The 115,343-nt window shown below is 56.9% G+C and carries 99 protein-coding genes (1 of these 99 cut by a window edge); 88 read left to right on the forward strand and 11 right to left on the reverse strand.

Annotated features, from left to right (window positions below; translation table 11 throughout):
• Both KUV52_RS08685 and KUV52_RS08690 read right to left on the reverse strand, forming a co-directional pair.
• On the reverse strand, positions 1 to 2,075 hold the 5' portion of the coding sequence (locus KUV52_RS08685) for a TonB-dependent receptor plug domain-containing protein (RefSeq protein WP_222525549.1). It extends 424 nt beyond the left edge of the window; only the first 2,075 of its 2,499 coding nucleotides appear in the window; its start codon is at positions 2,073 to 2,075; its stop codon lies off the left edge, out of view.
• Between the two features lie 173 nt (positions 2,076 to 2,248).
• Complete coding sequence (locus tag KUV52_RS08690) at positions 2,249 to 2,791, reverse strand: NADPH-dependent FMN reductase (protein WP_222525550.1); 543 nt, start codon at positions 2,789 to 2,791, stop codon at positions 2,249 to 2,251.
• A 463-nt stretch (positions 2,792 to 3,254) separates the two neighbouring features.
• Between KUV52_RS08690 and KUV52_RS08695 the strand changes: the two genes are divergently transcribed.
• The 44 genes from KUV52_RS08695 to KUV52_RS08910 all read left to right on the forward strand — a co-directional run bounded on the left by KUV52_RS08695 (position 3,255) and on the right by KUV52_RS08910 (position 46,431).
• A complete protein-coding gene (locus KUV52_RS08695) occupies positions 3,255 to 4,439 on the forward strand; it encodes a thiolase family protein (RefSeq protein ID WP_222525551.1) in 1,185 nt (394 codons plus the stop codon).
• 75 nt (positions 4,440 to 4,514) lie between these two features.
• Positions 4,515 to 6,008, forward strand: coding sequence for a CoA-acylating methylmalonate-semialdehyde dehydrogenase (locus KUV52_RS08700; protein ID WP_222525552.1), 1,494 nt, complete (start codon positions 4,515 to 4,517; stop codon positions 6,006 to 6,008).
• Between the two features lie 10 nt (positions 6,009 to 6,018).
• A complete protein-coding gene (locus KUV52_RS08705; RefSeq protein WP_222525553.1) occupies positions 6,019 to 7,176 on the forward strand; it encodes an acyl-CoA dehydrogenase family protein in 1,158 nt (385 codons plus the stop codon).
• 56 nt (positions 7,177 to 7,232) lie between these two features.
• Positions 7,233 to 8,006, forward strand: a complete 774-nt coding sequence (locus KUV52_RS08710; RefSeq protein ID WP_222525554.1) for an enoyl-CoA hydratase — start codon at positions 7,233 to 7,235, stop codon at positions 8,004 to 8,006.
• A 14-nt stretch (positions 8,007 to 8,020) separates the two neighbouring features.
• Positions 8,021 to 9,148, forward strand: a complete 1,128-nt coding sequence (locus KUV52_RS08715; protein ID WP_222525555.1) for an enoyl-CoA hydratase/isomerase family protein — start codon at positions 8,021 to 8,023, stop codon at positions 9,146 to 9,148.
• On the forward strand, positions 9,145 to 10,035 hold the full coding sequence (mmsB, locus tag KUV52_RS08720) for a 3-hydroxyisobutyrate dehydrogenase (protein ID WP_222525556.1): 891 nt from the start codon (positions 9,145 to 9,147) through the stop codon (positions 10,033 to 10,035). The genes KUV52_RS08715 and mmsB overlap by 4 nt, the downstream gene beginning before the upstream one ends.
• Before the next feature lie 20 nt (positions 10,036 to 10,055).
• Positions 10,056 to 10,817, forward strand: a complete 762-nt coding sequence (locus tag KUV52_RS08725; protein WP_222525557.1) for an SDR family oxidoreductase — start codon at positions 10,056 to 10,058, stop codon at positions 10,815 to 10,817.
• Between the two features lie 218 nt (positions 10,818 to 11,035).
• On the forward strand, positions 11,036 to 12,418 hold the full coding sequence (locus KUV52_RS08730) for a flagellin (protein ID WP_222525558.1): 1,383 nt from the start codon (positions 11,036 to 11,038) through the stop codon (positions 12,416 to 12,418).
• A gap of 350 nt (positions 12,419 to 12,768) precedes the next feature.
• Entirely contained in the window at positions 12,769 to 14,193 is a 1,425-nt protein-coding gene (locus KUV52_RS08735) for a flagellin (RefSeq protein WP_222525559.1), read from the forward strand.
• A 125-nt stretch (positions 14,194 to 14,318) separates the two neighbouring features.
• On the forward strand, positions 14,319 to 14,720 hold the full coding sequence (locus KUV52_RS08740) for a flagellar protein FlaG (protein WP_222525560.1): 402 nt from the start codon (positions 14,319 to 14,321) through the stop codon (positions 14,718 to 14,720).
• Positions 14,721 to 14,756: 36 nt separating this feature from the next.
• Positions 14,757 to 16,139, forward strand: coding sequence for a flagellar filament capping protein FliD (gene fliD, locus KUV52_RS08745; RefSeq protein WP_222525561.1), 1,383 nt, complete (start codon positions 14,757 to 14,759; stop codon positions 16,137 to 16,139).
• A gap of 2 nt (positions 16,140 to 16,141) precedes the next feature.
• On the forward strand, positions 16,142 to 16,468 hold the full coding sequence (locus tag KUV52_RS08750; RefSeq protein WP_222525562.1) for a hypothetical protein: 327 nt from the start codon (positions 16,142 to 16,144) through the stop codon (positions 16,466 to 16,468).
• The gene (gene fliS, locus KUV52_RS08755) at positions 16,468 to 16,869 is read left to right on the forward strand and encodes a flagellar export chaperone FliS (protein ID WP_222525563.1); all 402 of its coding nucleotides are present in this window, start codon (positions 16,468 to 16,470) and stop codon (positions 16,867 to 16,869) included. Before KUV52_RS08750 ends, fliS begins: the two co-directional genes overlap by 1 nt.
• A 283-nt stretch (positions 16,870 to 17,152) precedes the next feature.
• Complete coding sequence (locus tag KUV52_RS08760) at positions 17,153 to 18,583, forward strand: sigma-54 dependent transcriptional regulator (protein WP_222525564.1); 1,431 nt, start codon at positions 17,153 to 17,155, stop codon at positions 18,581 to 18,583.
• 111 nt (positions 18,584 to 18,694) lie between these two features.
• A complete protein-coding gene (locus KUV52_RS08765) occupies positions 18,695 to 19,726 on the forward strand; it encodes a sensor histidine kinase (RefSeq protein ID WP_222525565.1) in 1,032 nt (343 codons plus the stop codon).
• Positions 19,719 to 21,071 (forward strand): sigma-54-dependent transcriptional regulator, encoded by a 1,353-nt coding sequence (locus tag KUV52_RS08770; protein ID WP_222525566.1) that lies wholly within the window; start codon positions 19,719 to 19,721, stop codon positions 21,069 to 21,071. Before KUV52_RS08765 ends, KUV52_RS08770 begins: the two co-directional genes overlap by 8 nt.
• 103 nt (positions 21,072 to 21,174) lie before the next feature.
• Positions 21,175 to 21,489, forward strand: coding sequence for a flagellar hook-basal body complex protein FliE (fliE, locus tag KUV52_RS08775; protein ID WP_222525567.1), 315 nt, complete (start codon positions 21,175 to 21,177; stop codon positions 21,487 to 21,489).
• Between the two features lie 18 nt (positions 21,490 to 21,507).
• Positions 21,508 to 23,259 carry a flagellar basal-body MS-ring/collar protein FliF gene (gene fliF, locus KUV52_RS08780; RefSeq protein WP_409996474.1) on the forward strand — a complete coding sequence of 584 codons (1,752 nt, stop codon included), beginning with the start codon at positions 21,508 to 21,510 and terminating at the stop codon, positions 23,257 to 23,259.
• Positions 23,252 to 24,301 carry a flagellar motor switch protein FliG gene (fliG, locus tag KUV52_RS08785; protein ID WP_222525568.1) on the forward strand — a complete coding sequence of 350 codons (1,050 nt, stop codon included), beginning with the start codon at positions 23,252 to 23,254 and terminating at the stop codon, positions 24,299 to 24,301. Before fliF ends, fliG begins: the two co-directional genes overlap by 8 nt.
• A 3-nt stretch (positions 24,302 to 24,304) precedes the next feature.
• Positions 24,305 to 25,213: a flagellar assembly protein FliH gene (locus tag KUV52_RS08790; protein ID WP_222525569.1), complete on the forward strand. Its 909-nt coding sequence runs from the start codon at positions 24,305 to 24,307 to the stop codon at positions 25,211 to 25,213.
• Positions 25,197 to 26,537: a flagellar protein export ATPase FliI gene (gene fliI / locus KUV52_RS08795; RefSeq protein ID WP_222525570.1), complete on the forward strand. Its 1,341-nt coding sequence runs from the start codon at positions 25,197 to 25,199 to the stop codon at positions 26,535 to 26,537. Before KUV52_RS08790 ends, fliI begins: the two co-directional genes overlap by 17 nt.
• Before the next feature lie 10 nt (positions 26,538 to 26,547).
• On the forward strand, positions 26,548 to 26,991 hold the full coding sequence (gene fliJ, locus KUV52_RS08800) for a flagellar export protein FliJ (protein ID WP_222525571.1): 444 nt from the start codon (positions 26,548 to 26,550) through the stop codon (positions 26,989 to 26,991).
• An 85-nt stretch (positions 26,992 to 27,076) separates the two neighbouring features.
• Complete coding sequence (locus tag KUV52_RS08805) at positions 27,077 to 28,570, forward strand: flagellar hook-length control protein FliK (RefSeq protein WP_222525572.1); 1,494 nt, start codon at positions 27,077 to 27,079, stop codon at positions 28,568 to 28,570.
• Between the two features lie 60 nt (positions 28,571 to 28,630).
• Positions 28,631 to 29,152 carry a flagellar basal body-associated protein FliL gene (gene fliL / locus KUV52_RS08810; RefSeq protein ID WP_222525573.1) on the forward strand — a complete coding sequence of 174 codons (522 nt, stop codon included), beginning with the start codon at positions 28,631 to 28,633 and terminating at the stop codon, positions 29,150 to 29,152.
• Positions 29,153 to 29,161: 9 nt separating this feature from the next.
• Positions 29,162 to 30,235 carry a flagellar motor switch protein FliM gene (fliM, locus tag KUV52_RS08815; protein ID WP_222525574.1) on the forward strand — a complete coding sequence of 358 codons (1,074 nt, stop codon included), beginning with the start codon at positions 29,162 to 29,164 and terminating at the stop codon, positions 30,233 to 30,235.
• The gene (gene fliN, locus KUV52_RS08820) at positions 30,232 to 30,621 is read left to right on the forward strand and encodes a flagellar motor switch protein FliN (protein ID WP_222525575.1); all 390 of its coding nucleotides are present in this window, start codon (positions 30,232 to 30,234) and stop codon (positions 30,619 to 30,621) included. Before fliM ends, fliN begins: the two co-directional genes overlap by 4 nt.
• On the forward strand, positions 30,618 to 31,025 hold the full coding sequence (gene fliO / locus KUV52_RS08825) for a flagellar biosynthetic protein FliO (RefSeq protein WP_222525576.1): 408 nt from the start codon (positions 30,618 to 30,620) through the stop codon (positions 31,023 to 31,025). Before fliN ends, fliO begins: the two co-directional genes overlap by 4 nt.
• Position 31,026: 1 nt before the next feature.
• The gene (gene fliP / locus KUV52_RS08830) at positions 31,027 to 31,782 is read left to right on the forward strand and encodes a flagellar type III secretion system pore protein FliP (RefSeq protein WP_222525577.1); all 756 of its coding nucleotides are present in this window, start codon (positions 31,027 to 31,029) and stop codon (positions 31,780 to 31,782) included.
• Positions 31,779 to 32,048, forward strand: coding sequence for a flagellar biosynthesis protein FliQ (gene fliQ, locus KUV52_RS08835; protein ID WP_222206196.1), 270 nt, complete (start codon positions 31,779 to 31,781; stop codon positions 32,046 to 32,048). Before fliP ends, fliQ begins: the two co-directional genes overlap by 4 nt.
• A gap of 9 nt (positions 32,049 to 32,057) precedes the next feature.
• The gene (gene fliR, locus KUV52_RS08840) at positions 32,058 to 32,843 is read left to right on the forward strand and encodes a flagellar biosynthetic protein FliR (RefSeq protein ID WP_222525578.1); all 786 of its coding nucleotides are present in this window, start codon (positions 32,058 to 32,060) and stop codon (positions 32,841 to 32,843) included.
• The gene (gene flhB, locus KUV52_RS08845) at positions 32,843 to 33,988 is read left to right on the forward strand and encodes a flagellar biosynthesis protein FlhB (protein ID WP_222525579.1); all 1,146 of its coding nucleotides are present in this window, start codon (positions 32,843 to 32,845) and stop codon (positions 33,986 to 33,988) included. The genes fliR and flhB overlap by 1 nt, the downstream gene beginning before the upstream one ends.
• 68 nt (positions 33,989 to 34,056) lie before the next feature.
• On the forward strand, positions 34,057 to 36,156 hold the full coding sequence (flhA, locus tag KUV52_RS08850) for a flagellar biosynthesis protein FlhA (RefSeq protein ID WP_222525580.1): 2,100 nt from the start codon (positions 34,057 to 34,059) through the stop codon (positions 36,154 to 36,156).
• A gap of 22 nt (positions 36,157 to 36,178) precedes the next feature.
• Positions 36,179 to 37,597, forward strand: coding sequence for a flagellar biosynthesis protein FlhF (gene flhF, locus KUV52_RS08855; protein ID WP_222525581.1), 1,419 nt, complete (start codon positions 36,179 to 36,181; stop codon positions 37,595 to 37,597).
• Positions 37,590 to 38,480, forward strand: a complete 891-nt coding sequence (locus KUV52_RS08860) for a MinD/ParA family protein (protein WP_315900165.1) — start codon at positions 37,590 to 37,592, stop codon at positions 38,478 to 38,480. The genes flhF and KUV52_RS08860 overlap by 8 nt, the downstream gene beginning before the upstream one ends.
• On the forward strand, positions 38,473 to 39,186 hold the full coding sequence (locus tag KUV52_RS08865; protein WP_222525583.1) for an RNA polymerase sigma factor FliA: 714 nt from the start codon (positions 38,473 to 38,475) through the stop codon (positions 39,184 to 39,186). The genes KUV52_RS08860 and KUV52_RS08865 overlap by 8 nt, the downstream gene beginning before the upstream one ends.
• A 36-nt stretch (positions 39,187 to 39,222) precedes the next feature.
• A complete protein-coding gene (gene cheY / locus KUV52_RS08870; RefSeq protein ID WP_222525584.1) occupies positions 39,223 to 39,606 on the forward strand; it encodes a chemotaxis response regulator CheY in 384 nt (127 codons plus the stop codon).
• Between the two features lie 15 nt (positions 39,607 to 39,621).
• Positions 39,622 to 40,350: a protein phosphatase CheZ gene (locus KUV52_RS08875; protein WP_409996483.1), complete on the forward strand. Its 729-nt coding sequence runs from the start codon at positions 39,622 to 39,624 to the stop codon at positions 40,348 to 40,350.
• A gap of 10 nt (positions 40,351 to 40,360) precedes the next feature.
• The gene (locus KUV52_RS08880) at positions 40,361 to 42,550 is read left to right on the forward strand and encodes a chemotaxis protein CheA (RefSeq protein ID WP_222525586.1); all 2,190 of its coding nucleotides are present in this window, start codon (positions 40,361 to 40,363) and stop codon (positions 42,548 to 42,550) included.
• 32 nt (positions 42,551 to 42,582) lie between these two features.
• Positions 42,583 to 43,701, forward strand: coding sequence for a chemotaxis response regulator protein-glutamate methylesterase (locus KUV52_RS08885; protein ID WP_222525587.1), 1,119 nt, complete (start codon positions 42,583 to 42,585; stop codon positions 43,699 to 43,701).
• Complete coding sequence (locus KUV52_RS08890; protein ID WP_222525588.1) at positions 43,682 to 44,035, forward strand: hypothetical protein; 354 nt, start codon at positions 43,682 to 43,684, stop codon at positions 44,033 to 44,035. Before KUV52_RS08885 ends, KUV52_RS08890 begins: the two co-directional genes overlap by 20 nt.
• An 8-nt stretch (positions 44,036 to 44,043) precedes the next feature.
• Positions 44,044 to 44,850 carry a ParA family protein gene (locus tag KUV52_RS08895; protein WP_222525589.1) on the forward strand — a complete coding sequence of 269 codons (807 nt, stop codon included), beginning with the start codon at positions 44,044 to 44,046 and terminating at the stop codon, positions 44,848 to 44,850.
• Positions 44,819 to 45,526 carry a CheW domain-containing protein gene (locus tag KUV52_RS08900; RefSeq protein WP_222525590.1) on the forward strand — a complete coding sequence of 236 codons (708 nt, stop codon included), beginning with the start codon at positions 44,819 to 44,821 and terminating at the stop codon, positions 45,524 to 45,526. The genes KUV52_RS08895 and KUV52_RS08900 overlap by 32 nt, the downstream gene beginning before the upstream one ends.
• Positions 45,527 to 45,529: 3 nt before the next feature.
• Positions 45,530 to 46,021, forward strand: coding sequence for a chemotaxis protein CheW (locus KUV52_RS08905; protein ID WP_222525591.1), 492 nt, complete (start codon positions 45,530 to 45,532; stop codon positions 46,019 to 46,021).
• A complete protein-coding gene (locus tag KUV52_RS08910; protein WP_222525592.1) occupies positions 46,018 to 46,431 on the forward strand; it encodes a DUF2802 domain-containing protein in 414 nt (137 codons plus the stop codon). The genes KUV52_RS08905 and KUV52_RS08910 overlap by 4 nt, the downstream gene beginning before the upstream one ends.
• Positions 46,432 to 46,672: 241 nt before the next feature.
• Here KUV52_RS08910 and KUV52_RS08915 read toward each other — a convergent pair whose 3' ends face one another.
• Both KUV52_RS08915 and KUV52_RS08920 read right to left on the reverse strand, forming a co-directional pair.
• Positions 46,673 to 46,981 carry an EscU/YscU/HrcU family type III secretion system export apparatus switch protein gene (locus KUV52_RS08915; protein WP_222525593.1) on the reverse strand — a complete coding sequence of 103 codons (309 nt, stop codon included), beginning with the start codon at positions 46,979 to 46,981 and terminating at the stop codon, positions 46,673 to 46,675.
• Positions 46,959 to 48,215, reverse strand: a complete 1,257-nt coding sequence (locus KUV52_RS08920; RefSeq protein ID WP_222525594.1) for a flagellar hook-length control protein FliK — start codon at positions 48,213 to 48,215, stop codon at positions 46,959 to 46,961. The genes KUV52_RS08915 and KUV52_RS08920 overlap by 23 nt, the downstream gene beginning before the upstream one ends.
• A gap of 146 nt (positions 48,216 to 48,361) precedes the next feature.
• Here KUV52_RS08920 and KUV52_RS08925 point away from each other — a divergent pair, with 146 nt between their 5' ends.
• Together KUV52_RS08925 and KUV52_RS08930 are read left to right on the forward strand one after the other, a co-directional pair.
• A complete protein-coding gene (locus KUV52_RS08925; protein WP_222525595.1) occupies positions 48,362 to 49,129 on the forward strand; it encodes a VacJ family lipoprotein in 768 nt (255 codons plus the stop codon).
• Positions 49,130 to 49,169: 40 nt separating this feature from the next.
• Complete coding sequence (locus KUV52_RS08930; protein ID WP_222525596.1) at positions 49,170 to 50,291, forward strand: response regulator; 1,122 nt, start codon at positions 49,170 to 49,172, stop codon at positions 50,289 to 50,291.
• A 425-nt stretch (positions 50,292 to 50,716) separates the two neighbouring features.
• Here the strand turns inward: KUV52_RS08930 and KUV52_RS08935 are convergent, their stop codons facing one another.
• Positions 50,717 to 52,222: a peptide MFS transporter gene (locus tag KUV52_RS08935; protein WP_222525597.1), complete on the reverse strand. Its 1,506-nt coding sequence runs from the start codon at positions 52,220 to 52,222 to the stop codon at positions 50,717 to 50,719.
• 426 nt (positions 52,223 to 52,648) lie between these two features.
• Between KUV52_RS08935 and rfaH the strand changes: the two genes are divergently transcribed.
• From rfaH to KUV52_RS09100, 33 genes are all read left to right on the forward strand, one after another.
• On the forward strand, positions 52,649 to 53,140 hold the full coding sequence (gene rfaH, locus KUV52_RS08940) for a transcription/translation regulatory transformer protein RfaH (RefSeq protein WP_222525598.1): 492 nt from the start codon (positions 52,649 to 52,651) through the stop codon (positions 53,138 to 53,140).
• Between the two features lie 368 nt (positions 53,141 to 53,508).
• Complete coding sequence (gene wecA / locus KUV52_RS08945) at positions 53,509 to 54,579, forward strand: UDP-N-acetylglucosamine--undecaprenyl-phosphate N-acetylglucosaminephosphotransferase (RefSeq protein ID WP_222525599.1); 1,071 nt, start codon at positions 53,509 to 53,511, stop codon at positions 54,577 to 54,579.
• Positions 54,580 to 54,606: 27 nt separating this feature from the next.
• Positions 54,607 to 55,005, forward strand: coding sequence for a hypothetical protein (locus KUV52_RS08950; protein ID WP_222525600.1), 399 nt, complete (start codon positions 54,607 to 54,609; stop codon positions 55,003 to 55,005).
• A 1-nt stretch (position 55,006) separates the two neighbouring features.
• Positions 55,007 to 56,749, forward strand: coding sequence for a polysaccharide biosynthesis/export family protein (locus tag KUV52_RS08955; protein WP_261389946.1), 1,743 nt, complete (start codon positions 55,007 to 55,009; stop codon positions 56,747 to 56,749).
• A 7-nt stretch (positions 56,750 to 56,756) separates the two neighbouring features.
• Positions 56,757 to 57,542 carry an ABC transporter permease gene (locus tag KUV52_RS08960; RefSeq protein WP_222525601.1) on the forward strand — a complete coding sequence of 262 codons (786 nt, stop codon included), beginning with the start codon at positions 56,757 to 56,759 and terminating at the stop codon, positions 57,540 to 57,542.
• Positions 57,539 to 58,189 carry an ABC transporter ATP-binding protein gene (locus KUV52_RS08965; protein WP_222525602.1) on the forward strand — a complete coding sequence of 217 codons (651 nt, stop codon included), beginning with the start codon at positions 57,539 to 57,541 and terminating at the stop codon, positions 58,187 to 58,189. Before KUV52_RS08960 ends, KUV52_RS08965 begins: the two co-directional genes overlap by 4 nt.
• A 2-nt stretch (positions 58,190 to 58,191) precedes the next feature.
• The gene (locus KUV52_RS08970; protein WP_222525603.1) at positions 58,192 to 59,646 is read left to right on the forward strand and encodes a lipopolysaccharide biosynthesis protein; all 1,455 of its coding nucleotides are present in this window, start codon (positions 58,192 to 58,194) and stop codon (positions 59,644 to 59,646) included.
• Between the two features lie 16 nt (positions 59,647 to 59,662).
• Positions 59,663 to 60,568, forward strand: a complete 906-nt coding sequence (gene rfbA, locus KUV52_RS08975; protein WP_222525604.1) for a glucose-1-phosphate thymidylyltransferase RfbA — start codon at positions 59,663 to 59,665, stop codon at positions 60,566 to 60,568.
• Between the two features lie 25 nt (positions 60,569 to 60,593).
• Positions 60,594 to 61,139 carry a dTDP-4-dehydrorhamnose 3,5-epimerase gene (gene rfbC, locus KUV52_RS08980; RefSeq protein ID WP_222525605.1) on the forward strand — a complete coding sequence of 182 codons (546 nt, stop codon included), beginning with the start codon at positions 60,594 to 60,596 and terminating at the stop codon, positions 61,137 to 61,139.
• 11 nt (positions 61,140 to 61,150) lie between these two features.
• Positions 61,151 to 62,062: a dTDP-4-dehydrorhamnose reductase gene (rfbD, locus tag KUV52_RS08985; protein ID WP_222525606.1), complete on the forward strand. Its 912-nt coding sequence runs from the start codon at positions 61,151 to 61,153 to the stop codon at positions 62,060 to 62,062.
• 57 nt (positions 62,063 to 62,119) lie between these two features.
• A complete protein-coding gene (gene rfbB / locus KUV52_RS08990; protein WP_222525607.1) occupies positions 62,120 to 63,238 on the forward strand; it encodes a dTDP-glucose 4,6-dehydratase in 1,119 nt (372 codons plus the stop codon).
• A gap of 94 nt (positions 63,239 to 63,332) precedes the next feature.
• Positions 63,333 to 65,567 (forward strand): glycosyltransferase family 2 protein, encoded by a 2,235-nt coding sequence (locus KUV52_RS08995; protein WP_222525608.1) that lies wholly within the window; start codon positions 63,333 to 63,335, stop codon positions 65,565 to 65,567.
• Between the two features lie 6 nt (positions 65,568 to 65,573).
• A complete protein-coding gene (locus KUV52_RS09000; protein WP_222525609.1) occupies positions 65,574 to 66,809 on the forward strand; it encodes a glycosyltransferase family 4 protein in 1,236 nt (411 codons plus the stop codon).
• Between the two features lie 150 nt (positions 66,810 to 66,959).
• Positions 66,960 to 67,364 carry an adenylyltransferase/cytidyltransferase family protein gene (locus KUV52_RS09005; protein ID WP_222525610.1) on the forward strand — a complete coding sequence of 135 codons (405 nt, stop codon included), beginning with the start codon at positions 66,960 to 66,962 and terminating at the stop codon, positions 67,362 to 67,364.
• Positions 67,364 to 68,311, forward strand: coding sequence for a hypothetical protein (locus tag KUV52_RS09010; protein ID WP_222525611.1), 948 nt, complete (start codon positions 67,364 to 67,366; stop codon positions 68,309 to 68,311). The genes KUV52_RS09005 and KUV52_RS09010 overlap by 1 nt, the downstream gene beginning before the upstream one ends.
• A 381-nt stretch (positions 68,312 to 68,692) precedes the next feature.
• Positions 68,693 to 70,150 carry a glycosyltransferase family 2 protein gene (locus KUV52_RS09015; protein ID WP_222525612.1) on the forward strand — a complete coding sequence of 486 codons (1,458 nt, stop codon included), beginning with the start codon at positions 68,693 to 68,695 and terminating at the stop codon, positions 70,148 to 70,150.
• Complete coding sequence (locus tag KUV52_RS09020; RefSeq protein WP_222525613.1) at positions 70,140 to 71,363, forward strand: glycosyltransferase family 4 protein; 1,224 nt, start codon at positions 70,140 to 70,142, stop codon at positions 71,361 to 71,363. Before KUV52_RS09015 ends, KUV52_RS09020 begins: the two co-directional genes overlap by 11 nt.
• A 17-nt stretch (positions 71,364 to 71,380) precedes the next feature.
• Positions 71,381 to 72,514, forward strand: coding sequence for a sulfotransferase family protein (locus tag KUV52_RS09025; protein WP_222525614.1), 1,134 nt, complete (start codon positions 71,381 to 71,383; stop codon positions 72,512 to 72,514).
• A 75-nt stretch (positions 72,515 to 72,589) separates the two neighbouring features.
• Positions 72,590 to 73,822 (forward strand): discoidin domain-containing protein, encoded by a 1,233-nt coding sequence (locus tag KUV52_RS09030; RefSeq protein ID WP_222525615.1) that lies wholly within the window; start codon positions 72,590 to 72,592, stop codon positions 73,820 to 73,822.
• Between the two features lie 210 nt (positions 73,823 to 74,032).
• Positions 74,033 to 75,394 carry a hypothetical protein gene (locus KUV52_RS09035; RefSeq protein ID WP_222525616.1) on the forward strand — a complete coding sequence of 454 codons (1,362 nt, stop codon included), beginning with the start codon at positions 74,033 to 74,035 and terminating at the stop codon, positions 75,392 to 75,394.
• A 56-nt stretch (positions 75,395 to 75,450) separates the two neighbouring features.
• On the forward strand, positions 75,451 to 77,181 hold the full coding sequence (locus KUV52_RS09040) for a glycosyltransferase family 2 protein (protein ID WP_222525617.1): 1,731 nt from the start codon (positions 75,451 to 75,453) through the stop codon (positions 77,179 to 77,181).
• A 64-nt stretch (positions 77,182 to 77,245) separates the two neighbouring features.
• On the forward strand, positions 77,246 to 78,070 hold the full coding sequence (locus KUV52_RS09045) for a glycosyltransferase (protein WP_222525618.1): 825 nt from the start codon (positions 77,246 to 77,248) through the stop codon (positions 78,068 to 78,070).
• A complete protein-coding gene (locus tag KUV52_RS09050) occupies positions 78,067 to 79,008 on the forward strand; it encodes a glycosyltransferase family 2 protein (protein WP_261389948.1) in 942 nt (313 codons plus the stop codon). Before KUV52_RS09045 ends, KUV52_RS09050 begins: the two co-directional genes overlap by 4 nt.
• 158 nt (positions 79,009 to 79,166) lie before the next feature.
• Positions 79,167 to 80,075, forward strand: a complete 909-nt coding sequence (gene cysD / locus KUV52_RS09055) for a sulfate adenylyltransferase subunit CysD (RefSeq protein ID WP_222525619.1) — start codon at positions 79,167 to 79,169, stop codon at positions 80,073 to 80,075.
• Positions 80,076 to 80,157: 82 nt separating this feature from the next.
• Positions 80,158 to 81,579 (forward strand): sulfate adenylyltransferase subunit CysN, encoded by a 1,422-nt coding sequence (gene cysN / locus KUV52_RS09060; protein WP_222525620.1) that lies wholly within the window; start codon positions 80,158 to 80,160, stop codon positions 81,577 to 81,579.
• A 1-nt stretch (position 81,580) separates the two neighbouring features.
• Positions 81,581 to 83,311, forward strand: coding sequence for an SLC13 family permease (locus KUV52_RS09065; RefSeq protein WP_222525621.1), 1,731 nt, complete (start codon positions 81,581 to 81,583; stop codon positions 83,309 to 83,311).
• A gap of 19 nt (positions 83,312 to 83,330) precedes the next feature.
• Entirely contained in the window at positions 83,331 to 83,945 is a 615-nt protein-coding gene (gene cysC / locus KUV52_RS09070; protein ID WP_222525622.1) for an adenylyl-sulfate kinase, read from the forward strand.
• Positions 83,946 to 83,948: 3 nt separating this feature from the next.
• Positions 83,949 to 84,905 carry a DHH family phosphoesterase gene (locus KUV52_RS09075; protein WP_222525623.1) on the forward strand — a complete coding sequence of 319 codons (957 nt, stop codon included), beginning with the start codon at positions 83,949 to 83,951 and terminating at the stop codon, positions 84,903 to 84,905.
• 56 nt (positions 84,906 to 84,961) lie between these two features.
• Positions 84,962 to 85,972, forward strand: coding sequence for a UDP-glucose 4-epimerase GalE (gene galE / locus KUV52_RS09080; protein WP_222525624.1), 1,011 nt, complete (start codon positions 84,962 to 84,964; stop codon positions 85,970 to 85,972).
• 75 nt (positions 85,973 to 86,047) lie between these two features.
• On the forward strand, positions 86,048 to 87,523 hold the full coding sequence (locus KUV52_RS09085) for a capsule assembly Wzi family protein (protein ID WP_222525625.1): 1,476 nt from the start codon (positions 86,048 to 86,050) through the stop codon (positions 87,521 to 87,523).
• Complete coding sequence (locus tag KUV52_RS09090) at positions 87,511 to 88,056, forward strand: outer membrane beta-barrel protein (protein WP_222525626.1); 546 nt, start codon at positions 87,511 to 87,513, stop codon at positions 88,054 to 88,056. The genes KUV52_RS09085 and KUV52_RS09090 overlap by 13 nt, the downstream gene beginning before the upstream one ends.
• 656 nt (positions 88,057 to 88,712) lie before the next feature.
• Positions 88,713 to 89,600: a UTP--glucose-1-phosphate uridylyltransferase GalU gene (gene galU, locus KUV52_RS09095; RefSeq protein WP_222525627.1), complete on the forward strand. Its 888-nt coding sequence runs from the start codon at positions 88,713 to 88,715 to the stop codon at positions 89,598 to 89,600.
• Between the two features lie 340 nt (positions 89,601 to 89,940).
• Complete coding sequence (locus KUV52_RS09100; protein WP_222525628.1) at positions 89,941 to 91,107, forward strand: nucleotide sugar dehydrogenase; 1,167 nt, start codon at positions 89,941 to 89,943, stop codon at positions 91,105 to 91,107.
• A gap of 61 nt (positions 91,108 to 91,168) precedes the next feature.
• Here KUV52_RS09100 and KUV52_RS09105 read toward each other — a convergent pair whose 3' ends face one another.
• Complete coding sequence (locus tag KUV52_RS09105) at positions 91,169 to 92,467, reverse strand: DUF1501 domain-containing protein (RefSeq protein WP_222525629.1); 1,299 nt, start codon at positions 92,465 to 92,467, stop codon at positions 91,169 to 91,171.
• A gap of 3 nt (positions 92,468 to 92,470) precedes the next feature.
• Positions 92,471 to 94,414, reverse strand: coding sequence for a DUF1800 family protein (locus KUV52_RS09110; RefSeq protein ID WP_222525630.1), 1,944 nt, complete (start codon positions 94,412 to 94,414; stop codon positions 92,471 to 92,473).
• A gap of 766 nt (positions 94,415 to 95,180) precedes the next feature.
• On the opposite strand from KUV52_RS09110, the gene KUV52_RS09115 reads away from it, so the two are divergent.
• The 5 genes from KUV52_RS09115 to KUV52_RS09135 all read left to right on the forward strand — a co-directional run bounded on the left by KUV52_RS09115 (position 95,181) and on the right by KUV52_RS09135 (position 100,159).
• Positions 95,181 to 95,345 carry a hypothetical protein gene (locus KUV52_RS09115; protein WP_222525631.1) on the forward strand — a complete coding sequence of 55 codons (165 nt, stop codon included), beginning with the start codon at positions 95,181 to 95,183 and terminating at the stop codon, positions 95,343 to 95,345.
• A 31-nt stretch (positions 95,346 to 95,376) separates the two neighbouring features.
• Positions 95,377 to 96,525, forward strand: a complete 1,149-nt coding sequence (locus KUV52_RS09120) for a hydrogenase small subunit (protein WP_222525632.1) — start codon at positions 95,377 to 95,379, stop codon at positions 96,523 to 96,525.
• Positions 96,518 to 98,221 (forward strand): nickel-dependent hydrogenase large subunit, encoded by a 1,704-nt coding sequence (locus KUV52_RS09125; RefSeq protein WP_222525633.1) that lies wholly within the window; start codon positions 96,518 to 96,520, stop codon positions 98,219 to 98,221. Before KUV52_RS09120 ends, KUV52_RS09125 begins: the two co-directional genes overlap by 8 nt.
• A gap of 9 nt (positions 98,222 to 98,230) precedes the next feature.
• Positions 98,231 to 98,899, forward strand: coding sequence for a Ni/Fe-hydrogenase, b-type cytochrome subunit (gene cybH / locus KUV52_RS09130; protein WP_222525634.1), 669 nt, complete (start codon positions 98,231 to 98,233; stop codon positions 98,897 to 98,899).
• A 492-nt stretch (positions 98,900 to 99,391) separates the two neighbouring features.
• Complete coding sequence (locus KUV52_RS09135; protein WP_222525635.1) at positions 99,392 to 100,159, forward strand: hypothetical protein; 768 nt, start codon at positions 99,392 to 99,394, stop codon at positions 100,157 to 100,159.
• Positions 100,160 to 100,244: 85 nt separating this feature from the next.
• Here KUV52_RS09135 and KUV52_RS09140 read toward each other — a convergent pair whose 3' ends face one another.
• Positions 100,245 to 101,831, reverse strand: a complete 1,587-nt coding sequence (locus KUV52_RS09140; RefSeq protein ID WP_222525636.1) for a hypothetical protein — start codon at positions 101,829 to 101,831, stop codon at positions 100,245 to 100,247.
• Between the two features lie 487 nt (positions 101,832 to 102,318).
• The gene (locus KUV52_RS09145; protein ID WP_222525637.1) at positions 102,319 to 103,941 is read right to left on the reverse strand and encodes an alpha-glucosidase family protein; all 1,623 of its coding nucleotides are present in this window, start codon (positions 103,939 to 103,941) and stop codon (positions 102,319 to 102,321) included.
• Positions 103,942 to 104,593: 652 nt separating this feature from the next.
• Here KUV52_RS09145 and KUV52_RS09150 point away from each other — a divergent pair.
• The 4 genes from KUV52_RS09150 (at position 104,594) to KUV52_RS09165 (ending at position 113,359) form a co-directional block, all read left to right on the forward strand.
• Positions 104,594 to 107,326, forward strand: coding sequence for a TonB-dependent receptor (locus tag KUV52_RS09150; protein ID WP_222525638.1), 2,733 nt, complete (start codon positions 104,594 to 104,596; stop codon positions 107,324 to 107,326).
• A 198-nt stretch (positions 107,327 to 107,524) separates the two neighbouring features.
• Positions 107,525 to 109,036, forward strand: coding sequence for a tryptophan halogenase family protein (locus KUV52_RS09155; RefSeq protein WP_222525639.1), 1,512 nt, complete (start codon positions 107,525 to 107,527; stop codon positions 109,034 to 109,036).
• A gap of 41 nt (positions 109,037 to 109,077) precedes the next feature.
• A complete protein-coding gene (locus KUV52_RS09160) occupies positions 109,078 to 110,955 on the forward strand; it encodes an alpha-amylase family protein (protein ID WP_222525640.1) in 1,878 nt (625 codons plus the stop codon).
• A 19-nt stretch (positions 110,956 to 110,974) separates the two neighbouring features.
• Positions 110,975 to 113,359, forward strand: a complete 2,385-nt coding sequence (locus KUV52_RS09165; RefSeq protein ID WP_222525641.1) for a TIM-barrel domain-containing protein — start codon at positions 110,975 to 110,977, stop codon at positions 113,357 to 113,359.
• 45 nt (positions 113,360 to 113,404) lie between these two features.
• On the opposite strand, the gene KUV52_RS09170 is transcribed toward KUV52_RS09165, so the two are convergent.
• Positions 113,405 to 113,932, reverse strand: a complete 528-nt coding sequence (locus KUV52_RS09170) for an outer membrane beta-barrel protein (RefSeq protein ID WP_222525642.1) — start codon at positions 113,930 to 113,932, stop codon at positions 113,405 to 113,407.
• A 263-nt stretch (positions 113,933 to 114,195) separates the two neighbouring features.
• Positions 114,196 to 115,188: a Solitary outer membrane autotransporter beta-barrel domain gene (locus tag KUV52_RS09175; protein WP_222525643.1), complete on the reverse strand. Its 993-nt coding sequence runs from the start codon at positions 115,186 to 115,188 to the stop codon at positions 114,196 to 114,198.
• Positions 115,189 to 115,343 lie beyond the last annotated feature (155 nt).

Below are 115,343 nucleotides of genomic sequence, written 5' to 3' on the forward strand. Positions count from 1 at the left end.
CCGGTGTCGCCCCAATCGCTGCTCAGCCGGTAGTTCGCCACCAGATCAACCCCCTGGGTGGTGGTGTCGAAGTCGTTGGTAAAGTAACGCACGCTGTTGAAGCTGCTGGCGTCCAGGATGCCCTGGTCGAGCAGTGCCTGGATCTCAGCCTCGCTCAGTGTCAGCGGCGAGGTTTGGCTGATCCGGTCCTGCACCTCGATATGGTAGTAATCCAGGGTGACATACAGGTCACCCAGGGTGGCTACAGTGCCCAGGGTGTAGCTGAACGATTCCTCAGGCTCCAGTGGTTTACCCCCTTTCTGCACCGAAATCGGGTTGGTCGGAGGCAGAGTGGCCTGGTCCTGCAGGCCGATGGCGGAGAACTGAGTAGTGACATTGCGGACATTTTCCTGGCCCACGGTGGGGGCACGGAAACCCGTATTGACGCTGCCACGCAGCTTGAATTCATCGGTCAGATCCCACAGGGCGGAGAGCTTGCCGTTGGTGGTGTCACCAAAGCTCTGGTAGTTCTCGTAACGCAGTGCCGCGGCGAGCAACAGGCTGTCGCCGATGCTTTTCTCGATATCGGTATAGAGGGCGATGTTCTCCCGGCTGTGTGAGCCCTGGTCACGGGGCTGGATGCCAGGGAAGCCGTTTGAACCGATGCTGAATCCTTGTGACGCCAGGGGACCGATGGTCCAGGAGGCCGGGTCACCGGCGTAGATTTCAAAGGTCTCCTTACGGTACTCCCCACCGAATGAGAGCACCCAGGTATCCATGGGGTAGGAGAAGTCGGCGTTAACGCCATTCTCAATCTGCACATAGCGGCCTGGATTAAAGCGGGTGGGGGAGTTCGGCCCCATTGAAGCGTTCACCGTGTTGTTGATAAAGAAGTCCACTTCATTGCGGCCCACTCCGGCGCTGAAGTCGTAAAGCAGACCGGAAGCCCACTCGCCCTTGACCCCGGCGGTCAGGGAGAGGTCCAGCATGTCGCCGCCAAAACTTGGGGTAAACCCGCCGGGGAACCGCTCATAGAAGCTGAAACAGTCGGGGTCAGCGATAAGCTGAGCCAGCGCGTCCGGGTCGGGCACATCGTTGATGATGGGCACCACAGGACAGTGGCCCGATGCCCCGCCGGTGAGATCCCCCACCAGCAGGGTTTCGCCGCCATCAGCGGAGAAGACGCCACCACGGGTGTTGGGATTACGGAAGTAGAAGCCGCCGGTGGCGGTGCGCTCCGCCCAGTTGCCAAACAGGTAGGCATCGCTGCTGTCGCTGAGAGCAAGGCCGGCATTCAGGAACAGTTTGAAGTCCCGGTCAATCTCCGGTGAGCCCCACACCTGTGCCGGGTTGGCAACGGCACTGTTGCCTGTTGCGATCAATGCAGCGGCATCGTCACGCTGCACCGAGCGGCTGGTGGGCTTGGCGGTTTTGTATTCGGCACTGACATTGATAAAGCCCTGATCCGTCAGCGGCAAACCCAGATTGCCTGCCAGGTTCAGGGTATCCCCATCCCCCTCGTAGTATTTACCGTATCGGGCCTGCACCGTGCCGCCCTGGTCGCTGTCCTTGAGCACAAAGTTGATCACGCCAGCAATGGCGTCAGAGCCATACTGGGCGGCAGCACCGTCCCGCAACACCTCCACCTGTTTCAGCGCAATCGAGGGGATAACCGACACATCCGTGGCCTGGGAGCCGTCGGAGATCCCGCCACCGAGAAAAGTGATGACCGCCGAGCGGTGACGTCGTTTTCCGTTCACCAGTACCAGGGTGCTGTCCGGTGACAGCCCCCTCAGGTTAGCGGGGCGCACCAGTGTGGCGGCGTCGGAGATGGGCTGGGCGTTGACGTTATAGGAGGGGACCACTTTGGTCAGCAGGTCATCCATATCGGTTGCCCCCTGACGTTCAAACTCCTCCTCGCCGATGATATCGACCGGTACCGGAGAGTCGTCCACGGAGCGGGGCATGGCCCGGGTGCCGACCACGGCGATCCGTTCGACACGATTGTCTTCTTCGGCCCATACCGTCGTTGGCGTTGCGGAGAGGGGGGCAGAGATAGCCACGGCCAATGCCGTGCACTGCAGCGGTTTCGTCATAGTCGCTTCCTTGTGAAGTAGGGTTGTGATGCCGCTTTTCCCGAATACCGCTGGGAGGCACTGGATGTAATGGCGGGGCAGTACGCCCGGCGATTTCAACCTATCCCGTTGAACTTTGAAGGGGCAATGGCGCAGGAGGGCTGTCTGGTAAGGCGTGTGTAAGTAACGTGGCGTCAGTGAACCATGGCCGCCAGGGCAATCAGCTGCTCGCGGATGCGATCCTGGGTCGCGCGCTCTTTCAGCTTTCCCTGTTCGTCAAAGGCAAGGTGGGCACCGCTGATCATGATCTCGGGCCGATTCAGCACCCAGGCGTTTAAGCACACCAACACCTGGCGCAGATGGTACTGACAGCGGGCGGTACCCAGTCGGCCTGGACTGGCCCCCATGATGGCGACCGGCTTGTTATTGAACCCCTGTTGGTTGAAGCGGGAGAGCCAATCGATGGCGTTCTTCAGGGGAGCGGGGATGGAGTAGTTGTACTCCGGGGTGATGATCAGCACCGCGTCGCTGGCACACAGTTGCTGATGCAGGTTGGTGGCTGCATCGGGAAAGCCGACGCTCTCAATGTCGGCGTTATAGAGGGGAAGGCCGCTGATCTCCGCAACCCGAAACTCCAGATGGTCAGGGGCAAGATCCAGCGCGTTAAGCATCAACTGCCGGTTGAGCGAATCGCGGCGCAAGCTGCCGCAGATCGCCAGGACGGAAATCGACTCCATGCTTCTGTTTCTCTTAACGGGATATTCCTTGAGTGTAGATTTTCCGGCGCATTCCGCCGTTAAGCCGTGTCATACCGCCGGGGGTTCCGCCAAAGCCGACAATCCCCAATTGGTGATGCATTGCGATGGCGCCATAGCCAATGGTTATCAGCTGGTCCTATCACCTTGAGAAATCGGGGATCCGCCACTTAATTGAAGAGGCATCCGCCGTTGGGGGCGGTTCTTTTCCCCAACTTCGCCGATCTGGTAGGAGGAGTGGCACTTTGCCATGGTCCTGTCATTTGTCGGCGGGAAAGTGGGTGACGGTGGGCCCACCAAGCCCGCTCCCAGGGGCGTTGGTGTGGTTTTTCCACCTTTTGGCTCGAGGCTTTTGACGTGGATGTTTGGCCAGAAACTTTACGTTGCCGTAAACGTCAAAACTACAGTAATCTTTGTAACAGTCGCATGACATTGGAGAGTAAATATGGCTAAGGAACAGGCGATCGTGATTGCCGCCGCCACCCGCACCCCCATGGGAGGCTTTCAGGGCAGCTTGAGCAGCGTCCCCGCATCCGACCTGGCTGCCACCGCCATCAAGGCCGCCCTGGCGCAGGCCGGTCTGGCCGGTGAGCAGGTGGATGAAGTGCTGATGGGTTGTGTGCTGCCTGCCGGTCAGGGCCAGGCCCCGGCCCGACAGGCCACCCTTAAGGCGGAACTGCCTTTGGCGGTCGGTGCCACCACCGTCAACAAGGTGTGTGGCTCCGGCATGAAGACCGTGATGATGGCCCATGACCTGATCAAAGCGCAAAGCGCCGAAGTGGTGCTGGCTGGCGGTATGGAAAGCATGTCCCTTGCCCCTTATATGCTGGACAAGGCCCGCGCCGGTTACCGCATGGGTCACGGCAAGGTGCTGGATCACATGTTCCTGGATGGCCTGGAAGACGCCTACACCGGTAAAGCGATGGGCACATTTGCCCAGGCAACCGCCGACAGCTACGGCCTGACCCGCGAGCAGATGGACAACTACGCGCTGGAAAGCCTTTCCCGCGCCAACGCCGCGATTGAATCCGGCGCCTTTACGGCGGAGATCACCCCGGTGACCCTGCAAACCCGCAAGGGAGAGTTGACCATCAGCGTGGATGAGCAGCCCGGTAACGCCCGCCCCGAGAAGATCCCGTCACTGCGTCCCGCCTTTGCCAAAGAGGGCACCATTACGGCCGCCAACTCCAGCTCCATCTCCGACGGCGCCGCTGCCCTGGTGGTGACCTCTGAAGCCTATGCCGAGGCCAATGGCCTGCCGGTTCTGGCCCGTATCGTGGGTCACAGCACCCATGCTCAGGAGCCCGGCGAGTTCACCATCGCGCCCATTGGCGCCGTCACTAAGCTGCTGAACAAGCTGGAGTGGACCAGCAACGATGTGGACCTGTGGGAGATCAACGAGGCGTTTGCCATGGTCACCATGCTGGCGATTCAGGAACTTGGCCTCGACCACGGCAAAGTGAACGTCAACGGAGGCGCCTGTGCATTGGGTCATCCGATTGGCTGCTCCGGTGCCCGGGTGATCGTCACCCTGATCCACGCCCTCAAGGCCCGTGGCCTGAAACGCGGTGTTGCCAGCCTCTGTATTGGCGGCGGCGAAGCGACCGCACTGGCGGTGGAACTGCCTTAATCAACTGACACTGCCGCCGACCCAATAACAACAACTCTGGTCGGCGGCTTGGTTTTATCTGGGAGAAGCAACACCATGACAGAACAAGTACATCATCTGATCGGCGGCGAATATCTGACCGGTCAGGGCACTGACACCATTAACGTCACCAACCCCGCCAACAACCAGCCGATCGCTCAACTCAACGTGGCTACTGCTGCCGAGGTCAATCAGGCGGTGGCTGCTGCCAAGGCCGCTCAGCGTGAGTGGAAAGAGGTGGCGGTTTCCGAGCGCGCTCGCGTGATGCTGCGTTACCAGCACCTGCTCAAGACCCATCATGATGAGTTGGCCACCATTCTGGCCAAGGAGACCGGCAAAACCTTTGAGGATGCCAAGGGCGATGTGTGGCGGGGCATTGAGGTGGTGGAACAGGCCGCCAATATTGCCAGCATGATGATGGGCGAGACGGTGGAAAACGTGGCTCGCGGCATCGACAGCTACAGCTACATTCAGCCGCTGGGCGTGTGTGTGGGCATCACCCCGTTTAACTTCCCCGCCATGATCCCCCTGTGGATGTTCCCGATGGCGATCGCCTGCGGTAACGGCTTTGTGCTCAAGCCCTCCGAGCAGGACCCGATGACCCCGATGCGTCTGGCGGAACTGTTTGAACAGGCCGGCGCGCCCAAGGGGCTGCTCAATGTGGTTCACGGCACCAAGGATGCGGTGGATCAACTGTTGACCCATCAGGACGTTAAGGCGATCTCCTTTGTGGGCTCGGTGCCTGTCGGTCAGTACATCTACAAGACCGGCACCGAGAACATGAAGCGGGTACAGGCGTTCGCCGGTGCCAAGAACCACATGGTGATCATGCCTGACGCAGACAAGCAGACGGTGATCAACCAACTGGTGGGTGCCTCTGTGGGCGCTGCCGGTCAGCGCTGCATGGCGATCTCTGTGGCGGTCTTTGTGGGCAACACCAAAGAGTGGGTCCCGGAAGTGGCCGAGGCGGTTGCCAAGGTGCGTCCCGGCCTGTGGGATGATCCGGATGCCGGTTACGGCCCGCTGATCAACCCGGCAGCCAAAGCCCGGGTGCTGGAGCTGATCCAGTCCGGCAAGGATGAGGGCGCCAACTGCCTGGTGGACGGTTCCGACTTCACCGTTCCGGGCCATGAGTCTGGCAACTGGGTTGGCCCGACCGTGTTCTCCGGTGTGACCCCTGAGATGCGCATCTATAAAGAGGAGATCTTCGGCCCGGTACTCTCCTGCACCGAGGTGGACACCCTCGCTGACGCCATCGCGCTGGTGAACGCCAACCCCTTCGGTAACGGCACCTCCATCTTTACCAACTCCGGGGCTGCGGCCCGCAAGTACCAGCATGAGATTGAAGTGGGCCAGGTTGGGATCAACATCCCGATTCCGGTGCCGCTGCCCTTCTTCTCCTTTACCGGCTGGAAGAACTCCTTCTATGGCGACCTGCACGCCTACGGCAAGCAGGCGGTGCGCTTCTACACCGAGACCAAGACGGTAACGGCCCGCTGGCCGGAATCCGGGATTGTGGAAGGTCAGAACCTGACCATCGCCCTGAAGTAAGGAGAGCGGCATGAACTTTAACCTGACTGAAGACCAACAGGCCTTTATCGACGCCGCGCGCCAGTTTGCCGAAGCGGAGCTGGCCCCCTTTGCCGCAGAGTGGGATGAGAAGCACCACTTCCCGAAGGACGTGATTCAGCGTGCTGGTGAGCTGGGCTTCTGCAGCCTCTATACCCCGGAAGATGCCGGTGGCCTGGGCCTGCCCCGCCTCGACAGCGCACTGATCTTCGAGGAACTGGCCAAGGGCTGTACCGCCACCACGGCGATGATCACCATCCACAATATGGCCACCTGGATGGTGGCCAGCTGGGGCACGGAACAACTCAAGTCTGAGTGGTGTCCGGAGCTGGTGACCGGCGAAAAACTGGCTTCCTACTGTCTGACTGAACCGGGCGCCGGTTCTGACGCCGCGAGCCTGCGTACCAAGGCGGTTCGGGAAGGGGACGAGTACGTCATCAACGGCAGCAAGATGTTCATCTCCGGTGCGGGCGCCACTGAACTGATGGTGGTGATGTGCCGCACCGGCGAGGATGGCCCGAAAGGGATCTCCGCCATTGCGGTGCCCGCCGATGCACAGGGGATCAGCTACGGTAAGCCAGAGGACAAGATGGGCTGGAATGCCCAGCCAACCCGCCTGGTGACCTTTGAGAATGTGCGGGTGCCGGTAACCAACCTGCTGGGTGAAGAGGGACAGGGCTTCACTTTCGCCATGAAGGGTCTGGATGGCGGTCGCATCAATATTGCCGCCTGTTCACTGGGTACCGCACAGGCGGCCCTGGAGCGTGCGCAGCAGTACATGACGGAGCGCAAGCAGTTTGGTAAGCCGTTGGCGGCGTTCCAGGCACTGCAGTTCAAGCTGGCGGACATGGCCACGGAACTGGTGGCAGCGCGGCAGATGGTCCGTCTGGCGGCATTCAAGCTGGACAGCAATGACCCGGAGAAAACCGCCTACTGCGCCATGGCCAAGCGCTTTGCCACTGACGTGGGCTTCACCGTCTGTAACGAAGCGCTGCAGATCCATGGCGGTTACGGTTACATCCGGGAGTACCCGCTTGAGCGCCATGTTCGTGATGTTCGGGTGCATCAGATCCTGGAGGGCACCAACGAGATCATGCGTCTGATCGTGGCCCGCCGTCTGCTGGATGAGCACGCCGGCGAGATCCTCTGAGTTCATTGAACGGGGCCGTTATCGGCCCCGCTGCAATACAACAGGAAGCTTTTGAGATGGAATTTATCAAGCTGGAGCAGCGTGGCCACACCGCGCTGGTCACCATCAACAACCCGCCCGCCAACACCTGGACCGAGCAGAGCCTGGGTGAACTGAAAACCCTGGTGGAGGAACTGAACGCCAACCGGGAAATCTACGCGCTGGTGCTCACCGGAGAGGGGGAGAAATTCTTCTCCGCCGGGGCGGACCTCAAACTGTTCGCCGAGGGCGATAAAGCCGTTGCCGTAACCATGGCTCGTCGATTTGGCCAGGCCTTTGAAGCCCTTTCCGCCTTCCGGGGCGTTTCCATTGCCGCCATCAACGGCTACGCCATGGGGGGTGGGCTGGAAGTGGCGCTGGCTTGTGATATCCGCATCGCGGAGAGCCAGGCGCAGATGGCGTTGCCGGAAGCCACCGTTGGCCTGCTGCCCTGTGCTGGTGGCACCCAGAACCTGACCGCGCTGGTGGGTGAGGGCTGGGCCAAGCGGATGATCCTCTGTGGTGAGCGTGTGGATGCGGCACAGGCCGAGAAGATCGGCTTGGTTGAGCAGGTGGTCGGCACTGGCACCGCCGTGGAGGTGGCCCTGGCCCTGGCGGAAAAGGTGGGCAAGCAAAGCCCGGTGGCGGTCGCTGCCTGCAAAACCTTGATTCAGGCCGGTCGCGAGATGCCTCGCGGTCAGGCACTGGGCATCGAGCGGGAGCTGTTTGTGGACCTGTTCGACAGCGAAGATCAAAAAGAAGGGGTACAGGCGTTTCTGGAGAAGCGCCGTGCCGAATGGAAGAACCGATAGGAGAGACCACCACGATGACAGCGCCAGTGCTTTTTTCCGTTCTGACTGCGGATAACGGACGCCAGATTGGTGTGGCCACCCTGAACAGCGAGAAGTCGCTGAATGCCCTCTCTCTGGAGATGGTGGACCAACTTCAGGCTCAACTGCAGAGCTGGCAGGAGGATGAGGCCATCGTCTGCGTCTGGCTGCAGGGTGCCGGTGAGAAGGCGTTCTGTGCGGGCGGCGACATTCGCGCCATGCACCAAGCCGCATCGGAGCATCCCGGTGAGCAGACTCCGGAAGTGGAGGCGTTCTTTACCCGGGAATACCGCCTGGACTACCTGATCCATCGCTATGCCAAGCCTGTTATCGTCTGGGGCAGCGGCATTGTGATGGGGGGCGGTCTGGGCCTGATGGCGGGTGCCAGCCACCGGTTGGTGACCGAAACCTCCCGCATCGCCATGCCGGAGATCACCATCGGACTCTATCCGGATGTGGGGGGCACCTGGTTCCTCAACCGCATGCCGGGCCACTGTGGTCGCTTCCTGGGGTTGACCGGCTACAGCATGAACGGCGCCGATGTCCGCTACGTTGGGCTGGCGGATCATCTGGTCTCCAGCGAGCGCCGGGACAACCTGCTGCAATCCCTACTGACCCTGGGTTGGCAGGAGGATCCCCGCGCCAACCATGACCTGCTCAGCGGTTACCTGCGTGGCATTGAGGAGCAGGACCTGCCACAGATGCCGCACAGCACACTGCACGAATCCCAGGCCCTGATCGATGAACTGATGGCGGGCAGCAGCCTGGAGTTGATCGCGGAGCGAATGGCGGCTCTGGATACGGAAGATAAGTGGTTGGCGCGTGCCCGTAAGAGCTTCCTGGCGGGCAGCCCCATTACCGCGCATCTGGTTTGGCACCAGCTCACTTGTTGCGGAGATCTGCCGCTGGAAACCGTATTCCAGCGGGAGCTGATCTGGTCTGTGCGCTGTGCGGAACTGGGGGATTTTGTGGAGGGCGTTCGGGCTCTCCTGATCGACAAGGATGGGCAACCCCAGTGGCGCTATCACGACATTGCGTCGGTACCTGCCTCACTGATGGCCCAGATGTTAACCAGCCCATGGGATACCCATCCCCTGGCCGACCTGACGGAGACCCAATCATGACCACCATCGCCTTTATCGGTTTGGGAAATATGGGCGGGCCGATGGCTCGCAACTTGGTAAAAGCCGGTCGCAGCGTTCGCGTATTTGACCTGAACCAGGAAGCGGTACACGCGCTGGCGGAAGCGGGCGCCTTCGCCTGTCACAGCGTCTGTGGCGCCGTGGCCGGAGCGGACGTGGTGATCACCATGTTGCCGGCGGGCAAGCATGTGCGCAGCCTCTACCTCGGTGAGGAGGGGATCATCAATACCGTCGCCAGCGACACCTTGTTGATCGACTGCTCAACCATCGATGCGGCCAGTGCCGTGACGGTCGCAGAAGCGGCAGCGGCCAAAGGGCTGGAGTTCGTGGATGCGCCGGTTTCCGGTGGTACCGCCGGTGCGGCAGCGGGAACACTGACCTTTATCTGCGGCGGCAGCGATGCCGGATATGAAGCGGCAAAGCCGGTGCTGGAACAGATGGGCGCCAACATCTTTCATGCTGGCGGACCGGGGGCGGGCCAGGTCGCGAAGATCTGCAACAACATGCTGCTCTCCGTACTGATGGTGGGCACCAGTGAAGCGTTGCAACTGGGTCGTCATCATGGTCTGGATCCCAAGGTGCTCTCGGAAATCATGAAGGTCAGCTCCGGTGGTAACTGGACCCTGGAGAAGTACAACCCCTGCCCGGGGGTGATGGAAGCGACTCCGGCCAGCAATGGCTACCAGGGAGGCTTTATGGTGGACCTGATGGCCAAGGATCTCGGCCTGGCGATGGAGACCGCGACTCAAAGTGGCAGCGCCACACCAATGGGGGCGCTGGCTACCAGCCTGTATCGGATGCACGCGGCGGCGGGTAACGGCAAGCGGGATTTCTCCAGCATCTTCGAACAGTTTGAAAAGGACGCCTGATCTCAGGCGAGGTAACGGATATGGAACTTACCAATAAGATCGTCGCCATCACCGGCGGAGCCCAGGGTTTGGGACTGGCGATGGCACAGCGACTGGGTCGCCAGGGGGCGCGTCTGGCGCTGCTGGACATCAATGGCGAACAGCTGGAAAGTGCGGTTAGCACCCTGGCCGCTGAAGGCATTGAAGCCCGCTGCTACACCCTGGACATCACCAGCGAGTCTCAGGTGGAAGGGGCCTTTGATGCCATCCGCCGGGATTTTGGCGCTCTGGATGTGCTGATTAATAACGCCGGTCTGTTGCGGGATGGCCTGTTGATCAAAGCGAAAGAGGGCAAGGTCAGCGACAAGATGTCCCTGGCTCAGTTCCAGTCAGTGATCGATGTGAACCTGACCGGCACTTTCCTCTGTGGTCGGGAGGCGGCCGCCCTGATGATTGAGTCCGGCCATGCCGGGGTGATCATCAACATCTCCTCTCTGGCACGCTCCGGCAATATGGGGCAGACCAACTACTCCGCCTCCAAGGCGGGTGTGGTGGCGATGACCGTTTCCTGGGCGAAAGAACTGGCCCGCTTTGGCATTCGGACCGGCGCCGTTGCGCCTGGTGTCATTGCCACCGACATGACCGCGGCCATGAAACCGGAAGCGCTGGAACGCCTTGAGAAGATGGTTCCGGTAGGGCGCCTTGGCCAGCCGGATGAGGTGGCGCACGCCGTGGAGTTCATTTTGGCCAACGACTACTTCAGTGGTCGGGTGGTGGAGGTGGATGGCGGCATTCGCCTCTGAGCTGTATCGCCCTTGTTAAAGCCAGCGCACCGCGCTGGCTTTTTTTGTGTTCAAAAGGTTGCTGACGGATCAATAAAAATGCTTTTGGATCAGCAGGTTGTTAAAAAGATCAAAAAAGCGTTAAAGCAAAGTTTGGGGTGGGCGATAAACAGGTTGAGTGTTTGATATGGCCGGCACCGCACAAGGGAAGGCCGAACAGCGAAAGAGGACCTTAAGTTATGGCCATCACCGTAAATACCAACGTCACTTCCATGACGGCTCAACGTAACCTGAACGCTTCCAGCGCCAATATGCAGCAATCCATGGAGCGTCTCTCTTCAGGTCTGCGTATTAACTCCGCCAAGGATGACGCTGCGGGCCTGCAGATCTCCAACCGTTTGACCTCCCAGGTACGAGGCCTGGACGTGGCAATGCGTAACGCCAACGACGGCATCTCCATTGCCCAGACTGCTGAAGGCGCCATGCAGGAATCCACCAACATCCTGCAGCGTATGCGTGACCTCTCCCTGCAGTCCGCCAACGGCTCCAACTCCGCCGATGACCGTGCAGCCATGCAGAAAGAGATCACCGCTCTGCAGACTGAGCTGACCCGTATCGCCGAAACCACCTCCTTCGGTGGCCAGAACCTGCTGAACGGCAGCTACGGTAGCCAGAACTTCCAGGTGGGTGCCAACGCCAACGAAACCATTGGCATCACTTTGGGCGACGTATCCGCCAATGCCATCGGCGCCAACACCATCTCCGGTGCCGGTACCGTCTTCGGTACTGCTACTACTGCGGGTGCCTTTGCCGGTGTGTCTGCCAACGGCAACCTGATTGTTAACGGTTCCAACGGTAAAGCGGACATCGCCCTGACCGCTGGTGACACCGCTACTGTTGTGGCTGATGCCATCAATGCGGCAGGTACCGGTGTGAAGGCGGAAGCTTCCGTCAGCACCACCATCGCGAACCTGACCGCCGATTCTGACGCTACTCTGACTGTCGGCACCGATACCTTTGACCTGGCCAACTACGCCGGTTCCACCAAGTTCCTGGCTGAAGACCTTGCCAAAGCCGGTTACGATGCGGTTTACGACAGCGCGACTGACTCCATCAGCCTGACCGCGAACAACGTGGACGGTGTGGGTGTGAGCGGCGGTACCGCCGGTTCTGTTGACTTCAATGGTGCCAACGTGGCTGCTGGTGCGGATTCCGAAGTGAACGCCAGCATCACTCTGACCTCCGCTGAGTCCTTCACTCTGGGCGGTACTCTGCAGGGTGAGATCACCAGCGGCGCGACCTCCAACCTGGATGACGTGGCCTCCATCGACATCTCCAGTGCTGCTGGCGCCCAGAACGCCATCGCCGTAATCGATGCGGCCATCGGTGGTATCGATTCCCAGCGTGCTGACCTGGGTGCGGTGCAGAACCGTCTGAGCCACACCATCAACAATCTGGGTAACATTCAGACCAACGTGGCTGACGCCCGCGGTCGTATCCAGGATGTGGACTTCGCCAAGGAGACCGCAGAGATGACCAAGCAGCAGGTGCTGCAGCAATCTGGTTCCGCCATGCTGGCGCAGGCCAACCAGATCCCGCAGCTGGCCCTGTCCCTGCTGTAAAACGGATTGGGGGCGCAGCCCCCTCTCTCCTCAGACAGAGCACACCGCTTTCCCTTACAGCTGGCCGTGTGAACTGGGTGAGAAGTCGACTTCGGTCGATGCCAAAAAACGGAAGGCGATTGCCTTTCGTTTTTCTGTTGCGTGTTGGTAAAAATCGTAGCGCTGAATATGGTTTGGTTTTTTGTTGGTTTTTGGGTGGTTAAGCAAAGGTAAAAGTGGCGATTTTTTAAGGTTTTTTCCTTAAGGGCCTATTCCTCGGGCCGAAACAGCGGGTGTAAGGGAAAGCGGTGCGGTAAAGCACTGAAAATCGATGAGTTACATCGTTGAATCTGTACTGAGGAAGACCATCCATGGCAATCACAGTAAACACTAACGTCACTTCCATGACGGCACAGCGCAATCTGAACAGCGCCAGTTCCAGCATGCAAACCTCCATGGAGCGTCTCTCCTCCGGTTTGCGCATCAACTCTGCCAAAGACGATGCGGCAGGCCTGCAGATCTCCAACCGTCTGACCTCTCAGGTTCGCGGTCTGGATGTGGCGATGCGTAACGCCAACGACGGCATCTCCATCGCCCAGACTGCCGAAGGCGCCATGCAGGAGTCCACCAACATCCTGCAGCGTATGCGTGACCTGTCCCTGCAGTCTGCTAACGGCTCCAACTCCAGCGATGACCGCGCTGCGATGCAGAAAGAGATCTCTGCCCTGCAGACCGAGCTGAACCGTATTGCTGACACCACCTCTTTCGGTGGTCAGAAACTGCTGGACGGTACCTACGGTAGCCAGAGCTTCCAGGTGGGTTCCAACGCCAACGAAACCATCAACATTGCGCTGCGTAGCACCGACTCCGGTTCCATTGGTTCCAGCCAGATTGGCCAGACCGTTGGCACCGTTGCAGGCGTAGTGGATGATGGCACTGCCGCGTACACCGCTGGCACCATGACCATCACCAACAGCACCAGCGGCAACACCGCCGACATCGCTGTTGAAGCGACTGATGACGCTGCCACCCTGGCGAAGAAGATCAACGACGTTAGCGGCACCACTGGCGTATCCGCCACCGCCTCTAACACCATTGAGCTGGACGGCCTGAACTTTGACGGCGGCACCATGGACTGGGCCATCGGTGGCGCAACCGTTGCCGGCGCAGCCAGCGAGCAGGACCTGGTTGATCAGATCAACGCCCAATCCTCCACCACCGGCGTGAGCGCCAGCATTGTGGAAGGTAAGGTCCAGATCACCAGCGACTCTGGTGCCGACATGGACTTTGGTGCAGCCACCTTCACCGGTGGTGGTGGCTCTGAAGCCATTGGCGTAAAAGCCGTGGTTGATGGTGCTGCTGTGGGTACTGCCTATGACGCGACCGCTTCTGGTACCGCCAACGGCGTACTGAGCTTCTCCTCCAACTCCGCCTTCACCATTGCTGGTGGTGCTGAAGCGACTACTGGTACTCAGTCCACTCTGAGCACCGTTGCTGGCATCGACATCTCCACCGCTGACGGCGCGCAATCTGCCATCGACATCATCGACGGCGCGATCTCCATGATCGACAACCAGCGTGCAGACCTGGGTGCGGTGCAGAACCGTCTGAGCCATACCATCAACAACCTGGGCAACATCCAGACCAACGTGGCCGACGCCCGCAGCCGTATTCAGGACGTGGACTTCGCCAAAGAGACCGCTGAGATGACCAAGCAGCAGGTTCTGCAGCAATCCGGCTCCGCAATGCTGGCTCAGGCCAACCAGATCCCGCAGCTGGCTCTGTCCCTGCTCTAAAGGATCGCCACTGACGGCCGATAAGGACGGTAGGGGCACGCCCCTACCGTTTTTTTATACCCAAACGGTATGGATAGCGACGGCCGGAACGGGACGTTCGGCACACCACAAGGAGTCCATAAAAGATGAATGGCATCGATTCGCTGGGTCTTTCTGGTACGGATCCTGCTTTTAAAACCACAGCGGCGGCAGCGAGCACGCAAAACGCTGGCGTCAGTGGTGCTGCCCAGCCGGTCTCTAACGCGACACCGGGGGCGGTCAGCGCTGCAGCGCAAAATACCGAGTCTCAGGGCGCTGGCATGGACAGAGACCAGCTCAGCCGCATTGCCGAGGAGTTGGAGCATTTTGTAGGCGGGATCCAACGAGGTCTCTCTTTCCACGTTGACGAGGATACCGGTCGGGATGTGGTGGTGGTAAAAGACATCGCCAGCGACGAGGTGATCCGGCAAATTCCTGCCGAAGAGGTGTTGGAACTTGCCGCCCGTTTGTCGGATCTCACCGGCATGTTGGTTGAAACCGAGGCCTGATAAGGGCCAGAGGCGTGTGCGCCTAAGGATGTTGATATGGGCTTAACGGCCGCAGGTATTGGTTCCGGACTGGACATTAATGGCATCGTTTCCGCCTTGGTGGATGCCAGCTTTGTGCCACGCCAGGTCACGCTGGACAAGCGCGAGGCAACGGTACAAACAGAGATCTCTGCCATCGGCACCCTCAAGTCCGCGATGAGTGAATTTCAGGACAAACTGGAGAAACTTCAGGACCTGGAAACCTTCGACAAGCGGAAGGCCTCAACCAACCTGAGCGATTACCTGAGCGCCAGTGCCAGCAGCACGGCGACGCCGGGTACCTACAATGTCGTGGTGAAGTCTCTGGCAGAGAGCCACAAAGTAGGCTCTGCCACCGTGTCTGATCCGGACGCCCCCATTGGCGAAGGTTCACTGACCATCACTGCTGGCGTGGATGACGATGGTAATCCGTTGTCCATGACCCTGGCAGTGGAAGCGGATGACACCCTTGCGGACATCGCCGCCAAGATCAACAGCTCTGAAGACAATCCGGGGGTTACCGCTACCATCATTACCGGAGACAACGGTCCCCGCCTGGTGATGAGCTCGGATAAAACCGGTACTGATAATCAGATCTCCGTCACCGCCACCGATACCACCGGCACCGGACTGACCGATACCTTCGGGGCGATGGAGGAGTTGGTCGCAGCAGCTAATGCGACCCTGACCATCGATGGCCTGGACGTGACCTCACAGAGCAATGAGGTTAAAGGGGCGATTCAGGGCGTCACACTCAACCTCAAAGATGCGGATCTCAGTAAGACCACCAAGGTCACCGTTACCAAGGATGCCTCGGGCGCCAAGGGGGCGGTAGAGGAGTTTGTTGAGGCGTACAACAAGCTGCAGGAGTCCATCGGCGCCCTGACCGCTTATGACCCGGAAACCGAAGCTGCCGGTCCGCTACAGGGGGACAGCCTGCCCCGATCCATCACCAGCCAGATGCGGAATGTGATGAGCAGCAGCTTTGACCTGGGTAATGGAGAGAAAGGCGCGCTCTCCCAATTCGGCGTCAGCTTTGACCGTTATGGCAAGCTTGAGATCGACGACGACAAGTTTAAAGAGGCGCTGGAAAACGACATGTCCAGCCTGGCTCAGTTGTTCGCCGCCGAAGATACCGGCTTGGCGTATCGCCTCGACAGCACCATCGACGTTTACACCCAGACCGGCGGCCTGCTCTCCAGCCGGGATGACACCCTGAAGAGTCAACTTGACCGTATTGAAAGCGATCGTGAGCAGTTGGGTCGTCAAATGGCGGCGTACGAAGCGCGTCTGTTCAAACAGTTCAATGCCATGGATGCCGTGGTGTACCAGCTGAATTCTCAGGCGGCGATGCTGACCGATCGACTTAGCAGCTTGCCAGGCCTGGTGAAAACGAAATGATGATGGCGACCGAACAGACACTGGCTGAACTGAATCAACGGATCGAGTCAGCCCTCAAGGGGCTGGCTGAGGCCAATGATGAACAGCGAGAGTTACTGCTGGCGCAGCTAACCGATGAATTGGATGCCCGGGAAGTGGCTCTGAAGGGCCTGATGACCACCGAGCTCGGACAAAACCCGGAATGGCTTCAGGAACAGCTAAAGCTGACTCAGTTCCTGACCATTCAGGCCAACCAACACCTGGCCGACCAGCGCATGCGGCTGGGCGGCTATCGAAAGGGCCGTAAACAGGTCCAAACCTATCAGCAAATAGAAGCAGGAAGAGGCTAATGCGAGGCTCACTGAAGGCATACAACAAGGTCAACATCAGCAGTCAGGCCGCCGAGGCCAGCCCCCATAAGGTGGTGCAACTGCTGCTGGGTGGCAGCATCGACAAGCTGCTGCAGGCCAAATTAGCAACAGAGCAGGGAGAGCAGGGCAAAAAAGGTGAGCTCATCAGCCGTACCATGGAGATCATCGCGCATCTTCAGGCGGCTCTGGATTTTGAGCAGGGTGGGGAAATCGCTCAGAACCTGTCTGCCATGTATGACTATATGATGCGCCGTCTGGTGGTCGCGAATCAGAACAGTGACGTTGAGGCGTTGCTTGAGGTAGTTGACCTGCTGCGCACAGTGAAGTCCGGCTGGGACGCCATTCCCGTTGAACAACACAATCTGAAAAAGCCGGCGTAAACAACCGGGATACAAATTGTCAGATGACCGTTTCACTCTGGTCATCTGACCTCATGGTTTCAGTTTTACAGTGCCTTGGTCGACTCCCGTCAGGAAGGTCCGATTTTTCTGTGGGTTGAAAAGTAATCGGCAGTGTCTTCTCGGCTTGCTAAGACGGATTGGCTCGTTACAATGAGCCCAGCTAACTCGCATTCGAAGGCGGGAGAAACCCGTCCGATACTCACTTATCTACAATAAAGAGAACTGGCCAGGGCGAAGGGAATCTACCCCGGTAAGCATAACCATGCAGATTGATCAGCGCATATTGCTTGTAGACAGCGACGATGCTCGCCGCCAGAAACTCAGCTACCTGCTGGAGTTTCTCGGAGAGCCAGTCGAGCATGCCGACTTTTCGGCGTTGGCGAATCGTCTCGCCACGGAGCGCTTTCGATCCGTGATCATCGGCGGAACCCCTCAAGGTGATCTCGAACTGGAGCCGCTGCTAAAGCGCCATTCTCGCCAGCCTTTTCTGACACTGGGTTCCCCATTCCTGACACAACCCAATCTGGTTGGGCATCTGGATGAACCGTTCGCTTACGGTCAGATCACCGAACTGCTCCATTATTGTCAGGTCTACCAACGGGTGCGTTACGAAGTCGCGCCCACCAGTCCGAATCAGACCAAATTGTTTCGTTCCCTGGTGGGACGAAGTGAAGCGATCTCCCAGGTTCGTCACCTATTGGCACAGGTCGCGCAGACCGACGCCAGCGTGCTGGTGACCGGTGAGTCCGGTACCGGCAAAGAGGTGGTTGCCCGCAACATTCACTATCTCTCGTCTCATCGTGACGGCCCCTTTATTCCGGTGAACTGTGGCGCGATTCCGCCAGACCTGCTGGAAAGTGAGCTGTTCGGGCATGAGAAGGGCGCCTTTACCGGAGCCGTCGCGACCCGAAAGGGGCGCTTTGAGTTGGCCGAGGGCGGTACCCTGTTTCTGGATGAGATTGGCGACATGCCGCCCCATATGCAGGTGAAGATCCTGCGGGTTCTGCAGGAGCGTTGCTTCGAGCGGGTTGGCGGCAACAAGTCGATTCAGTCCAATGTCCGGATCGTCGCTGCCACCCACCGCGATCTGGAGAAGATGATCGCTGATGGCGAGTTCCGTGAGGATCTCTACTACCGCCTCAATGTGTTCCCCATCGAGATGCCCTCGTTGCGCGATCGCGCTGAGGACATTCCGCTGCTGCTCAATGAACTGGTCAGCCGCATCGAAGGGGAGGGCAAAGGCACGGTACGCTTTACCAAGCGGGCCATAGACTCTCTGGTTGAGCATCCCTGGTCCGGTAACGTCCGTGAACTTTCCAACCTGGTTGAACGGATGGTGATTCTGTTCCCGGGCGGTTTGGTGGACGTCAACGACCTGCCTACCAAGTATCGTCATGTTGAAGTGCCGGAGTTTACCCCGGAGTACCCTGAAGAGATGCAGGAGCGGGACGCGCTGGCGGCTCTGTTCAGTGGTGAAGAGCCGGTCGAGATCCCCGAACAGCGCTTCAACAATGAACTGCCCGAGGACGGCGTTAACCTGAAAGATATGCTGGCAGAGCTTGAGGTCGATATGATCCGCCAGGCTCTCGACCAGGGCAGCGGCGTCGTGGCACGCGCTGCAGAACTGCTGGGGATGCGCCGTACCACCCTGGTAGAGAAGATGCGCAAATACGGCCTTTCCAAAGAGGGGTAAGCCGACCGGCTTACCCCCCTCTCCCTCTCAGCTCCAACCCTTTTCTGGTACAGAATCTGCATATCCCTGCAGAACCAAAGGATTAACAGCGTTTTTTTGACGGATAGCGGTATGTCGCAAGCCCTTGCGGAGCCACAACTTGATGATGCCCAGCGCGCGGCAAGTCGCCTGAACCACCTGATGCAACTGCTGCCAGCGGGCCTGGTGGTGCTGGATGAGGCGGGCGTTGTGGTGGAAGCCAACCCCCAGGCCATTGAGTTGCTTGATGGTCCACTGCTGGGACAGCCCTGGCGAGCCGTCATCAGCCGGGCGTTCGCCCCTCAGGCCGATGATGGCCACGAAATCTCTCTGAAAAATGGTCGGCGGGTCCGTCTGGCGACCCGGGCGCTGGACCCGGAGCCGGGCCAGTTGCTGATGCTGACCGACCTGACCGAAACCCGCCAACTCCAACAGAACCTTTCGCACATGCAGCGGCTGTCGGCGTTGGGAAAGATGGCCGCTTCACTGGCGCATCAGATCCGTACCCCGCTTTCCGCTGCACTCCTGTACGCCGCCAATCTGGGCAACCGCAACCTCGATGAGGCCGGGCGAAGCCGCTTTCAGGACAAACTGATGGCGCGGCTCGGCGAGTTGGAGCAGCGGGTCAATGACCTGCTTCTGTTCGCCCGAGGCGGGCACACCCAGGCTCAGGAGCGGGTGTCTGCACAGCAGCTGTTCGAGCGCCTCAACGCCAGTTGTGAAGCTGTGCTGGAGCGGCGTCAGTCCACTCTGGACTGGCACTGTCCTCAGCCCATCTGGCTGCAGGCGAACCCGGATGCGCTGGTCAGCGCGATGCAGAATCTGGTCAACAACGCCCTGGAAGCGGGGGCTACGGCTTTGCGTCTTCAGGCCAGCCAACAGGGCGCGTTTGTCGCCCTGACGGTATTGGATAACGGCAAGGGCATGAGCGCTCAGGAACAAGCCCGGGTGATGACCCCCTTTTTTACTACCAAGGCCAACGGTACCGGCCTTGGGTTGGCCGTAGTGCAGTCGGTTTGCCGCGCGCATGGCGGTCGGCTGGAACTGCAATCGGTTCCGGGACAGGGAAGCGGATTTACGCTGCTCCTGCCCGGGGAGCACGAGAAGGATACGAACCATGACTAACCCCCTCATCCTGGTCGTCGAAGACGATCTCGGCCTGCGAGAGGCGCTGGTGGACACGCTGATGCTGGGTGGTTACCGCTGTGTCGAAGCGGGCAATGGTGACGAGGCGTTGGTGCAACTGAAGCAGCACCCGATTGCCCTGATGATCTCCGATGTGCAGATGGCAGGCATGGATGGGATGACCCTGCTGAAAACCGTGCGGGCCCAGAACAGTCGGTTGCCGATTCTGTTGATGACCGCCTACGGCAGCATCGACGCGGCGGTTGAAGCGATGCGCTATGGTGCCAACGATTATCTGGCCAAGCCGTTTGCGCCCCAGGTGCTGCTGGACCAGATCAGCCGCTACCTGGTGTCGGTACCCCAATCTGCGGACAGCCCGGTGGTTGGTGACCCTCAGAGCCAGCAGATGCTGGACCTGGCTGCCCGTGTCGCCCAATCCGATGCCTCGGTGATGGTGCTCGGGCCCAGTGGCTCCGGCAAAGAGGTGCTGGCGCGCTTTATCCATACCCAATCCGCCCGTTGTGATCGTCCTTTTGTCGCCCTGAACTGCGCTGCCATTCCGGAAAACATGCTGGAGGCGACCCTGTTCGGATATGAAAAGGGGGCGTTTACCGGTGCGGTTCAGGCCTGCCCCGGTAAGTTCGAGCAGGCGCAGGGCGGCACCATTTTGCTGGACGAGATCACCGAGATGGATCTTAACCTTCAGGCCAAACTGCTGCGGGTCCTGCAGGAGCGTGAAGTGGAGCGTCTTGGTGGTCGCAAAACCCTGTCTCTGGATGTGCGGGTGCTGGCCACCTCCAACCGGGATCTTCGCCTTGCTGTGGAGGAAGGACGTTTCCGCGAAGACCTCTATTACCGGCTGAATGTCTTCCCCCTGACCTGGCTTCCACTGGCCCAGCGGCCTGGGGACATTCTGCCGTTGGCAGAACATTTGATCGCCCGTCACGCCAGTCGCAGCGGCCGTGCCGTACCGACTCTGGCGGCGGAGGCGCGCAGCAAACTGCTTGGCCACCCCTGGCCCGGTAATGTCCGTGAACTGGACAATGTTATCCAGCGAGCGTTGATCCTGTGCCAGGGCGAGACCCTGACCGAAGCGGACCTCTTCCTCGATGGCCAGAGCGGCATACCGGTAGTGAGTACCCCCCTGGCTACCCCTCGGGCACCTCAGCCGGTTGCCGAGGATCTGGGCAGCGAACTGAAGCATCAGGAGTTCCAGATCATTCTGGATGCTCTGGCGGCCTGTCAGGGCAGCCGTAAAGCGGTGGCGGAGCGTTTGGGACTCAGCCCACGGACTTTACGTTACAAGTTGGCCAAAATGCGCGAGGCGGGGATTGCTCTCCCCTAAGTGACGGCTTTGCCAGTAAATATGCTGAACTGGCAAGTCCCTTGCATTACAATGCGGTGCAATTTGGCTCGTCAATGGTTTGACTGATACAAGGATTATGGGAATGGAGATCGGGAACAATCCCTTACTGGTGGAGATGCAGAGCCTGGCCCGTGAGGCTGGAAGCAGTGCAGAACTGGCGCCAGTAAAGCCACAGCAGGACTTCTCCGCCTTCCTCACCGATGCCATTGATCATGTCAATGGTCTTCAGATGAACGCCAGTGATCTGGCGACCCGGCTCGAGCTGGGCGATACCCGGGTGTCACTGTCTGACACCATGATCGCAAAAGAAAAGGCAGGCGTGGCGTTTGAAGCCACGGTACAGGTGCGCAATAAGCTGGTCGAAGCGTACAAGGAAATCATGAATATGCCGGTGTAACCGGCCTGAGGTAATGCGGTGGCTGAGGCGAATACGTCAACCGAATTGATGATCAATGACAGCGGCAACACCATGCCGGCCGCTGTCACCGGCGGTGGCAATGCAGGTGCCGGTGCGGAAATTGAGGAGAATAAGGTCAGTCCCCTCTCTTCACTTGGCAATACCGACGTCCTTCGTCAAATCAGCCTTATCCTGGCGCTGGCGATCAGCCTTGCCATTGCGGTGTTCCTGATGATCTGGGCCCAGGAGCCGGCCTATCGGCCGCTGGGTCAGATGGAGACTCAGGAGTTAATCGATACCCTGGATTTCCTGGATCAGCAGAAACTGCCCTACAAGCTTGAGGGCAACACCCTTTCTGTTCCCGAAGACCGCTTTTCCGATATCCGTCTGATGCTCACCCGTAACGGTCTGGGCCCGGCTCGTCAGCAGCAGGATTTCCTCAATCAGGACAGTGGGTTTGGTGTCAGCCAGCGGATGGAGCAGGCGCGTCTAAAACACAGCCAGGAACAGACCCTGGCCTCCGCCGTTGAGGAGTTGCGCAGTGTCCAGCGCGCCCGTGTGATTCTGGCGTTGCCGCAGCAAAACGTGTTTGCCCGCCAACAGCGTGAGCCCTCGGCCACCGTGGTAGTGACCCTGAACCGGGGCAGTGAACTGCGCCAGTCTGAGGTGGACGCCATAGTCGACATCGTGGCCTCCGCCGTACATGGGCTGAAGCCTGCCCGCGTGACCGTGACCGACCAGCATGGCCGCCTGCTCAACTCCGGTAGCCAGGATGGCATCTCCGCCCAGGGGCGCCGGGAGTTGGAGCTGCGGGTTCAGCAGGAGCAACTCTACCGCGAGAAGATCGACAGCATACTGATTCCGGTGCTGGGGCTGGGCAAATACAGCGCCCAGGTGGACGTCACCATGGATTTCTCAGCGGTGGAGGAGACCTCCCGCCGCTACAACCCGGACCTGCCTGCGGTGCGCAGCGAGATGCTGATAGAGGATAACCAGAACGGCTCCGGCCCGGTTGGGATCCCCGGCGCTCTGACCAATCAGCCCCCCATCGCGTCCGACATTCCGCAGGAAGTGGGAGGGCAGGGGCAGGATGAACGACTGGCCCAGGGCCGCAACCGCAGTGAAGTGACCCGTAACTATGAGCTCGATTCCACCATCAGCCACACCCGGCAACAGGTGGGCACCGTGCGTCGGGTTACTCTCTCCGTTGCGGTGGACTACAAGTCTGTGCCCGGTGCTGATGGCGTCGACACCATGCAGCCGCTGGCTGACAACGAACTGGCGAACATCCGTCGACTGCTGATGGGCAGTGTCGGCTTCAATGCGGCCCGTGGCGACGTGCTGGAAGTGGTTTCCGTTCCCTTTGCGGAAGACCTGGCGCTGGCCCCGATTAATGTACCGATCTATGAGCAGGCCTGGTTCTGGCGTGCCGTGAAATACGCCTTGGGCGCACTGGGACTGTTCGTACTGCTGATGGTCGTGGTGCGACCGATGATCAAACGCCTGATCAATCCGCAGCAGGCGAAGGAAGAGGAGGCGGGCGCTAACGGTTTGGGTGCGCTGGCCGAACTGGAAGACCAGTACGCGGCGGAGACCCTTGGCTTGTTGAGCCAGTCGGATGGCGATTACTCCTACGCCGAAGATGGGTCGATTCTGTTGCCCGATCTTCATAAGGACGATGACATGTTGCGGGCCATTCGTGCCCTGGTGGCCAATGAGCCAGACCTGTCCACCCAAGTGATCAAGAGTTGGTTGAACGAAGATGGCTGAGCAAGCGCTTTCTAAAACGCCGGCAGCGGGCAACAGTTTTGATGTGGCCAAGCTGAACGGCATCGAAAAAACCGCCATTTTGCTGCTCTCCCTGAGTGAGTCAGATGCCGCCCAGATCCTGAAAAATCTGGAGCCTAAGCAGGTCCAGAAAGTGGGCATGGCGATGGCGGGGATGCGCGATTTCAGTCAGGAAAAAGTGACGGCCGTGCATCGGCTGTTTCTGGAGCAGATCAAGCAGTTCTCCTCCATCGGTCTGAACAGTGAAGACTTCGTCCGTAAGGCCCTAACCCACGCTTTGGGTGAGGATAAGGCGGGCAACCTGATTGAACAGATTGTCATGGGGCACGGTGCCAAAGGGCTCGATTCACTCAAGTGGATGGATGCCCGTCAGGTGGCCAACATCATCCGCAACGAGCACCCCCAGATCCAGACCATCGTGCTCTCCTATCTGGAGCCGGATCAGGCTGCCCAGATCCTCAGTCAGTTTACCGAGCGAGTGCGTCTCGACCTGATGCTGCGAATTGCCAACCTGGAAGAGGTGCAACCGGCGGCGCTGCAGGAACTGAACGACATCATGGAGAAGCAGTTCGCCGGTCAGTCCGGTGCCCAGGCGGCCAAGATGGGCGGCCTGAAGGCGGCGGCCAACATCATGAACTACATGGATACCGGCGTCGAAAGCATGCTGATGGAGTCGATCCGCGAAACCGACGAAGAGTTGGGCCAGCAGATCCAGGACCTGATGTTCGTGTTCGAAAACCTCTCCGATGTGGACGACCGCGGCATCCAGACCATCCTCCGCGAAGTACAGCAGGACGTGCTTATCCGCGCTCTCAAGGGCGCCGACGACACCCTGCGAGAGAAGATTCTGGGCAACATGTCCAAGCGCCAGGCGGAACTGGTGCGGGACGATCTGGAAGCGATGGGTCCGATCCGTCTGTCCGAAGTGGAAGCGGCGCAGAAGGAGATCCTGGCCATCGCCCGCAAACTGGCCGACGCTGGCGAGGTGATGCTCGGTGGCGGTGGCGGCGAAGAGTTCTTGTAATCGATGAGCGACACCCTCAACCCCCGCATTCTGCGAGCCGGCCTGGTGGAAACCCGGGACTGGGCGCTGCCGGATATGGCGGACCCTGATGCTCAACCCGCTGAGAGTGCGCTGCATCGTACCCTCTCTGCCCCGGTAGAGGTGGAAGAGGAGGAGGCACTGCCGCCCCCTCCGACGCTGGAAGAGATTGAGTCGATCCGTGAGGACGCCTACCAGGACGGTTTTGCCGAAGGCAAAGCGGCGGGTGAGGCCAAGGGCCTGGAGGAGGGGCGCCTCAAAGGGGCGGAGCAGGGCCATACTGAGGGTTATCAGCAGGGACTGGAGCAGGGCCTCGAAGCGGGTCGTGCCGAAATTGATGCCCGTGCCGCCCAGTGGGACCAACTGCTGGGTGAACTGATTTCCCCGCTGGAAGCGGTGGATGAACAGGTGGAGCGCGAGCTGGTAACCCTGGCGATGAGGCTGGCTCAGGCGGTGGTTCAGGTGGAGCTGAAAACCTCGCCGGAGGCGGTTCTGGAAGCCCTGCGTCTGGGCATTAATGCGCTGCCCTCTCAACGTCAGAGCGTCGCCATTCAGGCGAGCGAAGGGGATAAAACGCTGATCGCCAACACCTTTGGTGAAGAGGCGTTGGCCCAGCGCCAGTGGCAACTGGTGCTTGAGCCCACCCTGAACCCCGGTTCTCTGGTGCTGAACACCGAGCGCAGCGAAGTGCCGATGCTGGGGGATGACCGCCTGCGTAAGGTGCTGGAAACCTTCGCTCAACGCCCTCGTGATCCGGTTGAAGAACCCCCTTATCCCAACCCCGCGTCCGCCCGTGCCGAAGCGGCAGCTGAGCCCGCTGCTGAGGAAAGTGACGCGGCCACAACGCCCTCTGAGCCCAGCCCCGAAGAGCCCTCCCATGACCCTGCGCAGTGAGCGTTTGCGTCGGCGGGTCCAGGCCTGGCACAACAATGTCCAGAGCCTGGCGCCGGTCGCCTCCGGCCAACTGTTGCGGGTGGTGGGATTGACCCTTGAAGCGGTCGGTTGCCGTGCACCCGTCGGCTCCCTGTGCCAAATCGAAACCCTCAGTGGTCAACTGACCGCCGAGGTGGTCGGCTTTGACGACCAGGTGCTCTACCTGATGCCGGTGGAGGAACTCAAAGGGGTGCTTCCCGGCGCCCGGGTGACACCGATGGGGCAACGTCAGGGGTTGCCTGTCGGCCCGGAACTGCTGGGTCGGGTGCTGGATGGCAATGGCGAGCCGCTGGACGGCATGGGGCCCATTGCCACCCGGGATCGCGCCCCCCATCACGCCACCCTGCTCAACCCCATGGCTCGCCGTCCCATCCATCAACCCATCGACGTTGGCGTCAGAACCATCAACGCCATGCTCACGGTGGGGCAGGGGCAGCGGATGGGCCTGTTTGCGGGCTCGGGCGTGGGCAAATCCGTACTGTTGGGGATGATGACCCGGGGCACCAATGCGGATGTGATCGTGGTGGGCCTGGTGGGTGAGCGTGGCCGGGAGGTCAAAGAGTTCATTGAGGAGATCCTCGGGCCGGAAGGGCGGGCCCGCGCCGTGGTGGTGGCCGCACCGGCGGACACCAGCCCCCTGATGCGCTTGCGCGCCTGCGAAACCGCCACCCGAATTGCCGAGCACTTCCGCGATCAGGGCCACAACGTCCTGCTGCTGATGGACTCCCTGACCCGTTACGCTCAGGCGCAGCGTGAGATCGCCCTGGCCATTGGCGAGCCGCCGGCCACCAAGGGTTACCCGCCGTCGGTATTTGCCCGTCTGCCCCAACTGGTGGAGCGGGCAGGTAACGGTGGGCCAGGCCAGGGCAGCATTACCGCCTTCTATACGGTGCTGACCGAAGGGGATGATCAGCAGGACCCCATCGCCGATGCGGCCCGCGCCATTCTGGATGGCCACATCGTACTCTCCCGCGCTTTGGCGGAGAGCGGGCACTATCCTGCCATCGACATTGAGGCGTCCATCAGCCGGGTGATGCCGATGGTGACCGAACCGCTGCACCTTGAAGCGGCGCAGTTGATCAAACAGCTGTGGTCGGCCTTCCGGCAAAACCAGGACCTGATCGCCATCGGTGCCTACAGTGCCGGCTCCGATCCCCAGGTAGATAAGGCGATCGCCATGCAGCCCGCGTTCAACTCTTTCCTCCGTCAGGCGATGAAGTCTCCGGTGGATTACGAGCAGAGTCTGACCCAACTGGCCCGTCTGGCGGCCCAGTGCCGGGGTTGAGTAGCGCCTCATGAGCGATCCGAAACAGCTGGCCCAAGTGCTGGCGATGGCCGATAAAGCGCTGGAGAAGGCGGCGCTGGATCTTCGCAGTGCCAACTCCGCCGTCCAGGCCCTTAAGCAACAGCTGACTCAGCTGCAAAACTACCGTTGGGACTATGTCAAACAGGCCCAGCAGCAGGCGGGCACCACGCTGCACGCCTCCCACTACCAGCAGTACCACCACTTTATCGCCAAACTGGATGCGGCGATCACTCAGCATATGGCGCGCCTGCGTCAGGCGGAAGCCGCGGCGGAGCAGCGTCAGGGTTTATGGCAACAGGCGCACCAGAGGCAACAGGCGATCGCCCTGTTGATCAACAAGGCGGATGCCCGGGCGCGGACGCTGGCGGAGAAACGAGGCCAGCGGGAGCTGGATGAGTTTGCCCTGCAACAGTTTGTCCGTCGCCAGCGCTAAAGCCTCGTCAACTCAGCGACCTTTGTAATGGCCTGGTTATTGCATTAAACCTGGCCATTCATCGACAGTGTCAGGATCCCACAGCATGTCCAATCTGATCGCGCCGCCGATCTCTGCCGTCCCAGCCACGGGCGGTGCGCTTAATCAGCGTGCCGAAGAGGGAGAGCAAGCAGAAAGCTCCCTTTTTGCCTCTTTGGTGGCGGACGCAGAGCAGACGCAGTCTGGCAGCGATGACAGCGCCGATAAGATCCCCTCTGAAAAGGAGCGCGCCTCTCTGGTTGAGCAGGTGAAGGCGTTACCGGGCGAGCAGGCAATATCAGGTGAGGACACTGGCGCCGACTCTGGCAGCGAATTGTCCGAGGCCGGGGAGAAGCGGCAAGCTGTTGCCACCCCGACAGGGCTGGGTGGCAGTGAAGTGCTGCTGGAGGAGACCCCGGACGCGTTGATGCCGTCTTCCCGGGTTGAGGGTGACGTGCTGGAGAGTACCGTTGATAGCGATGAGTTGCTGTCGCAGTTGGCAGCACTGGACAAAGCCAAGCGTCAAATGGATGGCGCTGAACCCGCTATTGAACCCACTGTAGAACCGGTCGGTAAGCTGGCTGCGGAGTCACTGACCGCATCGGCACCGCTGGACACGATGACCAAGGATGATGCTGCATTAAAGCCGGATGGTCTGGAATCAGGCCAAGCGGCGACGGAAGCGAAACCGGGCTCGGCTGATGGGGTGCCGTCCGTTGTTGCCGCAGCTGGCAAGACTCTGGATGCTGTGGCGCAGCCAACAGGACACAGGGCGGAGCCAATGGCCGCTTCTTTGGGGCAATCGAACCTCAACTCAGGCATCCCGGTTGGCAATCTCGGTAGCGAACTGTCCGCAGACTCCGGAGTGGAGAGCAAGCTGGTAGGTGCTGAAGGCGTCAGCCTCAGCAGTGCGACCTCCCCCTCTAGCGCGGGTGGTGGCCTGACGGCAAGTGGCCAGTCAGCAGCGATTGCAATGGCCGCACAAGGGGCCATGAACACGCCTGAGGGGACGGCGGCCAGCGCGGACACCGGATCGGATCTCTCGCTGGATCTGGGTGATGGCCCGGACGGCGACCATCACCGCATTCTGAACACGGAATCCGCACAGCGGCAGAGCACTCGCGCCCCGGTGGGAGCCGAATCTGCCCTGATGCGACAACCGGTGGCGGCGGAGCGCCTCGCCCCGGAGCTGCGCGAGCGGCTTGCAGTGATGATCAACAGTGAGCGGCTCACTGCGGAACTGCGCCTGGACCCGCCGGAACTGGGGGCGCTTCAGGTGCGGATCCAGATGAACGGTGACCAGGCTCAGGTACAGATACAGACTCAGAACGCTCAGGCCCGCGACCTGCTTGAACAGGCACTGCCGCGGCTGAGGGAGATGTTGCAGGGGCAGGGGATTCAATTGGCGGACGCCAATGTCTCTCAGCAGCAGTCCGGAGGACAATCAGAATCCCGGGGTGGTTCGGCTGGGACTGGTGGAGAATCGGCCTCTCAGGAGGAGTTGGTTGCCCACCAGATAAGCAACCGGAATGCAGAAGGCGGCATTGATTTCTACGCCTGAGATCCCCTGTGCTAACCTAGCCGCCGATTTGACAGTAACACGCGTATTTTTGGGCAGAAAATGGCAGACGACACACTACAAGTGGATGTAGGAACCGCGCCGGGCAAACGCCGGCTTCAGTGGATGATTGCGATTGGCGCAGGCGTACTGTTGCTGATTGCCGCCGTATTCGGCGTGGTGTCGATGCTGGGTGGCAGCGATGAGGTCAGCGACCCGACTCAAGCTCTGTCCAGCAATCAGATTAAGCCCGGCCTGGCGCAGGACGGGGCGCTCTACGTTCCGATGCCCCGGCCATTCCTGTTCAATCTTCCGGGGCCGGACCGAACCCATCTGGTGCAGATTAAGGTGCAGCTTCAGGTACGTGGCACCGATGCGCAGAGCGCGGCCCGCAAGCACATTCCCCTGATTGAAGACACCCTTCTGACCACCTTCAGTGCGTCAGATGCGGCCCAGATCCGGCGCAAAGAGGGCAAGGATGAGTTGCGTACTCAGGCCCTGCTCAATGTTCAGAATGCACTGCAATCCATTACCGGTAAGCCCCAGGTTGAGCGGGTGCTCTTTACCGGTTTCGTGATGCAATAGGGAGAAGCGATGAGCGATCTGCTGAGTCAGGACGAGATCGATGCGCTGCTTCATGGTGTCGATGAGGTTGAGGAGGATGACCTTCTCGACGACCGCGAAGGCGCCACCATCTATGACTTTACCTCCCAGGATCGGATTGTCCGTGGTCGGATGCCGACCCTGGAGCTGGTTAACGAGCGTTTTGCCCGCCACCTGCGGATCAGCTTGTTCAACATGATGCGCCGCAACGCCGAGGTGTCGATCAACGGCGTTCAGATGGTCAAGTTTGGCGAGTACGTTCATACCCTGTTTGTCCCCACCAGCCTGAATATGGTGCGCTTCCGTCCGCTGAAAGGCACGGGCCTTATCACCATGGAAGCCCGTCTGGTGTTTATCCTGGTGGACAACTTCTTCGGAGGGGATGGGCGGTTCCAGGCCAAGATTGAGGGCCGGGAGTTTACCCCCACCGAGCGACGCATTATCCAATTGCTGCTTAAGACGGTGTTCGAGGATTACAAAGAGTCCTGGGCACCGGTAATGGATGTCGAGTTCGAGTACCTGGATTCCGAAGTGAACCCGGCGATGGCTAACATCGTCAGCCCCACCGAAGTGGTGGTGGTCTCCTCCTTCCATATTGAGCTGGATGGGGGCGGCGGTGACTTCCACATCACCTTGCCCTACTCAATGATTGAGCCTATCCGTGAGCTGCTCGACGCCGGTGTTCAAAGTGATAAACAGGACACCGACATGCGCTGGGCCAAAGCGCTTCAGGACGAGATCATGGACGTGCCGGTGGACCTCTCCACCATGCTGCTGGAACAGGAGCTGACCCTGCGCGACATCATGGAGATGAAGGCGGGGGACATCATCCCGGTTGAGATGCCGGAGCATATGCTGGTGCGCATTGAAGACCTGCCCACGTTCCGGGGCAAATTGGGGCGCAAGGGCGATAACGTGGCGGTGCGGATTGAAGAGCGCATCCCCAGACCCAAGTCCTACAAGAACGAATTGCAATTGATCAACCGACATGGCGCCGTGGCGCTGGAGCCCTCGATCACCATCGATGGGCTGGAAGATAACTCCGTACAAGAAGGTGAACGATGACCGACGATCACGACCCGAATGACCAGGATCTGCTGGCGGACGACTGGGCGGCGGCTCTGGAAGAGCAGGCCGAAACCGTCGAATTCGAGCAGTTTGATGCTCCGGTGGGTAAGGATGCGGATCAACAGCGCAAACTGGACGCCATTCTCGACATTCCGGTGACCATCTCCATGGAGGTGGGACGCAGTCAGATCAGCATCCGTAACCTGCTGCAACTCAACCAGGGCTCCGTGGTGGAGCTGGATCGTGTGGCGGGCGAACCCCTTGACGTGATGGTTAACGGCACGCTGGTGGCCCACGGCGAGGTGGTGGTGGTGAACGACAAGTTTGGTATCCGTCTGACCGACGTGATCAGCCAGACCGAACGCATCAAGAAGCTGCGATGAGCGCCCGAACCTCCATTGTGGCGTCTTTGATTGCCCTGTCTCAGGTCGCCGTATCCTCTGTCGCCCAGGCGGCGGAAGCGGCTCCGGCTGGTGCCAACGACCAGATGGCGACCATGGTCGCCAGTCTGCTGGGTGTGGTGGCGCTGATCATCATTCTGGCAGTACTGGCGCGGCGCTTTAATCTGCCGAATACCGTTGGCGGCCCGCTCAAAACCGTAGCGATGATGCCGGTGGGCACCAAGGAGCGGGTGGCGGTGATCCAGGTGGGAGAGCAGCAGTATCTGGTGGGCATCACCGCTCAGAATGTCACGCTGCTCGATAAGCTGGAGCAGCCGCTGGAGACCGCTCAGGCTCCGCAGTTTGCCTCGGTACTGGCCAAGTTCAACAAGAAGCGGGAGTCCTGACGTGCGCCGCATTCTCCTGCCCCTTTTGGCCCTGGTTGCGGCACTGGCGCCCAGCCTGGCTTTGGCGGACCCCGGCATCCCGGCGATCACCCTGACCACGGGTCCGGACGGCTCTCAGCAGTACAGCGTCAGCCTGCAGATCCTCGGGCTGATGACCCTGCTCACCTTCCTGCCTGCGATGGTGATCCTGATGACCAGCTTCACCCGCATCATCGTGGTGCTGGCGATTCTGCGTCAGGCGCTCGGCCTGCAGCAAACCCCCTCCAACCAGGTGTTGCTGGGGATGGCGCTGTTTCTGTCCCTGTTTATCATGACGCCGGTGCTGGACCGGGTGTATGAGGATGCCCTGGTGCCCTATATGGGCGAGCAGATTGGGGCGCTGGAGGCGCTGGACCGGGCCAAGGCCCCGGTTAAAGACTTTATGCTCTCCCAGACCCGCATCACCGACATCAACACCTTTATCGAGATCAGCGGCCGAACTGATATCGCTTCAGTGGATGAGGTGCCGATGACGGTGCTGATCCCCGCCTTTGTCACCTCAGAACTGAAGACCGCTTTCCAGATCGGCTTTATGCTGTTTGTGCCCTTCCTGGTGATCGACCTGGTGGTGGCCTCAGTGCTGATGGCGATGGGTATGATGATGCTGTCGCCAATGATCGTTTCCCTGCCGTTTAAAATCATGCTGTTTGTGCTGGTGGATGGCTGGAACCTGGTGATGGGCACCCTGGCCACCAGCTTTGGTCTGGGGGGCCCATGACCCCCGAGGCCTTTGTCGACATCTTTCGTCACGCTCTTCAGGTGATCGTCATTATGGTCAGCGCCATCATCGTGCCTGGCCTGGTGGTGGGTCTGATTGTGGCGGTGTTCCAGGCTGCCACCTCCATTAACGAACAGACGCTCTCTTTCCTGCCTCGTCTGCTGGTCACCCTGGTCACCATGATGTTTCTGGGCCACTGGCTGGTGCGCACCCTGATGGAACTGATGTACGACATGGTGGCGCTGATCCCCCAGATGGTGGGGTAGGGCGGCGCGATGGAGTATCCGCTCCCCATCGTCTTTGACTGGCTGCGCAGTGTGCTGTGGCCGCTGTTTCGCATCAGCGCCATGATCATGGTGATGGTGACCATCGGCGGCAGCTCGGTGCCCGCCCGGGTTCGCCTGTTGCTGTCGGTGATGATCACCGCTGCGGTGGCGCCCATTCTTCCTCCCCCGCCTCAGGTCGACCTGCTCAGTGCGCAGGGGTTTCTGATCTCGGCCCAGCAGGTGGTGATCGGCATCGCCATCGGCTTTGTTTCAGTACTGGTGCTCAACACCTTTGTGCTGGCAGGCCAGATCATCGGTATGCAAACCTCCCTCGGTTTTGCCTCCATGGTGGACCCCAGCAACGGCCAGCAGGTGCCGCTGGTGGGCCAGTTCTATCTGTTGCTCAGCACACTGCTGTTTTTCGGTGTCGATGGCCACCTGCTGATGATCCGAATGTTGGTGGCCAGCTTTGAAACGCTGCCCATCGGTGAGGGCCTTTCGCCCGAGAGCCTGGACGCCATCGTCAAGTTCGGCGGGCTGATGTTTGCCAGCGCCCTGACCCTGGCTCTCTCCGCCGCCACCGCACTGCTGTTGATCAATTTCTCCTTCGGCGTGATGACCCGGGCGGCGCCCCAGCTCAACATCTTTGCCATCGGCTTCCCCATCACCATGCTCTCTGGCCTGCTGATTCTGTGGCTCACCCTTGGTGGGGTGCTGACCCACTTCTACAGCGTCTGGGACGCGGGCCAGGTGTTGATTTGCGACCTGCTGAAACTCAACTGTGAGGTGCCCTGATGGCGGAGAACGACAGCAGTCAGGATCGCACAGAGGAGGCGACACCCCGAAGGCGCCAGCAGGCCCGGGAGAAGGGTCAGGTTCCCCGCTCGAAAGAGCTGGGCACGGCCGCCGTGCTGGTGGCTGCGGCGGCAGCCATGCTGATGATGGGCGGGCAGATTGGCGAAGCGTTGCTGACAGTAGCCAAACGCCAGTTCGAACTGAGTCGGGCCGAGGTGTATGACCTGGGTGAGATCAGCCTGCTGTTTGGCCGCATTCTTTCGGAGTTGACGGTGCCGGTGCTGGGGTTTGTTCTGGTGCTGTTTGTGGCGGCGTTTCTCGGCAACATCGGTCTGGGCGGGATGAGTTTCAGCTGGCAGGCGGCAGCGCCCAAAGCCTCCAAGATGAGTCCACTCTCCGGCTTTAGGCGTATGTTTGGCCTTCAGGCGCTGGTGGAACTGGTCAAGTCCATCGCCAAGTTCGCGGTGATTGCCCTGGTGGCCTGGGCGCTGCTCAGCATCAACTTCGACGATATCCTCAAACTCTCCACCGGCAACCCGGAGGGGGCGGTGCGGGACGCCCTGGCCCTGCTGCTGAAACTGTTTGTGCTGCTCTGCGCCTCACTGCTGCTGATCGTGGTTATCGACGCCCCCTATCAACTGTGGAATCACAACAAGCAGCTGAAGATGACCAAGCAGGAGGTCAAGGACGAGTACAAGCAGACCGAGGGTAAGCCGGAGGTGAAGGGCAAGATCCGTCAGCTTCAGCGGGAGATGGCCCAGCGCCGGATGATGGCGGAGGTGCCCAAGGCGGACGTGGTGGTGGTCAACCCGACCCACTATTCCGTGGCGGTACGTTACGACAAGAGCGTCAACAATGCGCCCCTGGTTGTGGCCAAGGGAACCGACGAGATCGCATTGAAAATTAGAGAAATTGCGCGCGAGCATGAGGTACCCGTGGTATCCTCTCCAGCCTTGGCACGGGCGGTTTACTACTCCACAAAACTGGATACGCCGATCCCGGAAGGGCTCTTTACCGCCGTGGCGCAGATACTGGCTTACGTCTATCAGCTGAAGCAGTTCCAATCCGGACGAGGCCGCCGCCCGATTCCGTTACCTTCAGAGCTGCCCATCCCGGAAGACCTCCGGGCCGATCAGCAGGAATAAGCCGGACCATCTGAACTCATGGCGCAGTAATTGCAGCCCCGCTCGAGACGTCAATCAACAGTCGCAGCATGGATCTGAAAGCACTTATCCCATCCCTCTCTCAACGTCATCGTCTGCATCTGCAGGGGATCGGCACGCCGTTGCTGGTTCTTGCTGCGCTGGCGATGGTGACGTTGCCGATGCCGCCGCTGCTGCTGGACATGCTGTTCACCTTCAATATCGCGCTGGCGCTCGTGGTGCTGCTGGTGGCGATCTACACCCTGCGACCGCTGGATTTTGCCGCCTTCCCCACGGTACTGCTGGTGGCGACGCTGTTGCGACTGGCGCTCAACGTGGCGTCCACCCGGGTGGTGCTGCTTGAGGGTCACAACGGCCCCGATGCCGCCGGCAAGGTGATTGAGGCGTTCGGTTCCGTGGTGATTGGCGGCAACTACGCCGTGGGTCTGGTGGTGTTCCTTATCCTGGTGATCATCAACTTTGTGGTGGTGACCAAGGGCGCCGGACGGATTTCGGAAGTGAGCGCCCGCTTTACCCTTGATGCCATGCCCGGCAAGCAGATGGCGATCGACGCAGACCTCAATGCCGGCATTCTCAACCAGGAACAGGCCCGGGACAGACGCGCGGAAGTGGCCAAGGAAGCCGACTTTTACGGCTCCATGGACGGTGCCTCAAAGTTCGTAAAAGGGGATGCCATTGCTGGCATCCTGATTCTGTTTATCAACATTCTCGGTGGCTTCATCATCGGTATGGCACAGCATGGGCTGGGCTTCGGTGAAGCGATTGAGATCTACACCCTGCTGACCATCGGCGACGGTCTGGTCGCCCAGATCCCCGGTCTGCTGCTCTCCATCGGCGCCGCCATCATCATCACCCGTCAGAACGAATCCCAGCAGATGGGCGACGAAGTGATGCGTCAGATGTTTGACAATCCCAAGGTGCTGGTGATCTGCGCCGGTGTGCTGATCATCATGGGCCTGGTGCCCGGCATGCCGCACATGGCGTTCCTCTCCCTCGGTCTCAGCCTGGCGGGCCTGACCTGGTACCTCAAGCGCAAGCGTGAGAAAGAGCAGGAGGTCGCGGAGCTGGAGGAAGCCAAGGGCAATACCGAGCGGCTTGAGAGTGAACCGAAAGAGCTGGGCTGGGACGACGTAAATCATGTCGACATCATCGGCCTGGAGGTGGGCTACCGCCTGATCCCGCTGGTGGACAAGGCTCAAAACGGTGAGTTGCTGTCCCGCATCAAAGGGGTGCGCAAGAAGCTCTCGCAGGAGTTCGGCTTCCTTATCCCGCCGGTGCATATCCGTGACAACCTGGATCTGCCCCCCAATCACTATCGCATCAGCCTGATGGGCGTGGTGGTCGGTGAGGCGGAGATCCGCCACGACGGCGAACTTGCCATCAACCCCGGCCAGGTGTTTGGCAAGCTTGAAGGGCAGCCCACCAAGGACCCCGCCTTCGGGCTCGAAGCGGTCTGGGTCAGCTCGGAGCAGCGCGATTACGCCCAGACGCTGGGTTACACCGTCGTAGATGCCTCAACCGTTGTGGCCACCCACTTGTCGCAGTTGCTCAGCAACAATGCGGCTCAGCTGCTCGGCTATGAAGAGGTGCAACAGCTGCTGGAACTGCTGGGCAAACAGTCGCCCAAGCTGGTGGAAGGGCTGGTGCCGGATATCCTCAGCCTCGGGGTGATCGTCAAGGTGATGCAGAACCTGCTCAATGAAGGGGTGCCGATCCGCGATACCCGCACCCTGATCCAGACGCTGGTGGAGTATGGGCCCAAGAGTCAGGACCCAGACGTGCTGACGGCCGCCTGCCGCATCGCGATGAAGCGATTGATCGTTCAGGAGATTAATGGGCCTGAGCGGGAGATCCCGGTGGTGACCCTCTCCCCTGAGCTGGAACAGATATTGCATCAATCCCTGCAGGCCAGTAACGGCGAAAACAGTGGATTGGAGCCCGGATTGGCCGAGCGACTGCAGCGCTCATTGAGCGAGGCGGCGCAGAAACAGGAGATGGTGGGGGAACCGGCGGTTCTGCTGACCTCCGGCTTGCTGCGGACAACCCTGTCCCGCTTTGTGAAGCACACCATCCCGGCCCTGCGGGTGCTGTCGTACCAGGAGATCCCGGACGACAAACAGATACGAATTGTTCAATCCGTCGGCCAGTAGCCGGTAGTTAAAGGATAGAGCCTTGAAAATAAAACGGTTTTTTGCCAAGGACATGCGAGCGGCCCTGACTGAGGTCAAAGAAACCTTGGGGCCGGACGCGGTAATCATGTCCAACAAGCGGGTGACCGGGGGCGTCGAGATCGTGGCGGCAGTAGACTTCGATCAGCGTGGCAACAGCCCCAGCGCCGAAAAACCGACGCCGCAGGAGCCGGATCGCTTCACCGCTCTGGGTGAGCGAGCTCTGAACGAGGATAAGGTCAGCCTGTCCGCGGGTGCCGCACCCAAACCGGCCACCGATACGCCGATGGCGCCGGACAGTGACAGTCTGCGGGCGCTGCTGGAGCGCCAGCAGGAGCGTCGGCAGCAGAAAGAAGCCCGGGCCATGCTCTCCAAGCAGGAGCAGGCGCTGCCCAAGTGGGCTCAACGGGCGTTTGATGCGCCCAAAGCGGAAGCCTCCACCGCTCGTCCATCCACCCCGGCCCAACAACCGGTTTCCCGTAACGCCACCCAAAACAGTGACGAACTGACCGCCATGAAGGCGGAGATGGCGTCCATCCGTCAGCTGCTCCAACACCAGGTCTCCAGCCTGATGCAGCAGGATTTGGCGCGCACAGAGCCGGTACGGGCGATGCTCACTGAGCAGCTCCGCGAACTGGGTTTCCATAAGGAGATGGCTGAGCACTTCGCTCAGATGGTGCCCGCAGAAGCGGAGATCCACGATGCCATCGAGTACCTGCCGGAACTGGTAGCCCGCTCCCTGGTGTGCGGCAACGAAAGCATGCTGAACGAGGGCGGTGTGATCGCTCTGGTCGGCCCAACCGGCGTCGGCAAAACCACCACCATTGCCAAACTGGCCGCCCGATTCGTGGCGCGCTACGGCATCAACCAGGTGGCGCTGGTGACCACCGACAACTACCGCATCGGCGCTCAGGAGCAGTTGACCACCTTCGGCAAGATCATGGGGTGCCCGGTGCGCAGCGCCGCCAGTGTGGAAGAGCTGGAAAACGTCATTTACCAACTTCGCAGCCGCCGCCTGATCCTGATCGACACGGCAGGCATGGGCCAGCGAGATATGCGTCTGGTGGAGCAGCTGGATCAGCTGACCCGCTCCACCCGACTCCCGATTAAACCCTATCTGGTGCTCTCGGCAACGGCGCAGTACCGGGTATTGAAAGAGACCGTGGAGCGTTTCCGCCAGATCGATCTGGCCGGATGCATCCTGACCAAGTTGGATGAAGCCCATAACATCGGAGAGGCACTGAGCGTGCTGATCCAGAATCGACTGCCGGTGTGCTACCTGACAGATGGCCAACGGGTACCGGAGGATCTCCGTACCGCTGACCCACGCTATCTGGCCCAGCGGGCGCTGGCGGAAGAGGGGGGCGTGCAGGCCAGCCCTATGTCTACGCAACGACAGAATATGGCAGGTCTGTATGAGTAAGTGGTTTCTCCAGGATCAAGCAAGTGGGCTGAGAAAAATGGCACAAAACAAAGAAAAAATGGTCAAGGTGATTGCGGTCACCGGCGGCAAGGGGGGCGTAGGGAAAACCAACGTCTCCATCAACACCGCCACCGCCCTGGCGGCTCAGGGGCAGAAGGTGCTGGTGCTGGATGCGGATTTGGGTCTGGCTAACGTGGACGTTCTGCTCGGGCTTCGGGTCCAGCGGAACCTGTCCCACGTTCTGGCCGGTGAGTGCACCCTGGAAGAGGTGCTGGTGAAAGGCCCTCAGGGGATCTACATCGTCCCCGCCGCGTCCGGAACTCAGAATATGGTGGAGTTGAGCCCGTCTCAGCATGCCGCTCTGATCCAGTCCTTCTCTGCACTGGAAAACCAGTTTGACGTCCTGATTGTGGATACCGCAGCGGGCATCTCCGACATGGTGCTGAGCTTTGCTCGGGCCTCGCAGGAGGTGATGGTTGTGGTGTGCGATGAGCCCACCTCCATTACCGACGCCTATGCCCTGATCAAGCTGCTGTCCCGGGAGCACGGCGTGTTCCGCTTCCGCATCGTGGCCAACATGGTACGCAGCCTGCGTGAAGGGATGGAGCTGTACGCCAAGCTCTCCAAGGTGACCGACCGCTTCCTGGACGTGGCGCTGGAACTGGTGGCCACCATCCCCTACGACGAGAATGTTCGCAAAGCGGTGCGTCAGCAGAAAGTGGTTGTGGACGCCTTCCCGCGTACTCCTGCCGCCATCGCTTATCAGGGGCTGGCCAACAAGATCCAGACCTGGCCGACTCCGCAAAACCCCAGCGGTCATCTGGAGTTCTTCGTAGAGCGTCTGGTGCGTCGCAATATGTACGCCGAGGCCTCGGGTGAATAAGGCGGCGGCCTACGCCCAGTTTGATAACCGGGCGGCGCTGGTGGAGCGGCACACGCCGCTGGTGAAGCGCATTGCTCACCATCTGCTGGCGCGCCTGCCTGCCAGTGTGCAGCTGGATGACCTGCTGCAGGCTGGCATGGTGGGCTTGCTGGAAGCGGCGCGGAACTTCGATGGGAGCAAAGGCGCGAGCTTTGAAACCTTCGCGGGGATCCGCATCCGCGGCGCCATGCTGGATGAGATCCGGCGTGGCGATTGGACCCCTCGATCCGTGCATCGCAACAACCGGCGTGTGACCGAAGCGATGGAACAGCTGGAAAAGCAACTCGGACGTGACCCAACCAGCACGGAAGTCGCTGATTATCTTGAACTCTCTCTGGATGAGTATCATCATATCCTGCACGATGTCAGCGCCGGAAAATTGGTTGGTCTGGAGGACCTTGGGGTGTCGGAAGATGCCATCGGTCCTGGCGATGACAGCCCCAGCAATTTCTCCGACCTTGCCGACCAGCGTTTCCAGTCTTCTCTGGTAGAGGCGATCAAAACCTTGCCGGAAAGGGAAGCCCTGGTCCTGTCGCTTTACTACGACGAAGAATTGAATTTAAAAGAGATTGGCCAGGTACTTGGCGTCAGTGAATCTCGCGTCAGCCAGATCCACAGTCAGGCCATGGTCCGATTGAAAACCAAATTGCGAGCCTGGCGGGAGTGACCCTGCCCATCCGCGTTTAATGTGCCGGAGGAACACTTGGACAAGAACATGAAGATCCTCATCGTTGACGACTTCTCAACGATGCGTCGAATCATCAAGAACCTGTTGCGGGATCTGGGGTTCAATAACACTCAAGAAGCCGACGACGGCTCTACCGCCCTGCCGATGCTGCAAAATGGCGATTTCGACTTCGTGGTGACCGACTGGAACATGCCGGGCATGCAGGGCATCGACCTGCTGCGTGCCATCCGCGCTGATGACAACCTGAAGCACCTGCCAGTGTTGATGGTGACGGCGGAAGCCAAGCGAGAGCAGATCGTGACTGCTGCCCAGGCCGGGGTGAACGGCTACATCGTCAAGCCCTTCACGGCCGCGACCCTGAAAGAGAAGCTGGATAAGATCTTCGAGCGTCTGAACTAACATCACAAGGATGTGATCATGAGCGAAGAACAAGCGCTGATCTCCCTCCAGCAGGCCCAGGAACTGGTTTCACTGCTCGAACAGGGAGAGGTTGGTCAGGCCAACCAGCTGGTTCGACAATTTAGCGCCCCCCTGACTCAACAACTCTTTGATGAGGTCGGTAAACTGACCCGCCAACTGCACGACGCGCTGCGTGATTTCCAGGTGGATGACCGCATCAGCGAGTTGGCCAATCAAGAGATCCCCGACGCCAAAGAGCGTCTCAACTACGTGATCGGCATGACCGAACAGGCCGCCAACCGCACCATGGATGCGGTAGAGGAGAGCCTGCCCCTCGCCGACGCCCTCAAAGACAAACTGGTTGAAGTGCAGCCCCGCTGGGAGCAGCTGATGCGCCGTGAACTGGCCCTGGATGATTTCAAGGTGCTGTGTCATGACGTGGATGGCTTACTGCACCACACCGGCAACGACGTCGAACGGCTTCGTGACCTGCTGAACCAGATCCTGATGGCTCAGGACTACCAGGACCTGACCGGCCAGGTGATCCGCAAAGTGATTGAGCTGGTTCAGGAAGTGGAGTTCAGCCTGGTTGAGCTGTTGACCGTGTTTGGCGAACGCCCTTACCAGACCAAGGAGCGCGACACGCTTGAGGCCGAAGGCCCGGCGATGAACGCCGAACAGCGTGACGACGTGGTGAGCGGTCAGGACGAGGTCGACGACCTGCTGTCCAGTCTCGGTTTCTAGGAGTTAACCGATGGGATTCGATCTTGACGACGACATTCTGCAGGACTTTCTGATCGAGGCGGCAGAGATCCTCGAGCAACTGCAGGCACAACTGGTAGACCTGGAGCAGAATCCGACAGACCGGGAGCTGCTCAACGCCATTTTCCGCGGTTTCCATACCGTAAAGGGCGGCGCTGGCTTCCTCTCGCTGAACGCCATGGTGGACGTGTGTCATGGTGCGGAAAACGTCTTTGACCTGCTGCGCAACGACAAACTCAATGTCAGCGCCAGTCTGATGGACGTGGTGCTCAATGCACTGGACACGGTAAATGCCATGTTTGGTGAACTGCAAAGCGGTGTCGAGCTGACTCCGGCCGAACCGGCACTGCTGGCGCAGCTGGAGCGGTTGTGCAGTGGTGAGGAGATCGCCCCGGCTCCTGCCCCGGCTCCCGCCGTGGCAGCGGTAGACCCGGTACCGGTTTCCGAGTTGGTGCCTGAGCTGCCGAAAGCTCCCGCAGAGTCCGCTGGTGAGGGCATCGACGCCCTGACTCAAGGCGAGTATCAGTCTTACCTCTCCGCACTGGAGGGTTCTGGTGCCACGACCGAAGCGGGCAGCGATGACGACATCAGCGATGACGAGTTCGAATCCCTGCTGGACCAACTTCACGGTAAGGGCCAGTTCTCCGTCCGTGTAGAAGAGACCGAATCCGAGACGCCTGAGACCGACGATATCAGCGACGACGAGTTTGAGGCCCTACTGGATCAACTTCATGGCTCGGGCCGTTTTGGCGAAGTGGCCGATGTTGGCGCCACTCAGCCACCAGCAAGCGAGCCGGTATCCGCGTCCTCCGAGGCACCGGCCAGTGCTGACGAGTTGATCAACGACGACGAATTTGAAGCCCTGCTGGACCAACTGCACGGCAAGGGGACCGCTCCGGGTGCTGCCGCTTCGACTCCGGCGCCCGCTGCTGCGGTTCAGGCTGAGCCAGCGCAAGCCAAGCCGGACGTGGCTGCCGCCCCTGCGGCAAAGAAGGCGCAGGTGCAGCCCCAGGGCGATACGACCGTTCGGGTGGATACCCGTCGGCTCGACGACATCATGAATATGGTGGGAGAGCTGGTACTGGTGCGTAACCGCCTGGTGACGCTCGGCCTGGAGCGGGATGACGAAGAGATGGCCAAGGCACTGGCCAGTCTCGACATCGTCACTTCCGATCTGCAGGGCGGGGTGATGAAAACCCGCATGCAACCGATCAAAAAAGTGTTTGGTCGCTTCCCGCGCGTGGTTCGTGATTTGGCCCGCAGCCTGAATAAAGAGATCCAGCTGCAGCTGATTGGTGAGGAAACCGATCTGGACAAGAACCTGGTGGAGGCGCTGGCGGATCCGCTGGTGCACCTGGTTCGCAACTCCGTAGACCACGGTATTGAGATGCCGGATGTGCGAGAGTCCATCGGCAAAACCCGTCAGGGCACTATCGTCCTGAGTGCGGCCCAGGAGGGCGACCATATCCAGCTGGAGATCCGCGACGATGGCGGCGGCATGAATGCCGAGAAGCTGAAGCAGATCGCCATCGATCGGGGTGTGATTGATGCGGACGCCGCCTCAAGAATGTCCGATGTGGACGCCTATAACCTGATCTTTGCGCCGGGCTTCTCCACCAAGACCGAGATCTCCGACATCTCCGGTCGCGGCGTTGGCATGGATGTGGTGAAAACCCGTATTGCCCAGTTGAATGGCTCGGTCAGCATCGACTCCTCGCCGGGCGAAGGCACGGTCATCCAGATCAAGGTGCCCCTGACACTGGCCATCATGCCCACCCTGATGGTGGAAGTGGCGGGTCAGGTGTTTGCGTTGCCGCTGGCCTGTGTGAACGAAATCTTCCATATGGACCTGGCTCAGACCAACGTGGTGGATGGCCAACTCTCCATCACCATCCGCGAGCGTGCGATCCCCCTGTTCTACCTGGACAAGTGGCTGGTCAAAGCCGCAGGCCGCGCGGAGCGGGAAGGGCAGGGGCATGTGGTGATCGTCCATATCGGCAACACCGTTGTGGGTTTCGTCGTGGATGCCCTGATTGGCCAGGAAGAGGTGGTGATCAAACCCCTCGGCTCCCTGCTGCATGGCACCCCCGGCGTGGCGGGCGCCACCATCACCTCCAACGGGGGTATCGCCCTGATCCTGGATGTGCCCGGGATGCTCAAACATTACGCCCGTCGCCGGTAAGGCGGCGGGGCGGTTAGAACGAAAGGATAAGCATGACCATAAAGGTATTGGTGGTCGATGATTCCAGCTTTTTCCGACGCCGGGTGGCAGAGATCCTCGGTGCGGACCCGGAACTGGAAGTGATCGACACCGCCATTAATGGCCAGGACGCGGTGGAAAAAGTACGTCGCCTGCGTCCCGATGTGGTCACCATGGACATTGAGATGCCGGTGATGGATGGCATTACTGCCGTACGCACTCTGATGCGGGAGCACCCGATCCCGGTACTGATGTTCTCCTCCCTGACTTATGATGGCGCCCGTTCCACTCTGGAAGCGCTGGATGCCGGTGCGGCGGATTTCCTGCCCAAACGCTTCGAGGAGATCGCCAACGATCGCCAGGAAGCGAGCCGGCTTCTGCAGCAACGGGTTAAGGCAATTGCCCATAAACGGGTACGCCTCAGCACGCCTGCGGCCCCCAGCCGACCGGTACAAAGCCGGATCGGTACTCCGGTAGGCAGTGCCGCTGCGCCCGTGCGCCCGGCTGCCCGCTCTGCTGTGGGCGAGGCCAACTTGCCGGGACGCGCTTCCGGTAAGCGTTACCGCGCCTTGCTGATCGGCACCTCCACCGGTGGTCCGGTAGCGCTGCAAACTATTCTGACCCGCTTCCCGGCAGACTATCCTCACCCGATCCTGCTGGTGCAGCACATGCCTGCGGCCTTTACCCCGGCGTTTGCCCAGCGCCTGGACAGCCTGTGCAATATCTCGGTAAAGGAAGCTCAGCATGGTGACCGTCTGCAGCCCGGAACTGCCTATCTGGCACCGGGTGGCAAGCAGATGCTGGTGGAAGGCAGTGGTGCCAACGCCCGCATTGTCATCCGCGAGGGGGACGAGCAGATCAACTACAAGCCTTCGGTCGACATCACCTTTGGCAGCGCCACCCGGGCATTCGGTGGCGACGCGCTTGGCGTGATTCTGACCGGCATGGGTGCAGATGGCCGGGAAGGTGCCCGTATGCTGAAGAAGTTGGGGGCGACCATCTGGGCTCAGGATGCCGCCAGTTGCGTGGTCTACGGCATGCCGCAAGCGGTGGCAGCGGAAGGGATCGCCACCCACTCCATTCCCTTGAACCAGATGGCTGAGGCGATTCTTCGTGAAACACACCGCCACTGATTGGACATTGCGGATCTACATGGTGCTGGCCTACGCCAGCAGCCTGTGTGCCGTGATCAGCCTGGTTTGGGCCGTCGATAAGCACTTCTACGCCAAGGAGCTGCATCAGCAGTTGGCTGAAGTGCACGGTCAGGCCACTCGTGAGCATGAGAAGATGGCTCAGCTGATGGCCCAGAACCGGGAGCTGAACAGCCGCCTGGCGGAGTATCAGCGTCGCGATGCACTGCGAGCGACCGCGGCCCAGACCGGTGAGCCCCAGTTGGTTGAAGTGCAGCCCAACGGCGTTCGGGTAATGCAGGAACCCCATGGTGGGGTTCGTTACACCGGGCAATAGGAGACAGGGTGCGGATCTGGACCATCGTTAACCAGAAGGGCGGCGTCGGTAAAACCACCACGGTGGTGACACTGGCGGGCCTGTTGGTGCAGCGCGGCCAGCGAGTGCTGATGGTGGACACGGATCCCCACGCCTCACTGGGCTACTACCTTGGGCTCGACCCCGAGGAGATGCCCGGTTCGCTGTTTGACCTGTTCTATCACCATCAGGATTTGAGTCAGGCTCAGATCGAATCGGTAATTGTCCCCACCAACGTCACCGGTTTGGAGCTGTTGCCAGCCGCCACCGCGCTGGCCACCCTGGATCGAAGCCTCGGCAGCCTGGCGGGGATGGGGTTGATTCTGAAGTCGATCCTCAACCGTCTCAGCCACCGCTACGATGCGGTCCTGATCGACTGCCCACCGGTGCTGGGGGTGTTGATGGTGAATGCGTTGGCGGCTTGTGAGCAGATCATCGTGCCAGTACAGACCGAATTTCTCGCCCTGAAGGGGTTGGACCGGATGATTCAGACCCTGCAAAAGTTGGGTCACGGCGGACGGCGCGTGCCACCGCACATCATTGTGCCCACCATGTTTGACCGCCGGACCCGGGCTTCGCTGCTGGCGTTGTCGGAGCTGGTTCGCAGTCACCCGAACACGTTGTGGCACTCGGTTATCCCGGTAGATACCCGTTTTCGTGACGCCAGTCTCGCTCATCTGCCTGCACCGCAGTACGCGAGTGATTGCCGCGGCGTGAAGGCATACAATGACTTACTTGATGAACTACTGAGCCGGGGAGGGCACCATGTCGCGCGTCGCACAGCAAGCGGTCAGTGACTATTTTGATGTACTCCTCAGCGATCCGGATCCGGTCCAGACCGCCGGGCTGAACGCCCTGCTGGCCCGCTCCCAGGCGCACGAGGCAGAAGCCCCGGAACCCACGCCAGAGCCGGTGAAGGCCGAACCGGTTATGGTTGCCGCGCCCAAAGTGGCAGAACCGGTACTGGCGGCTGCCCCGCAAATTGCCGAAGCGCCCAAGTCATCATCTGACGTGGATTGGCAGGAAAGTCTGGAAGAGCGATTTCAGTGCCTCTACTTCAAAGTTGGAGGCCTGACCGTGGCGGTGCCCCTGCAACTGCTGGGGGGGATTAAACGGGTTGGCCAACTGAGCCAGCTTCCCGGGTCTGCGCCCTGGATGATGGGCGTTCAGACGGAAAATGGCGCCAGCCTTCAGGTGGTGGACAGCGCCCGCTGGCTGATGCCTGAGCGGGCGAAAACCGAACCGAATTATCGATATATGGTGCAGTTGGGCGGCAGTCCCTGGGCACTGGCCTGCGACACGCTGGTCAATGCCGAGCCGCTCGACAAGGCGCAAGTTCAATGGCGACAGCCCAGTGCCGACAAGCGTTATCTCGCCGGGATCGTGCGGGAGCGGATGTGTGTGGTGCTGGATGTCCCGGCAACCATTTCCCTGCTGGAAGCGGGCAAGGATATCAGCGTAAAGGAGTCCTGAGGGATGAACATTCAACAAAATACCGCAGAAGCCGCAGAGCGTAGTGATGAGGTTCTGCAGTGGGTGACCTTCCATCTGGAACATGAAACCTACGGCATCAACGTGATGCAGGTACGCGAAGTGCTGCGCTACTCCGACATCGCTCCGGTGCCGGGCGCACCGAGCTATGTGCTGGGCATCATCAACCTGCGTGGTAACGTGGTCACCGTCATCGACACCCGCGCGCGCTTTGGACTGGCTGAGGCACCGATCACCGACCACACCCGCATCGTGATCATCGAGGCCGAAGATCAGGTGGTTGGTATCCTGGTCGACAGCGTGGCTGAGGTGGTGTACCTCAACAGCTCCGAAGTGGACTCCGCGCCCAACGTGGGCAATGAGGAGAGCGCCAAATTCATCCAGGGCGTTTGTCACCGTGACGACAAGCTGCTGATCCTGGTTGACCTGGAGAAGCTCCTGAGTGATCAGGAGTGGCAGGAGCTGGCATCGCTGTGAGCGGTTTGGACTGGGCATGGTTCATCGCACTCGTCGGGCTGGTGCTTGGCAACCTGGCGCTGTTTAGCTGGGTACGTAAGCGTGAAGGGGAGTTTTTACGCAAGTACGACGCGCTTAAGACCCTGCATAAAGCGTCGCAAAAGCAGAGTGAATCCCTCAAGCGGGAACTGGCGGAGCTGCGCTCAGGAGCGCTGGGTGTCGGTAAGCGCGTAAAGGAGCTGGAGCAGTCCATCTCGCTTCTGCAGGCCCGTCAGGACGAAGTGGTTCAACAGGACCCGGAAGCCCGACTCTACAGCCGTGCCATGAAGATGGTGGAGCTGGGGGCCGACGTTGAGGAGATCATGCGCGAGTGTGAGCTTCCCCGGGCAGAAGCGCAGTTGCTCGTTACGCTGCATCAGCGCGGCGAGTAACCGCAACCTGATTAAATACGCCCCGGCCATCAGCCGGGGCGTTTTTGTTTTCCATGGATTGTAGCGTGGGCTTGTAGCGTGGGCTTTCAGCCCACGGCATAGGCGCTCTGACTATCCAAAGGCCCGTGGGCTAGAAGCCCACGCTACGGTTGCTGCGGGGCCCGTGGGCTAGAAGCTCACGCTACGGTTGCTGCGGGGCCCGTGGGCCAGAGGTCCACGCTACGGTTCGCGGAAGTGGCTATCACGCCTTATGGTCAATGCGCTGATGGATATTGTTCCACTGTTCCGGAAAGCGTCCCTCAACCAGATAGGCGTAGGCGATCAGCTCCGCTATTACCACGTAAAGGGCGGGCGGAATCGACGCGCCCAACTCCAGCTGGCTGAGCAAGTGCGCCAGCTGGGCATCCTGATGTACCAGCACACCCGCCTCTTCGGCAGCCTCCCGGATCCGCTGGGCCAGCTCTCCTTCGCCGGTTGCCACCACTTTGGGGACGGTTTTGCCGTCGTACTGAAGCGCGACCGCCTTATCAGGCTCCATAGCTGCCTCCATAAGTGAGCGTGGTGCTGCTCTGTCCCAGACGCTTGGGCACGTCACCCTGACGGCAGCGCAATCCCCCCACCGCCAATCCCGCCTCCTGGAACCGTTGACGCAGAGCGTCAAACTGACCGCTCACCGTTTCACTCAAAATTGCGGTGCTGGCAACGGCATCCAGACTGAGGGTTTCGGCCCGGTATCGCGCCTTCAGAAGAAGGTCACCATTGCTGAGTTCAAACCGCAGTGAGAGCAGCCAACTGGGCTCCTGATCTTCCGGGTTGGCCCGGTAGCGCTGCAGCGCCAGCTGTAGTTGTCGCTGCTCACGCTCCTGACCATAGGGCAGCGCCAGATACAGGGCCGGGTGGTCGGAGTCTGACTGGCTCTGCTGCTGAAACTGAGCCAGGTCATCAATCATTGGCGTCAGCGAGGCGAGCGCCGCCTTGCGCTGAGCGTCGCTGAGCGACTCCACAGCGCGCCCAAGCTCTGAGCGCTCTGCCCGTGCCCGGGGAACCAGCAAACGCTGCCAGAGCGTTGCCAGCGGCCCCAGAGGGGCAGCCAGTCGGCCCCCATAAGGAAACTGACCAATCTGGGCAAATAGGGCGGCCAGCAGGGCAGGGTGAGCCAATTGCGCCAACGAGGGCAGGGGAAGCTGGCTGAGCTGACTCTGGCCGAATTGCTGCCCCAGCATCCGCGTCAGCGCCTGCCAGCCGGGATCGCCCGCTCCCTCAAAGGGACGAGGCTGCCCTTGCGCCGAGGTGACCGGTGGAGATGGCGCAGGACCACGCTCAGACAGTGGGGTCAGAATCTGGCCGGGACCGGGACGCACCAACTGCCATTGGCGGGGATCGGAGATGCGCAGCCACCAGTCGCTGCCCGGTGGCAATGGGATCGGGAGCGTAAATGAGCCAGTGGGGAGGGTCACCGTGGGCTGCCCTGCGACAAGGCGGATTGGCACCAGGGTTTGGCCGGGCAGTGACAGCGCTTGCTGCAGGGGGGCCGGAAACTGGCTTGTTGGCTGAGGGCTGCCATGAGCAAGCAGAGGGCGCGCGATCCACTGACCCGCTTGGGATTGCAGCGCTACGGAAGGCGGCAATGGCTGGGCAGGCGCTTGAAACTGTAGTGTCCGATGGGCGGTCTGGATCAGCAGGGTGGTGCCGGCAAGTCGCACGGATGTCGTGGCAATCAGTTGAGCCACCTGAGGAGTTACGGCCTGGGGATGAACCGAAGCTGAACCAGAGATCGGAATCATGATGTTCTGTCTACACTGTGTTGCGGCGATGCTTTTTTCACGTCATGCAAATGATAAGCTTACGATTATTCGCTGAGCCTACCGTTGATGCAGTGACGCTATAACAGCATATCGGCGAAGGAGTATGGATTCTTGAGGATGCTTGGGTGAACAGAGGGATTTTGGCGGCGTGCCTGATGGCGGTGCTGGTGACGGGTGCCACCGGAGCATATGCCGAGCAAACGGAGGAGTTGGACCTGGAGGTCAACTATAAGGACCCCCGGGATCCTATCGAGCCCTTCAACCGCCTGATGTGGGATTTTAACTATCTCTTCCTGGACCGATACCTGTTCCGTCCGGTGGTTCACGCCTACGCCGATTACGTGCCCGAACCTGCCCGGGACAGCGTCGAGAATGTGGTGCGCAACCTTGATGAACCCTTCAGTGCGGTAAACAATCTGCTTCAGGCCAAACCGGATTGGGCGGCCAATGCCACAGCCCGCTTCCTGATCAACAGCACCTTTGGTGTGGTCGGGCTCTTCGATGTGGCCAATCACATGGGGCTACCAAGAAAGCAGGATGAGTTTGGCGAAGTGCTGGGTTATTGGGGCGTTCCCAATGGTCCCTATCTGATGTTGCCTGTGCTTGGTCCCAGTTCAGTCAGGGACGAAGTGGGCGATTTCATCGATAAACTATACTTCCCCCACAGTTTATTTAATTTTTGGCAGCGAGCCGGGTTGTGGGCTTTGGACGGGCTTTCGGTTCGCAGTAAATTGATCGATCAGGAGGCGCTACTGGATAACGCATTGGATCCTTACGTATTTACTAAGGAAGCGTATTTCCAGTATGTCGAATATCAGCTGTATGACGGCAATCTCCCCGAGAAGGAGGAAGAGGACGATTTGCTGGAAGAGTATCTCGACGAGATCGACTGACAATCATAACGATAACAACATGATTTGAGGCGACAAAGCGATGCAGTTGGATGGGCTTACGGTGCTTGTGGTCGAGGACGACCCGGTATTCCGTCAATTAGTAAGTGATTACTGTACGCAGTTGGGACTGGCCGTTACCGGGGCTGAAGATGGCCAGGAAGCGCTGGAGCGTTTCCACGACATCGAGCCGGACCTGGTTCTGGTTGACCTCTGTATGCCACGGATGGGTGGACTGGAGCTGCTCAAAGCGATCTCCCGAATTGCGCCGGAGGTGCCGAGCATCGTCATCACCGGCAACAAAGCGATGTCGGACGTGGTGGACGCATTGCGACTCGGTGCCTGGGATTACCTGATGAAACCCCTGACCGATCTGGCCGTGCTCAAGCAAGCCATCATCGATTGCTTGCGTGAAACCGGCGATGTTGCGGTACCGGAAGAACCTGAAATTCCCGGTTGGGAAGACCCCGGTCAATCCATCGAAATGGCGGATAACTTTGACGCCATCAAGCATGACACCCAAACCGCTTCCCTGATCCAGGCCCAGCTGTTTCCGGAATTCAGCCAGCGCCGCCAGGGTTATGAGTTCGGCTATAACCTGTTCCGTAATCAGCCGGTGAGTGACCGACTCTGTGACGGCTTTGAGTGCGGAGACCGTTTCTACTGCGCCTACCTTGCACGGGTTCAGCCCAGTGGCAACCTGAGTGCCTTTGTCAGTGTCATCATCCGCAGTTTCTTCAACCAGAAGCTTAAGCGTTACCGCCAGGGCGGCAGTGAAGCGATCCTCGAACCCTTTACCATGCTGAGTTATCTCAACGAGCAACTGGTTAAGTCGGGGCTGGGATGCACCCTGGACATCACCTATCTGGTGCTGGACCGCCACAGCCGCCGGGTCGCGATTGGGCGCGCTGGCAGCCAGGTGAAAGTCTATCTTCGAGCCGGTGATCTGCTCTCCCCATTGGCCTTGCCGGAAAGCCCCCCCGTGGGACAAAGCAGCTGGAGCCAGCCTATCTGTCACTACCGTGATCTGGATGAGGGGCAAGCGCTGGTGCTGCTGGAAGGCGCGCCGATTGCACGGGAAACCGTAATGGCCGAGCAGTTCGGAGGATTGCAGGAAGACACCGCTGGCGGCGCCTGCCTGCAACTGAAAAGCTCCGCCGGATAGTCCCGCCTAGGTAATCAACGACGCTCCATTGCGTGGATGGGTAGCGTGGGCTTTCAGCCCACGGCATTTGCGCATTGAATATCCATCGGCCCGTGCTCTTGTAGCGTGGGCTTCTAGCCCACGGCATAGGTACCCTGAAATCCCATTAGCCCGTGGGCTAGAAGCCCACGCTACGGTTGGTACGGTATTGGTGCTCTGAACTTCCAATGGCCCGTGCTCTTGTAGCGTGGGCTTTCAGCCCACGGCGCGCTATGGCTTTGGTGCATTGAATATCCAAGGGCCCGTGGGCTTATAGCCCACGGCGAACCACGGCATAGGTGCATTGGATATCCAATGGCCCGTGGGCTCGAAGCCCACGCTACGTTCATTCTCTGCAGACACAAAAAAGCCCGGGTACTGGCCCGGGCTTTTATTATGGCGTTCGATTAGGAGCGCGGCATGGCTTCGTGGTCGGCAGTGACGGCCACTTCCTCTTCCAGCGCTTGCTCTTCGGTCTTGGTGTGCGGGCCTTCGGCACCGTGCATCCAATCAACCAGCTTGTCGGCCATGAAGTACAGGATCACACCGGAGATGGCAGCGGTAATCGCGATGCCACCGAAGATGGACAGGGCGTTCGCCAGCTGCTCTTCCTTCTCACCACCGTGGCCGATAAAGGAGCCAACAACACCGGCGATCTTGTTCGCAGCAGCAATGAACAGGAACCAGGCACCCATCATCAGGGAGGCGATGCGCAGCGGAGCCAGCTTGGTCACCATGGACAGACCAATCGGAGACAGACACAGCTCACCCATGGTGTGGAAGAAGTAGGCACCCACCAGCCACCACATGGAGGACTTGGCAGTCGGGTCACCACCCATCTCAACCACGGCACCGATCATAAATACGAAGCCCACGGCCAGCAGGAACAGACCCAGAGCAAACTTCACCGGGGAGTTCGGCTCACGGTCGCCCATGCGTACCCACAGGGAGGCGATTACCGGCGCGAAGATTACGATGAAGATGGCGTTCAGAGACTGGAACCAGGTGGTCGGAACTTCCCAGCCGCCCAGAGAGCGGTCGGTAAACTCGTTGGTGAACAGGTTCATCAGACCACCAGCTTGCTCGAAGCCAGCCCAGAAGATGATGGTGAACAGACCCATCACCATGATCACTTTGATGCGGTCACGCTCTTGCGCGGTCAGCGGCTCTTTCTTGGCGCTCTGCTTGTTGGCCAGATCCTGCTTGGCAGCCGGAACTGTACCGATGTCACCCAGCAGACGCTGAGCCCAGACGGCCTGGATAACCAGGGAGATCAGCATACCGATACCGGCCAGAATGAAACCGGCCTGCCAGTCATTCACGAACACTTCAGCGCCGTCGATGATCTGAGTGCTACCAAAGGCCTTGTAGGCCCAGGCCACCAGGAAGCCGGACAGAGCGGCACCCACGTTGATGCCCATGTAGAAGATGGTGAATGCACCGTCACGGCGGTGGTCGCCTTCCTGGTACAGGTCACCCACCATGGTGGAGATGTTCGGCTTGAACAGACCGTTACCCAGAATCAGCACACCCAGACCGAGGTAGAACACGGTGGTTTCCATGCCTGGGATCCAGGTATGGGGCGTACCCAAAAGGAACTGACCGATGGCCATCATGGCACCACCGATCATGATGGCTTTACGCTGACCCAATACGTTGTCAGCCAGCCAACCACCAATCAGCGGAGTGAGGTAAACCAGGCCGGTAAAGGTGCCATACAAAGAGAGGGCGTCTGCTTGGGTCCAACCCAGGCCGCCGCCCCCTTCGGTGCTTACACGGTCAACCAGATAGAGCACCAGAATGGCGCGCATGGCGTAGTAACTGAATCGTTCCCAGAGTTCTGTGGTGAACAGCAGGAACAGGCCCTTGGGGTGACCTAGAAAGGTACCGGTGTCCGGCTTGCTTGCGCTCATGAATGTAGATTACCTTGCGTCGTTATTATGGCCCTCTGCCGCGCGGATCCGGAATTGACACGTCATCTGGCAAGGCAGTTGGGACTGTAGTGCGCAGGCCAACTGCATTGCCGTCACAACCGAATCAGATGCCCGACAGGGGAATGTGAACCCACAAGTTCTATCCCGATGTGGATCCGATGTCAATTTCATCACCAGGATGTTCGAAAATTAGGCGTAAAGCGGGGCATTCTGAGGGGATGTAAGAGATCTCTCACCCAGTTGTGTTGAATCTGTACTACCTGAAGAACAATTCATTCAAATGAACGCAGAATCTGCCCGCTTGAGTAGGACGTTGCTTGCGACCATTACTCAGCTTGGTATTATGCTTCTTCGGTATGGAACACCGTTTGGATTTGATGCTGTAGATTTTGAAGGTGGGCTTAAATGCTGGGTTGGTACTTGCTTTACTGCAAAGGAAAGAAGGAAGCCACAGCCCGAGCACATCTGGAGCAGCGAAATTTAGGCTGCTTCCTCCCGGAAGCGGAGGTGGAATGCATCAAACGAGGCAAGCGCACCAAGGAGATGGTGCCACTTTTCCCGAACTATCTCTTTGTTCGGTTTGACCCCTTTCAGACGCCCATCCGGACTGTACTCTCAGTTCCCGGTGTGTCGTCTGTGGTTCGGACCGATGGCCAGATGGTTCCCGTGGATACCTCTCTCGTTGTCGGGTTGAGACAGCGCCTGTCTCAGTCGCCCTGTACCATCTCTGAGCTGCCGCAGGCAGGCGATAAAGTCGAGATCCTGGACGGACCATTCGCCAGCCTTAATGCGGTTTTTTGCGAACCGGATGGCGCCACGCGAAGTCGACTTCTACTCAATATTTTGGGTAATCAGCAACATATTGCTCTTGGTAACCTCTCTATCCGTCGCCTATAGCGACAGCAACTGAGATAGAGGCAGGGGAATGCCGGGCCGAGTACTGCCCAGCGTCAATCTGGAGTATTGGGTGGCGAAAAAACGCCACTGTTCGCACTTTGGGAGCACACCCAAGGGCGGCAGCGTGCCAAAATCCAGTTACCATAAAATCCACAGTCTTTATTAATCATGGCTTTGTGAGTTAGTGAATGCTTGCATATCCAGATTGGTTGGCTACTGTAAATTGAACCACAACCCGCAAACAGTCCGCAGTTGGGCAAGGCCCCGGACCGTGTAAGTAATGATGATGAACGCCTTAACATCGGTTAGGTCTGGGACGGAGGAGAAGCCTTTGCATCACTGCAACTGGGGTTACAAGGATGTGATGAATGGTTGAGTTTGCTGGCTTTGGTCTCGTACCAATGACCTTTTCATTTCTAACCAGCTACCTGTTTATTCGGGCCTGTAAGCCGATAGCGATCCGTGTCGGCCTTGTCGACTCTCCTGGTGGCCGTAAAGAGCATCAGGGGGAAGTCCCTCTGATTGGCGGCATTGCGATCTTTCTGTCGGCAATGTCGTCGTTGCTGTTGTTTGCGCCAGCCAGCACCCAACTTCGCCTGTACCTGATGGCTTCGATTACCATGCTCTTTATCGGGGTACTGGATGATCGCTACAACCTGCGGGTATCCCACCGCCTGTTCAGTCAGGCACTGGCTTCAGCAATGATGGTGTTTGGCGCGGAGATCTACATCAGCAGCGTCGGTAACCTGGCCGCACTGGGAGAGGTCAGCACCGGCTGGTTTGGCCCGGTCCTCACCATGATTGCCGTGATTGGCGCCATCAATGCGTTCAATATGGTGGATGGCATTGATGGCCTGGCGGGTTGCCTGAGCATCATTTCTCTCGGCACGATCGCGTTGTTGATGCACCTTAACAGCAACCCTTGGGAACTGATGGCGCTTATTTATATCGGGGGCATTGCCGCTTACCTGATGTTTAATAATGGCTGGCCCAACCGTCGCCTCAAGAAAATCTTTATGGGGGATGCGGGCGCGATGGTGATTGGATTTACCATCGTCTGGTTGTTGGTGTGTGGTAGTCAGGGGAGTGACATCAGTTTCCGTCCGGTGACGGCGCTCTGGATCATCGCGTTTCCGCTGATGGATATGGCTTCCATCATGTACCGCAGGGTGCGACAGGGTAAGAGCCCGTTTATGGCGGATCGACAGCACCTGCATCACATCTTCCTGCGCATGGGTTTCTCGCCTAAGCAAGCGCTCTTTGCCATCTCACTCGGCTCATTGATTATGGCGGCGATAGGGGTGGCGGGCGAAATTTATCAGGTTACTGAAGCCATAATGCTTTTGGCCTTCCTTGCCGTTTTTTCTGCCTACTGCTGGGTGATTCAGCATGTGTGGCAGATCCTGACTTGGTACCGACGCCAGGTCGGCATCAATTGAACTTTAAAGCAGAATAAGCCTCGTCAGATGATTCTGAAATCTTTGAAAAAAATTGGCCCAGCCTTATGGTTGGGCTTTCTCGTTACTGGATGTGCCTCTTCGGTTCCTCAGGTCAGTGCATCCCGCCCACTGGTCAGCAGTGGTGCGGCCGCCGTTATCGGCCAAGCTTTGCCTGCCGAGTTAAGCGACCAGTTGAGCCGCACCTATAGCGGTCAATCCATCCTCTACAAGCACTATCAGATTCTGTTGGGCAGAGATTATGTCTCTGCATTGGGCGATACCTGTCGTGCGGTTAATGTAGTGGACACTGAATTGAACGAGGCACCGCAGGCGCGCATTGTCTGTGAGTCGCAGCAGCAATGGTGGCTGATGCCAGAGATTTCCGATCAGACGGACTCTGAAGCATTCTTTGAGGCGTCGAACTGATATGACGAGACTAAAACTATGGCTGGCTAAGGCCTCTGTCGCCTTGTTATTTTTCACCGGCATTGTTCAGGCGGCCACGCCTCAGCAGTTGGAAGCGATGAACGCCTCCGGCATGATGCCGCCGACTAGCCAAATGCCGCTAACACAACCGAACGTGGTCAATCCTTCTCAGGCGCAGCAATACACGCAGCAGCCTCGCGACGGGATCCTGCTTCCCGGTGAAACAGGGGTAAACCAGTTGTTGCCCGTACCGGAAGAGGGGTTGCCGCCGCCGTATGGCGCGAACCTGTTTGCGGGTGGCTACGAGACTGAGCGATTTGATGGATTGAACGACGACTACCTGATTGCGCCGGGTGACAAGATCAGCATCTGGATCTGGGGGGCGGTGAACCAGGGTGAAGTGGTTACTGTGGATAACCAGGGTAACATCTTTATCCAGAACATCGGCCCGGTGAAGGTGGCGAACGTCAAAGCGTCCCAAATCAACCGGTACGTTACCGAGCAGATCTCCCGAGTCTACAAACGGGACGTCAATATCTACGTTAACCTGCTCAATGCTACCCCGGTTGCGATTTACGTCACCGGCAATGTGGTGCGCCCCGGACAGTACGCCGGTATGGCATCTGACAGCCCCCTGTTTTTCCTGAAGCGGGCAGGAGGCATTGACTCTGAGCGGGGCAGTTACCGCAGCATCGAGGTGCTGCGTGGTGGCAAGGTGATCGCCGAGTTTGACCTGTATGAGTTCCTGCTGAATGGCGTATTGCCCAAGGTTAACTTCAAAGACAATGACGTCATTCTGGTTAAGCGCCAAAAAGCGACAGTTGTTGTTTCCGGAGCCGTGCGCTACCCCTTCCGTTTCGAGTTTAAGGATGACAGTGCCTCCGGTACTGAACTGGCGCACTATGCCCGTCCTTTAGCCAAAGTCAGCCACGTTGGCATTGCCGGTGCACGCAAAGACGGCCCCTTCTCCGTCTATCTGCCCTACAAAGATTTTGAAAACTACCAACTGCGTGATGGCGACCGCCTTCTGTTCAATGACGATCTTCACGCCCAGGTCTTCGACGTTCAGATCCAGGGCAGCTATCTTGGCCCCTCCTACTTCGCCGTTAAACGCAATACGCGATTGCACGACTTGTTGGCGCACATTGAGGTTGACCCGAATCTGGCGGATTTCAGCAACGTCTACATTCAACGTAAAAGCGTTGCGGAAAAGCAAAAGGAGATGATTGAACAATCCCTTCAACGTCTGGAACGTAGTGTCTTTACGGCACCGGTTTCCTCCGATGGTGAGGCACGTATCCGCGCTGAAGAGGCCAGCATGGTGCTGGAGTTCACCAAGCGGGCTCGCTTGATTGAACCTCTGGGCCGTGTCGTGGTGGCGGATCAGGGTAATGTGGCCAACATCCTGCTGGAGCAGGGCGATGTGGTGTGGATCCCCTCCAAAACCGACCTGATTCATATTGGGGGCGAGGTTATGATGCCGCAGGCCGTGGTTGCCAACCCCGAGGCAACCATTGAGGACTATGTGGCCTGGGCTGGCGGATACACTGAGCGTGCCAATTACGAGCAGATTATGGTGATTCATCCCAACGGCATGGTCGACACTAATGCTAAGGGGCCACTGCAACCAGGAGATCAAATCCTGGTGTTACCTCGAGTCGATGTGAAGGTGATGCAGACGGTGAAAGACATCACCCAAATCATCTACCAGATCGCTATCGCTGCGAATGTCGCCATCAACTGAGCGTGTTATGGCTACCGTTGTAAAGCGCAGTAATTGGGTGGTGTGGAAAGATGTCATCTTTGCCCTGTTTATCCGGGAGATCAGGACAGGGTTCAGTGACAAGCTCGGTTTAGGCTGGGCTGTCATCAGCCCGCTTGCGTTCATCTTTATCTTGTCCTTTATTCGTGGCCGGATGGACGGTGGTGAGACCCACACCATGCCCACCTTCGTGTTTATGGTGTATGGCATGCTGATGATTCAGCTGTTTCTCACCATGCTGCAAAGTTGCTCCTCGGCCATCAAGAAGAACAAGGCACTGTTTGCCTTTCGGCAGGTTCAGCCTATCAGTGCCATATTTGCCGCAGCTCTGTTTGAAACTCTAATTAAGATGGCAGTCATCGTTCTGATTTGGTGCGTGATGTACTTTCTTAATTACGAAATCCGGTTGGACAACGCACTGCTGTTGATACTCAACTTTTTCGTTATGGCAATTCTGGCAATGTCCCTTGGGCTGATGTTTGCCATGGCGCAGTGCTATATCAGTGAAATCGGTAAAGTACAGCAGTTACTGACAAGGCCCCTCTTCTTTATTTCAGGTGTGTTTTTCTCCTTGCAGGACATCTCCAAGGAATATTGGCACTACCTTGATTGGAATCCGATACTTCATGGTATCGAACTATCCCGCCAGGCGGTCTATAGCAGTTATGGTGCGGTAGGGGTTAGCTACGAGTATTATCTTGGCTTTACATTGGTGGTATTGACCATTGCATTGAGTTGGTATTTCTCAAGCTGGAAACAGGCGATTAGCCGATGATAAAACTTGAATGCCTGACAAAGTATTACCCCTCCCGACTTGGCAATCAGTATATTTTTAAGAATCTGAGTTTTGAGATCCCTTCGGATCACAATATTGCCATCCTGGGCTCAAATGGAGCGGGTAAATCCACACTGTTTCGTTTACTTGCCGGTAGTGAGTACCCCAACCACGGTCGGGTAGTGACCGATCTCAACCTGTCCTGGCCTGTTGCGCTGGCCACCGGTATCCACCCCAAGATGACGGGGCGGGAAAATACCCGGTTTATCGGAATGGTCAACGGTGTCGCGGATCTCGACCTCTATGAGGAGAAAGTCCAGGATTTCGCTGAACTGGGGAAAAAATACGATCTGCCGGTCAGTACCTACTCGAGTGGTATGCGGCCACGTCTGGCCTTTGCCTGTTCCATCGCCATCGACTTTGATGTCTACCTGATTGATGAAGTGACGTCGGTTGGTGATGCCAGGTTTCGCAAGAAAGCCAAAGAGGCATTACTCCAGAAGAGTCGTGACTCAAACGTGATCATGGTCAGTCACGAAATGAGCGAGTTGCGCGAGTTCTGTGACAGTGCTCTGGTACTACATCAGGGCGAACTGACGTTTTATCAGGATTTAGAACAGGGCATTGCCCATTATCAGACTTTATAACCATGACTCAGACTGCAATCAAAAATGTAGAGCAGCGCTTCGTCCAACTCCGGGAAGTGATGAGCGCCCAGGAGTGGAACTCTGTCGCTAAGCTGCTGGCAAAAGCGAAGTCTCTGGAGAACCAGGATGCGCCTCTTGCCCGCCGGCTTGCACAGCGCGCTAAAAACCTGGAGCCGGACAACCCTAAAGTCCTGTCGGAATTAACGCGTCTTAATCGCTTGGTGCAGCAACAACAACCTGCAGCCGACATCAGTCGCTCAAGCGAAAGGAGACCAGGCCGGGTGGTGGTATTGAATCAGCGGCTACAGAAGGCCCTGGAACACCCCAAAATGGCTAAGGCAAAAACGCCCTGGTTCCTTGGACTAATTCTGCCCATTTTGGTGTTCGCATTTTACCAGTTGGTTTGGGCCAGCCCCCGTTATGAAAGCCGAGCTCAATTGATTGTTCAGCAGCCGGATGGCATGGCGACAATGGATATGTCGATGGCCTTGCTGAGTGGCTTCGGCGTGAGCACCCCCGCTACTTCAGACTCGCAACTGGTCAAAGCCTTCATTGCCTCTGAAGATATGCTGAAGTATCTGGATGACAAGCTTTCGCTTCGGGACCATTACTCACAAAGCACTGTGGATATGTTTACCCGATTGAATGGATGGTCCACCCAGGAAGATTTTCTGCGTTTTTACCAGAACCACACCGTGGTGGAGATTGATGAAAAGTCTAACGTCATTACGGTAAAAACTCAGGGCTTTGACGCAGAGTTTGCCAAACACCTGAGTCAGGCAATAGTTGAACGCGCTGAGTGGTATATCAACTCTCTGGGACACCAACTGGCTGAGGCGCAACTGGAGTTCATAAAAGGTGAACATCGTTTAGTTGAGCAACGTCTCGAAAAAGCCAAGCGCGAGTTGCTGGGTTTCCAACAGCAGTTTAATCTACTCGACCCAGAAGCTGAAGGGATGGCACTTCAGCAGATCACTTATGGTCTGGAAGCTCAGCTAGCCACTAAGAAAGCAGAACTGAAATCCCTGCTCTCAATCATGAGCACTGATGCGCCTCAAGTACTGGTTATTCAGAGTCAGATACGAGCGTTGGAGGCACAGCTAGAAGTTGAGCGTGGACGCTTGTCCTTGCAACAGGGGAATGGTGGCGATAGCCATCTTGCGATACCTGGGGATACCGGTTATTCGGTGAGTGAAGTTTTAGCGAAATATGCTTCATTGAAGATTGAGCTTGAACTGGCGCTGCAAGCCTACACCGCTTCAGAGGTTTCGTTGGAAAAGTCTCGAGTGGAAGCGTATCGCAAGCTCAAATATTTAATGACGGTGGAGTCTTCAACTCTGCCTGAAGATAATCAATATCCGCAAAGCACTTATAATATCTTGCTGTTTTCTGTTGTCCTGATGATGCTGTTTGGCATTGGCAGAATTATTCTGGCAACCGTGAAAGAATTGAAATAAAGAAATAGAGTAATTTATGAATAAAATGACTCCCTACGAAGCCAAACGCAAAGGAATTGTATTGGCTGGTGGTTCTGGTACTCGTCTTTACCCCTTGACCAAAGTGGTTAGCAAGCAGCTGATGGCGGTTTACGATAAGCCGATGATCTATTATCCCATCTCTACGCTGATGGTAGCCGGCATCCGGGAGATCGCCATTATCTCTACCCCTGAGGAACTCCCGCGTTTTCGCGAACTGCTTGGAGATGGCTCCGACTGGGGGGTTCAGTTTGAGTACATTGAACAACCCTCTCCCGATGGTCTGGCACAGGCATTCTTGCTGGCTGAAGAGTTTATCGGTGACGATGAGGTTGCGCTGATTCTTGGTGACAACCTGTTCTATGGCCATGACCTGTCTGCCTCCTTGCGGCGTGCAGCGAGCAAGCAGGAAGGCGCCACAATCTTTGGCTACCATGTCGCTGACCCGAAAGCCTATGGTGTGGTCGAGTTTGACGATGAGCGCCGTGCCGTATCCATTGAAGAAAAACCTCAGCAGCCCAAATCTAACTATGCGGTTCCGGGGCTCTATTTCTTCGACAATCGGGTGGTGGAGTTTGCTAAGCAGGTAAAACCCTCTGCACGTGGCGAGCTCGAGATCACTGATGTGATTGACGCGTACCTCAACCGAAATGAGTTGGACGTCGAGGTGATGGGTCGTGGAACCGCCTGGCTGGATACCGGCACACATGACAGCTTACTGCAGGCGGCGGAATTTATTGAGACCATCGAAAAACGTCAGGGCTTGAAAGTGTGCTGCCCTGAAGAGGTGGCTTTCCGTATGGGTTTTATTTCCAAAGAGCAGTTGCGAGACCTGGCCGGACCGCTGGTTAAAAGTGGGTATGGACAATATCTGATGGAAGTATTGAATAACAAAGTCTTTTAACTTTAATCGCTGTCGAAAAGAATCTATGAAATTTATAAAAACAGATATCGAAGACGTCGTCATCATTGAACCCAAAGTATTTGGTGATGAGCGGGGCTTCTTTATGGAAACTTTTCGCACTGAGCTGTTTAACGAGCACTGTGCACCGCGAGAGTTTGTTCAGGAGAACCACAGTAAGTCTGCCAAAGGTGTACTGCGGGGCTTACACTACCAAACTGAAAACACTCAGGGAAAGCTGGTTCGAGTTGTCCGTGGATCGGTGTTTGATGTTGCTGTGGATATGCGCCGTGATTCTCCCACTTTCGGCAAATGGGTCGGGGTCGAACTTTCCGAACATAACAAGCGTCAACTGTGGGTGCCGGAAGGGTTTGCTCATGGCTTCTATGTGATGTCGGAAGAAGCAGAGTTTGTCTACAAGTGCACTGACGTTTACAACCCGAATGCCGAAGCCTCACTGCGCTGGGATGACCCTAAGGTCAACATCAATTGGCCTATTGAAGAAAGCTATGAGCCCTCTCTTTCCGAGAAAGATGCTCAGGGCTTTTGCTTTGACGACGCACCTAAGTTTTAACAGGGATGGATATGGTGACAAGGGTATTGGTAACAGGAAGTGGTGGTCAGTTGGCATGGGAACTGGCACAGACTTGTCCTGAAAACATTGAGTTGCTCTGCCTTTCGGCCAAAGAGCTGGATATTACCGACAAGGAAGCGGTAATGGCTCGGATTCAAAAGGAACGTCCTGATGCCGTGATTAACGCTGCGGCCTACACTGCGGTTGATCGGGCCGAAGAGGAAGTCGAACTGGCCTATGCGGTGAATGAGGCGGGCAGTGAACATCTGGCTCTGGCCTGTCGCGAGGTTGGGGCGAAATTGGTGCATGTGTCTACTGACTTCGTTTTTGACGGCAGTAGAAATACGCCCTATCAACCGGACGACAAACCCAACCCATTGAATGTCTACGGAGCCTCCAAGCTAGCAGGCGACAAAAAGATTGCAGAAGTGCTTGGTCCCGATGCGGTGATCATCCGTACCGCCTGGGTCTATTCGACGTTTGGCAATAACTTCGTCAAAACCATGCTGCGGTTGATGGCTGAGAAAGAGCAGCTTGGCATTATTTATGATCAGGTAGGTACCCCGACCTGGGCTCGAGGACTGGCTCTTTTGTGCTGGAACCTGTCTGAAAAGTTGCTCAACGGTGGGCTTAATACTCAGGTAGAAGGCAAAGGCGAGTGCATGACCCTGCACTGGACAGATGCTGGCGTGGCCTCCTGGTATGATTTTGCGATTGCGATTCAAGAGTTGGCTATAGAAAAGGGGATGCTGAGCAAGGCGATACCAGTACGCCCGATTCCGGCCTCTGCTTACCCAACACCGGCAACTCGCCCCTCCTTTAGTGTCATTGATAAGTCCTTGGCAGAGTCTATCTCCGGAATGGAGACCGTCCATTGGCGTAAGCAGTTGTCACAAATGCTGGACGAAGTTAACGCACACTAAGCGTAATCCAGACTGTAGCCGATACTTTCTTCTTCAAATCAGTTATAGAAACATTCAATGAAAAACAAAACCCTTTTGGTTACTGGTGGCGCCGGATTTATCGGTGCGAACTTCGTTCATTACTGGATGCGCAACCACGCTAATGACAAAGTAATCGTACTGGATGCGCTTACATATGCGGGCAACCGTGCAAATCTGGACGCCGTTGCCGACAACGCTAACTTCCGCTTTGTACACGGCGATATCTGCGATACTGTGCTGGTTGAGTCTCTACTCCGCGAGGAGAGCGTTGATACGCTGGTGCATTTTGCTGCCGAGTCTCACGTGGACCGCTCAATCACCGGCCCGGATGCCTTTATCGAAACCAACATTATCGGTACTTACAGCCTGCTGAAGGCTGCGAAGAAAGTATGGATTGATGAGGGCCTGAACAAGGAAGGCCACCGTTTCCACCATGTCTCCACTGACGAAGTGTATGGCACCCTGGGACCCAAAGACCCTGCCTTTACCGAAGATACGGCATACGCGCCCAACTCACCCTATTCAGCGAGCAAAGCCGCTTCGGACCACTTGGTACGCGCTTACCATCATACTTATGGTTTGAATATTACCACCAGTAATTGCTCGAACAATTACGGCCCGTACCACTTTCCCGAAAAGCTTATCCCGCTAGTGTTAACCAATATTCTGCATGACAAGGCATTGCCCATTTACGGCGATGGTCAGCAGATTCGGGATTGGTTGTACGTAGAAGATCATGCCCGCGGTATCGAGTTGGTGCTGGAAAAGGGTCAGGTAGGCGAAAACTACAATATTGGTGGGCACAATGAGTGGGCCAATATCGACATCGTCAATGAAATCTGCCGTCTGATGAATAAGGCTTTTGCCACTCGCCCGGTACTGGCCGAAAAATATCCGGAAGCCAAGGCAGCAACTGCTGGTAAAGCTGAGTCATTGATCACTTATGTGGCTGATCGTGCTGGCCACGATCGTCGGTATGCAATAGACGCCCGCAAGACTAATGCTGAACTGGGTTATAAGCCTTACGAGTCATTTGAATCCGGTATTGCGAAGACCATCGAATGGTATCTCAGCAATGATACTTGGTGGAAAGCAGTAATGGATGGCAGTTATCTGAACTGGCTAACTCAGCAGTACGGGAAACCTGAAGAGTAAGCTATTTTATTAGACACTGATTTCTATATTCATTATTTGAATTGATTTTCAAAGTGTTTGGCATTGGATTAAGTAAAGGATTTTGGGCAGCGTTATGGTCCTTCGAAAAATAAAAAACCGTATTATCTCCAGGGAAGGAGAGGTTTCTAAGCGTTCGGTATTTCAATATTGCATTGATTATAGCGGTGAGTACTCTGAAAATAAGCTGATTGTAAGCGGTTGGGTGTTTCAAACTGACGGCTCTGGCGACGTCAGTATATCGGTGGTACAAAGTAACGGTACTCTAGTGCATACGCTTGCGGAGCGTCGCTCTGCGCGACCTGATGTTAAAGCCTTTATGTCTGTCAGTGAGGAAATGACCGATATTGGTTTTGTTATCACCTGTGACTTGGAACTGGTGGATGATAAACCGCTTTTTATTCATTTTTCTTCAGGTTCCAACGAACAACGTATTCCTTTGTGCAGAGATGCAATAGATAAACCTGTAGTTGAATCTTTGCTTTCAAGCTTACAAGCTGAAAGCAAAGATTCAAGTTCTTCCTCTGTTACGAATAGGCCCGTTTGGCCGGTGTCAACTGAATTTGGTTATTGGGTAGAACTTTGCGGAATCTACAAAGAGCGTTTTTGTATTCTTAGAGGGTGGGCAGCGGACTTAGAAAACAAGTCTTCTGTTGAAGTAAGTGTTAATCGCGTAAATGGCGCGAGTATGAGGGTGCTAGAGTTTGACAGGGTCGAAAGACATGATGTATTAAAAAGCTTGAAATTCTCTGATGATACAGAATATCTTGGGTTTGTTCTGTTATGTGAACTGGACTCAGATTCAAACGAAAATCTTGAAATTAGGTTGAACTCTGGTCAGAAACAACTTACTCTGCCCTTTATTTCAAAAAAAACCAACTTTGAAGAGTTAACTTATTCTTTGGCAGAGGCCAGTGAGAATAATGTGTCCGAGACTAAGGCAAAACTTTGCAAAAAGTTAGGGAATAGCTATTTTGAAGAGCTTAGTACTCGTCTAAAAAACATCTCAGAATTGAATGTTAAAGTTCATGTTGATATCGCCATAGGTTTTGAAAAAGGCTGCTTCGTCAGTGGCTGGATAGATGATATTAACGGAGAGATATCTGCGATTCACCTTTGCGGTGGAAGTAGATTAAGTAATAACTTGCTCCATGACCTTTGCTACTTTAAACGTGCGGATGTTAACAAGGCATTCCCTCATATGCCTGATAACTATCTTGCAGGATTCTGTAGCTTTATGGAGTTGGAAATAGAAGCGAAAGATCTCTCACTATTGGTATTTGACCGATATGGTAAGGTAGCTAAAGTCAAAGCCTCTCCTAAGTGTTATTCGGGTCGAGAGATAGAGGCAACAAAGATTATACTTAGCCATGTTGAGCCTAGTGACCCTTCGCTCGGAAAAGTCTTTGAAAGACATATTCATCCCGCATTGCAGCGTGTATGGCAGCAACGTCTCTCACAGCCTGAAGTTGATACCGTAAGGGTCACAGAATTTGGCAAGCCAATTTCGAATCCACGTTGCTCAGTAATCGTGCCACTTTATGGTCGCTATGACTTTGTCCTTCATCAAATCGCCCAGTTTGTTAGCGACAGTGATTTCGATGATGTTGAACTGATTTATGTATTGGATGATCCAACATTAGAAGCCCCTCTTCTGAAACTGTGCCACGATGTTGAGCAGCTTTTTCCAATTAGCTTTAAGTTGGTTAACTGCGGTTCAAACCTTGGGTATGCTGGTGCTAACAATCTTGGCGCGCGTTTCGCAAAAGCAGAAACGCTATTACTGTTAAATTCCGATGTGTTGCCTACCGAAGCCGGGTGGTTGGGTAGAATGCTCGAAGCTTATGGTAACTGTGACCACGCCGGAGCCATGGGTGTCAAGCTCATTTTTGAGGATGGCTCTATCCAGCATAATGGGATGTCTTTCACCAAAAGCTCTGAATACAAAGATATTTGGTTAAATGAACATCCCGGTAAAGGACTTCCTGAATGGGCTATGCCTCAAATCGGTTGCCAAGCCATTTCAACGGTTACTGCTGCCTGCCTTATGGTTCAAAAGGCAAAGTTCAACCAGGTCGGTGGTTTTAGTACTGATTATATTTTGGGTGATTTTGAAGACTCCGACCTATGTTTAAAGCTGATCGATGCAGGTTATCAAAATTATCTTCTCGGTACTGAAAAGCTGTACCATCTTGAGCGTCAATCACAGTCGCTTGTAGATAGTGGTGATTGGAAATTTAAGCTCACACTATATAACGCCTGGCAGCATACTCAGATGTGGGATAACACCATCGAAGGATTGGAGGGATAATTGATAATGAACGAGCAACGAATTCTCTTAATTTCTCACGGGCACCCAGATATGAGTAAAGGTGGTGCAGAGGTTGCAGCGTATAATCTCTTCGAAGAATATCAGTCTCAGGGTTTGGACTGTGTATTTTTAGCTCGTACAGGTGAGTCCTCACATGGTGGATCTGTCTTCTCAACCTGTAACTCGGATAAAGAGATTATGTTTCATACCCATATGGGTGACTTTTTTCTTTTTCAGTCGGGATACAAGCAACATATCTGGAAAGATTTTCGTGGATTGCTGAAACGCTATCGGCCAACGGTCGTGCATTTTCATCACTATATCCATATGGGCTTAGAGATGATTCGGGAAGTTAAGAACACCCTCCCTGATGCCCGTATCGTAGTGACTTTACACGAATACCTGGCTATTTGCGCCAACAATGGGCAGATGGTAAAGCCTGGTAAACAAATGAAACTCTGTTACAAGTCCTCCCCTGCGGACTGCGCTCGTTGTTTTCCAGAGCGCTCGGCGTCAGATTTCTTTTTGCGTGAAAAGTACATTAAATCCATCTTTGAGCTGGTGGACACTTTCGTCTCTCCCAGCCACTTCTTGATAGAGCGTTACAGCGCTTGGGGCATACCCAAAGAGAAGATGGTAATGATCGAGAATGGCCAGCCTGAAGTTGATGCACCACCGGCGAGAGTGTTAGCTGACGGCGAAGTACGCGGTCGGTTTGCCTTTTTTGGTCAGATTAATCCCTATAAGGGCGTCGATGTGATGCTCGAAGCGTTTAAACTGCTTCCGGAAAAGGTTAAGCAACAGGTTCATCTCGACATACATGGTGCGAATTTGGAGCATCAGACTCAAGAGTTTCAGGATAAGGTAAATGACCTGCTTGATGAGCTCAGTGATCTGGTTACTTTACATGGACCTTACGAATCACATGAGATGGGGACTCTCCTTTCTCAGACTGACTGGGCTATTATCCCGTCCTCTTGGTGGGAAAACTCACCAATGGTGATCCAGGAGGCGTTTAACCATGGTGTTCCTATGATTGGCAGTGACATTGGTGGGATGGCTGAGAAAATCATTCAGACTGGAGCGGGGTTGAGCTTTAGAGCCAGAAACCCAATTTCACTAAGTCAAGCAATTGAAGAAGCTGCTTCTTCAGAAAATAAATGGAAATCTGTTGTCTCAAGTATCAGCAAGCCCATTTCTATTAAAGAATGTGCTATTGGGCACTTAAAGCTCTACTTTTGATGCTTGGTGTATTCTTGCAGCATTGGTAGTGTCTGTGTGTTTATTGCATATGGTTGTTGGTTTTATATTGTGGGTGAGCTGTGACTTTTAAACCTGTAATGGTTTGTGTTTGGTCTTGTTATGCCTGTTAATTTATTAGAGATGGCTGGAATGAAGCGCGTAATTACTTTTGGTACATTTGATGTTTTTCATGTGGGACATGTAAATCTTCTCCAAAGAGCGGCAGCTTGCGGAGATCAACTCATTGTTGGTGTGTCGACCGATGCATTAAACTTTTCAAAGAAGAATAGATATCCAATCTATAATCAAAATGACAGGATGAGGATTATTAATGGACTTCGTTATGTCAACTTTTGCTTTGAAGAGGAATCCCTTGAATTGAAAAGGGAATATATACTTAGATACAATGCAGACGTATTGGTGATGGGAGATGATTGGGCCGGTAAGTTTGACGAGTTTAAAGATATATGTGACGTTATTTACTTGCCACGCACTCCTTCTGTATCAACAACACAGTTGATTGAGGTTATCTCTTCATCTGAGGGGAACGGCTGATGAGGAAAAAGCTAGTTCTGCATATTGGGCAGTACAAAACTGGCTCTTCGTCAATTCAAACCTTTCTTTTTGAAAATAATGAATTCCTTGCTTCACAAGGGATTCATTATTGCCAAACCGGATTGGCGTATAGTGAACCACATATTGGTGTTCGTCACTATCACCTCATGCATAGAACCAAGTCGGACACTTGTTTATGGGATGAGTTGACTGCTGAAATCGACTCTAGTGAGCTGGATACCTTCGTAGTTAGCTATGAAAATATGCTCTCGGGGTTGAATGCTGATAAGGTACAGTATATTGCGAATAAGCTGAGAAATTTTGACGTTTCTGTCGTGTGTTACCTCCGACGTCAGGATCTATTTATTTCATCTTGGTATGGTGAGCTGATTAAAAACCATAAGTGTAAGATGGATATCGAAGATTTCTTAAAAAAATATCGATTTTTGTGCAACTATGGCTCTGCCTTAAAGCGTTGGAAGAAAGCTTTTCCGAATGCAACATATCATATATGCAATTTTGATTCATTGAGGGCCATTGGAACTGATGTCGTTACGCATTTCCTAGGGATTTTCAATAAATCCGCTCCTGATGGTTACTGTTCTATCAATGCCAACTTGAGCTTAAGCGGGCGAGCCGCTTCAGAAATGTTATCATTTAACCGATCTATTGATACTAGCTCAGAAATACATCGAAAAGTATCTGATCTGTTATCTTTGACATTCCGAGGTGATGGCAAGCTGTCAATGTTAAACTCTTTCGAGTCCAAAGAGTTTTGTGAAGGTTTTGCATCAGAGAACAACTTGCTATATAGCCTAGCTGGCTCAAGTTTTTCTCCCTTTGAATGTGTTTCCGAAGACATTGAAAAGACCGATTTCTACAGTGTGGATGTGGGCAGTGAACTTTCTGCACTTGTCTCGATCGTAGAAAACAGTAGCGACCGTTAACTATTTAGTTTAGCTATTGGTAATAGACAGTGGTCAGGCTATTATAATCGTTCTGTGCATATGGATTTGACGTTGGCGTTGTATTACCACTCCATAGCTAGATGATTAGTTTGTTATATAGAAATCATTTGCATTTTTGGGGCTTCTATATCGGAGCCTAGCTTGACCCTTTAGCTAATTTTTCGCTTCCATCATTGCGGCCAGTACATAGTCAGTAGTTATTCATATGTCGCCCTTAACAATTAAGTCGTTTAATTATGTTTGATGCTCACCTATAGTTAAATTGGCTACATTTATTTAATTTTGGCAAATCGGCGATAGAAGTACGAAACGTAGATCTAGTTTAGATTTTTCATACGCGTCTAGGACATATTTTTTAGTATGACGATTAAAGCAAGGCTTAAAGGAATCTTGGCTAAGTATCGAAACTTAACCAAGATCACCTACATCGACTTTGTCTATCAAGATGCAAAAGGAATCGTGTTGGTAGGGTGGGTCGCGTCAAAAGAGAGCGTATTGCCCGAGCATCTGGAGTATAAGGTCGGCGCAAGGAATGTTCAGCGTGCCTTTTTTGTCCACTACCCTCGAGCAGATGTATGTCAGCATCTGGGGCTTAGTGCAGATAGAGCAGCGGGATTCGTTACTTTCATTCCGGGAGCCCACGATCCCAAAGCATTGATGGTCGGTTTGCCTGGTGCTCTGATTGCTCTTAAGAAGCGCTCTTTTGCCTATCTGACTAGTCTGGGGCAGGTGCTGAAGCAGGCTGGCAATGGTGGTGAGGCGGTTAAGGCTTTCCTGGAAAAGGAACTTGGGGACGTAAAGTCTAATGGATCTCTAATCATTCCGGCTCGTAAGTTGGATAAGGACGTTGAGGCCATCAAGGCTCAACTCCAACAACTTAAAGTCCATCAAGAAGGCTTTATCGAGGAAGCGCAAGCGTTGTTGCCTGGTATCCATAAGATTTGGAAAGCCCGGCAGAGTGCGCGCAACGATGCTCAGTTACTGACGTTTGGCGCAGAAGTCGAGTCACCGCGACTGTCCATTGTTGTGCCCATCTATGGCCGCTATGATTTTATGCAGCACCAGCTTGCTCAGTTCTCGTCTGATCCCTCTTTTAAGGATGTTGAGCTTATCTATGTGCTGGATGACCCGTCGTTGATTCACGAGGTCAAGGTGACCTCATTTGGACTGTTCGAAACCTTCCGACACCCTTTCAAGGTAGTCTTGTCAGAGCGTAATCTTGGATTCTCTGGTGCCAACAACCTTGGGGTCAGCTTCGCGCGCTCTGAGATGCTTTTGTTGCTGAACTCGGACATCATTCCGCGTGATAAGGGCTGGATCGATACCTATCTGGAGCAGTTTGCCAGTACGGAGGATTGCGGCATTTTGGGGGCAACCCTGGTGTATGAAGATGACACGATTCAACATGCCGGTATGGAGTTTCGTCAGGACAGCACCCTGCCCGGGTTGTGGGTGAACCATCATCCGCTTAAGGGCGTTCCGCTCAAGCTCGCAGAGCATCCAGGGGTTTGTCCTTCGCAAATGGTCACCGGTGCCTGCATGTTGATGAAACGTTCGGTTTATCAGGAGGTGGAGGGCTTCGACACCCTTTACGTTTTGGGCGACTTCGAAGACTCCGATCTATGTCTCAAGGTGCGTGATAAGGGACTGGGCATTTACCTGAGTGGCTCGGTTGTGCTGTATCACTTGGAGCGCTTGTCCCAGAATCTGGTCGATCCGGGTGACTGGAAGTTCAAGCTGACCATGGTGAATGGGGCGTATCAACTGAAAAAGTGGAAAAACAAAATTGAAGAGATGGTGACGCGTGATGGACAGTAAACAACGCATCCTAATCGTGGCACATGGCCATCCTGACCATAATAAGGGCGGCGCAGAGATTGCAGCTTACAACCTCTATAACGAATACCGCTCTCGAGGTATCGACGCCTATTTCCTCGCTCGTTCCGGTCTTCAACCTCATGGTGGCGCAGCATTTTCGGCTCGGAATGACGCTCGGGAAATACTGTTTCACACCACCCATGATGATTGGTTTCTGCACTCCAATATTAAAACCCGCCATATGTGGCAGGAGTTCCGGGATCTGCTGCTTTTGATTAAGCCGGATGTGGTGCATCTGCATCACTATTTCCTGCTTGGTATCGAGATGATAGAGGAGATACGCCAAACATTACCGGATTGCCGTATCATCCTGACCCTACACGAGTTTATGGCCATTTGTCATCGCAATGGTCTGATGTATAAGACCAACAATAAGTTGTGCTACAAGGCCAACCCTCGTGATTGCCATGGTTGTTTTTCAGACCGTCAACCCGGCGACTTTTTCCTGCGCGAGCAGTACATCAAGCGCATCTTTGCGAGTGTCGATCACTTTGTCTCACCGTCACATTTTCTGAAGCAGCGCTACGTCGAGTGGGGCCTCGCTGAATCCAGTATCGATGTGATTGAGAATGGCCTGCCTTTGCCCTTTGTGGAGGGGGTGGACTCGCCGGACGCGAAAGTGCGCTTTGCCTTCTTTGGGCAGGTAAACCCCTATAAGGGAATAGATGTGCTGCTTGAGGCTTACCTGTTACTGCCTAAGTCAGTTCGTCGTCAGATCTCGGTAGATATCCATGGCGCCAGCTTTGAACATCAGAGTGGAGAATTTCAGCAACACGTCAAAAACCTGATTGAATTGGCAGGCAGCGGCGTCCGCATGCATGGCGGATACGAAGGTCATGAGATGCCAGCGTTGTTGATGGAATCTGACTGGGTGATTGTTCCTTCAGTGTGGTGGGAAAATTCGCCTATTGTTATTCAGGAAGCATTGAACAACAGTACGCCGCTGATCGTCAGTGACATCGGCGGCATGGCGGAGAAAGTTGAGCATGGGGTTAACGGTCTGCACTTCCGAGCGGGTAAAGCGGCATCGTTGGCGGCGGTGATGACCAAGGTGTTGGAAGATAAGTCTATCCATCCCAGATTGGTTGCCGGCATCCAACCGCCGATGACTATTGCAGCCTGTGCCGACGCGCATCTGGCCATCTATTCCTGACAGAACGATTGAGCTTTATGTTTCACTACTTTGTCGAGTATCTGGGCGCCGGTAAACCGGCGCTTTCTGTTGTGGCGCCATTGTCTGGCCATGTTGAAACGCTGGACAGCTTTACGCTCTCTGCCAAAGTCGACTCTGAGGCTGGCCAGATTGTCGGTGCCCGTATTGCGGTGCGACACAATGGTCAGCACCGGGTTTCTGATCTGGACTGGAATGGGAAAGGGGAGTTGAAGGTGGCGCTCCCCACTCATCTGCTCAATCAGGGAGCGCACTCCGGGCGTTACTTCGTTGAGGTGCTGCTGGTGGGTGCCGATGGGAGGAAAAAACGGGCAGTCGGGATTGTGCTGACTGAGGTCGCAAACATACCGGCGGTGACCTTCGTAGTGGGCTCGCCTCGTAGCGGCACCACCGCCGTGGGCAATGGCATTCAGGCCGCGCTGCAGGTCGAAAGCCATGGAGAGTCACATTTGGCGGAGCTGTATCAGTCGCTTGTTGAGCATTCCATCAATTTTGTGACGGCCTCATCGGCAGCCCGCAACAGTGGTACCTTGGCCAATGCCGTAACGCCGCTGGAAATGAAGGCGTTGCTGCTGGATTCGTTAAGGCAGTTACATCGGGTCTATTACGGTTCGCAGATCATTATCGATAAAACTCCGGGAATCCCGATGATTCGGGCACTTCCCCTCCTATATCAACTGTATCCCCAGGCAAAAGTGGTGTTTTGCCGCCGACGTGCACTTGAAAATGTTGCCTCACGGTTAAAAAAGTTTCCAGGGCTGACATTTGAAGAACACTGTAAGCAATGGCGAAATACCTTTCATCAATGGTACTCTTCCCGGGAACATGTCCATCAGATCGTAGGCCGTCGCAACTGGTTTTTGATGATTGAACAGAAAGAGTTGCAGGACGGCATGGAGAAGGAAGTGGCAAGAATTGCCCGCTTCCTTGGTTTCAGTGAAGCGCAGCAGCAGCTGATGGTCGGCTACCTAAATCACCACTCTCCCGAGCAAACCAACACGCAAAAATCCGTCAAATCTCTCGAGGAGATGCCTTGGTCTGATGATGAAAAAGCCCTTATCAAGCAGATCTGCGGCATCGAGATGTCGCGCCAAGGTTACGCATTTGGCTCGGACTATTATTTAGATAGGTAAAGATTCCACATGATTTCGTACATTCGCTCCAAAATTTCTCCTAACCTTTCTACTGTGGATGTTGACTTGTCGGAGGTGAGCCAAAAGATTAAAAAGCACCTGCAGCATCGTCCAGTTATCCATTTTAAAGGCGCGATTAGTGAGTCTCCACTGCGAGTAAAAACCGACAATAAGGGGCGCTTTGTCCGCTTCAGCCTGCAGGCCGAGTCCTCTTTCCATCTGGATACCATCGAGATTTTTAACAAGGATGGCCGCAATATTGCGCCAGGAAAACGCACGATTATCAGCTCCGTCTATAACGATGAAGAGAAGTACGACGGCCGTGGTGCGCTTGAAGGCAAGAAGAATGGCGGTTGTGGCTTCCATACCAAGCGTGAGCAGGCACCCTGGCTGATTGTGGATCTGGGCACGGTCCGCAATCTGGACGAAATCGTGGTGTATAACCGCGAAGGGCAGTACTACACCCGCGCACTGAGCCTGAAGATCGAATCCAGCCGGGATCTGACCAAGTGGGAGTTAATCCATGATAACTGGGCCTGTCTGAATGCTTTTGATGACGGAGAGTTGGGCATAGAGGAGGTGGCATTACTCCATGCTGGGGTGCTGGATTCTGGGCCTGCGCACAATCTAATAACCAACCTGCGTAAGGAGGGTCGCCATGAGCAGGCCCTGAAGTTCCACCAGTACGTCAATGAACTGGTCAGTGAACGAGGATTGGCACTAGGGCCGCATGGTTTTACCCAAACCTTTGATCTGAGCTCGGAAGCGAAAAAACAGAAAACCTATCGCGAGTTGGCTCAGTTGCTGAAGTGGGTTAATGAGGAGTTTGGTACCCCAGCGTTTATCTCCTCCGGTACCCTGCTGGGCATTGTCCGGGACGGTAAATTTATCGGTCATGACGACGATGTCGATATCTGCTACATCAGCAAAGAATCTACGGAGCAGGGTATTGTCGAAGAGCGTCAGCGCCTGGTGAAGTTCCTGACGGAGAAAGGTTGCCGGATTACCCCCTCTGATAGTGCACACTACTGGTGTACAACGCCTGGCGGTGTCAGTCTCGATATCTTTACGGGTTTTATTGAGGATGGCTACTGCAGCATGAACCCTATCGGTCGCAAGCAGGTGCAGGTGGAAGCCGTGTTGCCTTTAAAGACAGTTCAAACCAACGGGGTTGAGTTGGTGCTGCCCAATGACCCGGAGCCCCTGTTGGTACTGAACTATGGGCCTAGCTGGCGCAAACCTGATCCGCTTTGGACTTTTGATTGGGGCCAAGCTCGTCGTGATTTTGCTTTCCTCTATTTCAAATGATTGTGTAGAGAGCCAGAGGCCTTTTGACAACTGTGAAGGCGGGCTTTCAGGGTTATGGTAAAGCGTCAAATTTTTTCGGATCCAATAGCCTGCGAGTTCCCTTTCTGAACACATGTTGCGCCAGTTTAGAACCAGGGATTCTCCTTGCTCAAATCCCAGTGAAACGCTGGTGTCAGGAACCCAATCAAGCGAAACCTATGGCAGTGGTAAATGGAAGGCATAAGTTCCTTGCGTAAGCGTATTTTTATTCATTTCGGGCCACCGAAAACCGGCACTTCTGCCATCCAGAAATGGATGCAGAACAACCGCAAAAACCTGTTAGAGCAGGGCATTCTTTACCCCGAACATAAAGTGGATCGTAACGGGGTCAGTTCCGGCAATCTGCTCGCGATCTATGATCGCCAGGGGGACTCGGAGCTGACGCTTAATGAGCGCAGGGTTAAGACGCTAGTGGCTGGATTTGAGGCCAGTAAGGCTCACACCCTGGTGTTGAGTTCGGAGTTTTTTGCCTCCCGTCTGGCTGAACTGGCGCAGGTTTTTCCGCAGGCCCACTTTATCGGTTACGTTCGTAACCCGTTGGAGTCGTTGGAGTCCCACTACAACCAGTCGGTAAAGCGCCACAATAATGCAAAGCCGATATTCTTGCCGAAAAAGCTGCCGATGCGGCCGCTGCAGTTGCTTATTGCCGATGTTGAGGCAGTAGGCAAGGCACGATTCATGCTCAGAGCATATTCTGCAGAGCGGTTTCCAGAAGGGGACATCTGCGCTGACTTCCTCCTGGCCATTGGCTACGAGGGATATGTAGCAAGTCCCAACGTCGTCAACCCCTCCTACAGTTTGGAAGCCCTGGAGTTAAAACGCTGGTTAAATAAGTTTGAGCTTCAGCACCTTAACAACTCGGTTGATGGCTTGTTGCAAAGCTTTCAGGGTGAGATTACCCGCTACTCCTGCATTCCTAATGCCACCTTTGAGCAGTATCGCCAGCAAGCGGCAGAAGTGCTGCGTGATATGGATGGTGCTATTGAGATCGAAGGGGCAGAGGTGCTGATCAAGAGCGTCGAGGAGAAGCCTCAGAAGCCGTATATGACTCAACAGCTGTCACCGGAGCAGATGTCTGCATTAGTTGGGTTCATCCGCTCCGAAGACGGCAGACTGTACAAACAGCTGTGTTCCCATATCCATCAACACAGCTATCTAGAGTCTTACCACTCTGAATTGCGCAAGGTTTTTACAGAGGCCTACCCCGCCACTAAGGCTCTGCCGTCCCGAACTGATGTAGTAACTGAAATGCTTAAAGAAAAAATCCGAGCATTGCTGGGTAAAAACAAATCGCAAGACAACCCTCGACTGGATCTCACCGGTATGGGGGAACTGAGAGACAAACTGAAGCTGGGCAACGAGGTCTCTGACGGCATTGTGCTGCGAGAACTGGCTCTTTTTGCTGAGCGCAACAACCAGATTGAGATGGCTTACTGCCTGATGAGTCGGGCACAGAAACTGCGGCCCACGGGGCTGATGATCCGCAACAAACTGGAGCAACTGGCCAAGAAACTGGACCAGGTTGAGCGTTAATGCGGGGGTTATCCTTTAAACCGGTGGTTCGCCTGATTAAGGCTGGAGTTCGGAAGATGCCCGAACCCTGGTTGGAGGTGCTGCGCCGAAACCGGTTGCTGTTCTCCCTCAATCGTTTTTGGCTCTATCGCTATGAGCTCTGGGTTAAACCAGAGACCGCCACAGATCAGCCTAAGACCTACCGAAACTATATTGAAACGGTGGAGAGTGCTCTGGAGGCAAGCGTGGAAACGGCGGAGTGCGTTCTGCTGGTTCTGGTGCCGAAGTTTAATGCTGCCGAACTGGGAAAAACACTGGATGCCGCAAGGGGAAGTTTTTCCCGGGTGGTGTTGTGGTGTGAGGCTCAAGAGCGTCAGACCTGCGAGAACTGGTTGGCTGGCCGTGAAACCGACGCCATTGTGCACTGTTGTAGCTCCCCTATTGAGCTGAAAGCGCATCAGGATGGTGAGTACCCTTGGTTTGTGCTGTATCAGGGAGATCGGCCTGCGGCCCGCGCTGGTTCGGCGTTGTTCGCTTTTAACAAGAGCAATGCGAAGGTCGGCTACACCGATCTGGATCGCCTTACCGAGACAGGCGAACGTCAGAAACCAGCCTTTCTGCCAGATTGGAATCCTGATCTTCACCTTTCTACCGCCTATGTAGCTACTGGCGTGTGGGTACGTCATCCTGAGTGGTTATTCGATGGGGAATTCTCTCTGTCGCTTACTCCTGTGGGGCTTGCTGCCTGGTTGGCTGAGGGGTTTATTCAGGGCAAACTGAGACAGGTGGGCCACCTACCACAAGTCCTTGTGCATCGGTCGGCTGACAATGATTTCTCCATGTCCTGCTGGCAGAAGGCGTTGAGGCCTAAGCTTAGTGGGAGGGCGCATGTTGCGCTTAACGATGCTGCGGAAAGTCTGACTCTTGGATGGCAGCATGATGTTCGGCCTCTGGTATCGCTGATCATTCCAACCTTCAACGGCAAGGCATTGGTGCAAACCTGCATCGAGTCCATTCTGCAGAAAAGCACCTATCAGAATTTCGAGATTCTGCTGGTCGATAACAACTCCAACGAGCCAGAAAGTCTGGTGTACTTTGACGAGATTGCCCAGCATCCGAAAGTTCGGCTATTGCACTACCCACATCCGTTCAATTACTCGGCCATCAATAATTTCGCTGCGCGTCAGGCTCAAGGAGAGATTCTTGGGCTGGTCAACAACGACATCGAAGTGATTGCCCCGGATTGGCTGGAGCAGATGGTGGGTCATGTCTTAAGGGATGACATCGGCTGCGTCGGGGCCAAGTTGCTCTATCCCGATGGCCGCATCCAGCATGCTGGTGTGGTCATGGGGTATGGCGGCGGTGCGGGACATGCCCATAAGCACTTCCCATCAGACCATTCCGGCTACCTGAAGCGTCTGGTTGCCAGCCACAACTTCAGTGCAGTGACTGCAGCCTGTCTGCTGATAAAAAAGCGTCATTATGAGCAGGTGGGTGGATTCAACGAGCAGAAGTTCGCGGTCGCATTTAACGATGTGGATCTGTGTTTGAGAGTATTGGACCTGGGGGTGCGGAATCTCTACTGTGCCGAAGCGTTGCTGTACCACCACGAGTCAGTGTCGAGAGGGCATGAGGATACGCCGGAGAAAATGGCGCGCTTTGCCAGTGAGGTGGCTCACTTGCAGCAGGATTGGAAGGCGGTCATTGAGCATGACCCGGCCTACAACCCCAATCTGACTCTGCGCAGCGAAAATTTCGTATTAAAAGTGCCGGGCATCCCGGCCGCTATTTGCAGTATTCATGAATAAAAACCATTCGCCCACGGGGCAGTTTAGCCATCGCTCCCCGGGTACAGTAGAAGTGGTCTGTGCGATGTCGGTATACGAGGGAGACCGCCTTGAGTGGGTCGAAACTGCCGTTGCCAGCATCCTGGGCCAAAGCCGGCCAGCTGACCTTTTTGTCATCGTTATCGACGGGCCGATCTGCGCCTCAACCAGAGAGTTTCTTGCTAAGGCAGAGCTGCAGCACAGCAGCATTAAACTGGTAGAGAATCCACAGAACGTCGGTCTGGCTGCCAGCATGAATCGCATCATTGAGTTGACTCTGCCGCTTCAGCCTGACTACTTCTTCCGGATGGATTCAGATGACATTTCAGCCCCCGAGCGATTCGAGAGCCAAATAGCGTTTCTGGAAGCGAACCCGAAGGTGGACGTTTTAGGTTCCTTTGTTGATGAGATCGATGAAGAGGGCAACGTCGTAGGGCAACGGAACTTGCCCACGGAACACCACCAGATCATGCGTTTTATGCCCAAACGCTGCTCTCTCAACCACCCCAGCGTGGCGATCCGCTATAGGGTGTGGCAATCCGGACATCGGTATGGCACGGACAACTGCAACAATGAGGATTATCACCTCTGGATTGATCTGGCGGTGGCGGGTTTCCACTTTGCCAATATCAACAAGACCCTGCTGCACTTTCGCTGCACCCATGGTTTTTTCAACCGCCGTGGAGCCAGTAAGGCTTTCAGCGAGTTTCATGCACGATTGCACGCCATGCGTTCACTGAAACGCTACAGCCTTGGAAACCTGGTTTACGCATTGGGCGTACTCACGGTCCGCTTTATGCCGGCTGCGGTTCTCAAGCTGGCCTATCGACTTGATCGTATGTGGCTGAAGTATTCCTTGAGCAAGAAATGAACACCCAATCTGTACCGAGCGACAAGAGTGATGCACTGAAGACCGGGGACGGCTCTGCTTACTGTCTGGACAATCCGCCGAGAGTTGGTGCCGTAATCGTGCTCTACCATCCGAACGGGGGCTTGCTTCGAGGATTGCTTGACGCGCTTGGTGGTGTGGTTTCTCAGGTGGTGTTGGTCGACAACAGTCCCGAAACATTGGATCTGAATACCCTGCCTAGTGTCTTCGAATACCTCCACTACCCTGACAATATTGGTATTGCGGCAGCACACAACCGTGGGCTTGAGAGTCTATTGGCTTCGGGCTGTGATTTTGGCCTCTTGCTGGACCAAGACAGTGAAATCTCCGCAGAGCTCGTAGATCGGCTGGCTCATCTGTTGGCAAAAGCAGACGTTTCAGGCGGTCCACTGTTAGCAGTTGGACCTCAGGTTCGCTGTGCTTACAGTGGGGAGTTGTTGAAGCCGAGGATTCAAAAACCGCTTTTCGAAACCGAAGAGCTTATCGGCATGCCACAGCTGATCGCATCCGGCATGATGATAGATCTTTCCGTGCTGACTGATGTTGGTTTGAAGGATGAATCCCTGTTTATCGATGGTGTAGACCATGAGTGGTGCTGGCGTGCCCGTGCTCATGGTTATCAGGTTGCCCTGGCGAAGTCCGTCGAGATGGTGCACCGCCTGGGAGAGCGGCGTCGGGCGGTGGCAGGATTGAAGTATCGGGTTGGCGCTCCGGTTCGGCTCTATTACCAGTTTCGAAATGTATTGTTGCTGAGCCGCAGAAGCTATGTACCAACATATTGGAAAGTAAGGCAATTGGTTGCCTTGCCTATCCGGTTTCTGCTTAATGGCCTGTTGGAAAAACCACGGGTAAGCCGCCTGAAGTTCATGATGTTAGGAGCGGGCCACGGCCTATGCGGTCGAACTGGCAAGCTTAGATAACCATATAATTTATAAAGGGTTTAACTTGTCATTAAAGACAATAAGTTAGGCTAATTGATTCCTTGATGCCGGCTTGCCCGAGCCGGTACCATAACCACCCAGTAGCGCCAGTCGCTGTGGTTGGACCCTTTTAAGCATTGGAAAATTAGAGAAGGTTGATGAGCGCTTATAATTTAACGCACCTCAAAGCGTTGGAAGCTGAGAGTATCCATATCATGCGTGAAGTGGCGGCGGAGTTTGATAACCCTGTAATGCTTTACTCCGTGGGTAAAGACTCCTCCGTATTGCTGCACCTTGCCCGTAAGGCCTTCGCTCCGGGTAAGATCCCCTTCCCGCTGATGCACGTGGACACCGACTGGAAGTTCAAGGAGATGATCCAGTTCCGTGACCGCATGGCTGAAAAGCACGGTTTCGAGTTGCTGGTGCACAAGAACCCCGAAGGGATGGCTATGGGGATGAACCCCTTTACCTTCGGCAGCGCCAAGCACACCGACGTAATGAAGACTCAGGGCCTGAAGCAGGCTCTGGACAAGTATCGCTTTGATGCGGCTTTTGGCGGCGCCCGTCGCGACGAGGAGAAATCCCGTGCCAAAGAGCGCGTCTACTCCTTCCGTGATAAGAACCACCGTTGGGATCCGAAGAACCAGCGTCCTGAGCTGTGGAACGTATACAACAGCAAAGTGGACAAAGGCGAGAGCATTCGTGTGTTCCCGCTGTCCAACTGGACCGAGCTGGATATCTGGCAGTACATCTACCTGGAAAATATTGAGATTCCGGAGCTCTACTTTGCCAAGGAGCGTCCCGTTGTTGAGCGTGATGGCACGCTGATCATGGTGGACGACGAGCGCATGCCGCTGGATGAGAGCGACAAGGTTGAAAACAAGATGGTGCGTTTCCGCACCCTGGGCTGCTACCCGCTGACTGGCGCCGTAGAGTCCAACGCGCAGACCCTGCCCGAGATCATTCAAGAGATGTTGTTGACCAAAACCTCCGAGCGTCAGGGACGAGTCATTGACCATGACTCCGCCGGCTCCATGGAGAAGAAGAAGATGGAAGGTTACTTCTAACCCTTCTTACCTGGTACCGAGACACATCTTAACGAATTACAGTCCCTGGCCCTGAGGGGCCGGGCAGGAGAGAGGAAATATCATGAGCCACAGCTCTGAGCTGATTGCGTCTGACATCGAGAAGTACCTGCATCAGCATGAAAACAAGCAACTGCTGCGCTTTCTGACCTGCGGAAGCGTGGACGACGGTAAGAGCACCCTGATTGGCCGTCTGCTGCACGATTCCAAGATGATCTTTGAAGATCAACTGGCTGCTATCAAGAACGACTCCAAGAAGTTCAACACCACCGATGAAGAGTTTGACCTGGCACTTCTGGTGGACGGTCTGCAGTCCGAGCGTGAGCAGGGCATCACCATCGATGTGGCGTACCGCTACTTCTCCACTGAGAAGCGCAAGTTCATCATCGCCGACACCCCCGGACACGAGCAGTACACCCGTAACATGGCGACCGGTGCATCCAACTGTGACCTGGCTATCGTGATGATCGATGCTCGTCACGGTGTGCAGGTGCAGACCCGTCGTCACAGCTTCATCGTGTCACTGCTTGGCATCAAGCAGGTGATCGTGGCGATCAACAAGATGGACCTGGTGGACTTCGACGAGAAGGTGTTCAACGAGATCAAGGCTGAGTACCTGGATTTCTCCAAAAAGCTGAATATCGACACCATCCACTTTGTGCCGATCTCCGCGCTGAAAGGCGATAACGTCGTCGATCGCAGCCAACGCTCTCCCTGGTATCACGGCGAAACCCTGATGGAGATGCTGGAGTCTGCCGAACTGTCCAAGACCCAGAACTTCGACGATTTCCGCATGCCGGTTCAGTACGTTAACCGTCCGAACCTTGATTTCCGTGGCTTCTGCGGCACCATCACCAGTGGTGTGGTACGTAAGGGCGATGAGATCACCGTGCTGCCTTCCGGTAAGTCTTCCAAAGTGAAGCAGATTGTGACTTTTGAAGGCGAACTGGACGAAGCGTTTGCGCCGATGGCCGTGACCCTGACTCTGGAAGATGAGATCGACATCAGCCGCGGTGATGTGCTGATGCACAGCAACAACCAGACTGAAGTGGCTGATGCGGTTGAGGCAACCATCGTCTGGATGGCGGAAGAGCCGATGCTGCCGAACAAGCAGTACGACTTTAAGCTGGCTTCCCGTCAGACTTCCGGTTCCATCAGCAACATCGATTACCGCATTGATGTGAACACTCTGGAGCAGCAGGAAGCGGTTCGCCTCAACCTGAACGAGATCGCGCGCTGTCAGATTCAACTGAGCCAGAGCATCGCGTTTGACGCCTACGACAAAGCTCGTGGCACCGGTTCCTTTATCATCATCGACCGCCTCACCAACAACACCGTTGGCGCAGGCATGATCGTGGCAAAAGGGCAGAAAGACGCGAAGACCACGGGTCCGCAAATCAGCGAGTTCGAACTCGAGCTGAACGCGCTTATCCGCAAACACTTCCCGCACTGGGAAGCCAAGGACCTGAGAGAGTTCCTCAAGTAATATGGGGCCCTCTTCCTGGTTGGTGGTGGCGACGTTTGTCGCCACCATTGCCGCGCTGCTGAAATACCAGTCTTCCCCGGCACGGGTTTTTGGGGTTGTACTGGTATTTTTGCTTTTGAGCGGGCAAGTGGATCAAAAACAGTTGCTGGCAAGCATCGCCAATCCGGGCTTAATCACCCTGGTACTGCTGATGCTCTGTTCGGTTGCGCTGGAGAAAACCCGATTGCTCCGGATGATCGCCAGTCGTGTGATCCGTCCCGGCTACACCTCGACCTGGTTCCGGTTGTTCGGATCCATCTCTCTCTCCTCCGCCCTGCTGAACAACACGGCGGTGGTGGCAACCATGCTCAATCCTGTTCGCAACAACCCCTACCATCCGGCCGGTCGTTTGCTGCTGCCACTGTCCTATGCGGCCATCCTGGGCGGTACGCTGACTCTGGTGGGCACCTCCACCAACCTGGTGGTGGACAGTTTGTTGAGGGATACGACTGGCGAGGGGCTGAACTTCTTCGACTTCACCATCATTGGTGCTGCCCTGGTGGTGTGCTGCGGCGGATTACTCTTCGTATTAAGTCGCTGGCTGCCCAAAACCGACCTGCGCGGTGACAACTTCCATGACTACTTTGTTGATGCGGAAGTGGACGCGGATTCCCGCTTGATTGGGCGCTCCATTGAGGAGGCGGGGTTACGCCACCTCGAATCCCTGTTCCTGGTCGAAGTGGTCAGGGCAGGGCAGTTGATCAGTCCTGTGGCGCCCAGTGAGCGCATTCAGGCCGGGGATCGGCTGATCTTCAGCGGTGACGTCAGCAAAGTGATGCAGTTGAATCAGTTCCATGGGCTGACGCTGTTTGCCGATGCCAATGGGCTGCTGGGGACCAACCTGTCCGAGGTGGTGATCCGTCCCGACAGTGTTCTGGTTGGTCAAACCCTGAAAAAGGCTGGCTTCCGGGCACTGTTTGATGCGGCGGTAGTAGCGATTCGTCGTGATGGTGAGCGGGTTTCCGGCAAGTTGGGTGAAGTGGTGCTCAAGGCCGGGGATTTTCTGGTTCTGGCCGTGGGCCAGGATTACAGCAGCCGTCATAACCTGGACAAAAACTTTATTCAGCTCAGCGGTGTTGAGCCGGACAGTCGCTTGAGTGGCTGGCGTGAGTGGTTCGCCGTTGCGGGATTTGTTTTGACCATCGGCCTGTCCGCTTTTGGCGTCATTGAACTGCTGGTCGGACTGGCGGTGCTGCTGGGGATTCAGGTATTAACCGGAACCGTCAGCGCCAACGACATTCGCCGGCGCTTCCCGATGGAGATCTGGCTGATCGTTTCGACGGCGCTGATGATGTCTTTTGCGCTGATCGACTCGGGGCTGGTTCAGTCGCTTTCGACCAAGATTGACGGCGCCTTGTCGGAGGAACACCTGTTTGCGCTGCTCGCCCTGGTGTTCTTTATGACGGTGCTGCTGACCGAACTGGTCACCAACAACGCCGCCGCCGCCCTGGTGTTTCCCATTGCGTACAGTGTCGCCTCGGGCCTGGGCGTTAATCCCATGCCCTTTGTTATGGCCGTGGCGTTTGGCGCGAGTGCCAGCTTTGTCAGCCCATACGGCTACCAGACCAATTTGATGGTGTTCAATGCCGGGCAGTACCGTTTCTCCGATTTTATTCGGATCGGCTTGCCGATATCCCTGCTGTACGCGCTCGTTGTACTGACCCTGTTACCCGTGGTTTACCCCTTTGGGTAAGCTTAAGGATGAGAATCTAATGGAACAAAAAAGCACAAACGTGAAGTGGCATAACCACTCGGTTGGCCATGAAGAACGCGTTGCCCTGATGGGCCACCAGCCTGCGGTACTCTGGTATACCGGCCTGAGCGGTTCAGGAAAGTCCACCATCGCTAACGCGGTAGACGCGCTGCTGCACGAGATGGGGTGCCACACCTACTTGCTGGATGGTGACAATGTTCGCCATGGGCTGAATGGTGACCTGGGGTTCTCCGATAAGGACCGGGTCGAGAATATCCGTCGCATCGGTGAAGTGGCCAAGCTCTTTATTGACGCGGGCCTGGTGGTTTCCACCGCCTTTATCTCTCCGTTCCAGGCGGACCGTAAAATGGTGCGGGAGATGTGCGGCGAAGGACAGTTTATTGAAGTGTTTGTGGACACGCCGCTCGACGTTTGCGAAAGCCGGGATCCCAAAGGCCTCTACAAAAAGGCCCGTAATGGCGAGATCCGCAACTTTACCGGCATCGACTCAGACTATGAAGCGCCGCTGAAGCCGGAAGTGCACCTGAAAACCGCGGAAGCCTCCATTGAGGAGTGTGCCCGTCAGGTTGTGGCCTATCTGGTGGCTCAGGGCCTGGTGAAGAAGGCTGCGTAACCGATGCATTTTGACGTATTTAACGGCGATGCCGACGGCGTCATTGCGCTGCTGCAACTGCGCCTGGCCGAGCCCAAAGCCAGCACTTTGGTGACCGGTGTAAAACGGGACATCGCTCTGCTCAAGCGGGTGGACGCAAAAGCCGGTGACTCGGTAACGGTGCTGGATGTGTCGATGGAGAAGAACATCGCCCCGCTGGAGCAGATTCTGGCAGCGGGCGCGACGGTAGCCTACTTTGACCACCATCGCCCCGGTGACATCCCGCAGCATGATGGGTTGCAAGCCACCATCGATATGGACCCTAACACCTGCACCGCCCTGCTGGTGGATGCCTATCTTGGGGGGCAGTATCGCCTGTGGGCCATTACGGCGGCGTATGGCGATAACATGATCGCGACCGCTGACCGGTTGGCCGAAGAGGCTGGTTTGACTGAAGAACAGTCGTTACTGCTCAAAGAGTTCGGCATCCTGCTGAACTACAACGGCTATGGTGCCGAAGTGTCGGACCTGCACTATGCGCCCGACGCGTTGTTCCAGGCGTTGTTGGCCTATGAAAACCCCTTCGATGCGATTGCGGACAGCGACTCCCCCTACCATCGTCTGAAAGCGGCCTATGAAGCGGATATGGCGCAAGCGGAGGCCAGCGAAATTCTGGCCAGCGATGCGCAATCTGCGGTGTACTTTTTGGGCGCGGAAGCCTGGTGTCGCCGAGTCAGCGGCGTATTTGGCAATGAGTTGGCTAACCGTTCTCCGGAACGGGCCCACGCAGTGCTGACCCTGAACGACGATGGCAGCTACCTGGTCAGTGTGCGTGCGCCGCTGAACAACAAGGATGGCGCCGACGAAGTCTGCTCAGCGTTCCCGACGGGTGGCGGCCGTAAAGGTGCCGCAGGCATTAACCAGTTGCCTGCTGAGATGCTTGAATCCTTTATTCATATTCTGTCAAAGCGCTACCAGTAGCGGCTTTGAGTGGTCTGCCCATTGGGCGAATTGAAACATACTAAGAAGTTGAAATTATGGCGATCCTTGTCACCGGCGGTGCCGGATATATTGGTTCTCATACCGTTGTCGAACTGCTGGAGAGCGGCGCAGAGGTGGTGGTTATCGATAACCTCTGTAACAGCTCCGAAGAAGCCCTGAAGCGTGTTGAACGGATTACCGGAAAATCGGTGCGTTTCTACCAGGGTGACATTCGTGATGCCTCGTTGCTGGATGCCATTTTCCAGGCGCACCCCATTGATGCAGCGATCCATTTCGCGGGCTTGAAAGCGGTGGGTGAGTCGGTGGCTCAGCCCCTTCGTTACTATGACAACAACGTCAACGGAACACTGGTTCTGTGCGAAGCGATGGCACGAGCTGGCGTGTTTAATCTGGTGTTCTCTTCGTCGGCGACGGTTTACGGCGACCCGGCCTCCTTGCCGATTTCAGAAGAGATGCCAATCGGTGGCACGACCAACCCTTACGGCACCTCCAAGTATATGGTGGAGCGGGTTCTCGTTGATCTGGCGGTATCTGAGCCTCGCTGGAATGTTGCCATTCTGCGCTACTTCAACCCGGTTGGTGCCCACCCGAGTGGGTTGATTGGTGAAGACCCCAACGGCATCCCCAATAACCTGATGCCCTTTATCAGTCAGGTGGCTGTGGGGAAGCGGGAAGCGCTGTCGGTGTTTGGCAACGACTACGATACCCATGATGGAACCGGAGTTCGTGATTACATCCATGTAGTCGATCTGGCCCAAGGCCACCTCAAGGCGCTGGAGAGACTCACCCAGTCTCCAGGTGTGGTGACGTACAACCTGGGTACCGGGTGCGGCTACTCCGTTCTCGATATGGTTAAGGCCTTCGAGGCTGCGTGTGGCAAGGCTGTGCCTTACGTGGTGGCGCCCCGTCGTCCTGGTGACATTGCCGCCTGTTATGCCGATCCGTCTAAAGCCCGGGATGAGTTGGGATGGGAAGCCCGATTTGGTGTTGAGGAGATGGCCAGAGACAGTTGGAACTGGCAATCGAACAATCCAAATGGGTATTAAACGTAGTAACGTACTTAAAGACAACGAGCTGGCGCGGCTGAAGAGTCGCGCCGAACTTGTTTTGGGGATTTGACCTTGAGACGTTTAATTCTTACCAGCGCTGTTTTATTGGTGCTGTTGTCGACACCCGGCCAGGCGGCTTCGCCTTACGTGTCGTTGCAGGACAGCTACCTGAATGGACGCATCGATCAATTGGTGGTGGTGGCTAACCTGCCGACCATGCGCAAGCCCTATAACGTCACCCAGGTGCGCCAACACCTGGAGCAGGTAAAAGAGCTCTGGCCTGCGCTATATGCCGAAATCGACAAGGGCCTGGAGAGCTATGAAACCGATCTGGGCATCACCTACGCCGAAGTCGGCGTGGCAGCGGCCGACAATCCGGATAACGGTAAAGTCATGCCAAATGCCCGGGGAGAGCGTCTGGACTCCAACTACCGCGTTGCCATCAATGCCCAGTATCGTTATGACGATTGGCTGGTGGCTTCGGTTGGCGGACTGGCGCTGGATTCTGCGGCAGGTCAAACCCAGGCAGACACCGACAGTGACATCATTCCGGTGGGATCCTACCTGTCTCTGGGCTGGGACAGTTTTCAGGTGGATATTGGCTATCGTGAGCACTGGCTCTCTCCCTTCAGTGAGTCCGCCATGCTGGTGTCCACCAATGCCCGCCCCTCCTTCTCCGTAGGGTTCAGCAACCCGGTTGCATTTGAAAGTCTCTGGAACCTTCACTATGAAGTCTATGTTTCCCGACTCGAGTACACTGACAACATCGTTTACGGCAATGAACTGGAGTCCGGACGTCCCGCCCTATTGGGATTTCAGTTAAGCATAGAACCCATCGAAGGTTGGACCCTGGCGGCCAACCGCACCATGCAGTTTGGTGGCGGCTCCCGTGAGGTTGACCTGAGATCGATCTGGGATGCCTTCTGGGATCCGGTCAGCAGTGATAACTCGGGAGCTATAGATTGCGATGGACCGCCAGACACCTGTGAATTCGGCAACCAGATTGCTTCCATCAGCAGCCGGATGAACTTTGGTGGGGAAGTGCCTTTCGCCATTTTGATGGAGTACGCCGGTGAAGATACCGCGGGCCACTCCAACCTGCGCTTGGGCAACCTGGCGATGTCAGCGGGTCTCCATATTCCTTTCCTTCCGGAGTGGGCAGGCGGTGCAGATTGGTCTTTCCTCTACGAGTTTAATGAGTGGCAGAACGCCTGGTACACCCACCACATCTATAAGAACGGCTACACCAATGACGGCATCGGTATGGGCCACTGGGGCGCGAATGACCGTGTGTTTGGTGATGGTGTCGGCGGGCGCGCTCAGGTCGTCAAACTCGGCTGGCAGCGTGGTTTTGGAACCCGGTATGAGTTCACCTATCGCCAGATCGAGAACGAAGACTACGGCAGAATGGCCTACAGCACTGGTCGTGAGCTGGACGTTCGTTACTTCGGTAAAGCGTGGGGACACGACTGGGGTTATCGCCTGTATGGTGGCAAAAACGTGTATGACGAAGGCTTTTTCCGGGGTGAGTTGATATGGCAATGGTAATTCGCAGTGCAGCGGTTGCGCTGCTCGCGGTGCTGGGCACTGCCCCGGTAATGGCTGAGCAAGCCTGGAACTTCAACCTTGGCGTTGGCGGCAGTGTTTTCTACCACTCCAACTCTGGCGGAAGCCAGTCTGAGGAGTATACGGACACCAGTTTCCGCCCCAACCTGCAGGTGGGTGTGGAGCGCCCGATCAACGAGCGCTGGAGTCTGGGAACCGGCCTGGAGTTGGTGGCAGATGATCTCACCAGTTGGGGTAACTCCGGGAATCTGCTGATGTGGCGGATCGGTGAGTTCAAATACCAGGTGAGTGACCGATGGGCGCTGGGTTTTTATGGTGGTGCGGCTCGCTACTACCGGGAGACCTCCGCTTACGGGTATGGTCTGGGTGCAGGAGCGGAATACCAGCTCAGCCCAAACTGGGCCCTGAGCGTTGAGTTGAACTACGTGGGCACCGACACCAGCATTAATGAAGCCGTACCCTTCAAGCGCGATAAGTTTGGTTGGGGCTCGACCCTGCTTCGTTATCGGTTTTAAGCGTCGATAACAGAGAAAAGCCACCTTGATGTAGGTGGCTTTTTACTTTCTGCGTCTGTGTCGAATAGCGGGAACTCCCTTCCTCGCGTTTCGAAATAATGGATGTTCATCCCTGGAGTGCTTCAGTCCCAATGGGACGGCGCTCGAACCAACTTAATCACCAGAGGGATTAGTGTGGCCGAGACGATGATGATTATCTCTAACCATTCGCTCATCGCTGCGCTCCACTAAGTTATCGGGCAAAAACCGATTTATTGTCGTTTTGGCACATTATGTGCCTAAGTGAGTAACGCCAGATAATACCCGGGTTAACCGTAACGAAACATTGCGGGTGCTGCAAGCTGATAGTGTCGTAATGTGACAAAGAAAGTTAATTCAGCTCAGTGCGTTAGCTGGAATTTTGGTTGAATCATCCTCAGTGGCCACTTTGTAAGAAAAGTCTGTCTGATGATGCACCGACTTGCTCACCAATGTGGTGCGCATACGACGGTTGGTATGATTTTTTGGGATGAAACCTCTGACATTAAGGCGGACAGCGGTTAGCATATTGCCATTCGCTTTGCGGTATTTTGAGCCCCGGTGTCAGCCGGTCTAGAAAGTAACGAACAATTTAAGCTGACAGTTTGTCGGCAACAGCAACATAGGTATCCATATTCATGAGCTTGCAAAAAGTCGTGATTCCAGTAGCGGGTCTGGGAACCCGTATGCTGCCTGCTACCAAGGCGATTCCAAAAGAGATGCTGCCCTTGGTGGATAAACCCCTTATCCAGTACATCGTGAATGAGTGTGTGGCGGCGGGCTTCAAAGAGATCATTCTGGTGACTCATGCCTCCAAAAATGCCATCGAAAACCACTTTGATACCAGCTTCGAACTGGAAGCCACGCTGGAAAAGCGGGTAAAACGTCAGCTGCTGGATGAGGTGCAAAGCATCTGCCCTAAAGACGTTACCATCATGCATGTGCGTCAGGGCATCGCAAAGGGTCTGGGTCACGCCATTCTTTGCGCGCAACCTCTGGTTGGGCCGAACCCCTTTGCCGTGGTATTACCGGACGTGATTCTGGATGAATTCACTGCGGATCAGTCTTCTGAGAATCTCGCGGCGATGAAGCATCGCTTTATCGAGACCCGAAGAAGTCAGGTGATGGTAGAGCCGGTACCGATGTCGGAAGTCAGCAAGTATGGTGTTGCAGACTGTCAGGGCGTAGAACTGGCGCCGGGCGAAGCGGCACCAATGACCCAGGTGGTGGAGAAGCCTGCTATTGAGGAAGCGCCCTCTAATCTGGCGGTAGTGGGACGCTATGTGCTGTCCGAACAGATTTGGCCGCTTTTGGCACGCACTCCTGCCGGGGCCGGTGATGAGATTCAACTGACCGACGCCATCGCCATGTTGATGGATGATCAGGTGGTTGAGGCGTTCCATATGACCGGTGGCTCCCACGACTGTGGTGACAAGCTGGGCTATATGAAAGCCAATGTGGAGTACGCACTGCGCCACCCGGAGATGGGTGAAGCGATGCGAGCACACCTGAAGACACTGGCGTAACCGCCAAGTCGTTGAACAGAAAAAAGCGCCCAAGAGGCGCTTTTTTATTGCCCCTTACCCACGTATCGGGCTCCAGGATGGCGCGCGCCCAATGACGTATGCCACCCAATCGTAGCGTGGGCTTTCAGCCCATGGCTGGCGTGCACTGAATGAGATATGGCCCGTGGGCTACAAGCCCACGCGACGCAATCTACGAGCGGCATAATTGATCGTCCTGTCATTATGAGGACTCAAACTGCCGTTTAAGTTTGTTGACGGGATGCGGCCGTTGGTAAGATGGTTGCCATGTTGATAGACCGGGCTTGTCCCGGTTTTAGCGTTTAAAGTTGGAAGTCGTTAGATGAAAATTGCGATTGCTGGTACTGGCTATGTCGGCCTGTCCAATGCGGTGCTGCTGGCTCAGCACAACGAAGTGGTGGCGCTGGATGTTGTTGCCGAGAAAGTGAAGTGCCTCAACGAGAAACGGTCGCCCATTGCCGATGCTGAAATCGAAGACTACCTGGCAAACCGTCCGCTGAACCTGCGAGCCACCCTGAATAAGCAGGAGGCTTACGAAGGCGCGCAGTTTGTCGTGATTGCTACCCCCACGGATTACGATCCTCAAACCAACTACTTTAATACCCGCACCGTTGAAGCCGTAATTCAGGATGTGTTGGCCATCAACCCAGAAGCGGTGATGGTGATCAAATCCACGGTGCCGGTAGGCTATACCCGGGATATTAAGCAGCGTCTGGGCTGTGACAACCTGATCTTCTCTCCTGAGTTTCTTCGTGAGGGCAAGGCCCTGTACGACAACCTCTACCCGTCGAGAATCATCGTGGGAGAACGCTCCGAGCGGGCGGAAACCTTTGCCCGGTTGCTGGTCGAAGGCGCAGAGAAGCAGGACATCCCGGTACTCTTTACCGATTCCACTGAAGCGGAAGCGGTTAAGCTGTTTTCCAACACCTACCTGGCGCTGCGTGTCGCCTTCTTCAATGAACTGGACTCCTACGCCGAAGCGCAGGGCCTGAATACCCGCCAGATCATCGAAGGCGTGTGCCTCGACCCACGTATCGGTAATCACTACAACAACCCCAGCTTTGGTTACGGCGGCTACTGTCTGCCCAAGGACACCAAGCAGTTGCGCGCCAACTACGAGAATGTGCCCAACAACATCATCTCCGCCATTGTTGATGCCAACCGCACCCGCAAAGATTTCGTCGCCGACGCCATCATCGCCAAAAAGCCGAAAGTGGTGGGTGTGCACCGCTTGATCATGAAGGCCGGCTCCGACAACTTCCGTGCCTCCTCAATCCAGGGGGTGATGAAGCGGATTAAGGCGAAGGGCATTGAGGTGGTGGTGTACGAGCCGGTTATGGAAGAAGAGCACTTCTTCAACTCACGCGTCATTCGTGATCTGGAGGAGTTCAAACGGGTTTCCGACGTGATCGTGGCCAACCGACTCACCGACGATATCCAGGATGTCGCAGATAAGGTCTACACCCGCGACCTGTTTGGCAACGACTGAGCCGAAATACAGATTTCAGGCGCGGTTCCGGCGCCTGAAATCTGAAATTTCTTTTGGGGGATTAAGCCATAAACCCGAGAGTTGGCTGGCTGAAGGCTGACAGGTTCGGGAACAGCGGGAACAACGCGCTCTCCTCCAACCCCATCCATTGACACAAAGTCGCAGAAACCTGATCTGTCGCGGTCGTTGGGATAACCCGCCCCAGGCTGTAGTGATCACTGCTGTCCGGTGCCAGTGAGGGCCAGGCACCGTAGATTCCACCCCGTACCGCTCCCCCAAACACCAGTTGATGCCCACCCCAGCCGTGATCCGTGCCACTGCCATTGCTGGTCAGGCGTCTTCCAAAGTCCGACATGGTAAAGGTGGTGACATTCTGTCCCAGCCCAAGTTGGTTTATCGCCCTCTGGAATGCCCCAACGGCCTGGCTGAAGGTTCTCATCAGTTCGTCATGTTTACTCAGCAGGTTCGCGTGGGTGTCAAAGCCACCCAGCGCTACAAGAAACACTTGTCGGCCTTGTCCCAGTTCGGCATTTGCCTGTATCAGGGACTCGACGGTTTTTAATTGGTTGGCGAGGCGATTGCCCTCGGGGTAGCTGCCCATGGCCGGAAAACGGCTCAGTACATCGCTCAGTACGGTGCTGTTGTTGAGTGCCCGGTGCATAATGGTGCGCAGCTCCATTGCCATCGGGGCGCCTCGTTTAATCGACTGCACGTTTTCGTAACCTTTGAGTCGCTCCTGGTTAGTGAGAGCCCAGAGTTTCGGGATATTGCCCGCATTTAGCAGGTTGTTGCCAAGCTCGCCACGCAGCCATTTGCGGTTGCCGTTGAATGAGTACAGGGGAGCGACATCGCTTTGGCCCTGTTCTAATGAAGCCATCAGGCGTCCCCCCCAACCGTGCAGGTTCCGGGGCAGGGCAGTACCGCTTTCCGCCAGGTTCTGTTGGCTGTTGTGGGAGAACAGAAACTCGGGCAGCTCCGCACTGCCATCACTGATCTGCGCCTTGGTCACTGGCGCCATCAGGGTACCGGTGTTCAGCAGCGCCGCAGCATCGCCCATCTCAAAGAGCGAGGCCAACTCACTCAGTCCCGGGTGCAGACCCAGTTCACCCACTGAGGGGGTCGTCAGTCCCGGCGTCAGCAAGCTGGACTGTGCCAGCGCCATATCGGTGCGGGCCGCCCTGTACTCGCTGTAGCCGTTAACGCCGGAAGGGATCACCGTGTTGTAGGCGTCATTCCCTCCCAACAGGAATATGCCGACAAGGGCACGATAATCACTGCCACCGGCACTCATTGCGTAGCGGGGCAGCATCGCTGCGCCAGCACCCGCCAGCATCGCTTTCAACAGTTCTCTGCGCTCCATAGCTTACTCCTGCAACAAGAATTCGGGAGAAGAGACCGCCAGATAGAGAGGTTCCTGAATGCGTCGATTCAGTTGGCTGGCAGGAATGGCATTGAGGTGGTCAAGAATGGTGCCACGCAAAGCCATCGGCATTCTGTAAGCAAACAGATAGGTATCTATCCAGTCTAGATAGGCGTCCGGATCCGCCAGAAGGGATGCCATATCATTGCTGGCGTAAAATAGGGCGCCTACCGGAGCGTTGCCATGGCTTCGGACTACCTTCCAAAGTCGATTATTAAACTCAACAAATGTATTCCAGGTGATGATCTCCAGCTCTGGGGCAACCTGGCCGTTTGCCTCTACGTTGCCCTGACTGTAGTCCGGTCGGAAAAAGTTAAATACCGAAGGGGCTGCCAAGGGGGCCTGACCATAGGCGGAATAGCTCTTGAAATAGTCCAGCATCCGCTCTCCACTCACCGTCATATCCAGGGCCCGGGCCAGTGAGGCCATGGCCACCAGCGGTTCACGCACTTTGCGGGGTTCGCCGGTCAATTTAAAGACATTTTCCTTATCCAGCAGTATTGCCTGCACGACGGCAAACAGGTCGCCTCTGACGCCTTTGCCATTATCGCGGAACCGGTTGGCCACCCGCTCGACATATCGAGGGCTGGGATTGGAATGGGTCAGTCGCTGTATCAGCTGATGACTGATAAAGGCGGGGGTGTTGGGGTGGTTAAACAGCAGGTCGATCGCTTGCTCAAGATCCTGTTCAGCGTCCTGCCCGGCGGGGAAATACTCTCCCAGTATCCATTTTTCATCGCTGTCATGACGGGTTTCATCCAGTTGCATCGGGACAAACCAGTCAGGATTGGTGTCGCAGGCGCTCGCAACACAGAGTCCGGGGACATACCAGCCGGTAAAGACCCGGGCCAAGGCTTCAATATCCGTTTGGCGGTAAGTGGGGATTAGATTGCCGTTGGCATCGCGCTGTGGTGTGCCATCGGCATGCAGTTGGTGCAAGCCGATACTGAACAACTGCATCACTTCTCGGGCGTAGTTCTCATCGGGAAAGCGGTTCTTTGTTGGGTCGGCCTTTTGGTTGCCCATCATCGAAAGGTAAGTGCCCATGGCGGGGCTGAGGGTGACGGCTTTAAGCAGATCCCGATAGTTGCCTAGGGCGTGGTGAGAGAGCAGGTCATAATATTGCCCCATAACATTTGGTGAGTTGCCAAGTGTTCCATGGTACCTGGAGACTACCAATATCTGACTTAAGGCGAACGCCATCCTCTGTCTGAGTTGATCCTCTCCATATAGGGCGTGATGCCACCAGACATCGGCCCGATCCACCTGGCGTTGGAATGGAGAACTTCCCGGCTGTTGCCATTGAAGCATTAGTGGCAGGTGCTCACTTGGCGCCAGATCGCGTTGCCAGCGTAACCACTCTTTTATTCCCATCTCCTGTACCCGTTCGATATCTCCAGGACGGGCGCCAAAGGTGGCTTGCTGGAGAAAGCGGGCGGCATATTGAGGACTTGGACGGTGATGACGAACCTCAATGGGTTTAAAGGTCCAGTTTGCGACGCCACCGTATTGAATCGGGCTCTCTGGGTTTGTGGCAGGGGGGAGTGGCTCATCGGTGATGGGCGAGGGCCGGATAATGATGATGTCGTCGGAACTGACCAGAGGCGAAGATGCCGGGTTGCCGGCGGCCTGGACTGCGGTCAGTATGCGTACGGCTTGCTCAATATGGGGGGCGAAGGCGTTGCTTTGCTGGCGTTTATGCGGATGTCGATGCCGCAACCAGAACGGTGTCACTGCCTCAAGCGGCACAAACTCATCGTTATCATCCGCCAGAATGCCCAGCTCAATCGTCCCAAAACTCGGTGCCAGTGGGGAAAACCAGAAAGTGTCGCGATTTTCCTGTGCTGCAAGGCACAGGCTGAATGTCATCACGATCGTTACTATCACTGCTCGTCCAGTCGCCATTTTCTCTACCTCGGCAGAATGAGAAATACGTGATGGCGATGATGGTGCCTCCCTATGAAAAACCGGGCGGCTTAAACGAAGCGAAGGGGATCAGAGAGATAGCGTGTTATGCAGTCGGATACCCACGATTCGTCTGTCATCATCAAACGACTTTGGTCGGCACCCTGCCACTGCACAACATCCTTGCAGACTAGGTAATGAAGTGTAGACAAGAATTGCTTGGTCGGGGGTTGAGTAAAAAGAATTGAATCGCCTTGAGCTTGCCCCATGAAAACCGGCAGTTGCCGATGGAGATGTCAGAATTAGCCGCTGATGGTACCTGAACGGAGCTTTGCCCGGATAAGGGGGCCGATAGGTGATACCTGGCCTTTAGTGTCATTTGACTGGTGAAATCAATACGACTTTCGTTAGCGGGTTTGCTTTAAAGTTCAACTAAAACAATTAATTAGCCACTGATGCTCTATCCCTAACACACTCTTTTTAACATGAGGGTGATTCAGATCAATAAATGCTCCGATGGGTGATTGAAGTCACCTTTTGACTCTTTTAGGCTCGCCGCTTTGTGACACCAGTCAACGTACTCAGTGGACGGTTAGCCAGGGAAGGGCATCCTGTTTGAGACGCGCGCTTTGACCCTGGCGACGCTGTCTCCCAATTCCTATCCAGCCCCTCTTCCTCCTTCGCCAATCGCTTCCGAGCCGACGTTCACTGGTGCCCTGTGGATGTTTCGATGCTCAAGGAGAGAACAATGAAAAACCGCATCGCACTGCTTTTGGGCTTGCTCCCGTCTCTGGCCTATGCCCATCCGGGGCATGGTGGGCTGGGTCTGTTCCATCACGCCTGGGACGTGATGCTGATGCTGCTGGTTGCCGTAGCCCTGGTGATTGGCTGGCAACGATTTAAGCGTCGTTGAGTTCCCGCTGACGCACATCAAGGAGGATGCCATGTCCGATTATCAAGCATTGATGGCGCGGTGCGAGTCGCGTCTTGAGAGCCTGGCCAGACAGGCTGCGGTAAAAGAAACACCGCTGAACGAAAAGCTGGACGCGGCCGGGATCAGCCGCCGTGACTTTATGAAGTGGTCTGCCGTGACGGCCAGCACCCTGGCACTGCCGATGCAGTTTGCCCCCATGGTGGCCAAAGCCGCGGAAGTGGCTGACCGGGTTCCGCTTATCTGGCTGCATATGGCGGAGTGTACCGGCTGTTCGGAGTCGCTGATCCGGGGTGATACCCCGACGGTGGATACTCTGATTTTCGATTACATCTCGCTGGAGTATCACGAAACCCTGATGGCCGGGTCCGGCTGGCAGGCGGAAGCGCGGCTGAAAGAGGCCAAAGAGACCTACGCAGGCCAGTATCTGCTGGCGGTGGAGGGTGCGATCCCAACCGCCAATGGCGGCCACTTCCTGACCATCGGCCCTCACGGCCACACCGGCCTGGAGATGGTGCATGAGACTGCGCAAAACGCTGCGGCCATCGTTGCGGTCGGCACCTGCGCCTCCTTCGGCGGCGTGCAGGCGGCGGCACCGAACCCGACCGGTGCCAAGGGGGTGGATAAGGTGATTCATCAGCCGGTGGTCAACCTGGCGGGTTGCCCGCCCAGCGAGAAGAACATCGTGGGCACCCTGATGTACTTCATCATGTTCGGCAAGCTGCCGCCGCTGGATATGTTTAACCGTCCCAAGTGGGCCTATGGCGCCCGGGTGCACGACAACTGCGAACGTCGCGGCCACTTTGATGCCGGTGAGTTTGTGGAAACCTTCGGGGATGAGGGCGCCGAGGACGGCTACTGTCTCTACAAAATGGGCTGCAAAGGGCCCTACACCTACAACAACTGCCCCACCGAGCGATTTAACCACCACACCAGTTGGCCGGTTCTGGCCGGGCACGGCTGCATCGGCTGCTCCGAGCCCAACTTCTGGGACACCATGGCGGACTTTGAAAAACCCCTGGGTCGCCGGGAGTTGCACAGCCTGGATAAAACCGTGGATTTCATTGGTGGCACCGTATTGGGGCTGACCGTGGCCGGCATCGGCGCCCATGCCGTTGCCAGCGTATTTGCCAAGGACGAGAAGGAGCAGGGCGATGAGTAAGCGTGTTGTTGTCGATCCCATTACCCGCATCGAAGGTCACCTGCGGGTTGAGGTCGAGGTGGATGAGAATAATGTGATCACTCAGGCCTGGTCCTCCTCCACTCTGTGGCGGGGCATTGAGGTGATCATGAAAGGGCGCAGCCCCATGGACGCAGGCCTGTTGGTTCAGCGCATCTGTGGTGTCTGCACCTCCTCCCATTACCGCTGCGGTACCGAGGCGGTGGAGAACGCGTTGGGGGTGAAGATCCCGCCCAACGCCCAGTACGTTCGCACCCTGATCCAGGTGGCGCTGTTCCTGCACGATCACCTGGTGCACTTCTACCATCTGCATGCCCTGGACTGGGTGGACATCGTCTCGGCGCTGTCGGCGGATCCGGAAGCGGCCGCCGAGGAGGCGTTGCGCTGGACCGACAAACCGATTGCGGCTGGGGCAGGGGACCTGCGCGCGGTGCAGGAGCGGGTGGCCAAGCTGGTGGCAACCGGCAAGCTGGGCCCGTTCGCCAACGGCTACTGGGGCAACCCCACTTACAAGCTGACGCCGGAGCAGAATCTGATTGCGGTCTCCCACTACCTGAAAGCGCTGGAGATCCAGCGGGTAGCGGCAGAGATGATGGCGATCTTCGGCGGCAAGTCACCGCACCCTCAGTCCATCGTGGTGGGGGGGGTGACCTCCGTACGTGATCTGCTCAATCCGGCCCGTCTGCAGGAGTGGAAAACCAAACACGCCCAGGTGCATGACTTTATCGAGCGCGCCTACCTGCCGGACATCAAGATGGCGGCGGATGCCTACCGCTCAGAGCCGACGGTACTGGGCGGCGTGGGAGTTACCAGCTTCCTGACCTGCCGTGACTTCCCGCTGGGCAATGGCGAGTACCTGTTCCAGGATGGTGTGATTCTGAATGGCGATCTCAGCAATGTGAAGCCGCTGGACCCCAGCCTGATCAAAGAGGACGTCACCCACTCCTGGTACCAGGACGGCCCGGCTCTGCACCCCTACGAGGGCCGCACCGAGCCCAACTACACCGGCTTCAAAACCGCACAGACCCTGCATGGAGAGCTGCCGACCCTGGACGTTAACGGCAAGTACTCTTGGGTGAAGTCTCCCCGTTACGACGGCGAGCCGATTGAAGTGGGGCCGCTGGCCTGTCTGCTGGTGAACTACGCCCAGGGCAACCCCCGCGTGGTGGAGGCGGTGGACAGTTTCCTGAGCGACACCGGCCTTCCGGTTGAGGCGCTGTTTACCACGCTGGGGCGCACTGCGGGCCGTTTGATCCAGAATATGTTGATCTCCAAAGCCGGTATGGAAACCTTCGAGGCGCTGGTCAGCAATCTGGCAGTGGACAAGAGCACCTTTACCCAACCGGAGATGGACCCGGACAAGGAGTATCAGGGTCATGCCATCATTGAGGCGCCCCGTGGCACCCTGAGCCATTGGGTTCGCATCAAGGGCGGTAAGGTCGAGAACTATCAGGCGGTGGTGCCGACCACCTGGAATGCTGGCCCGGTGGACGCCAATGGCAAGATCGGCCCGTTTGAAGCTTCACTGATTGGCTTGAAGCTGGATGACCCGACGCAGCCGCTGGAGGTGATCCGGGTGATCCACTCCTTTGACCCCTGCATGGCGTGTTCCGTACACGTCATGGACTTCAAGGGCGCGGATCTGGGCCAGTTTCAGGTTGGGCCGAAAGGCGCCTAAGGAGGGGCTATGACAACCAAGACGCTGTACACCCGTGACTATGTGTTCAGTCCGGCGATTCGGATCATGCACTGGCTGCGGGCACTGTCCATCGTGGTTTTGGTGATCACCGGGTTCTACATCGCCTGGCCTTTCCTCACCCCCTATGGCGGCACGGACAACCTGCAGCAGGGTTGGGTCCGGGCCGGGCATCTGCTGTTCGGCTTTGTGCTGGTCGGCATTACGGTGGCCCGGGCGTACCTGTACTTCTTCAGCCGCAGCGACATTGAGCGACGCTCCTTCCGTGACGTGGTCAGTCTGGACAGCTGGAAACGGCAGCTGCGCTCCTACTTCTGGAAGGGGAAGCTGGACAAGGCGGGCGTCTATGGCCCCCTGCAGTACGTGACCTACCTGGGCCTGACGCTGGTGATCGTGTTTATGTGCCTGTCCGGTCTGGCGATGCATGCCCATGTCTACCACGACGGCCTGGGCGGAGCGCTCTACCCGTTTGCCGAATGGTTTGTCGGCATCATGGGCGGCATGGCGCCGGTTCGGGAGTGGCACCATATCCTGACCTGGGCCTTTATGATCTTTGTGGTCATTCACGTCTATATGGCGGTGTGGAGCGGCATTCGCTTTAAGCAGAACTCCGTGGACGCCATCGTATCGGGATACAACGTCCATCGCTCCAGGGACTGAAAGCGAAGACGCCCTTTGGGGCGTCTTCGTGGCGTGGGCTTTCAGTGCGAACCGTGGGCTATAAGCCCACGCTACATTTCACTGCGATAGCGCGCCAAGTTGAGTGTGGCCGCATCGTCGTAGCGTGGGCATTGCCCACGGCAAGTGCGCCCCAAATTGAGTGTGGCCGCGTCTTCGTAGCGTGGGCATTCTGCCCACGGAAGGCACCCCCGAATGTCGTATGGTTACATCGCACGGCTTACGCCCCGAAAGCCGTCAGGCACGTGGGCTAGCAGCCCACGCTACGACACGATTGAAATGTGACGAGCTTCACTCTGTGGGCCAATAATGCCGTCCTGCCATCACAAACCTGTACGCAATCTGATGTTCGTGACGGTTTTAGCAGCCTTACCGGAACCGTACACGTAAGCTGAGACTCCATCGGGTTAGGTCGCCATTGAGGGCGGCTGAAACCCAAGCCACCTCGGGTGGCACGATCAACAAGGAGTCTGAATGTTCAAGCTTCTGCAAACGGCCCTGGTGCTCTTTATGGTCAGCCGGGCCCCAGGTGCCATGGCAATGCCCCAGACGGGCGCCGTGACCAACCTGTCCACCACGGCCTATGTTCAGTCCAATAGCCAGCGCTTCTACCGCGACCTGAAAGATCTGTTCGCCATCTCCCCCAAGCGTACCGACCGGGCTCTCCAACCCCACACCGATTTTGATGACCTCTACCGTCAAGCCAATGCGGCCCAGTTTGAACTGGTGCAGTTGACCCGCCATGTGGCGTTTATCAGTGACACCGAAGCGGTGTTACCTGGCATCAAAAGCCGCAATCGCGCCGAAGCCAAGCTGGAGGGTGAACTGGATGGTGATGTAAGCCGTCTGACCGACCTGGCCCGCACCAGCCTGGTGGCAGAGGACATCGGCTCTCTGGTTACCGCCTATGAGCAGCTGGAGTCCCGGGTGGAAGTGGTAGCGGTAAAGAACCGCTTTAAGCAGCCCAAGGCCAATGGCTACCGTGACCTCAACCTGCTGGTGCGCCTGCCGCAAAGCGATATGGTGGCCGAAGTGCAGATCCACCTGGCCCCCATCGCGGCGATCAAGAACGGCGCTGAGCACGACATCTATGAGCAGATCCAGAACCTGGAGCGTCGTGCCAAGGAGCAACCCCTTACCGAGCTGGAGCAGAAGCGCATTGCCCGCCTGTCCCAGCAATCCACCGACCTCTACCTGAATGCGTGGCATCAGGTACTCAGCGGCGTTCGTGAGGTCGCCTGATCCGTTTTCTGCTTCCCTTCCCTAACCTTGTTTTGCCCCGCTCTGCGGGGCTTTTTTTTGTGGGGCCTCTGGAAGCTGGGTGCGTTTAGAAATGCTGTTTTACGTCCACCCGCCATTCCCACCGATTCACCTCCCGGTCATCGGTAATGGGGCGGGCAAAGTCCACATGCACCACATTGCGACTTCCGGTGTGGGACAGGTAGAAACGCATGCCGATGCCCACACTCTGCAATGCACCCTGAGGGTTGCCGGGATAGGGGCTGTCGCCATAGCTGCGACCCACATCGTAGAACAGGGCGCCACCTAACTCGGCCAGTTGAAACACGGTGACATCGGGGTAGTAGCGGGTTTCAATGCTGGTCAGCCAGTTCCAGCTTCCGTGTTGGTACTGCAGTGGGTAGCCACGCAATCCGGTGTCGCCCCCCAGAGTGACAGGGTTATCGACATACTCGTTCTCCGCCCCGCTCACCTCCGCCTTGGCATAGAGCCGCACCGGTTCGGTAAGACGGAAGAACAACTCATTGCGCCAATGCCCTCTTATCCGCACATCACCGTCCTCCCGCTCTTCCAGTTCGCCCCCCATATGGCTAAGCCAGAGCAGAGAGTCGTGAAGTTCAGAACCAAAGGCCAGGTGCCCATCACTGGTGAAGCCGCCAACCTGAGTATCCCAGCCCATCCTCAGGGCGGCATCCAGCCCAAGATTGATGTCTTCAAAGCTGTTGATCAGAAACACGTTGGTGCGCTTGGTGAACTGGTCCTGATGCAGGCTCAGGCGAAACCAGCCGGAGAGCTGGTCCCGGTCCTCCGGAAGCAGCACCGTCTCCTCAATGGGGCTGAATAGGGACTCATCGCGGGTAAAGCCAACCTGATAGCGCCAGACGGTGTTGTCCTGCTCTCCCGCTGACCAGCCAAACCAGGCCTGATACTGCAAAGCATCGCGGGCGAACTCGTTCACCTGACCGTTGCCCTGGCGGATGCTCTCCTCCCGCTTCTGGTCATTGAACGACACCCCCCAGGCGTGCCGGGTGTCCTGCGACACAAAGGGGCGGGACAGCGCAAAGGCCACCTGACGGCCATCATCGGTGTCCGCCAGTGTCATTGCCAGCTTGAGGTTCTGCTTCAGAAACAGGGGCGTTTTCAGGTCCAGCACGTAGCCGGTGCGTTCGTAGTTGCTGAAGTAGAGCAACTCGGTATCGATGCCCAGTCCGAGAAAGTTGCTGTCCTTGATGCCGAAGGAGCCTGAATTCTCGCCCCCTTCGCGGGAGAAACTGATGGTGGGCAACAGCGACCAGGTATCCCAGGTTTCCACCTCAATGGTGCGCTCACCCTCCTTGTCGATCCGCTCTTTGACGCTGGCGTCCCTGAGGTAAGGGCGGCTGCGGAGGTAGCGCTCCAGTTCGTACAGGTCGTCCACATCCTCTTCGCAGGGAGTAAAACCGACAACTTCGTTCTCCAGAGTGACCGGACGGGTGGTGATATGCAGTTGGTTGGCAAAGCGGTGTACCCAGGTGTAGCCGGGCAGGGTGGGGTCAAACACATTGTGACTGATGAACTGGTACTGGGGGTCCAGCCCGCAGGTTTCAATCAGCGGATCCGTGTCAGGCAGATCAGCCTGTACCGGTGCACTTAACAGCGCAGGCACAAGCAGCATGCAGGTAATACGGCCAGTCACACCACTCCCCCAAAGTGTGGCCCCGAGGTCCTGTGACTCAGGGCTAACTCCATAAGAATAGAAAAGGGCCGAAAAAGCGACCAAAAATCCGACGCTTCCTCACCTCTCCCCGTGCGTGGGCTTACAGCCCACGGGCTGCGTCAGATTCGAGGCACCATAACCGTGGGCTCAAAGCCCATGCTGCGAGAGTGCGACACCATTTCCAAACCGGCCATAAAGTGGCTTAAGCCAAGCGAGCAAAGAAAATTCCGTACGGCGGGAAGGCGAGCACGTTGCTTTCTTGTAGCGTGGGCTTACAGCCCACGGGCTGCGTCAGATTCGAGGCACCATAACCGTGGGCTCAAAGCCCACGCTACGAATGTGCGAGACCCTTTCCAAAACGGGGCATAAAGCGCGAAAAACGGATACCGGAACCTTAAAGCTGCATTCCTCCGAAGGTCTGCGATGAGCCAAAAAAAGGCCCGCATCATGCGGGCCATAAAGTGGCTTAAGCCAAGCGAGCAAAGAAAATCCCGTACGGCGGGAAGGCGAGCACGTTGCCTTCGCGTTGAGCCTCACGGAGACCGTGATCCGACAGTACGGTATGAGCAGAACCGAGTTGCTCAATGTTGAGGGAGACGGGCTTATCGCCCAGGTTAAATCCGCACAGGAGACGTTCGTCCCCCTGCTCGCGGACAAACAGCAACACCGGCTCAGGGGCATCCAGAAACTGAATGCTGCCTCCCATCAGAGTCGGCTGGGTCTTACGCCAGTTCATAAACTGGCGGAAGCTGTTGAGCACCGAGTCGGCAGCGCGATCCTGCTGGGATACGGCGCGGGCGCGGTGGCTCTCAGGTATGGGCAGCCAGGGCGAGGCGTCGGAGAAGCCCGCGTGCTCCCCCTCACTCTGCCAAGGCATCGGCGTGCGGCAGCCATCGCGACCTTTGAAGTTGGGCCAGAAGGCGATGCCGTAGGGGTCCTGCAACTGTTCAAACGGGATCTCCGCTTCCGGCAGGCCCAACTCTTCACCCTGATAGAGACAGACGCTGCCCCGCAGGCTGCACACCATGGCGGTGAGCATCTTGCACTGGGCGTCACTGGGTTCGCCCTGGGCCCAGCGGGTGGCAACACGAACCACGTCGTGGTTGCTGACGGACCAGCAGGGCCAGCCCTCAGACACCCGGGCTTCCAGCGTCTCCACGGTGCTGCGGATGTAGCCGGCGCTGTAGTCGTTGGTCAGCAGTTCAAAGCTGTACCCCATGTGCAGCCGCCCCTCCTGGGTGTACTCCGCCATGGTGGCCAGGGAGTCTTCAGAGGAGATCTCACCCAGCGCAGCGGTTCCCGGGTAGCGGTCCATCAGCGCACGCAGACGCTCGAGGAACGGCAGGTTCTCCGGCTGGGTGTTGTTGTAGTAGTGGTACTGGAAGGCGTAGGGGTTGTCCTCAGAGAACCCCCGGCCCTGACGCGCTTCCACCGGTTTGGCCGGGTTGTCACGCAACTGGGCATCGTGGAAGCAGAAGTTGATGGCGTCCAGGCGCAGACCATCCACCCCTTTGGCCAGCCAGAACTCCACGTTGTCCAGCACCGCCTGCTGAACGTCCGGGTTATGGAAGTTCAGATCCGGCTGGCTGGCGAGGAAGTTGTGCAGGTAGTACTGCTGGCGGCGGGGTTCCCACTGCCAGGCGCCGCCCCCGAAGATGGAGAGCCAGTTGTTCGGCGGGGTACCGTCCTGGTTGGCGTCAGCCCAGACATACCAGTCGGATTTGTCGTTGGTGCGGCTTTCACGGCTCTGCAGGAACCAGTCGTGTTGCGCGGAGGTGTGGCTGAGCACCTGATCGATCATCACCTTCAGGCCAAGCTCATGGGCACGGGCCAGCAGGATGTCGAAATCGGCCAGGGAGCCAAACAGCGGGTCCACATCCCGGTAATCACTGATGTCGTAACCGAAATCGTCCATCGGGGATTTAAAGAAGGGGGAGATCCAGATGGCGTCCACCCCAAGGCTGGCGATGTGGTCCAATTTAGCGATGATTCCGGGCAGGTCCCCCACGCCGTCGCCATTGGTGTCGGCGTAGCTGCGCGGATAGACCTGATAGATCACGGCGCCTCGCCACCAGTCTTGTGTTGTCATTGCCATACCTCGTTGTTGCCTGTTACCGCGTAGACCCCTTGCAGTGATGCGCGGCCATCGGACTATTGCAGCCCGTTCTTATCGTTGTGATGGCATACGTTAAAGCCTTGTTGTTTGGGAGTCATCCTGCATACGTATGCATAACATTTTCGGTTGGTGGCACACTTCGCGGTTCAGTCGGCTGTGGGTGGGAGACTCGCGGAAACGGGTTGCTGAAGTCGGGAGGAGGGCGGTGATGACCGGCCAAATTTCGCCCTCATTGATTCGATGAGGCAAGTCAAGAGGTCTGAGTGGCGAAACCCTGCGCCATTGGGAAACATCTTTCGCACCAATTTGGGGCAGAATCGGCTTGAGGCGATGGCTGGTAACCGGCAGACTGCGTTTTTTTACCGATGCCGTCACGTCCGTGTAACCCTTTGGGGTTGGGGATTTAGCTGCCCTTTTTTGGGGCGAAGACGGTGTCATCCGGGTGACGAAAAATCCATGAATACGTATGCATAAGATTGTTTGCCAATTAACCCCCTGATTACCATCTGCCAACAACAAGTCACAGCGGGCTTGCCTGAGGCGATGGCGCCAGAGCAGTACACGACGCGGTGTCGCTGACGACAAACCAAGGACGAAAATAAAACACCTCAAGGGGGAAGAGAACATGTCACCGTTTAAGCCGAGTGTGCTTACGCTGGCTCTGGTTGCTGCTGGTATGAGTGCTGTTGCCTATGCGGCGGAAGAGGTAGCGCCGCAGCAGGATGAAGCGCAAGCTGTAGAAGTCATTGAAGTCCGCGGCATCCGCCGCTCTCTGGCCGCTGCCCAGGCCGAGAAGATGGACAACACCTCAATCGTCGAAGCCATTTCGGCGGAAGACATCGGTAAGCTGCCTGATAACAGTATTGCCGAATCCCTTGCCCGTTTGCCGGGTCTGACTACTCAGCGCCTTAATGGCCGCGCCAACGTGGTGTCCATCCGCGGTCTGGCTCCCGATTTCACCACCGCCACTCTCAATGGCCGCGAGCAGGTCACCGTAAACGAGAACCGTGGTGTCGAGTTCGACCAATACCCCTCTGAGCTGATCAACTCCGCTGTGGTCTACAAGACACCGGATGCCACCGTAATGGCGCAGGCCATCGGCGGTACCGTGGATCTGCAGACTGTGCGTCCGCTGGCTTATGGCGAGCAGACCATCGTGGTCAACGGTCGTTACGAAGAGAACGATATGGACCAGCTGAACCCGGATGTGGACAACACCGGTTACCGCTTCAGCTTCTCCTACATCGACCAGTTCTTTGATGACACTTTGGGTGTGGCCATCGGCCTCTCCTCCATGTCCAGCCCGAGCCAGTTTGAGCGCACCCATGTTTGGGGTTACCCCAACACCGATGCGGTTGAGGGCAGCCCGCTGGTGATGGGTGGCTACAAGCCTTACGTTCAATCCTCCGAGCTGGAGCGTGACGGCGTAATGGCGGTGATTGAGTACGCCCCCAACGACCGCCTGCACTCCACCCTGGACGTGTTCTACACCGACTTTCAGGACAACTACAGCCTGCGCGGTGCGGAAATCCCGCTGGCCTGGAGTGCCGCTCAGCTGGACCCCAACAGTGCAGTTGTAGAGAACGGCCTGGTAACCGAAGGCACCTTCAGCGGCGTCAAGCCGCTGATCCGTAACGACTTCGAAGACCGCGACGCCGATCTGGCCGCCGTGGGCTGGAACATCAGCTACCTGCTGAATGATCTCTGGAGCGCAGAGGCAGACTTCTCCTACTCCAAGGCCAACAGCCGCACCTTCTCCCTGGAAAGCTACTCCGGTATCGGCCGTGGCTACGACGAGGGGCTGAAGGATGAGTTCGGTTTTGTGATGACCAACGCAGGTGCCATCTTCAACACCGACACCAACTACGCCGACCCGGCGCTGGTGCAGCTGGGTAACCCGCAGGGGTGGGGCTTTGCCAACGGCATCCAGGACGGCTTCATCAACGACATCGATCTGGAAGATGAGCTGTCTGCCGTTCGTCTGAGCGCGGCTCGCATCATCGAGTCCGGCGCCATCTCCCAGGTGGAGTTCGGCGTGAACTACACCAACCGCGAGAAGAACAAGGACTACCAGGCCGCTTATCTGCAGCTGAAAGGCGATGCCGCGACGCCGGTACCGTCCCAGTACCTGCTTTCTCCGGTGAACCTGGGCTTTATCGGCATTGGCAATCTGCTCAGCTTCGACTCTCGTGCGCTCTACAACAGCGGCGACTTCTACAACGAGTTCGATGCGCTGCAACTGGACGCCTGGCGTAAGACCAAGTCCTGGGGCGTGCAGGAGGAGGTGATGACCTCCTACGTGAAAGCGGACATCCTGACTGAGCTGGGCCACATGCCTCTGCGCGGTAATGTTGGTCTGCAGGCGGTGTACACCGACCAGAGCTCTGACGGCTTCGGCACTCTGGTGGATGAGAACGGTGACATTCAGGTCGTACCCCTGACCGGCGGCAGCGATTACTGGGAGTTCCTGCCCAGTCTCAACCTGAGCCTGGAAGTGGCCAACGACCAGTACGTGCGTCTGGGCATCGCCCGCACCCTGGCTCGTGCCCGTATGGACCAGATGAACGCCAGCCTGGAACTGTCCTACAACGCCGACAAGGTGGATTCCATCGACATCGATGACTCCCCCTGGGGCGGCAGCGGCGGCAACCCGGAGCTGGAGCCGTGGATGGCCTGGCAGTATGACCTGAGCTACGAGAACTACTTCTCCGGCACCAGCTACTTCGCTGCGGCGGTCTACTACAAGGATCTGGAAAACTACATCTTCCAGCAGCAGACCATCGGTGATTTCACCGGCATCCCGGTTGCGGGCGAAGAGCCGGCGCTGCGTGAAGGCTACGTCAGTATCTGGCAGAACGGTCAGGGCGGTTACATCTGGGGTGGTGAAGTGACGCTCTCCCTGACCGGTGACCTGCTGCACGATGCCCTCTCCGGCTTCGGTGCCTCCGTGAACTACTCCTACACCGACAGTGAAGTGAAGGAAACCAGCGACAGCGAGCCGCTGGAACTGCCGGGCCTGTCCAAAGACGTGGTGAACTCCAGCGTTTACTACGAGGACTACGGCTTCCAGTTCCGTGTCAGCGCCCGTTATCGCTCCGAGTTCCTGGGTGAAGTGAGCGGCCTGAGTCTGGCCCGTGACAAGCGCTACGTGGACAGCGAAACCATCGTTGACGCGCAGATCGGCTACGACTTCTCTCACTCCGGCATCGCTTCGCTGGAAGGTTTGACGCTGCTGGTTCAGGGCCTGAACCTGACCGACGAGCCCTTCAAGACCTACGAGAACGGCGACAAGCGTCTGGTGCGTGACTACCAGAGCTACGGTCGTACCATCATGGTCGGCGGCAGCTACACCTTCTAAGGTACTGCCACTCGCCTGAACAAGGGCCCCTGTAATGCAAGTTGCAGGGGCTTTTTTTGCCCTCTGGCAAGCCCGCTGTCACAGTGGGTTCGCCACAGGGTAAAACGGAGCGGGCCGGACGGTTCGCAATGCCGATTGGATCGGCCCTCACCCTGCTGACGCGTTCAATGGAACAGGGTAACGGCGCAAGGAGTTGGCATGCAGCAACAACAGGTGGTGATCCTTGGTGGCGGCAGCGCAGGCTGGATGACCGCCGCGATGCTGTCAAAGGTGATGGGTCATGGCATCACTCTGACTCTGGTGGAGTCGGAGCAGATTGGCACTGTGGGTGTCGGCGAAGCTTCCATCCCACCGCTGACGCTGTTCAATCGGGCTCTGGGCATCGATGAAGCGGCGTTTATGGCCGCGACCCAGGGCACCATCAAACTCGGTATCCAGTTTGAGCACTGGGGTAAGCCCGGTGAGCACTATCAGCACGCTTTTGGGCCGATAGGGCGGGATCTGGGCCTGGCGCCTTTCTATCATTTGTGGCTCCGCAGCCAGGGGGGCAACCCTTCTAACATCGCCGACCTCTGGCGCTACTCCCTTAACCACCAGGCGGCCGCTGCCAACCGCTTTTCGCCACTGGAGCGCATCGAAGGCACCCCCCTGGCTGGCCTGACTCACGCCTACCATTTTGACGCCGGGCTCTATGCCGCCTACCTGCGCCAACTGAGTGAGCAGCGTGGTGTGCAACGTGTTGAAGGGTTGGTGGAACAGGTTGAGCAACATCCCAATGGTGACATTCAGGCGCTGATTCTGGCGGATGGGCAGCGCGTCGAAGGCGACCTCTTTATCGACTGCTCCGGTCTGAGTGCCCGGTTGATTGAGCAAGCCCTCAACAGCGGCTTCGAGGACTGGTCCCACTGGTTACCCTGCGATCGTGCCTGGGCGGTGCCCACGGCCAATGGTGAGACGCTGCGCCCCTATACCCGCTCTATTGCCCATGAGGCAGGATGGCAGTGGCAGATCCCCCTGCAGCATCGAACCGGCAACGGTCTGGTGTTTGCCAGCCGTTACCTTGGTGAGTCCGAAGCCCGGGAGTTGCTGCTTGCCAATCTTGAGAGTGAGCCGCTGGCGGAACCCCGGCTGATTCGATTCCGGGTTGGCCGTCGGTTGCGGCAGTGGCAGCGCAACTGCATCGCCATCGGTCTCTCCAGCGGATTTCTGGAGCCACTGGAGTCCACCAGCATTCACCTGATCCAGAGTGCCATCATGCGCCTGGTCAAACTGTTTCCCCAGGTGGGAACGTCGATGGATGCGCTGCGGCAGGAGTACAACCACCAGTCGAAGTTGGAGTTTGAGCAGATCCGCGACTTTATCATTCTCCATTACCACCTTAACCAACGGGGTGAGACGCCACTGTGGCGGCATTGCCGCACCATGGCGCTGCCGGAGTCCCTGAGTCGGAAACTGGCGCTGTTTCGTGAAAGTGGCCGCATTGTGCGGCAGCAGGATGAGCTCTTTACCGAAGCCGCCTGGCAGCAGGTGATGCTGGGGCAGAGGGTGACGCCCAACGCCTGGCACCCGATGGCCGACGGGCTCTCCGAAGCTCAACTGAGTGATTATCTGAACAACCTGAGCGCCATCATTGACCATACTGTGGCGCGCTTGCCGGAGCACCGGGCGTTTTTGTCCCAATACTGCCCTGCCAGCCCCGGCACAAACTGACCGGATAGACCAAAGCAATAACAACAATGAGAGACCCCCACATGATTCGATTCGCCCTTCGTCCCCTTGCGATCGCACTGGCCTCCACGCTTGGATTGGCGGCCTGCAGTCAAACGCCAGCTCAGAGCGAAACCGCCGGGCAGCGTGTTCAGCCAAACAAGGCTGTGGTGTACCAGATGTTCACCCGTCTGTTTGGCAACACCGAAACCGCCAACATTCCCTGGGGCACCAAGGAGCAGAACGGCGTCGGCAAGTTCAACGACATCACCGATGAGGCGTTGGAAGGAATTAAGGAGTTGGGGGTCAGCCACGTCTGGTACACCGGCGTTCTGCATCATGCCCTGGTGGGGGATTACACCGGGTATGGGATCAGCAATGACGATCCGGACGTGATTAAGGGCCGTGCTGGCTCCCCCTATGCAGTAAAGGATTACTACAGCGTCAACCCGGACATGGCGAAGGACCCGGCCAACCGGATGGCGGAGTTCAAGGCGCTGGTGGAGCGCAGCCATCAGCATGGCCTGAAGGTGATCATCGACATCGTGCCGAACCACATCGCCCGGGACTACCACTCTCTGGGCAAACCGGAAGGGGTAGAGGATTTCGGCGCCAGTGATGACACCGGCGTTGAGTATGCCCGGGACAACAACTTTTACTACGTGGTGGGTCAGCCCTTTAAAGTGCCGCAGTGGCTCGATGGGTATCAGCCCATCGGCGGTGAACCGCATCCGCTGGCGGACGGCGAGTTTGCCGAAAACCCCGCCAAGTGGACCGGCAATGGCGCCCGCTCTGCCCAGCCCCATTTCCACGACTGGTACGAAACCGTCAAAGTGAATTACGGCGTCCGCCCCGATGGCTCCCATGATTTCCCTGAACTGCCCGCAGAGTACGCCACGCTGGATGTGACTGAGCACTACCAGTTCTGGCAGGGCAAGGATGTGCCGGATTCCTGGGAGAAGTTCCGGGACATCGTGCTGTTCTGGACCGAGTTCGGCATCGATGGCTTCCGCTATGACATGGCAGAGATGGTGCCGGTGGCGTTCTGGAGCTACCTCAACAGCCACATCAAACAGGTGAACCCGGATGCCTTCCTGCTGGCGGAGGTGTACCAGCCCCACCTCTACCGGGACTACCTGCACTTGGGCAAGATGGATTACCTCTACGACAAGGTGGATCTCTACGACAGCCTGAAGGCGATCATCCAGGGGCGGGAAAGCACCGACGCCATCGTGCCGATTCAGGCCGCCAAAGCGGACATCGAGCACCATATGCTGCACTTCCTGGAAAACCACGATGAGCAGCGCATCGCCAGCCCGGACTTCGCCGGTAAGGCCGAAAACGCCCTGCCGGCCATGGTGCTCTCCGCCACCCTGAGCACCTCCCCCACCATGCTCTATTTCGGGCAGGATGTGGGAGAACCGGGCGAGGGGGATGCCGGGTTTGGTAAAGCCACCCGTACCACCATCTTCGACTACTGGGGCGTACCGGCCCATCAGCGCTGGATGAACGATGGCGCCTTTGATGGCGGTGCCCTGAGTGCCGACGAGCAAGCGCTGCGGGATTACTACATCCGCCTGATGCAGTTTGTGGTGAGCAGCCCGGCACTGATGGGTGAGTATGCGGAGATCCACAGCGCCAACGCCCGGACGCCGGGCTACAGCAGCCGCCTCTACAGCTATCTGCGCTGGAGCGATGCGCAGAAGCTGGTTATCGCCGCCAATTTTGATCAGCAGCAGGGCAGTGAGCTGACGCTGCGTATCCCGGCTGAGCGGATCCGCCAGTGGCAGTTGGCAGACGGGCAGCACCCCCTGACTGACCAACTGAGCGGCGACACTTTGATGCTGCAGGTGGAGAATGGCGAAGGGCAGGTGGCCCTGACGCTGGCGCCCCTGCAGTCCCGGATCCTGGAACTGAAATAATAAGAACAAGAGGCAAACCATGAATCGGATCCTGACCCCCTTTGCCGCCAGTCTGGCGCTGCTGTTGAGCGCCCCGACCCTGGCGGCCACCCTTACCGGCCACCACTTTGACCAGGGCAATCTGGTGCTGATCACCGACGAAGGCACCGTCACCCTCAGTGGCTACGGCGAGGGCGCGCTGGCGGTGCACTACGAGCAGCCCGGCGTAAAACAGCTGCCAGCCTTTGCCATTGATGAGCAGGCCCCGGTGGTAAAGGGCACGCTGACCCGACATGACGGCCAGTGGCACTATCAACTGCCAGAACTGACCGCCGTCATTGAAACCAGCCCCTTCAAACTCAGCTTTATGCATAACGGTGAGGTGGTGCTGGCGGAGGAGAGCGGCCTGTTTCTCCACGATAACCTGCGTGGCTTCCGTTTTGCCCTGAGTGAGGAGGAGAAGCTGATTGGCGGCGGCCAGCGGGTGCTGGGTCAGGAGAGTGCCAATGGCATGAACCGCCGTGGCCATCGCCTGCCGCTCTACAACAAGGCTTCCTACGGTTACACCACCCATGCTGAGCAGATGTACTACGGTCTGCCCGCGGTGCTCTCCTCCAACAAATACGCCCTGGTGTTCGACAACTCCGCCACCGGCTGGATGGACATGGGCAAAACCGAATCCGATGTGCTGCAGTTCGAAGCGGTAGGCGGGCGTACCGCCTATCTGGTGGCTGCGGGGGAACACTACCCCGAAGTGATTGAGAACCTGACCGCCGCCACCGGGCGTCAGCCGTTACCGCCGCGTTGGGCGCTGGGCAACTTCGCCTCCCGTTTTGGCTACCACACTGAGCAGGAAGCCCGGGACACCGTCGCCCGGTTCCGGGAAGAGGATTACCCGCTGGACGCCATCGTGCTGGATCTCTACTGGTTCGGTAAGGATGTGCAGGGCCATATGGGCAACCTGGCCTGGGACTACGAGGCGTTTCCCACTCCGGAGAAGATGATCGCCGATTTCCAGGCGGACGGGGTGAACACCATCCTGATCACCGAGCCCTTTGTGCTGACCACCTCCAAACGCTGGGAGGAAGCGGTGGAGGCGGGTGCACTGGCGCAAAACCTGGCGGGCCAACCCAAGACTTTTGACTTCTACTTCGGCAACACCGGCCTTATCGATGTGTTTTCAGATAAGGGGCAAGGTTGGTTCTGGGGGATCTATCAGGGGTTGATGGAGCAGGGCGTTAGCGGCTGGTGGGGCGATCTGGGTGAGCCGGAAGTGCACCCCCACGACACCGTCCACGCCATCGGTACGGCGGATGAGATCCATAACGCCTACGGCCACCAGTGGGCCAGGATGGTGTATGAGGGGCTGCGTAAGGCACAGCCGGACCAGCGCCCGATGATCATGATGCGCTCCGGCTTTGTCGGCTCTCAGCGTTACGGGATGATCCCCTGGACCGGCGACGTCAGCCGAAGCTGGGGCGGCTTGCAGCCCCAGGTTGAGCTGTCACTGCAGATGGGGGTGCTGGGTTTGGGCTACACCCACTCCGATCTTGGGGGCTTTGCCGGTGGCGAGGCGTTTGACGCCGAGATGTACATCCGCTGGATGCAGTACGGCGTGTTCCAGCCGGTGTATCGCCCCCACGCTCAGGAGAACATCGCGCCGGAGCCGGTGTTTCACGACAAAGCGACCCGCGACACTCTGAGGGACTGGGTGAAGCTGCGCTATCGCATGCTGCCCTATAACTACACCCTGGCTTACCAGAACAGCGCCACCGGCCTGCCGCTGATGCGTCCCCTGATGTTTGAGAATGAGAGCGACCTGAGTGCGTTCGACAACAAAGACGCCTACCTCTGGGGCGATGCCTTCCTGGTGGCGCCGGTGGTGCATCCCGGCGTCACTGCCGTATCGGTTACCCTGCCTGAAGGCGTCTGGTTCGATTACTTCCGTGGCGAACGACACGAAGGCGGCAAAGCGGTCTCTGTGCCGGTCACCCTGGATACCCTGCCGGTGTTGGTACGGGCGGGCAGCTTTGTTCCCATGGTGGACGCCATGCGCTCGACGGCGGAGTACAGCAGTGCTGAGTTGAGCCTGCATTACTACCACGATGACAGTGTGACGGAGGCAAAGGGCCAGATGTACGAGGACGATGGCCGCAACCCCAACGCGCTGGCAGAGAACGCCTATGAGTTGTTGAGCTTTGAAGCAAGCCGCAACGGCGAGGCGCTGGTCATCGATTTGACCTCAGACGGCGACTACCCCGGTCGTCCGGCCCAACGTGCGCTGAGCCTGGAGGTGCATCACCTCTCCCACGCACCGGAACGCGTCAGCCTGGATGGTAAAACGGTGAAATTTGAATGGCAGGACGGACACCTTACCGTTCCGATAAACTGGCAGCAACGACATCATCAGTTGGTTATCCGATGAACCAAATAAGCCGCCCATCGGGGCGGCTTACTTTTGGGGTGTTACTCAGAAGGTAATGGTGGCCCCGATGGTGTACATCCAGGTTTCGTCCAGGATATCCAGGTACTCCACTTCACCGCGGATGGCGAAGCTGCCCAGTTCAAACTCCAGGCCAACGCCAGCGGCTAAGTCAAAGCCGTCGTCACTGGATTTCTGGCCTTCAAACTTGGTGTCCGAATCCCAGTAGATCCCGCCCAGCTTACCGAAACCACGGATGGGCCCTAACGGGATACCCGCGACGGCGAACACGTCAAGGCCATAGGGGTCAACTTTGGCTGCGCCAGCGGTGGGGGAACCCAGATCCCGGTAGCTGCCTTCAACGGCAAAGACCGGTCCGAACTGGTAACCAACGAATAGCTTCCAGGCGAAATCGCTTTCATCGAATTCGGGGAAATCGATGTCGTCGATGCCTTTCTGCTGAATGGAGGCACTACCCAGGCTGGCGCCCACGTAGAAACCTTCGTCTTTCGCCAGTGCCGGAGCGCTGGCCAGGGCCAGCAGGACACTCAGTGTCAGTGTTTTACGTAACATCATCATCCTCTCCTTTGTTTCCAGCTTCCATGGCCGGCCTTTTTGCTGGCCGGTCCGCTTCGAATCAGGCCCGAAATCCGGTGTCGAATAACGGTTCGAAGCGATTTGAGCCTAGTCCAGATTGGCGAGGTGACAAGTTTTTGGACTTCGCTGTAAGCCGCGTCACAGAAGGGATTGGCCTTAAGTGGGGTTGAGGATCAGTCCCTTGTCAGGCAGGGAGGGTTGGGGATGGAATTTGTAACTAGGCTTTGTCTGGGCCGCCGGATTCAGTCCACGTTGTAGACCAGGATCAGGCTGGCGCCCTTCAATGCGGAGCCATAATTGACCAGCAATCCGACGCCGACGTCGTCCAGAAGTGGCACTTTCCCCTTGGTGTTGAGCAGCCACTCTGCGCTGAATTCGTAGTAGTGGTTGGTATCAAACGGACGCTCCGTGTCTCCCCGGATGTCGATGCGGTTGAAGGTGACCCGGTAGTCCTGAGCCGGCATTACCGCAGGGAAGGGACGGCGTATGGAGACACCATTGAGCCATCGCCAGGCTTCCGGATCCCCCTGAACTATCGGCCCCGGTTCGTTAAAAGTTCGGCCCCAGCTGTAGGCCAGGGCAGAGCGATAATGCCAATAGCCGCGTCCGCGCACAAAACGGTAATCCGCCCGCAGTTCCGGTTGCAGCATCCAGGCATCAACGGTGATGTTGGTCAGCTGGTTATCGATCTCTGGTTGCAGCTGTCGGGTGATGGGATTGCGAAAGCTGAAGTCGTTGTCGTAGCGCATCAGGTGGGCGCCCAGCCCGAATTGAAACTGCCAGCGCTTGCCAAGCGGGTAGGAGAACGTGGGCTGAAGGAACAGGGTGTAGATCTTGTCGTCATTGATGTCGACCGTGGCATCCTCCAGCGGAAACAGCGACAGCTCCTGCTTGGAGTGGATATAGCTCACCCGTGCAGTCAGCCCCAGTTCGCCCTCTCCCAACTGCGTCAGAGACCAGCTCCAGGGCAGGGTGTATACCTCCAGGTCATTGCGCAGCTCAATGGAGTTTTCGTCTCCAAAGTCCGGGTCGTCGATGGGCAGGAACTCATTGGGATCGAAGTTCACAAAGCCCAGAGTCAGGGCTTCGGTGTTACTCAGCAGCGCAGCGGTGCTGAATACTTCGTTAAGTTGCTGCCGGACCGCCTGTTCCAGTCCGGGGAAGCTCTGGCCATGGGCGGGCAGAGTGCCCCAAAACAGGGCAAGGGGCAGAGCCCTGAGCGCGTTTTTTCCCACCTCTTCTCCTGAGTTTCTGAGTCTGTACTTCAAGCCGGGCCTCAATCCTCGCCCCGGAGCGAGATGGCGAAGATAACCGGTTTTTCCCCGATGCCCAACTGCCCCTTTTCAGGGCAGGCGAAAGGATGAATACGTATGCAAGACATTGTTGCCAT

This window comes from Ferrimonas balearica (assembly GCF_019802055.1).
Lineage (GTDB): Bacteria > Pseudomonadota > Gammaproteobacteria > Enterobacterales > Shewanellaceae > Ferrimonas > Ferrimonas balearica_A.

Bases quoted from the DNA above. Each gene is read 5' to 3' on its own strand.
- KUV52_RS08690 (WP_222525550.1), bottom strand. From the start codon at position 2,791: ATGGAGTCGATTTCCGTCCTGGCGATCTGCGGCAGCTTGCGCCGCGAT.
- KUV52_RS08695 (WP_222525551.1), top strand. From the start codon at position 3,255: ATGGCTAAGGAACAGGCGATCGTGATTGCCGCCGCCACCCGCACCCCC.
- KUV52_RS08700 (WP_222525552.1), top strand. From the start codon at position 4,515: ATGACAGAACAAGTACATCATCTGATCGGCGGCGAATATCTGACCGGT.
- KUV52_RS08705 (WP_222525553.1), top strand. From the start codon at position 6,019: ATGAACTTTAACCTGACTGAAGACCAACAGGCCTTTATCGACGCCGCG.
- KUV52_RS08710 (WP_222525554.1), top strand. From the start codon at position 7,233: ATGGAATTTATCAAGCTGGAGCAGCGTGGCCACACCGCGCTGGTCACC.
- KUV52_RS08715 (WP_222525555.1), top strand. From the start codon at position 8,021: ATGACAGCGCCAGTGCTTTTTTCCGTTCTGACTGCGGATAACGGACGC.
- mmsB (WP_222525556.1), top strand. From the start codon at position 9,145: ATGACCACCATCGCCTTTATCGGTTTGGGAAATATGGGCGGGCCGATG.
- KUV52_RS08725 (WP_222525557.1), top strand. From the start codon at position 10,056: ATGGAACTTACCAATAAGATCGTCGCCATCACCGGCGGAGCCCAGGGT.
- KUV52_RS08730 (WP_222525558.1), top strand. From the start codon at position 11,036: ATGGCCATCACCGTAAATACCAACGTCACTTCCATGACGGCTCAACGT.
- KUV52_RS08735 (WP_222525559.1), top strand. From the start codon at position 12,769: ATGGCAATCACAGTAAACACTAACGTCACTTCCATGACGGCACAGCGC.
- KUV52_RS08740 (WP_222525560.1), top strand. From the start codon at position 14,319: ATGAATGGCATCGATTCGCTGGGTCTTTCTGGTACGGATCCTGCTTTT.
- fliD (WP_222525561.1), top strand. From the start codon at position 14,757: ATGGGCTTAACGGCCGCAGGTATTGGTTCCGGACTGGACATTAATGGC.
- KUV52_RS08750 (WP_222525562.1), top strand. From the start codon at position 16,142: ATGGCGACCGAACAGACACTGGCTGAACTGAATCAACGGATCGAGTCA.
- fliS (WP_222525563.1), top strand. From the start codon at position 16,468: ATGCGAGGCTCACTGAAGGCATACAACAAGGTCAACATCAGCAGTCAG.
- KUV52_RS08760 (WP_222525564.1), top strand. From the start codon at position 17,153: ATGCAGATTGATCAGCGCATATTGCTTGTAGACAGCGACGATGCTCGC.
- KUV52_RS08765 (WP_222525565.1), top strand. From the start codon at position 18,695: ATGTCGCAAGCCCTTGCGGAGCCACAACTTGATGATGCCCAGCGCGCG.
- KUV52_RS08770 (WP_222525566.1), top strand. From the start codon at position 19,719: ATGACTAACCCCCTCATCCTGGTCGTCGAAGACGATCTCGGCCTGCGA.
- fliE (WP_222525567.1), top strand. From the start codon at position 21,175: ATGGAGATCGGGAACAATCCCTTACTGGTGGAGATGCAGAGCCTGGCC.
- fliG (WP_222525568.1), top strand. From the start codon at position 23,252: ATGGCTGAGCAAGCGCTTTCTAAAACGCCGGCAGCGGGCAACAGTTTT.
- KUV52_RS08790 (WP_222525569.1), top strand. From the start codon at position 24,305: ATGAGCGACACCCTCAACCCCCGCATTCTGCGAGCCGGCCTGGTGGAA.
- fliI (WP_222525570.1), top strand. From the start codon at position 25,197: ATGACCCTGCGCAGTGAGCGTTTGCGTCGGCGGGTCCAGGCCTGGCAC.
- fliJ (WP_222525571.1), top strand. From the start codon at position 26,548: ATGAGCGATCCGAAACAGCTGGCCCAAGTGCTGGCGATGGCCGATAAA.
- KUV52_RS08805 (WP_222525572.1), top strand. From the start codon at position 27,077: ATGTCCAATCTGATCGCGCCGCCGATCTCTGCCGTCCCAGCCACGGGC.
- fliL (WP_222525573.1), top strand. From the start codon at position 28,631: ATGGCAGACGACACACTACAAGTGGATGTAGGAACCGCGCCGGGCAAA.
- fliM (WP_222525574.1), top strand. From the start codon at position 29,162: ATGAGCGATCTGCTGAGTCAGGACGAGATCGATGCGCTGCTTCATGGT.
- fliN (WP_222525575.1), top strand. From the start codon at position 30,232: ATGACCGACGATCACGACCCGAATGACCAGGATCTGCTGGCGGACGAC.
- fliO (WP_222525576.1), top strand. From the start codon at position 30,618: ATGAGCGCCCGAACCTCCATTGTGGCGTCTTTGATTGCCCTGTCTCAG.
- fliQ (WP_222206196.1), top strand. From the start codon at position 31,779: ATGACCCCCGAGGCCTTTGTCGACATCTTTCGTCACGCTCTTCAGGTG.
- fliR (WP_222525578.1), top strand. From the start codon at position 32,058: ATGGAGTATCCGCTCCCCATCGTCTTTGACTGGCTGCGCAGTGTGCTG.
- flhB (WP_222525579.1), top strand. From the start codon at position 32,843: ATGGCGGAGAACGACAGCAGTCAGGATCGCACAGAGGAGGCGACACCC.
- flhA (WP_222525580.1), top strand. From the start codon at position 34,057: ATGGATCTGAAAGCACTTATCCCATCCCTCTCTCAACGTCATCGTCTG.
- KUV52_RS08860 (WP_315900165.1), top strand. From the start codon at position 37,590: ATGAGTAAGTGGTTTCTCCAGGATCAAGCAAGTGGGCTGAGAAAAATG.
- KUV52_RS08880 (WP_222525586.1), top strand. From the start codon at position 40,361: ATGGGATTCGATCTTGACGACGACATTCTGCAGGACTTTCTGATCGAG.
- KUV52_RS08885 (WP_222525587.1), top strand. From the start codon at position 42,583: ATGACCATAAAGGTATTGGTGGTCGATGATTCCAGCTTTTTCCGACGC.
- KUV52_RS08900 (WP_222525590.1), top strand. From the start codon at position 44,819: ATGTCGCGCGTCGCACAGCAAGCGGTCAGTGACTATTTTGATGTACTC.
- KUV52_RS08905 (WP_222525591.1), top strand. From the start codon at position 45,530: ATGAACATTCAACAAAATACCGCAGAAGCCGCAGAGCGTAGTGATGAG.
- KUV52_RS08915 (WP_222525593.1), bottom strand. From the start codon at position 46,981: ATGGAGGCAGCTATGGAGCCTGATAAGGCGGTCGCGCTTCAGTACGAC.
- KUV52_RS08920 (WP_222525594.1), bottom strand. From the start codon at position 48,215: ATGATTCCGATCTCTGGTTCAGCTTCGGTTCATCCCCAGGCCGTAACT.
- KUV52_RS08930 (WP_222525596.1), top strand. From the start codon at position 49,170: ATGCAGTTGGATGGGCTTACGGTGCTTGTGGTCGAGGACGACCCGGTA.
- KUV52_RS08935 (WP_222525597.1), bottom strand. From the start codon at position 52,222: ATGAGCGCAAGCAAGCCGGACACCGGTACCTTTCTAGGTCACCCCAAG.
- rfaH (WP_222525598.1), top strand. From the start codon at position 52,649: ATGCTGGGTTGGTACTTGCTTTACTGCAAAGGAAAGAAGGAAGCCACA.
- wecA (WP_222525599.1), top strand. From the start codon at position 53,509: ATGGTTGAGTTTGCTGGCTTTGGTCTCGTACCAATGACCTTTTCATTT.
- KUV52_RS08950 (WP_222525600.1), top strand. From the start codon at position 54,607: ATGATTCTGAAATCTTTGAAAAAAATTGGCCCAGCCTTATGGTTGGGC.
- KUV52_RS08955 (WP_261389946.1), top strand. From the start codon at position 55,007: ATGACGAGACTAAAACTATGGCTGGCTAAGGCCTCTGTCGCCTTGTTA.
- KUV52_RS08960 (WP_222525601.1), top strand. From the start codon at position 56,757: ATGGCTACCGTTGTAAAGCGCAGTAATTGGGTGGTGTGGAAAGATGTC.
- KUV52_RS08965 (WP_222525602.1), top strand. From the start codon at position 57,539: ATGATAAAACTTGAATGCCTGACAAAGTATTACCCCTCCCGACTTGGC.
- KUV52_RS08970 (WP_222525603.1), top strand. From the start codon at position 58,192: ATGACTCAGACTGCAATCAAAAATGTAGAGCAGCGCTTCGTCCAACTC.
- rfbA (WP_222525604.1), top strand. From the start codon at position 59,663: ATGAATAAAATGACTCCCTACGAAGCCAAACGCAAAGGAATTGTATTG.
- rfbC (WP_222525605.1), top strand. From the start codon at position 60,594: ATGAAATTTATAAAAACAGATATCGAAGACGTCGTCATCATTGAACCC.
- rfbD (WP_222525606.1), top strand. From the start codon at position 61,151: ATGGTGACAAGGGTATTGGTAACAGGAAGTGGTGGTCAGTTGGCATGG.
- rfbB (WP_222525607.1), top strand. From the start codon at position 62,120: ATGAAAAACAAAACCCTTTTGGTTACTGGTGGCGCCGGATTTATCGGT.
- KUV52_RS08995 (WP_222525608.1), top strand. From the start codon at position 63,333: ATGGTCCTTCGAAAAATAAAAAACCGTATTATCTCCAGGGAAGGAGAG.
- KUV52_RS09000 (WP_222525609.1), top strand. From the start codon at position 65,574: ATGAACGAGCAACGAATTCTCTTAATTTCTCACGGGCACCCAGATATG.
- KUV52_RS09005 (WP_222525610.1), top strand. From the start codon at position 66,960: ATGAAGCGCGTAATTACTTTTGGTACATTTGATGTTTTTCATGTGGGA.
- KUV52_RS09010 (WP_222525611.1), top strand. From the start codon at position 67,364: ATGAGGAAAAAGCTAGTTCTGCATATTGGGCAGTACAAAACTGGCTCT.
- KUV52_RS09015 (WP_222525612.1), top strand. From the start codon at position 68,693: ATGACGATTAAAGCAAGGCTTAAAGGAATCTTGGCTAAGTATCGAAAC.
- KUV52_RS09020 (WP_222525613.1), top strand. From the start codon at position 70,140: ATGGACAGTAAACAACGCATCCTAATCGTGGCACATGGCCATCCTGAC.
- KUV52_RS09025 (WP_222525614.1), top strand. From the start codon at position 71,381: ATGTTTCACTACTTTGTCGAGTATCTGGGCGCCGGTAAACCGGCGCTT.
- KUV52_RS09035 (WP_222525616.1), top strand. From the start codon at position 74,033: ATGGAAGGCATAAGTTCCTTGCGTAAGCGTATTTTTATTCATTTCGGG.
- KUV52_RS09040 (WP_222525617.1), top strand. From the start codon at position 75,451: ATGCCCGAACCCTGGTTGGAGGTGCTGCGCCGAAACCGGTTGCTGTTC.
- KUV52_RS09045 (WP_222525618.1), top strand. From the start codon at position 77,246: ATGTCGGTATACGAGGGAGACCGCCTTGAGTGGGTCGAAACTGCCGTT.
- KUV52_RS09050 (WP_261389948.1), top strand. From the start codon at position 78,067: ATGAACACCCAATCTGTACCGAGCGACAAGAGTGATGCACTGAAGACC.
- cysD (WP_222525619.1), top strand. From the start codon at position 79,167: ATGAGCGCTTATAATTTAACGCACCTCAAAGCGTTGGAAGCTGAGAGT.
- cysN (WP_222525620.1), top strand. From the start codon at position 80,158: ATGAGCCACAGCTCTGAGCTGATTGCGTCTGACATCGAGAAGTACCTG.
- KUV52_RS09065 (WP_222525621.1), top strand. From the start codon at position 81,581: ATGGGGCCCTCTTCCTGGTTGGTGGTGGCGACGTTTGTCGCCACCATT.
- cysC (WP_222525622.1), top strand. From the start codon at position 83,331: ATGGAACAAAAAAGCACAAACGTGAAGTGGCATAACCACTCGGTTGGC.
- KUV52_RS09075 (WP_222525623.1), top strand. From the start codon at position 83,949: ATGCATTTTGACGTATTTAACGGCGATGCCGACGGCGTCATTGCGCTG.
- galE (WP_222525624.1), top strand. From the start codon at position 84,962: ATGGCGATCCTTGTCACCGGCGGTGCCGGATATATTGGTTCTCATACC.
- KUV52_RS09090 (WP_222525626.1), top strand. From the start codon at position 87,511: ATGGCAATGGTAATTCGCAGTGCAGCGGTTGCGCTGCTCGCGGTGCTG.
- galU (WP_222525627.1), top strand. From the start codon at position 88,713: ATGAGCTTGCAAAAAGTCGTGATTCCAGTAGCGGGTCTGGGAACCCGT.
- KUV52_RS09100 (WP_222525628.1), top strand. From the start codon at position 89,941: ATGAAAATTGCGATTGCTGGTACTGGCTATGTCGGCCTGTCCAATGCG.
- KUV52_RS09105 (WP_222525629.1), bottom strand. From the start codon at position 92,467: ATGGAGCGCAGAGAACTGTTGAAAGCGATGCTGGCGGGTGCTGGCGCA.
- KUV52_RS09115 (WP_222525631.1), top strand. From the start codon at position 95,181: ATGAAAAACCGCATCGCACTGCTTTTGGGCTTGCTCCCGTCTCTGGCC.
- KUV52_RS09120 (WP_222525632.1), top strand. From the start codon at position 95,377: ATGTCCGATTATCAAGCATTGATGGCGCGGTGCGAGTCGCGTCTTGAG.
- KUV52_RS09125 (WP_222525633.1), top strand. From the start codon at position 96,518: ATGAGTAAGCGTGTTGTTGTCGATCCCATTACCCGCATCGAAGGTCAC.
- cybH (WP_222525634.1), top strand. From the start codon at position 98,231: ATGACAACCAAGACGCTGTACACCCGTGACTATGTGTTCAGTCCGGCG.
- KUV52_RS09135 (WP_222525635.1), top strand. From the start codon at position 99,392: ATGTTCAAGCTTCTGCAAACGGCCCTGGTGCTCTTTATGGTCAGCCGG.
- KUV52_RS09145 (WP_222525637.1), bottom strand. From the start codon at position 103,941: ATGACAACACAAGACTGGTGGCGAGGCGCCGTGATCTATCAGGTCTAT.
- KUV52_RS09150 (WP_222525638.1), top strand. From the start codon at position 104,594: ATGTCACCGTTTAAGCCGAGTGTGCTTACGCTGGCTCTGGTTGCTGCT.
- KUV52_RS09155 (WP_222525639.1), top strand. From the start codon at position 107,525: ATGCAGCAACAACAGGTGGTGATCCTTGGTGGCGGCAGCGCAGGCTGG.
- KUV52_RS09160 (WP_222525640.1), top strand. From the start codon at position 109,078: ATGATTCGATTCGCCCTTCGTCCCCTTGCGATCGCACTGGCCTCCACG.
- KUV52_RS09165 (WP_222525641.1), top strand. From the start codon at position 110,975: ATGAATCGGATCCTGACCCCCTTTGCCGCCAGTCTGGCGCTGCTGTTG.
- KUV52_RS09170 (WP_222525642.1), bottom strand. From the start codon at position 113,932: ATGATGTTACGTAAAACACTGACACTGAGTGTCCTGCTGGCCCTGGCC.